The sequence below is a fragment of the Nitritalea sp. genome (assembly GCF_054166705.1).
Window position 1 is genome coordinate 173015 of sequence record NZ_JBSZCV010000006.1, and the last position, 104403, is coordinate 277417.

Below are 104403 nucleotides of genomic sequence, written 5' to 3' on the forward strand. Positions count from 1 at the left end.
ACTTAATCGTCCATCAGGCCGTCACCGCTTTCGCAGCGGGTTGTCCGGTCATCGTTAAGCCGGCCAACACCACACCGCGCTCCTGCATCACCTTGGTAGGCATGATGCACGAAGTAGGCATCCCCGAGGACTGGGTGCAGGTCCTCATAAGTGATAATGAAACGGCGGAGCGCTTGGCTACGGACGAAAGGGTGAACTTTCTGACCTTTATCGGCAGTGCGAAGGTGGGCTGGTACTTAAAATCTAAAGTTGCACCCGGTACCCGCGTCGCCTTAGAGCATGGGGGTGCGGCTCCGGTGCTAGTAGAAGAAGATGCTGATAGGGCTGCTATCGTAGGGCCGCTGGCCAAAGGGGGCTTTTATCATGCCGGACAAGTCTGCGTCTCTGTGCAGCGGGTCTTTGTGCATGCTAGCCAGGCGGAAGCTTTCGCCGAGCAATTGGCAGCCGCTGGAGAAGCCCTTACGGTGGGAGATCCCTTGGACAAGGCCACCGATGTAGGACCGCTGATCCTGCCCGATGAGGTGGAGCGCGTGGCGCAATGGGTCGAAGAGGCCATCTCCGAAGGAGCACGCTGCCTGACCGGTGGAAAAAAAATCGGCCGCACCTGCTATGCGCCTACTGTGCTCTATAATCCTTCCCCAGAAAGTAAAGTGAGCACTGAAGAAATCTTTGGACCGGTAATTTGTGTATATCCGTACACCGATCGTGCGGAAGCCATTCGGCAAGCGAATGCCCTTCCCTATCATTTTCAGGCCTCCGTCTTTACCCAAAATGTGGATAAAGCCTTCTCTGCTGTTCGCCAGCTGAATGCACTCGCCGTGATGGTTAACGATCATACGGCTTTTCGGGTAGACTGGATGCCCTTCGGTGGTCGGGACGCCTCCGGAGAAGGTATCGGCGGAATCGCCTACAGCATGCACGAAATGACACGCCCGAAATTAATGGTCATCAAAAGCCCTGCATTTGAATAATGCGGGCTAAAAACGTACCTTTGTGCGGAAATTTTCGATATCATGAGCAATTTTATTTCGGAACTGAGCTGGAGAGGCATGCTCCAAGACCAGACACCCGACCTCGATAAACACTTGGCCTCTGGCCTGCGCGCTGCCTACCTGGGCTTCGACCCGACAGCTGACTCCCTACACATCGGCCACCTGGTCGGCGTGATGACTTTAATGCATTTTCAGCGCGCAGGACACAAACCCTTCGCGCTGGTAGGTGGCGCCACCGGCATGATCGGTGACCCTAGTTTTAAATCCGATGAACGCAAGCTACTCGATAAAGAGACGCTCGCCCATAATGTGGCCTGCATCCAAGCGCAGCTAGGCAAATTCCTCGATTTTCAAAGCGATGCGCCTAACAGAGCCGAGCTTGTCAACAACTACGACTGGATGGCGGATTTCTCCTTTCTGGAGTTTATTCGCGATGTGGGCAAGCACATCACAGTCAACTACATGATGGCGAAAGACTCGGTCAAGCGTAGACTAGAAGAAGGGAACGGGCTTTCTTTCACGGAATTTACCTATCAACTTATCCAGGGCTATGACTTTCTCCACCTCTACCAGCAGCGTGAGGTCAGCATCCAGCTAGGGGGCTCCGACCAGTGGGGAAATATCGTCACAGGAACGGAGTTGATTCGTAGAAAAACAGGCGGACATGCCTTTGCACTCACCGTGCCACTTATCACGAAAGCAGATGGCAGTAAGTTTGGTAAAACCGAGAGTGGCTCGGTCTGGTTAGACCCGGAAAAAACGTCGCCCTATGCCTTTTATCAGTTTTGGTTAAACATATCGGATGAGGACGCGGAAAAATATATAAAAATATTCACCTTGCTGGAGCGAGAGGTCATCGAAACGGCCATCTTCCAGCACCGCGAAGCGCCGCATTTGCGCCAGCTACAGCGCCTGCTGGCGGAAGAAATTACCCGTATGGTACATGGGCAGTCCGAACTGGACATGGCCATCGCTGCCAGTGAAATTCTCTTCGGAAAATCTTCCACCGAGGATCTGGCTCGCCTGGATGAACGTACCTTTCTACAGGTATTCGACGGGGTTCCCCAGCTGAATGTACGACGAGAAGAGCTAGAAGCCTGCGCGCATGCCGTAGATCTTTTAGGAGGCTTAGGCGAAGGCGTGATCGCCAAATCCAAAGGCGAGGCCCGAAAACTTATCCAAGGCGGTGGGATTAGCATCAACAAGCTCAAGATCAGCGACCCTCAGGCGCCTTTAGACTGGGAAGGTGCTTTGCAGCTCCTCCAAGGCAAATACCTGCTCGTGCAGAAGGGCAAGAAAAACTACTTCATCTTCTGCGTACTGGCGTAATTAGAGAAACGTAGAGACCACAAAAAATAACGGCAGGCCGGGGAATCTTACCCAAGCCTGCTGTTTTTTTTATGCCTCTCCCGCTCTTTGTACTTGTTGAGGCCCCTAATAGCATCCCGGGCGAAACTGGATGAACGCGAGCTTCTACAGCAATAAATTAAGGGACTAAAGGAGCCTACTGAGGCATCAGAAGCCCGCTGCAGCGCTTCCTTTTTAGGGCCATGCCGGGGACGCTTGTATAGTTACCCTACAACAGATGTCATTTGGAAGGGAATGTGTTTTTGACCCTTGTTTAATTCACTAGAGATTCCCTATCTTTAAGGAAATTTTCAAAGTGCCATGAAAAAACCAAGTAAAGAAAAGCTCATTTTAGACGCAGCGCTGAAGCTCTTTAACCAAAAAGGCTATGAAAAAAGCACCATGGCCGACGTCGCTAAAGCTGCTGGTATCAGTAAGGGGCTCACCTATTTTTACTATAAAAACAAGGAAGATCTGTACATGGCGATTACGAAAAAAGCCTTCGATGCATTAGAGGCTGAGTTTAAAGCCATCGATAAAATGACAGGGAAAAAGGGCTTGGAATTAATTACAGAACTGCTTAATCGGTACATTGATTTCGCAGAAAAAAACCGCATGTTCTATGCGGCTATTTTAAATTTTATGGATCTGATGAGGTTTTATCAGGATGAAGAGAAGCGTACAGAACATATTAATCCACTAATTTTACAAAGCGATCATTTTATCAAGCTGCTCAATTCCCACCACAACTGTGGTAAAATCGGTATCCGTTGGATTTCCTTGGGCATCAAAGACGGCAGTATTCGCCCCGAAGTGCAGCCCGATATCTCCTTCTACGTCATTTGGTCCATGCTAGTGGGCTTCGATAAGTTGACAGGACCCGTTAGCTATGAGGGCAAAGGAATTAAGTTGCACATCGACAATTGGCGACCGGGATTTATCCGTCTGGTACAAGATATGCTAAAAGGCACCCTACAAAGCCGCAAAGTGCAAGTGGTGCAAGGAACACTCTTTTAACTAGCCGCAAACTGTGCTTTCAGGCGGACGCCAAAGCGCAAGCCCCCTTCGGATGCATTTTCAATACTGACCTTCGCTCCCAATTCTTCGAGCAGCTCATAGGAAAGCTTGAGCCCTAAGCCAAAACTCCCCATGGAAACGCCTGACTTGGATTGAATGGCAATGATTTCCTCCTCTGAAAGACCTGGGCCTTCGTCCTTTACAGTAATGTATACGAGACCTTCTTTCTCATCCGGTAATGCGAACACTTGTACATTTTTACCTTTAGGAGTGTATTTAATAGCATTGGAAAGAATATTGCCCAGAATATGCTGCAGTTTTGGCTTGGGATAGGCCAGTAATACTTCCAGTTCCGGAATCTTAACTTCAAGCGATACTTCCCTGGCCTGTGCTTGTACCTGATACAGCTCCAGCAATCCCTCTAAGACGGCACGAAGAGACACCAGTGTTGGTTTTTCTGCTAACAGCAGCTCAATTTCCTCCTGCTGTTCTTTTAAAAAATAATCTGCAAACTCGGACAATTTCTGCGCACTCGACTGAATCGCTTTCATCGCCTGCTTATAATCGGCTACGGAATGCTGCGCATCAGGGTCTGCATACATTTCTGATAAAATACCGAAAGAAGCTAGAGGAGCGCGTACATCATGCATAAGTCTTGCCTGATTTTTTGCCAGGCGCTGAAACTTCTCCTCCTTCACCTTTAAATTTTCTAAAAGCGCAAATTGGTTACTGATGATCTTAGCGAAATTTTTTAAAACTTGCTTCTGTTCCGCTGTTAAATGCAGTCGGTTATCATGCATCACGCACAGTGCACCTACAGGTAGTCCATTCGAAGCTTTTATCGGTACCCCAAAATAATACTCGAGATGGGGAAACTCCTGAACATAAAACGCATGTTTAAATCGCTCGTCATTACTCAGTGATACCACCTCGAAGCTCTCATCCTCAAATACAGTATATTGGCAGACGCTTTCTTCCTTAGCCATTTGACTCACATCGATACCATGAGCTGCTACAGTCCACTGCGTCGCAAAATCCAATATATTAATAAAAGATATCTGCGCCTCAGTTACTAAACTACTCGTACGTGTTATCTCACGTAAGGAGTTTAGTTCCACATGCCAGTCCACAGGTGAATCTACGACATATTTGGAGCGCTCGTAATCCTGTTCAGGTTTTAGCTTCATGATATAAAGATCTTAGCGTATGCGTAAAGGTAAAAAATAAGCAGACATATTTTTCAGAAAAGTAACATACTTTTCCATTTTCCTACTTTCCATAACAAATACCCACTTTTCACGAACAAATTAGTGAAAAGTGGGCATGGAATTCCCGTCGCTCTAGCCGCTAAAATTAGATAAGAAGAATTTTCCCCGTTCTTCCCCCTTCTTCATAAGCCGCCAGGGCCTCTTGGATCTTGTCTAAAGGATAACGCGCAGCTACATCACCGCGTAACGTACCCTGCATCAGTGGACCGATCACCGCCTTAAAAGCCTGCTCCCGTTCTGCCGCGGAAAGGGATTGCACCCATGAGCTCAACCAAAAACCCTTCACCGTCAAGTTTTTGAAAATTAACAGCCCCGAGTTTAGAGGTATATTTTCTAAGCTGAGGAGCCCGAAAACCAACATCGTGCCTCCATACCGCAGACAGCTCAGCGCCCGCGCCCCTAAAGTGCCCCCGACCGCATCAAAGACCACATCAATGCCTTTCGGATAGTCCGCTAGGAGCGCTTTAGGAAGCTTCTCGCTTTCTGTATTGTAGACTTTCTTGGCCCCGAGGGCCAAAAGCGCCTCCTTCTGCTCCTCCCGACGCACCGTGCAGAGCACTTGGATCCCTTTAGCAGCAGCCAGCTGAATGGCGAACTTGCCAAAAGCCGAGGCCCCGGCCGTTATCAGCAGGGTCTGTCCTGCCTGCATCTGGAGCGATTCGATCATCCCATAGGCGGTCATCGGATTTACAAAAGCCTGGCAGGCTACCTCATCCGAAAGCTCCTCTGGAACTGGAATCAGCGTATGCTCCGGAAGTGCGATATATTCTCGCCAGGTGCCCGTAGCAGCAAAGATCACCTTAGTACCCACCGGGATTTTACCGCCGCTGACCTCCACACGCCCCACTGCCTCGAAGCCTGCACTAGAAGGAAGCTCTGGCGTGATGCCGTACATGCCGCGGATAAACATGATATCCGAAGGGTTAATATTTCGGGCGGTAATGCGAATGAGCGCCTCACCTGCTGCTGGCTCCGGCTTGGGAACATCCTCTACAAAAAGTACCTCCTGTGGCAGCCCCAGCTGCTTAAAACTCACTTGTTTCATGGATAATTGGGTTTAGTTTTTCCTGTAAACATCGAAAGAAAAAGCCTGTAGCCTTTGCCACTACTGCCCTTCCGCAAGCCTAAAATAGAAAAAAATACTCGGTATGCATAACATTTTTCCCGAAATCATGGCTTTCCTCTTTCTTTTTAGTTATCTTAAACCCAAAATTATACGACTAAGCCAATGGATTTACAAGAATTATTCTCACTGAGTGGGAAAGTGGCGCTCATCACGGGTGCCAGTAAAGGGATCGGCCTGGGCATCGCGGAGGCTTTCGCCGCGGCTGGCGCCAAAGTAATTATCTCTAGCCGCAAGCAGGAAGCCCTCGACCAGGAAGCCGCCGCCCTACGCCAGAAAGGCTATGAGGTTCAGGGAATCGCCTGTAACGTAGGCGACATCACCGCTCTCCCTAAGCTAATAGAAGGTACGGTAGCAAAGTATGGACAGCTAGATATCCTCGTGAATAATGCTGCCGCTAACCCGGTTTTTGGCCCCGCGCATGAAACCGATGTGAGTGCCTTCGATAAAATCATGGATGTGAACGTGAAAGCGCCCTTTGAGCTGATGAAGCTCGCCTTTCCTTACCTACGCGCTTCCTCCGGAGCGGCAGTCATCAATATCTCCTCTGTCGGCGGCCTCTCCCCTGAGCCCGGTCTCGGCATCTACTCCGTTTCTAAAGCAGCCTTGATTTCCCTCTCCAAAGTGTTCGCAAAAGAATGGGGCGATCAAAAAATTCGTGTAAATACCATCTGCCCAGGGCTGATCAAAACCAAATTCTCCGAAGCGCTCTGGTCGAATGATAAAATCATGCAACACATGATGCGCACCCTGGCCATCAAACGAGCTGGGACAAGTGAAGAAATCGCAGCCATGGCACTGTTCCTAGCCACCGATGCTTCTGCATACACCACGGGCGCCGTCTTGACCGCTGATGGCGGTTTTACCATTTAAAATTCCATAGTTACCACATGAACCCAACTAACTTGCAAGACCTCCTCGCTGGCTATGCGGCCTTTTTAGAGGAAGTCGTCTATCCACAGGAACTACCTATCATCTACGGACATTTCCAGAACCACCTGCCCACCCTGCAGCGCATGCGTGATGAGGCTAAGCGACGTGGTCTCTTTAACCCCCACTTGCCCGAAAGCTCCGGAGGCCTCGGGCTGCGCCTGAGTGAGTTCGCAGAGGTGTCTGCCCTACTGGGAAAAAGTCCGCTCGGACATTATCTTTGCAACTGCCAAGCCCCAGATATCGGCAACATGGAGCTGCTCCACCTTTTCGGTACAGACAGTCAAAAGCGCCAATTTTTACATCCGCTGGAAAAAGGAGAAATCCGCTCTTGTTTTTCCATGACCGAGCCGGGACATGCTGGTTCAAACCCCGTCCACCTCTCTACACGAGCTGTTCGGGACGGCGACAGTTACCGCATTACGGGCCATAAATGGTTTACCACAGCAGCCGATGGCGCCTCCTTTACCATCGTTATGGCGCTAACGAATCCCGAAGCAGAATACCCCTATAGCCGGGCGAGTATGCTTATCGTGCCACTCGATACGCCCGGGTTTGAGCTGGTCCGAAATATTCCGATTATGGGAGATGCTGGCTCCGACTATTTTTCCCATGCCGAAGTACGCTTCCAGGACTGCCAAGTGCCTGCAGAGTACCTCATCGGCGCAGAAGGCCAAGGGTTTATGTTGGCCCAAGAACGTCTGGGCCCCGGACGTATCCATCACTGCATGCGCTGGATCGGCATAGCAGAGCGCGCACTGGAAATGATGTGCCGCTATGCCTTAAAACGGGAGCTGAACCCCGGTCAGCCACTCGCTCAGCAGCAAAGCATCCAAAACTGGATCGCAGAAGCAGCTGCGCATATTCGTGCCTCCCGACTCATGGTGCTGGACACAGCGCAGCAAATCGAAGAAAAGGGTGCTAAAGAAGCCAAAGAAGCCATTTCCACCATCAAGTTTTTTGTCTCGGATATGTTGATGACTACCCTGGATCGCGCCATTCAAACACATGGAGCTCTCGGCATCACGGACGACACTTTACTATCCTTTTGGTACCGCCATGAGCGAGGTGCACGGATTTACGATGGGCCCGACGAGGTCCACAAAAGCGTTTTGGCCCGAAAACTTCTAAAGAGCTACCGATGAGTGAACATCTTTCGAAAGCCCTTCGCCCAGAGATTCTATCCCCTATTTTAGCGGATCATTTTGCCTGCAAGCCCGATCAACTCCGTATAGAGCCTATCATCGCTGGCTTCTCGAACCTGACCTTTCGCATCTTTTACCCCGACGGAACCGCCATTTTGCGCCGCGCTCCCTTAGGCCTGCAAGTAGCGAAAGGGCATGACATGCTTCGGGAATTCCGCTGGCTGGAAGCCCTTGCCGCCGCAGGTTTTGGGCTCGCGCCCAAAGTCTACCGGGCCTACCCTGACGAATCCCTCATCGGCAGCCCTTTTTATCTGATGGAAGATGTAAGTGGGCCTATTTTACGGGGTCGTGTGCCCCAAAAACTAGGCTTACAAGCAGCTGATTTCAGACATTTATCGGAGTCCGCCCTGCAGACTCAGCTGGACTTACATCGCCTACCCATCAGTAATCCGGAGTTAGCAGCCTTTGATAAGGGAGAAGGATACACCCAGCGTCAGGTGGAAGGCTGGATGGCGCGGTATCGAAAAGCGGCAACAGATGAGCTCCCCGCTATGGAGGAAGCCGCAGCCTATTTGCGGGCATCCTTACCCAAACAGGAGCCTGCCTACACCGTGGTACATAATGACTACAAATACGATAACCTAGTCCTTCATGAAAAGCCTGCCGCCGGCATCCGCTGTATCCTAGACTGGGAGATGGCTAGCATCGGAAACCCCCTCATGGATGTCGGTACGACCCTGGCCTACTGGGCAGAGCCGGAGGATGCAGAGATTCTTAAGCAGTTCAACTGTAGTCACCTTCCGGGAAATATGCGCCGCGCAGAATGGGTAGCCCGCTATGCGGATGCCCAGGGAATTCGTGAACAGGAGCTTCACTATTACCAAGTTTTCGGACTCTTTAAGGTAGCAGTTATCGCGCAACAGATTTATAAACGTTACACCCTCGGCTTTGCGGATGATCCCCGCTTCGGAATGTTAATCGAAGTGGTCAAAGCAGCCGCGAGCCGTACACAAGCTTTTCTACACACATGAACATGAACATACAAAACGTCTGTATAGTAGGTGCCGGGACCTTAGGCACACGGGTAGCCCTTCAGGCCGCCCTTTCTGGCTTTCAGGTACGCATTTACGATCTTTCAGAGGAGCTACTCGAACGCAGTAAGCAGACCATGCGGAAACTCCTAGGCGCCCTGCGCAAAGAAGGGCGCTTTACTACGGTAGAAGATGAAGTACTCTGGAGTAGACTGTTTTTTACTACTGACCCAGCTACTGCGGTGGAGGATGCAGATCTCATTAATGAAAGCGTGACTGAGGATGTCGCCATTAAGCAGGAAGTGTGGAAACATTTTGGGGCTCTCGCCCCAAAGAAAACCCTTTTTACAACCAACACCAGTTACCTGCTGCCCTCTATGTTTGCGGAGCAATCGGGACGCCCGGAGCGCTTCTGTGCGCTGCATTTTCACGATGTATTTACAGCGCGTATCGTCGATATCATGCCACATCCAGGCACCGACCCTAATCTGATCCCAGTATTAGAGCGTTTTGGGGAAGCCTTAGAGCAAGTTCCCGTCCTGGTTAAAAAAGAAAATTCGGGCTATTTATTTAACACCATGCTGCTGGCTTTAATCGGTGCTGCAGGCAAGTTACTCACGAAAGAGGTCGCCAGCGTGGAGGACATCGACAAGTCCTGGATGGTGAATTTTCACATGCCGCAGGGCCCTTTCGGTATATTGGATAATATCGGACTAGATACCGCATACCACGTCACCAAAGCCCGCAAAGATCCTGCTTCACAGCAGTTTGCTTCCCTTTTAAAAACTTATGTGGATGCAGGAAAACTAGGTAAAAAATCGGGAGAAGGCTTTTACCGCTATAAGTAGTTTCCATTTAAAGCGTTTCTATTTTTACAACAGCACCTGAATAAAAACAGCGCTATCCCCTCGATAAGGGGAAATTCGCGCTGTTTTTTGTCACCCCACCTTCTTTTATTCTAGCATACATTCGAACTTAAAGGGCTTTTAAATTCAGCTTATAGAATACGTTATAATCCCGCTCTACAGAGGGGCTCAGATTATCGTTAAAGTAAAGGGTACCAGATGCATCGCTAAAGTTAAAAGATCCAGACACAGGCACCTCATTGATGATCCCGATCTGCTCTCCCTCTTTTACGACGATGAAATAAGGACGAATGTATTTTTTCCTTGCTTCCTGAAATTCAGGGGTTCGAAAGTAATCTGGCTCCCCAAACTGTGCTTTTAACTCCCTTAATTGTGCACTTGGAATTTGGGTAAAAAACTGAACGATTAGCATAGCCCCAGCATATCGGATGTCTGAAAACTGTGGATAGTCCGCATCTGCACTGTCTTCCGGACGAAGCGTGGGCGCATCGGAAGGACGCTCTGGATGGCTCAGGGTAATCGTTTGACGCAGTATAGGTGACTCCCCATTGAAGTCATACAAGAAGAGTTGATTCCCCGCACGCGGCAGAAGTGCCATTTCTTGCTTTTCTGCGTTCCAAGCGAGCAGTGGTGCACTTTCTCCTACAAAACGTTTATTCAAGCGGGGTTCCCAGTGCTCCGGATAGGTTTCGAGTAATTGATTTTCAGCCGTTTCTAGGTTATAGGCATAAATCGTTTTGGCCTGCTCATAATAGGCAGCGCCTAATTTATTTTTATCGATGGTCGCAGGATCAAAGGAGTTGGGTTCTTCACCAACCAAAAACGCTTGTCCATTCTTGATGAGCGGATGAAAAGTGGTTCTATTTTTATAGAGCGTCAGCCCGAACAGCCCTGCTGCATTAAAAGGTACAGAGCGCTGTTTTTGGCCGTCCAGGCCATAGATGTGGTAATCGGTATAGAAAGCTTGCGCGACGAAGGCATCTTTTCCTAAAAATCGATAACCAAATGCACCATTTGGGCCCACGCTATTCGGGCCTTCACCGCCGATGGCATACTCTTGTAGGATGTTGCCATTTTGATCCACCAACAGAGGCAAGCGGCTTTTATCTCCTTTCAACAGGTAGAGCCCTTTCTCGGGTAAAAAGTCATCCATAAGCAAGGGAGCTAGTGTTTCCACACACAGAGAATCGGTTATTTCGAGTTGGAGGATGCGATGTGCATCATGTTCAAGCGAGGTGGTACAGCTTTCTAAAGTGAGGGCCATTCCAAGCAGGGCGAGAAAAGAAAATGGAGCATGTTTTTGCATAAAAAAGCAATTTTACTGGTTAAACTATCACTTAGTGCAAAAAAACTGCTTTCGTAGCACAAAAGGTAGGGTAATTTTTTTGATAAATTCCCTCGAGGAAAGTTGTAGAGGGTTTCTTCACTCGCTGCATAGAAGATTACATGAATTTTGACGTATTTTTATCCCTTTCAAGGGAGATTGAACCTTTTGCCTTATTGTCTTAAGAACAACATGCAGCAGCACATCGCGCATATCGCTATTCTCGTCCGTGACTATGACGAGGCTATCGCCTTTTACACGGAGAAACTCCATTTTAAATTAATCGAAGACAAGGTGCTTAGTCCTGAAAAGCGCTGGGTTCTGGTGCAGCCTTGCGGCAAAGGGGGCACGGCAGTCCTGCTGGCCAAAGCGGCATCTGCAGAACAGGAAGCGTATATCGGCCGGCAAACAGGTGGGCGCGTTTTTCTCTTTCTGTACACGGATAATTTTGAACGCGACTATCAAAACCTACTCGATCAACACATTCGCATCGTTCGCCTGCCCAGTGTAGCGCCCTATGGAACCGTAGCGGTATTCGAAGATCTATACGGAAATCTTTGGGATTTGATAGAACCGGTGCAACCCTCAACCCCATTTTATTCTACAGGTATCTTACGTATCAAAAATAGTCTCCAAATCCAGCAGGCACTGGAAGCCTTACAGCAGCTTAAAATGAATACGCTGCAGGAACCTGGCTGTATCTCTTTTGATGTTCATCAAAGTCGGGAGGAACCAACTCAGATCATCCTTTGGGAGTGTTTTCGGGAGGAAGCCGACTTTATCGCACACCTTCAGGCCAAGCACGTACAGGACTTCCTGCAACAGGGATGGGTGGATTTTGACAAAGGATATACAAGTTCAAGAAGGTTTTAAATGTAAAAAAATCTCATGTTTTGCCACTCCGGGGCCCTAAAGCGTCTAGCGAAAAAGTAGATCGCGCAGCTGGGATACATTCTCTTCCCGAGCTGCGCGTTTTTTAGCATTAGTGGAACAGTCCCACGGCTAGCTCTGCCCAAAGTAAGAGGAAAGCCGAAAGCACACCGCCACTGGCCAAGAGAAGCGGCACTTTTCGCTTCACCCGCGGACGAAGCAGTTCCAAAAGTGTGCCTGTTGCGAACAACATGCTCCCCATCAGCAGAAAGTCTCCTAGATCCCACTGAACCTCAGGACTAAATTGCATAGCGATAAAAGGGAAGCTTAAAAGCAGCAAGACAATGCCAAGCAACCCATACAAACGTTTTCGTCTCATAGCTGTATCGGGGCCTGAAAGTACATGATCCCCTTTCGAAATATAGCAAATAATCTGCCAGTATAAGCTACCTTTACCCCATACAATTAGGAAATCGTAACCTCATTCAATATTTTTTTTAATGGGTAGCCAAAGGCATGCATAAACGGAGCGTTCTAAGGATTCCCTATCGTCCGCAGTGATCGTTTACTTTCTTTTCTTTTCCTTTTGATGTTCGTTTGCTTTCGTTTGCTCTCGTTTCCTTTCCTTTTGATGTTCGTTTACTTTCTTTTTCTTTCTTTTCGATGTTCGTTTTTTGGGAGGTCTTTTTCTAAAAGCGAGCCCTCAGTCGCCCCGAAAGGCTTGGTAGCAGGCCCGAAAAAGATTTTCGGCTGCCTCCCTTTTCGCTCCGTCACCTACCTGCTGCAAGGGGGGTAGGGAAATGAAGTGTTCAGCAGGCGCCTGTCTACCATAAGTACCTGAACTTATGAGCACACGTTTGGCTTTTGGGTTCAGCTCCCGAGCCAGGCAGAGCAAGGCATGCGGGCCTTTGCCGAAGGCAGACTGTGCATCGTAGCGCCCCTCCCCTGTTATGACAACGTGGCTTTGGCGTAGCCAGCGGGCCATCTGAACCTGTTGGAAAAAGTAAGCTGCCCCGGGATGGATTTCTACTGGAAAGAATGCGGCCAGGCCTGCGGCCAATCCGCCGGCGGCGCCAAAACCCTCTTGGTCTAGAAAGGGCTTGCCCCCCTTTTTATACAGCAAGTGTATCCAATTTGCCAATCCTTCCTCCACTTCGGGCAGTGCTTCCATTTTGAGGCCTTTCTGTGGGCCGAAGGTCACGATACCTCCCTCCTTCCCAAAGAGCTGGTGACGGACATCTGCCAGCAGCGTAAACCGGACCGACGGCAGGCGGATAGGACGCTGGATATAGGCCAGCGTATGAAAGCGATCCGGGTGATAAGGGTGCAGCGCATGGCCGGACCTGTTTAAGAGCACGAAGCCGAGGCCTTGTAAAATGCCCATGGCGGCATCGATGGTGGCCGTCCCCCCTAAGGCGAGGACGAGCTCTCGGGCTCCCTCCTGTACAGCTGCAGCGATCTGCATGCCTACCCCGAAGCTGCTGGCCAAAGTAGGTGCTAAGGCAGCACCCTCTCGATCCCCAAGGCCCACAGCAGCAGAAACATCGAGAAAGGCCCTTTGCGCGGAGCGCTCCAGATAAAATGGGGCGAGCAGGGAACGCCCATAGGCATCCAGTACCGTTACCTGCCGCTGTTCCAGCTTTAAGCTCTCTGCCAGAAGGGCACAGGTGCCATCCCCACCATCCGCTATTGGCTGTAGGCGAATAGGCATTTCTACCCCAGCCTGCAGGAGGGCCTGCTGAATCACGGTTGCCGCTTCAGAGGCGCTGAGACTACCTTTAAAAGCATTCGGTGCGATAAGCCACATAAAAGATGGGTGTTTAGACAGCTTTTTCTTTCATGCGCCGGAAATAGTCCTTACTAGCAGCACGCACCTTCGGCGCCAGATAAATCGTGGATACCATCGTCGGGATGGCCATAATCGCATACATGCCATCGATGAAACTGATCACCACATCCAAGGAAGCCACTGCCCCTGCCACGATCGTGGCCAGATAAAAGTAATTGTAGTAATTGGCCTTTTCTGCCCCGAAGAGATAGTTGAAACACTTATGCCCGTAGTAGGAATAGGTAAACATGGTCGAGAGGGCGAAAACCAGTACCGCCACCATCAGCATATATTTTCCGAAACCCGGGAGGGCTATTTCAAAGGCCGATAGGGTCAGGCGGACACCGTCATTATCGGTGCTTTGCCATACGCCCGTCATTAAGATCACCAATGCCGTCAGGGTGCAGACTACGATGGTATCGATAAAAGGGCCTAGCATGGCGATAAGTCCTTCGCGGATGGGCTCATTATTTTTAGACGCTCCATGTACCATGGGGGCCGTGCCGATGCCGGCTTCATTCGAAAAAGCAGCTCTGCGCGCACCGATCACGATGACAGCTCCTACAGCTCCCCCCATGGCAGCTTCTCCGGTAAAAGCGTCGCGGATAATAAGTCCGAGCATGGCGGGCACCTCGCTAGCATACTGAAAGAGCACGAGTAAAACCGAGAAAAAGTACACCAGCACCATGAAAGGGACCAACTTGGAAGCAACTGCCGCGATCCGCTTTATCCCGCCTAAAATCACTACGGCCACGATCAGCATCATCCCAATACCCAAAATCCACTTCGTAGGCTCCCCGGCATCGAGACCATTGGGTTCCAGTAAGACCGAGCGCAGTACCGCCGTGAGTTGATTCGCCTGAAAGATGGCCAGTAGTCCGAGAAATCCCGCCACCGAAAAAAGGATGGCGAGCGGGCGCCATTTTTTTCCCATCCCCTCCTCGATAACGTACATGGGGCCGCCCTGCACCTCACCTGCAGAATCTTTTCCCCGGTACATAATCGCCAGGCTGCAAGAAAAATACTTGGTCGCCATTCCGACGAAGGCCGACATCCACATCCAGAAAATAGCTCCCGGTCCGCCCATGTTGATGGCGATCGCCACGCCGGAAATATTGCCCAGCCCCACTGTGGCGGCGATGGCCGCAGAAAGCGCCTGCCGAGAGGAAATCTGCCCGGGAAGATTCTCGTCATACTTGCCCCGCACCACCTTTAACGCATGGCCAAGGCCTGTAAAGGGAATGAACCCCGAATAAATAAACAGTAATAAACCACCGCCCATCAATAAAATGAGCATGGGCGTATCCCAAATCCAGTTGCTAAATTGAACGATAAAATCTCCAAATTGTGATAAAAAAGCCATTTAGGGGCAATTAATAAGGTGAAAGAAAAGCTTTTTATAAAACCAACACCCATATTACGTGCTATTTTCGGTTTAACCAAGACCACCTCCCTAAATCTAGATATTATTTGCGTCCACGGAAGAAAGTAGCTATTTTAGGATTTCAGTTGAAGGTTCTCAGCAGTGCCCTCTCGGGCAAAGAGGCTCTTTCAAACGGACGCAAGCACCAAACAATAACCTAAGAAACCTACATGAAAAAATCTTCCGATCTGCGCAGCAGCAGACGTTCCTTTTTAAAGGCTGGCGCCACCGCGCTGGCTGGTTTTTACATCGTGCCGCGCCATGTTTTAGGCGGCAGTGGCTATACGGCCCCGAGTGATCAGCTCCGTGTGGCTGGCATCGGCGTGGGAGGCATGGGCTATAACGATATCAGCGGCGTTTTTAAAACTGGTAAGGTGGTCTTTACCCATCTCTGTGATGTCGACGATGCCCGCGCCGAACGTGCGCGAAAAGACCACCCGAAGGCCTCCTATGTAAAAGATTACCGTAAACTGATGGAGCAAGCCAGCCAATTCGATGCGGTGACGGTTTCTTCTACAGACCACATGCATGCCGTGCAGGCGATGCTGGCCATAAAAGCGGGCAAGCATGTCTACGTCCAAAAGCCCCTCACCCATGACATTTATGAGGCACGCATGCTCACCGAGGCTGCTGAAAAATACCAGGTCGTCACGCAAATGGGCAACCAAGGTTCTTCTGGTGATGGCGTCCGCCGCATGATGGAATGGTATCAGGCAGGACTCATCGGTGAGGCTACCCGCGTATACAGCTGGACGGATCGACCCGTGTGGCCCCAGGGCATCTCCTGGCCGAAACAAGCGGCACCCGTACCGAAAGGACTGGACTGGGAATTGTGGTTGGGGACAGCCCCTCGAAGAGATTTTGTGGATAATTTAGTTCCTTTCAACTGGCGCGGCTGGTGGGACTACGGGACAGGCGCACTCGGCGACATGGCCTGCCATCTCATGGAGGCTCCCTTCCGCGTGCTGAACCTGGGCTACCCTGTGTCTGCTGAGGCGAGCGTAGGCTCCGTCTATGTGGGTGAATTCCAGCGCGGCTACTTTCCGGATAGCTGCCCGCCCTCCTCGCATATTACCCTGCGTTTTGAATTGCCTGGCGGCAAAACCCTTCCCTTCCACTGGATGGATGGTGGCATCCAGCCTACCCGACCGGAAGAACTGGGACCGAATGAACGCATGGGCGACGGCGGAAATGGCGTCATCATCGAAGGGACGAAAGGCAAGATGATGTGCGATACCTACGGTAGAAATCCACGCTTGCTTCCTGCCACCAAGATGGAGGAGGCTAATGCTGTCGCCGAAAGCATTACGCGCATCCCGGGTGGAGAGGGTGGCCATTATGCCAACTGGGTGGAGGCCTGCATCGCGGGGTATGGCAGCCCGGCCTATGAGCTGCTTTCCTCTCCCTTCCAAATTGCTGGACCGCTTACCGAAGCCGTTTTGATGGGAAACTTGGCCATCCGAAGTTATGACTTCCGCGAGCCAAAAACCGATGGAGGATTTACCTATCCGGGAAGGGGCATCAAGCTGCAGTGGGATGGCGCTGCCATGAAGGTGAAGAATTTTGAACCTGCTAATCAGTTCGTAAAGCGCGACTATCCTGCAGGCTTTATGCTGTAGAACACTTTCAGAGCTATATTTATACCGAGTTGGGCTTCCGCCCAAAGCGATCCCTTTTAAAAAAAACTCCAGCCCCTCCCTAGGGTGCTGGAGTTTTTTTTTATAAGAGGAGCATGGGGAACATTTTAGTCCAGCTGCTCCAAGGCATTTTCAAAGTCAAAGCCAAAACCCGCCGCATGCAGCATGCGCACGTAGGCGATTTTACGTTTGGCTGCCAAATCATTAAGGGTCACCTTACTGTCAAACAAGGCCACTTCCCTTGCGTTTATCAAGAAAAGAGAGCTTTCTCCAAGCTCAAAACGTACTTTTTCTCCTTCCAAAAGCCTTTGCAGCCCCTGGATATTCGCCGAAAACACGCGGTACTGATCTTCCACCAGCCCAAAACGGTAAATGGCCTGCTCTAAAGCGGTTTCTAGCTGCACGAATCGCAACTCGCGGCGCTGGTCTGCGAAGTCGATTTTGGCCTTTGCTAAGCCTAAGCCGCCCCGCTCACGGCGTAAAAAGAGCGGCGTGCTGATGTTAATCCCCCACTTGTAATCATTCTGGAAGAAGGCGGGAACCTCCATGTTCGCTCCCATATTTTCTGTCAGAAAATTATAATTCACCTTAATAATCGGTCGCAACTGTTCTGCTTTCCAGCGCCTGTCTACGTTTAGCCCTGCGATATCAAAATCGATGAGCATAATATCCGGGTGTCGGCCCAGCGCACCCCGCAGCTGTGTATTCGCCACTTGATCGATTTCTACTGTCAGCACCGATTCGGGTAAAATGGCATCGGTGAGATTGATTTCATTTAACTCATCATCCCAGAGGAAGGTATTAACCACCTGCATGGCATTAAAATACTCGATCATGGCATCTTGATAGCGGTACAGGCGGTCGAGCACCTGCGTGTAGGCCTCTACTGTATCGATGGCCGGCAAGTCTCCCTGCACAAAGCTTTCTTTGATGGCTTGAAAGCGAATTTCTGCCAGCTGCAAGCCCTCCTCAAAGACCAGGCGATTTTCATGCGCCTCCGACCAGTTCCAGTAGGCTAAGTTCGCGTCCAGGTATAAGTCGTTCAAGAACTTTCTGCGTTCCACCAGTGTGGACTCTTGGTAAATTTGCGCTTGGCGCAGGGCAGCTCTCCGCCGGTCGATGAGTAGCCCCTGTCCCAGGTTCACGCTGAGGCCTGCGGCAAAAAGCCCATCTGTAGGCACGGTCCGTTCTGGGTTCAGGAAGCGCCCGGAGTTCTGCTCGAAGAGCCCCTTGAGTTCGATACCTGCCCAAGTTGGAATGATCATGCCCACCTCGCGCGTATCGAAATAGGTGGTCCCGCGGAATTCTTTGTTGTTATAGTCCCCATACAACAGTGGGTCGAAGCCCCCTCGCGCCATGCGCACCTCTTGCTCCCCGAATTCGAGGAGGAGGTCACTTTGTCGCGCCACGGGGTGAAAATTTTCTACCCATTCTAAAAACTGCATCTGTGTGAGCACGAGCGAAGTGTCACGTGATGGAATCTGGGCGTGGGCTGCTGTACCTAAAAACAGCAGCCCGATAAGTAGGTGAATTCGGCTCATCTGCGCTTAACTCTTTTTCTTGTTGGCGCGTTTCTCGTCTGCTGTGTAATAGTCCGCAGGGAAACCATTTAACTGACGCCAGATTTCATACCAAACCGGCACATCGTTAAAGAGAGCGATACCATCAGCCCCTGATCCGATACGCAGTGCATCGGGCCAGGCATCTTCCTCAGGATCTTCAATGACGAGTACCCGGTATTTATTATTATCGCCTGTAAAATTATCGATGGCCACGATGATACCTCCGAAGGTACCATTCGAAAACTGGGGCCATCCGGAGAAAACGATGGCTGGCCAGCCGTCAAAGATAAAGCGTACCTTATTTCCGATCCGCATCAGTGGGAAATCCACTGGCTCCACAAACATTTCTACCGCCAGCTGGGCATTTGCCGGAAGGATGGAAATTATTTCAGCTCCTTCCTTAATCGTTTCCCCAATCCCCACTTGAATAGCACGCGTAATATAGCCATCCTGCGGGGCCAGTACATAGCGGAAGCCACTCCGCATCTCGAAGTTGGAGAATTGATTTTCTAACTTGGTTGCGGAAGCTTCCGCATCAAATTGGGAAGACATGGCACTAAACATTTCCGAGCGAGTCTTTGCGATTCGGTCACGGAAGTCATTTTCGATCGCATTTAGCTCGATTTGGGCGGCGAGCAATTCATTTTGACTGCTGAGCAAGTTGTTTTCTGCCGCTATTAGTCCTGCCTGCACCTCCTGGAAGCGCAGTTTTCGGGTTTCCAAGTCAGTCAGTGAGCGCAGTCCATCTTCGAAGAGCGACTCAGCCCGCTTTAACTGCTCCACGCCCACGTCGTAATTAACCTTAGCCTGTTCAAAGCGAATACTGTCGGATTTCACTTTCAGTTCTGCCATCCGAAGCCGGTTGGTGGCCTGCTCGATTCGGAGCCCTTTATTCGCCGTTAGCGCCTCCATCTGAATTTCCTGGGCCTTTACTTTTTCGGCATAGGAAAAGGCGGACTGCAGCTTCGCATCCACTTGCAGTCGGGTACGCTCGAGGAGCAAAGGGTCAAAGAAATCGTCCTTTATCTCGGAGATGAGCAGGACCGTGTCGCCCCTTTGGACGAAGTCCCCCTCCGAAACATACCACTGCTCTATCCTCCCTGCGATAATGCTATGTACGGTCTGCGGGCGCTGCTCCGGACGAAGTGCGGTAACGAAACCCTTAGAACGTACGTTTTGAGTCCAAGGTAGGAACATAAACAAGATCGTTCCAACTAAGAACCACACCATGATTTTCACTCGTTTTCTGCTCTCATTCGAGGGCATGGTCATCCCGTAGCTTTTGTAATGCTTAATCGAGACCTTGTCGCCAATTTTATTTTCTGATATATCCAGCATGCTGCAATCGATTTATCGGTTAACGTGAATATCCTTCTCCAGCACCATCGTAGACGATTTTCCCCGTATCCAGCGCGATGACCCGGGGGGCCTGACGGAGAATTTCCTCTTGATCGGTGATCATAATAACGGTCCAGCTGCCCTCCAGTATATGCTGCGTCGTCCGTTCTCTAGCTTCTTTCTCAAAGTTCATTAAAATATCCTCCAAGAATAACGCTTTCGGCTCACCGACCAAGCACCGTGCCATCAGAATTTTACTGATTACACGCTTGCTGAGCCCCACACCTTCAGGCTGTACCATGGTTTCTAGGTCGTCTTTAAGTGAATAAATAAACTTATTTAGACCAACTAAATCAAGTGTTGCACGGAGTTTGTCCTCGGAAATATCCCGACAGAGCACTATATTTTCCCGTAGGGAACCATGAAATAGCGACTGTTGCGTTAAACTATCGCCTACGAAGCTGCGAAGTTTGTCCAAGTTCATGGAGTCGATGGGCAAGTTGTTGACCAGAATTTTCCCGGAATAATCTTGGTAGAGACCAGACATCAGATAGAGCAAGGTACTCTTTCCAGAACCGCTACGTCCAGTTAAAAGGAGTTTCTCACCAGCTTGTATGGAGAAAGAAATCCCTTTCAGCACATCGAAATTTTCTGTTTTACTTTTAAAGCCGAGGTTTTCGATGTCAAAGGCAAGGCCACTGCGCTCAGGAGTTAGCGACTTCTCTGTTCCATCGGCACGCTCCATGGGCAAGTCCATGATTTGTCCCAGCTTTTCTACTGCCGTAAGTGTATCGTAAATGGTTTCTAGGCTGAGGATAAGTTTTTCTACCGCACTTACTACCAAGACGATAACGATTTCCGCTGCCACGAACTGGCCAATGCTAATCTCATCATTTATCAAGAGGATCGACCCTGCGATCAGGAGGGTAGAAACGATAAGCACTTTAAAGCCAACCAGAATTTTATATTGGAATATAAGTACCGAAAAGTGCTGGTTTCGGAAGTTGACATACTGTGTCAGCAATTTGTCCGCCCGCAAAAAAGGGAGCTGCGAATTTCCTGCGAGTTTAAAGGTAGACATCGTACGTCCGATTTCCTCTAACCAGTAGGCCACCTGGTACTTGGCTGTCGACTCTTTCAGGGCCGTGTACATCCCACGTGGACTCGTAAAATAGAATATCAGGAATACCAGCGCGATAAGCGTGGCCGCAAAGATGATAAAGAAAGGATGGTAAAAGGCCAAGAGCAAAAGACCGAAGACCACCTGTATGGAGGCGGTAGAAAAGTCTATCAAGATCTTGGAAAGTCCTTTCTGTAGGTTGACTGCGTCAAAGAATCGGTTCACAAGCTCGGGCGGATACTTCCCCAGAAGGGCATCGAGTTTAAGCCGCGGCAGCCGATAGGCGAAATTAAAACCCGCCTTCGTGAAGACACGCTGCTGTAGTTTCTCTGTTAGGTAGAGCTGACTGATTTGTAAAAATCCCCCAAAAGCGATCCCGATCGCTACGACTGCTACAAGGATATACCAAGAGGTACTGATTCGACCACCGAGAATAAAATTTAGAATCGCTTGAATTCCGAGTGGTAGGGATAAGCCTACTAATCCATTTAAGACAGCGTAAAAATAAATGGCATAAACCTGCTTTTTTTCCTCCCGGAGAAAGGAGAAAAACCGATTCAAGGGCGTTTGTGCAACGTCAATTTTCATGTGATAGCGTAGTGAATATTAGGGCTTTAAAATATTCTTTTATGTCGGAGGCCGTTGCCTCCAGGGGAAACTTGGAATTTAAATTAGACTGCAAGAGGACTCCATCCACTAAAGTAATCGCTAGGCGCTGCGTATGGAGCTTGAATACGGGGGGTGACTGTGCTTCTAGGATGAGCTGGATACGCTGCACTAAGCGAAAATAAGCATCGAAAGCACCACGTTCTGCATATTCTCCTGCCTGCTGGAGGAGTAAACTGCGCATGAACTCCTTATGAACGAGGGCATGTAAGGCACCAATGTCTACAAAATCATTGTCTGTGAAATTCGGTCCCTCGGCTAAATGGGCGACGATAAGCTCGATTTTTTGTGTAAAATCGTCCATGTTCGTCAAGTGCAAAACTAAGCAGTGCTCCTGAAAGCCCCAATACCAAGAATGTAAATAATGTAAAAAGTAAAACTTATTCTCAAAGTAACGATAAACTGCCGCCTCCGTACACTGACAGCGGGCAGCTAGTTTTTTAAAGGTAAACTGCTCCAAGCCACAGGCATTTAACAGCTCGATTCCCTCCCTTACTAATGTACGCCCTAGCCCCGAGCTCATGGGATCCTTCCCATAAAGCTGTTCGGGTACTTCCAGGCGCAACTGTTTTAAAATGTGTTGCATACAAAACTTATCAGCGGTGGCATACGTGCAAAAGAACGGATCACTTGCAAAAAAGGTTCTTTTACTAAAATTTAGTTAGTTCTACTAACCAGATCGAGATTATAAATTAATTAGAATAATTACTATGAAAACCTCGAATTGCCACTTTAATCAAAGTCAATAATACAAAAATTCAATATTTCGCCATAACTTTTTTTCCAATTACGAGATATTTTTTTTATCTCATCAGTCGCTGAAAGCAAAATGACTTTCCTGCCCAAAGACAGAGTCGGACTGCGAAGGGCTGCGATTCCTCATCGACTAGGAGCAAAATGAACAAATAGTAAGGCAAATGTTACCTTAATTTTGCTTCAGAGGGAGTTTATGTAAAGTAATCGTGAAGCTTTAGGAATTGTCTTTTTAAGACAAATTCAAACTATCCTGAGCTACTAGTTTCGTAGCATAAACCAACCCATACACCCTAGTATGAAATACTATCTACCTTTCATCGGAGTAATTTGCTTACTCCTATTTGCTTTGCCCGGTAGGGCAATAGGCCAGACGGCTTCGGCCTCCCTTTTCGGAACTGTCCGTGGTGCTGATGGTGAAACGCTTCCTGGCGCCAATGTACTCATTAAAAATGAGGCAACAGGTTTTACCACAGGAACGGTCACAAACTTAGAAGGCCGGTATCAGTTGAATCAGGTCCCTTTAGGTGGGCCTTACAGCATTACAGCCAGCTTCGTAGGCGAAGGACAACTGGAGAAAAAAGGATACAACTTGAACCTCGGGGACCAAGTTCGTGTAGACTTCAGCCTGAGCGGTACTGAAAATCAGATGGAGACGGTGGTTATTTCGGCTAGCGATTATGCCCCGAACCGCGTGTCGCCTATCGGATCTGCAACACGTTTAGGCATAAACGAAATTAAAAATATGCCGACCAGCGGAAGAAGCTTTCAGGACTTAGCGAACCTCGCACCGACCACAGCCCCTGGAGGCTCTTTAGCCATAGGAGGCACGAGAGAAAGCTCCACAGGAATAACACTAGATGGAGGAAACCAGCGTTTTATGATGAATGGAGGCTTGATTTCACAATATACTGTTTCTATGGAGGCCATCCGAGAATATGAAGTAACGACAAACGAATACTCGGTACTGGAAGGACGTCAAGGCGGGGGTGCGATCAACGTGGTGACCAAGTCAGGAACGAACGAATTAGAGGGCTCGGCATTCTTCTTTAATCGGAATCAGGCCCTGACGGCTAGCGAAGATTACATCGGACGACCGATAAATGACTTTAATATCAACCAGTATGGCTTTTCCTTAGGCGGACCTATCATTAAAGATAAACTACACTTTTTTACGGCGCTGGATTTCGAGGATAGAAGTGAGCCCTTCGCCATCATCGATGTGCGAGACGCGACTACAGAGCGCTTGGAACAAATCACACAGGCTAACCTAGATCGCTTCCTTTCTATCCTAACGGATCGCTACGGTCTCGATCCTACGCGTCAGCAGACGGGCCTTTTCAATAGAAGACCCACTAACCGCACGGTATTCGCTCGCCTTGACTGGCAGATTAACAATGTTCACAAACTTACATTCCGAAACAATTTCTTTTGGGGCGAAAATGAATTCGTCGTGGGGGGTGATAACACCGCCATCGCGGACGCACGAGGAGATCTGGAGATCTTCGGGGTTAATAGCCAATTAGCACTACGCTCTACCTTCTCTCCACGCCTGACGAATGAGCTTAAAGTGCAGTACTTACGCGCGCAGCGTAATTTCTTAGCACGCTCGATAGCTCCGCGGGGTTTTGTGGGTATCGAATCTTTTCAGGAAGACGGTACTCGCTTGTTCCGGCAGTTCCAGTTCGGTGGAAATAGAATTGCTCCAGAGGAGCAAGGGGAACAGCAGCTCCAATTCATTAACACGACCTTTTTACAAACCGGAAAAGTTTTCTGGACTTTCGGCACGGATAATTTGGTAACTTTTACGAACACACTTAACACCAACGAACAGGGCGGCTTGTTTCAGTTTGCTAGCTTGGATGCTTTAGAGAGAGGCGAAGCCTTTCAGTTTTCACGCTTGGTTCCGAATAATCCCGTTGGGCTTTTCACGCCGCACCTGCAGCAGACGGCTTTAGATTTATCGGCCTTTGCGCAAGCAGATTATAATTTCAACAGCAAGCTAAGTGGCTCTTTCGGACTGCGATGGGATGCGACGGTGTTCCTGACCGCCCCTGAGCGCAATCCACTCATCGAGCGGGAATTGGGTAGAAGAACGGATGTGGTGGCCACGGACTGGAACAACTTCCAGCCTCGGCTAACGCTAGTATATGACTTTAATGAAGACCAGCGCAATGTCCTTCGTTTCGGCATCGGTGGCTACTCGGCTAATATCGTTCACTGGGCGCAGCTGAGTAATATTCTGCAGTCCGGGACCCAGCTGACCGATGTGTTTTTAACTGGAGCCAATGTCCCGGCTGTGGACTTCCCTGCATTCTTAGCGGACCCTGCCAATGTTCCAGGCGTTCCTGTTGATGGAACCGGCAGAAGCCCGTACATAAATTTGATCGGAGAAAACTTCCAGGCCCCTTACACCTGGAAAGGGAACCTCTCCTACAGAAGGTTTCTAACAGATGAGTTTTATGTTGGTGCCAATGCATACTTTGCACGTACCCTCAACAACTACAGGTATCAGGACCTCAACCTGGCGCAAGAGTTTTCTGCTTTCATCACCAATGAAAACAACCGCGGGATGTTCGCAGATCCTTTTGCGGGACAAGTCACATTAGCAAATCCAGCCAACCCCGGGGTGGTGGTATATCCCATCTCACCCGATGTGGTGAACATCAATCCGAACCTAGGCCGTGTACTTGAGCTTAATGGTGATTCGGACATCTGGCAGCGTGGCATTATTTTCGAATCCGGCTTTGTGTTTAAAAATGGTGCCTCTCTTACCGGTACATATACTTGGAATAGAACGGAGGATAACAATTCCTACAACTGCTGCATCGCGCGGACCTCGGTCCTAACGGCGATCGTAGACGACCCGCGCGACTTGATCGCGAACCGAGGTGGTGCGAATACGGACTTCCGACATAAAATCGTGCTTTTCGGTACATCGCCTACCTTTAAAAATATGCGGATTTCTGCTCGCTATGTCGGGCAGTCGGGCCTCCCTTGGTCACCACTTGTTTTCGGTGACATCGTCGGCGATGGTGCGGGCTTGCTTATTAATGCGAACAAACGCGCTTTTGTCTTCGACCCAAATGTAATCCGAGCAAATCCAAATGCCACACCTTTCGAGCTAAATGTAGCACAGGGTATGGAACGTGTCTTGGACAACCCGAATAATATCGCGCGCGGCTTGCTGCAAGACAATCTGCAGCAAGTAGCCCCACGAAATGAAATCTACAATCCGTTTTGGCATAATGTGGATGTGCGTTTCAGCTACATCATCGACAGCAGCATTATAAAGGGATTAGGGAAGTCGAATCTGGAGTTTATCGCAGAGGTCTTTAACTTCACTAACCTCCTCAACAGTGAATGGGGCGGTGCACCGACCGTACCAGGAGCAAACCAAATTCTACTGCAGTCGCTCGGCTTGGATCCGATCGCTCTACAGCGAGGTGATGTGCAGTTCGCATACAATGTGAATCCTACCTTCGGAGAAACGGCACGCTTCAACCCACCTTACCAAGTACAACTTGGTCTACGTTACACCTTTTAAACCAGCCAACCGGACGGGAGAGAATCGAAAGGTTCTCTCCTTTCTTTTAGTCCCCTTGAAAATGTGTATATTCGGCACATGAAAGAGGAGCTTACCCGGCCGGAGATCGACCATCTCTTACATGAGAAGTTACTGGAGACAGGTCAGGAAATCGACCGTCTCGCGCTAAACAGCCCCCAGCTAGTGGAAGGCTTGCTTTTTGTGAGTAGAGGCATCGCTAAAATTTATGGTCTGAATGATGGCGGGCTAACGGTAAATACCGACCTGTTGTTTACCTCAGAATGGTATTTTGTAGAGACCGATAACTACCTCAGCCGCGATCAGTTTTTTATCGAGCCCCTCCGGCATTCTACCCTGCAGTTTTTGCCTTTAGAAGCTGTGCCGCTCAGTCGGGAAAAACTTTACAGTTTCTGTTACCCCTACACGAAGGCGCGTCTACGCAGGATTCACCAGCAGAAGGTACGTAATCATGACTTTGCGCTGGAAGCGCGTCTGCTGATCTTACTGGCAGATTTCATGCATTATTATGGAGAGCAAAAAGGGGAGTATATGCACATGCCAGCTTATTTTCGCCACGAAGACCTAGCGAGTATGCTGAAAACGTCACGCCAAAACCTAACCTCTACCCTCAGCAAGTTAAAAGCTGCGGGTACGCTAAGCTACTGCCGAAAAGAATTTGTAATCCCTCACACTAATTTTATTGCATTAACCCGATAATTATGGCCAAACGATTACTTCGCGTCGTACTCGGCGCTGCCATCTTACTTACGCTCCTTTTGGTCTTTGGTCCAAGGGCCCGAACCATTTCCTTAGCAGCTATTCAGGCCCCCGCGGTACCTAGCGAGCTGGTAGAACTGGAGCGCTATATCCAAGAAAAAGAAGCGCAAGAGCGTGATCTCAAGCCCGATAATGAGGCGAAGATCATTTGGGCAGACCCAGAAAACAAACAGAAAACACCTTACAGCATGCTCTACATCCATGGTTTTACGGCCAGTGAGCGTGAGGGCAGCCCCGTCAATCGGGAGCTGGCTGCCGCTTTAGGTGCGAATCTGTACCTGGCGCGTCTGCCTGAACATGGTGTGGAGCGCCGAGATGCTATGGAAGGCCTGCGTGCGGAGGATTTGATGGCTGGCGCCAAAGAGGCCCTGGAGATTGCCCGTCAACTAGGAGACCAGGTCGTCGTGGTAGGGACGTCTATGGGAGGCGCGCTTAGCTTGGTCTTAGCGGCAGAAAATCCAGATTTAGCGGCCTTGATTCTCTACAGCCCGGCCGTCATGGAGTATGGCGCAGCCTTAGATCGCTTGTTTAAACCTTGGAATAAGCTGATCGCTAAATATATCGTTATGGATGAAGGCGGTAGCCGCCTGATGGAGCGGGAAGGAGATAAAGCCAAGTACTGGTCGAATCGCGTGCATGTAGATGCCTATGAGGCGCTCGCAGTTCTCCTGCGAAGTGGGATGACGGAGGATACTTTTAAGGCTATTCAATGCCCAACCTATCTGGCTTATTACTATAAGGATGAGGAAAATCAGGATTTTGTGGTTTCCGTACCTGCGATGCTAGATATGTTTGCCCTGCTCGGCACGCCAGAGACGCAAAAGGTGAAGCAGGCCTTTCCAGAGTCTGGCGACCATGTGATCGCCTCTTCTATCACCTCTGCAGACTGGGAGGGCGTTCTATCTGGAAGTTTAGACTTTTTAAAAATGACTTTGCCTGATTTTCCGCAGGAAGTAAAAGGAGAAGAGGAGGAACTGGCCCTTCTCTTCCACTAAGATTTTTCAGGGGGGGGGAGGTCCTTACCTCCCCCTATCTCTTCCCAGTCGCACCTGGAAGTCATCCGGTGTTCCCCGCAAGTTTACATTGACAAAGCGAACGCGCCGATCTCCACGCGTCACTATGGCATCCTCCTGATCGGGATCTACCTCTCCCCTATTGCGACCGAAAAGGGAGCGAAAGCCCACGCTCGTCACCAAGCCAAGTGGCACCCGAATAAAATAATCCATCTGCAGGTCCAGCTGCTGCCTGCCTGAGAGCTCGATAAAGCCGAGGGAACTGGCGATGGTCATGCTCGGAATATCTAAGACTCCGTTTTTCAGCTCGAACACATTCTGTAGCGTATCGAAACGCACCCGCATCAAATTCCTGTCCGAAAAAAAGCTGGACATGGCGCGCAGGGGCGCAAAGTCAATCAAAGCCCCATCATAAATAGTCAGGTCCATTTTCGCCTCGCTCTTGTCAATGATCGGCGTTAGATCCGGGTGGACCAGGAACTTACTTTCTATCGTGCCACTGATGCGGCCTTGCAGGTTTTCATTGATCAAAGCATCCTGGCCTAAATTATCGAATTTAATCAGCAGCTTGTCCAGATCCAGCTTATCGGCCCTTAAGGTACTATGGAAATAAATTTCCTTTGGGTTTTGGCCGTTAAAATAGCCCGCCATCCCCAGGCCACCATCCGCCGTGCGCAGGCTCAGGGTATCCACGTAAAGCATGTGATCTTCTTGCATCCGGACCCGCGCCCGCAGATCATCCAACCAGAAACCATGGTATTTCAGGCGCTCCACATCGAGGGCTACTACCAGGTCGGGGAAAGGAAGCTCGAAAATGTTAAAGGCTTCTTCATGGTTAACCTCCTGCTCGATGCTTTCGAAACCCAGTAAGGAATCCAAATCCAAAGCCCTTCCTGCGAGACGGAAGCGATTTTGGATAGGGTTAGGTAAGCTATCTGGGCCCAAGAAATAGTCTAGGTCCATATAAAACTCCGAGAGCCCCATGCGTCCACCGAAGCCATTGACCTGTAGCACTTCATCCCGGTAGGCCAGTGCTCCCTTGAAGTTAGAGAACTTAATCGGATGAAATTTCAGCTTTCCGGTGAAATCACGCAAGTTACCACTCACCCCTTGGAACAAGCCCGCATATTCGAGTTCTAGGTCCATCGCCAGCTTAAAGTCATCGATGGTCTCCTGTGCATAGGCCTCAGGCATGTAATTTACTCCTTTATACGTGAGCAGGTCTTTGATGCTTAGATGCTTCGAAGCCACGGTAAGGTCAAAACGACTTTTGCCCATCGGGCTGGCCTGAAACCATTTCTCGTAATTATACACCTCTCCAGAAATCGTAAAATCCGAGGTGTCGATTTTTCCGATGAAATTGTCTACTCGAAGGCGGTCGGGCGTAATGCCCAGCTGCATCTGAAAATCTGTAAAAGCATGGGGATACTTTTTAAGCTTAGCAGAAAAGGCATCCACTATAAATTTACCCTGAGGGACATACAGGGGACTCACCAGTTCCCGTCCACTGCTTTGGAAGCGAAGTTTTAGGTTGAAATCGCGCACCTCTTCGGCATCTGTGGTATCCATTTCCATGAAGTCGATTTTACGCAAGAGCGTGGACTGAAAGGATAGGGATGCCTCTACCGGCTCTTCTAAGCCATGTAAAAGGGCTGGAAAGTCGGTTAAATAGCCATAAAACTGCAGGTCTGAGTCGCCCAAGCGAAAGCTTCCCCGTTCTAAGGTAATGTAACCATCCTCCATTTTCGCATACACATTGGCCTGCTCTACAGGATGCGGCAAACCCGGAAGGCTGAAGTTGAGGTTGCGGACGCGCAGCTCACTTTGTAGCGCATTTTGGACAGTGGCCAGGCCGCCGGTAGCATCTTCCAGGTCGATTAACTCATCGAAATCCATGCTTAGTAGCACTTGACCAGAAAGCCCTCGGAGTCCCTCTACTTCGAAAAACTCACCGAGGAAAGCCAAGTCCAGGTCTGCATCCAGCTTCACCTTGATGTAGGGATCCTGAAAATTACGAATCAAGACATCGCCTTGGAAAATCCCCTCCGCTGGGCGGGCGTAGAAATTCTGCAGCGTCAGCTGCGAAGTGGCCAAGTTGCGGTCTTTGCCATTCGTGAAAAAGCCTGCAAAGCGCAGCTCATCTACCTTTTTATTCACTGCAGGATTTAGGAAGTAGGCATTATCACAGCCGAACTCCACGGCGATTTGAGGCGTTTGCCCATTAGCCGTAGGCCCCTGCACGGTCCCCTGAAAATAGACCTGACCTTCATTTCGGTAACGCCGCAGCTGATCCCCTGTTTCTTTCGGTAGCAGCGCCGCCAAAGTATTAAAATCCGGCTTATCGCCTCGAAACTCAATGTCGAGGTAGTTGTCATTTTTAAGGTCGATAAGCCCTTCCAAGCTAAATTCCGCCCCATCGATCGCTAAGAGGGAGCGTAGGATGTGCAGCTGCTGCAGGCTTTCCTGATAGCGTAGCGAGAGGCCCAGCGTGAGGCCTTTCTCTGCGAAAAAGGTCGGCTCTCCCTTGGAAATAAGTGTGAGCAGCATGTCCCCATCTAATTTTACCTGCAGGAGGTCCTCGGCCTGCTTGAGCGAGATGTTTTGCTTCTCTAAATTGGCGCGCAGCGCAAAGGCATCAGAAGGGATCAGGTAGTTGATGCGCACCTGCTTGAGCTTGAGCTGCTTCAGCTCAAAACTCACTGTCTCTGCCTCTTCCTCAGCGGGCGGGGCATCGAAAGCCAGTGCTTCCAGAAGACCTATTTTACCTTCCGCATCTTGCACCAAATTGATGAGGGCCTGCTCCACCGAAAGCGCTTTTATGCTATAGCGCCCTTGCAAGATGTCCACGATGCTGAAGCCTACATAAATGTCTTGGGCACGCAAGGCCAGGTTACCGGAGAAAGCGTTCCCCTCATATAATTTCACCTGATGAAAGTCGATGGAGATGTAAGGGAAATTTTTAAAGGGTGAAATATAAATTTCTTCTATCTTTAAAGAGCCCGCCAAGCTCTCATTTAAAACACCAAGGAGTTTTTGTGTATAAGCACTTTGGTTTTTATACAGATACCAGGATCCTCCGGCGAAGGTTAAGACCAAGAGCAGCACCAAACTGCCCAGCCCGATGAGAATTTTTTTAAACATACAGGTTGTTGCTTGTGCTTTAGTCACCAAAAGATATGCCAAGGCCTCGGGCCGCATCTACCAGGAAGCTATCTGGCTCCACGGCGTGATAGCTGCTGACGGCATTTTCTAAAGGAGTAGAGATGATTTCATTTCCTTTCGCTGCCACCATTTGGCCGAAGGCCCCCTCCACCACTAGGTCGAAGGCTTTCACCCCAAACAGAGATGCCAGCACGCGGTCGTAGGCCACGGGCACACCGCCGCGCTGTACGTGTCCCAAAACTGTTTCGCGGATTTCTGCTTGTAGCCCGGCCGCCTTCAGTTCGGCGGAAAGTGTGTAGGCGAGGCCGCCGAGACGTTTATGTTCTGAGCCAAAGTCATTTTCTCGATAGGTCAGCGCCCCTGTTTTGGGTTTAGCCCCTTCTGCTACCACGATGCAGGCGAAACCTCGCCCTTGGTCATAGCGCTTTTCGATGTGCTCCTTAAGGATAGCGACATCGTAGGGGATTTCCGGAATCAAACAAGCTTCGGCACCTCCGGCTAGGGCAGCGTGGAGGGCGATCCAGCCGGCGCCACGCCCCATAACCTCCATGATCATCACCCGATGGTGGCTCTCAGAGGTGCTGACCAAGCGGTCGAAACTTTCCGTGGCGATCTGTACGGCAGTCTGGAAGCCAAACGTAACATCGGTGCCAGAAAGGTCATTATCGATGGTTTTTGGCACCCCGACCACGTTTACGCCCTGCTGTGCGAGGGCCAATGAAATTTTTTGGGAGCCATCCCCACCGATGTTAATAAGTGCATCGAAGCCCATAGCTATGATGCGCTCGGCGAGCGCTGCGCTACGGTCTTCATAGCGGACGCTACCATCTTCCTGACGTACGGGATAGGCCAGCGGGTTATTTTTATTCGAGGTCTGCAAGATGGTCCCACCCTTCACATGAATGCCCGCCACGCGCTGCTCATCCAGCACCATGAGGCGTGGCGGTGTCTCGAGCACCCCAGTAAGGGCCTCCATGCTGCCGACCACCTCCCAGCCTCCATGAGCCGCTGCACGTTTGGTAATACCGCGAATTACGGCGTTTAATCCGGGGCAGTCCCCTCCTCCTGTAGATACTAAGAGTTTTTTCTTTTGCATGTTTTGGGCCTTTCGGCCAATTAGGTTTCAGGTTGAAGTGAAAAATATACGTAAATTTGTGAACGAAAAAGAATGGGGGCATTGTTTCATCCCTATAAAAATTTAATCCGGACCTTGAATCCGCGCATTAGTATGGAAAAGAAAAAAGGAAGGGTGGTCGTAGGACTATCCGGAGGGGTGGATTCATCCGTGAGTGCTTATCTCCTCCAAGAGGCTGGTTATGAAGTAATCGGCATGTTCATGAAAAACTGGCACGACGAGAGTGTCACCATTTCGAATGAGTGCCCCTGGATGGAGGACAGCACAGACGCCATGCTGGTGGCAGAAAAGCTAGGCATCCCCTTTCAAGCCATCGACCTAAGTGAAGCCTACCGAGAACGGATCGTAAACTATATGTTTCGCGAGTACGAAGCTGGTCGCACGCCGAATCCTGACGTACTTTGTAACCGAGAGATCAAATTCGACATCTTCTTAAAGGCGGCAGAAAAGCTGCAGGCGGACTTCGTAGCCACGGGGCACTATTGCCAGAAAGAGAGCTTGAGGGTAGACGGCAGGGAAGTGCATCGGCTCCTTGCTGGGGCAGATGCGAATAAAGACCAGAGTTATTTTTTATGCCAGCTGAATCAAGAGCAGCTAGCCAAAGCTCTTTTTCCAATCGGGCATCTCCAAAAGTCGCAGGTGCGGGACATCGCGCGGGCGCAAGACTTGGCCACGGCGGAAAAAAAGGACAGCCAGGGGCTTTGTTTTATCGGTAAGGTTCGCCTGCCGGACTTTTTACAGCAGCAGCTTAAGCCGAAAGAGGGCCCCATTTACCTTTTAGAGCCGGAGGATCCTGTTTTTGCTGGCAAGGCTCATCGTTCGGAAGAGCTGCGTGCGGACCTCAACACAGAGCGTTTGGATGAAATCTGTTTGCCCCGAGCTTTGGGCGGAGCCCGCCGAACACTGATGGGGCAGCACCGTGGGGCACATTATTTTACGATCGGACAGCGGAAAGGGCTCCATGTGGGTGGCACTGGGAAACCACTCTTTGTGATCGGTACAGATACGCGGGAAAACCACATTTACACGGGGCTGGGAGAAGAGCATCCGGGGCTTTTAGGCTATGGGCTCTTCGTCCCAAAGGAGGATGTGCACTGGGTGCGTGAGGATCTGCGACTTCCTATGGGGGGCTATGCCCGCTACGCTGCACGGATTCGCTACCGGCAGGCACTAAGCCCCGCCCACCTTTACATGCGTGAAAAGGGCTTGTATGTGCTTTTTGAGCAGCCGCAGAAGGGCATTGCCAGTGGGCAGTTTGTGGCTTGGTACCAAGAAGGAGAAACTATCGGCTCGGGAACCATCTTTTGAGCGGCATGTGGAATTCTGAAACAGCGCCTGTGGTCATTTACGAAGACGAGGCGCTGCTTGTGCTGCATAAGCCGGCAGGACTTCTGGTTCATCCGAATGGCTGGGCGGAAGTACCTTTAGCGGAGACCCTGGTGGGCTGGGTGCAGGCTTACACGCAAGCTCCGGCCTACCTGGCACATCGCATCGATCGGGCTACCTCTGGACTGATTTTGCTGGGAAAAAACGAGCAGATCGCCAGGTGTCTGCTGGAGAGTTTTTTACGTCGAGAGGTGGAAAAAAAATACTTGGCGGTAGTGCGGGGCTGGCCTGCTACGGATGCATTTCGGGTCGATCGGCCGCTGGCCAAAGACCTGGACGGACCGTTACAGGAAGCTTGTACGGACTTCCGTGTCTTCCATCGATCCACCTGTCCTTTCAATAGTACGGGAAGGTATCCAAGCTCCCGTTACAGTTTACTTTGGGCGGAGCCCCAGACGGGTAGAATGCACCAGATTCGCCGCCACCTGGCCATGCAGCGTCACTATCTGATCGGAGACAGCAAGCATGGGGATAATACCCAGAATAACTACCTGCGGCAGCATGAGGGCATTTCGCGTATGCTGCTGCATGCTGCCACGCTGCGTTTGCCACACCCTATGCGTTTCGGCGAGTGGGTGCATGTAGCGGCGCCAGTTCCCTCGGATTTTCGCGCTGCCTGCGACCGTTTATCGTTGCGGCTGCCTGATTTCTTGTAAAAGCTTTGTTTATTCTTGCTCAAATAGCTTTCTTTAGCAACTGAAAATTTTGACGATGAAAAAACTACTCTTTTCTGGATTTCTGTATTTGAGTGCGGCGGGCTTTTTGAGTGCACAAGGCAGCCGGGAGGCTGTAGAGGCCACTTTCGATGACCGGGCCTCCATTTCTTATTTTCGCTATTTGGCTTCGGATGAACTCATGGGCCGTGATCCGATACGCCCGGAGGTAGATGCAGCGGCTCGGTTTATCGCCGAACAGTTTTGGAAATATGGGGCGATTTCTCCTGAAAACTTGGATGCGCCCTACTACCAGCATGTGCCTTTTCGCCTGTCCATCCCTCCTGCTAAGGGGCAAATAATGGCCGGTGAGCGTACTTTTTCACAGGGTAAGGAGCTCATGGTGTTAGATGGCGGTGCCTTGGAGGGCAATTATCCTCTCGTGGTCGTAGGCTATGGCCTGGCGGATGATTATGCGGGAAAAGAAGTGGCGGGCAAGGTGGTGGTCTGTAATGTAGGTGCTCCAGGCCGTCTCAGCCCTTCGGATTTATTTGCCATGGGCCGCGAGAAAATGCGGCTAGCTGCCGAGAATGGAGCTGCCGGTATCATCGAGGTGTATAATGTGCCGACAGCACCATGGGAGTTCGTGACGCGTTTTTTAAATAGTCCGCGCTTGAGTGTGGACCAAGGCGCCGGGGAGGCTGCCCTCCCCTATGCTTGGGTGCAGGATCCGCGTAACACTTTTATCAATGCGGTGGGCTCTGGTTCGATTTCAGAGGCAACATTTGAAATTACGGGAAAAGAAAACCGTCCGATTATCGGAAAAAATGTAATTGCGGTGATCGAGGGGACGGATCCGGCGTTACGGGATGAATACATAATGCTCAGTGCCCATTATGATCATGTGGGGGTGGGCACGCCCAATGCTGAAGGGGACTCGATCTATAACGGTGCGCGGGATAATGCTGTAGGAACGGTGGCGTTAATCAATGCAGCGCGCTACTTTGCGCAGCACCCGCCGAAGCGCTCTGTGATTTTAGCCGCTTGGACAGCGGAGGAGAAGGGCCTTTTAGGGAGTGGCTACTATGTGGAGCATCCAGTAGTACCTTTACGACAGACCATTTATAACTTGAACATCGATAATGCGGGTTATAACGATACCTCCATCATTTCAGTTATCGGCTTAGGGCGCACGAGTGCAGACCCGCTGATCAGTGAGGCTGTAGCGGCTTTTGGCTTACGGGCGATAGCTGATCCTGCACCTGAACAGAATTTGTATGACCGTTCGGACAACGTTAATTTTGCACGAAAAGGGGTTCCTTCTCCTACTTTTTCCTTAGGCTTTACGGCCTTTGACGAGGAGATAGCGCGTCATTATCATCAGCCCTCGGATGAGGTCGACAATTTTGACTTGGATTATGCACTGCTTTACTGGAAGTCTTATCTACTTGCAGCCGATAAAATCGCGAATGCACCGGATAGACCGAAATGGACAGCGGGAGATAAATACGAAGAAGCAGCACGGGCCTTGTATGGCAACCAGCTTAAGTAAGAAAAGACAATTAAGGGCTTCGGCCCTTTTTTTATGCGCCTAGCCGAAGCGGTATGCAGGCAAGCTCATCTGTACATTTTCTGCTAAAATGGAATGGGTGAACCCAAAAGCGGATCGCCAAAAGGCAGGAGTCACTTTTTGCTTTTTAAAAAACTTAAATTCACAAGACAAACCTGATAAATGGAGACATCCAGTTGATTTACAATTTTTTCAATTAAAGTTCAAACCTCTAAACGCCTTTTATCGTTCTTTTTTTACTTACTAAATTGGTGGATATTAAAAGAATAACAAGCGATGATGAGGAAATTATTCAATTTATTTGGTTCTTTCAGTTTACTTCTGGTTTTCAGTGCTTGCATGACAGAAGAGAACATCGCCTTTATGACTCCACAAGTGGTAAATGGCTCCTTAGATGAGAATTTTGGTGATATTCGGCCCTGGAGAAGTTTCCAAAGCGGTTCCTTCCGTGCTGCTGTCGTCCCTAGCACATGGGACGATGGCGTAGCGTTAAGTTTGGAAAATGAAGATCTAGATTCTCGAGGGGGCGCCACCTGGTCGCAGCGCATTGATGGTCCTTTCCGCGCAAACCTCACAGATTGGCAGCTGCACGTACGTGTTAAGGCCATCGATGTGGAGCGTTTTTCTACTAGCAGAGGAGCCTTTATCAGTGTTCGTGGAACGCCCTTAAGAAACGAAAGAGCGATGGGTATAAATTTTATCACCAGTTCTGGTCTTTTAGAGCTTTCGGGCACTTTTGATTGGACCTCGGTCCGGTTACAGTTGCCGCAGTTTGCTCAGGACTTGGAGAGTCTTACCATTTTCTTTGTCATGGAGGAAGGTGTGCGCGGTCAGCTTTTGTTTGATGACGTGCGCATAGAACCTGCGGGGACAGGCAGTTAAGGGATTACTCGATACCCTTTAAGCTACTTTTTCCTCATGAGAATCTGCTATGATTTGACGAATAATTTGGTCCAGTTCCTCTGCTGATTCTTGCATCGCCGTCACATAGAATTTTACTTGTTCGGGATCCTCCTCAAGGGCACCAGCCAATAAATCGGATAGAGCCATTACCTTTGCTAATGGAGCGCGTACAAGATGAGATTGAGTCCAGGCGATTTTTTTCAACTGTTCGCCTCGTTTTTCAGCCAAGATGGCAGGGCTCCAAGCTTCATCGATAATAGAAAGGGTGCCAAAACACTTTTTAGGTAAATTATTTGCTCCACGAATAACGAAAAAATGTTCGCGAACGCGAATTTTATCGCCATTTCGATTGAGGAGACTAAACTCCCAGGTATTTGCTCCGGAAGTAGTCCCATCCCAGGCTTTTTGAGAATTTCTTTTTAAGATCAATCTATCTTCAGGGCATACAATGGAATAAAAGTCTTCTTCGAGACGATTAGGTTTAAACTCATGTGGAAAAGAAAAAAGGGCATGAAAACTGCTCCCCCAGATAACCTGTTGCTGCTGCAGATCTAACTCCCAAAATAATTGAAATGAGGTTCCTTTATCCTGAGCCATCACCTGCGTCAAGCGTTCTACTTCTAACAGTGTATGCTCCTCTTCCATTCGGTCTTTAAGAACCAAAAGAAGCTTCTCCTGCTTGTTGTTTTTAAAGAGAGGAACGGCTTCCACTGAATACCGCTTTCCAGATTGCTTGTAGATTACTTCTACAAACCCTAAGTCTTTTTTCGATTGCACGGCATTCCAGCCAAGACTAAGAAAGCTGTCCAGATGCATTGATAACGAAAACAAAGTATCCAGAGAAGTCTTTTGGTGGGTATGATCTCCAAAAAGCTCCTGAGCACGCTGATTGAGGTACAGGAGTTGACCATTACGCTCCACGATAAGGACTGCTTGCAGCATTTGATCGAGCACTTCGCCCGCCTGTACCTCTTGATTAGGGTCGAAAAGTTGAAACTTCGTAAGCGCATAAAATGCGATGATGGTAAAGAAAAGCATCCCCATAGAAGTAAGTGGAATATCGGGAATACCGAGTAGAGGGAACATAATTTGGAACACGAAGCCCACACTAACGGGAAACGCGAGCCCTAGAAGTAGAAAGCCAATTTGCTTTTTCTTAATTCTAGCTGTTTGCTTTAACTTGTAATGATAAATCAGCAGGCTTATGGCGATAAATACGAGTGTTACCAGCCAAAAGCGCTGGATTAAATCACTTGAACCCGGACGAATCGCCAACGTGTAGCCCCAGATATCATGCTGATGGAAGGCATTAGGTTGTGGGTTGGCTTGATACAGACCAAAGAAAATAAAATACGGCAGCCAAATAGCGGAAAGAACCAATCGATTTTTTACTTGTGGGAGCTGCAAAAAATCCATTACAAAGTGTAAAAGCAATGCTCCAAGCGCTAACCACCCCATACTAAACATTTGGTCTAGTGCGACTGCATAGGCGTAAGAAAGTCCTGTTTGACGCAAAAAAAACTCTTCTATCTGCCAAAATAAAAGTGCAGTTTGAAAAAGTATAAACAAATTTACCCCTTTGTAGCTTTTGGTGTGTAAAAGCATATAAAGAATAACCAAGATATTAATTATACCCGGGATAAATACAAGCAATTGTCCTAAATTCACGCGTAATCATTTTATTTTCTCCAAACTAGAATAAGCCCATTATTCTGTAATTTACTGATTAAACAAAATAATCAACAGGCATTATACCCTAATTTACGAATTAAACCAACAAATAGATTACAATTCCTTTCATTTCGTAAATTAAATCCCAATCAAAGGAAATCGCATTTCGAAGCGAGTCCCTTGGTTAAGTGTACTTTCTATGGCTAACTGCGCATCATGAAGAGCTAGAAACTTATCGATAGTAGCGAGACCCAATCCTGAACCGGGAATATCGCCTACATTGGCGGCGCGGTAAAAAGGCTCAAAAATATTTTTTAATTCAGCCTCGGGAATTCCGATTCCCTCATCGATTATCCGAATTAAGAGTACGTCCTTTTCCCGCACAAATTCCAAGAGAGGCCGAGCATCTTTTGCGGAATATTTCAGGGCATTATCGATTAAATTCACCAGGACTTGTTCGATCAGCGTCGTATCCCAATGACAGTAAACCATTTGCGCTTCTGCTTGTGCGGTTAAGGTAATGTAGTCTACGATGGAGTGATGCTGCTGAAACTGTTTGATAAATTGGCCAACTTGAATCACTTCTTTATTTACTGGAAATTGTCCTTGATTCAGTTTTTCACTGTTTAAGAGGCGATCGAGTAAATTATTCAGATTAGCAATTTCTGTAGAAATTTTATCGAGCTGCTTACTCATTTTCTCGGGCTGACAGCTTTCTGGGTTTTGTAGATAGAGTTTAGCGATTTCAGTGCTACTTTTCATAATGGATAGGGGCGTTTTAAATTCATGCGAAACCAGCGAAATAAATTGAGATTTTAACTCGCTTAACTCTTTTTCTTTTTTAAGAGCAGAGCGCAGAACACCCTCAGATTCCATTTGTAGGGAAATATCACGACACAAGCCAAAATATTTAAAAACGCGTCCCTCTTTGTCTTTAATGATATTAATAGAGCTATCTAACCAGCGATAGGTTTTATCCGCGCTTTTAATTTTCCTTACATGTCGGAATGTATTTTCAGCAGTACGGTATTTTTCTTTAATGGCCTCCTTACAGAGCCCTGCCATCGCTTTAAGGGTTTTCTTGTTTTCAGGCTCAAAGCCCAACACTTTACAAACAGAATTCGACACAAATCCAGTTTCTAGGTCTTCATTCAGAATGAAAACAATGTCACTAGAGCTTTCGGTAAAACGCTGAAAAATGAGCTCTTTTTCTTTTGCATTCTTGGCAAAGAATTCTTTTTCCCTTTGTATTTCCGTCGTTTTGTAAATATTCCCTAGAACTGAAGCGATAGGCTCTAGAAAGGATTCGTCGTACTGCGTGTAGGCTTCTACTTTATTTGCTAGGCCTAGACAAGCGACGATAACTCCACCACAAAATACGGGAAGAATTAAACAGGAATTCAATTCCTGAGACGTTCTTTTTGAGCGGAATACGGAAATCACCTTTTGCTGGATAATACACTGATGAATAAGTAGTGTTAAGTCAGATCCATTTTTTACGTGTGTCTCCTCCCCTTGGGGATCATGTGAGAGCTGTACAAAGGAGTCAAACTTAACAAGCAACTGGCTATTCGATGCATCGCCATTCACCTTAGCAATAAAGCCGATGGATGAATCCGATAGGTCTGCCATACGGTGCATCAGGATATCTAAGCTTTTTTCATCTTTACTCGGTAAAAGAAAAGCGTTTTGCACCTGAATGACCTGTTGAAGCGCACTATTTTTTCTGACTAGCTCCACCTCAGTCCGTTTTAATAAATCGATGTCGCGCAGAAAAACAGACACACAGGGGACATCATCCATTTTGATCTTGACCAGTTGGAGCTCATACCAGCGAGGCCCGTTTTCTCCTAAAAATAACAGTACATCTACATTGGTGACATTTTCATCTGAATGAAAAATCCAGTCAATGACTGCCTGAAAAACTTCTTGATCTTTAAAAAATAAATGCAGCGGTAGCCCCTCTGAAAAGGCAGAAAGTGGAGTCTGCAAAAGATCAATCATCAGCCTGTTAGTCAAATGAACCGTAGTTAATTCCCGGTTAAAAATCGCGTAGGGATAGGGAACATTTTCGATAATATCGGCTAAGGACTGGCTGGTAAACTCTATTTTAATACGCCCATCTTTAACGAATAGAAAGCCTTTTAAAAACTTTCCATCTTTGGATTTCCAAAAAACATCTTGCACTTCAAAAAGTGCATCTTCGATGCGAAAAAAATACTCCATTTTAGAGTCGCTATTCTGATCCAGCATGCGGAGTTTCTCCTCCAGCGTAACGGGATGCTGAATCGCCACCGCAGACTCTTGCCACGTCTTATTGTTGAGTAAAATTTTTTTGATTTCAGGCCCAAAGCTACTTAGTAATTTTTCACTTTTATGCACGATGGTGCCGGTGGCAATTTCGATCACATAGTCCTCATTGACCAGTGCGGTGACGATAGGCTGCATATATTCGTTTGTGGTCGTTTTATTTCGAATCAAAAGGGTTCAAAGTAAAATTAATGCATATTTTTGTATAACCAAATAATCATTTAAGGCTCCGAGACCGTAAATAAGAAAAAAATCACGTGTGTGCTTATGCCCCATATACCGAAAATATTACTAATCGAAGATAACTTTTCTCTAGCTGAAAATACGAAAGAGCTATTAGAACTTAGTGGCTACAGTGTAACCGAAATTCTCCCTTCTTCTGAAGGCCTTGAGGAGAGTTTAAGGTTTAACAAGCCTGACCTGGTACTCTTGGATATTCGTTTGCAGGGAAAACACGATGGCATTACGATAGGTAAAATGATCCGTGGATTGGCAGCTATTCCGATCGTTTTTCTGACCTCATCCTCTGAAAAAAAAGTATTACATGAGGTCAAAGAAATTGTCCCTGAAGGCTATATCGTGAAACCCTACAGTAAAGAAACCCTTATTACCACGGTCACCATCGCCTTAAATAGTTTCCACCACCACTCTAAGGGAAAAGGAATTACCCTAGAACCAGACATCATAGGAAGCGCAAATGAATTCTTTATCCGAGAAAAAGGTTGGCTGAAACGTGTGAACATCGACCATATTCAGTATCTGAAGACAGAAGGTAGCTATGTGCATATCCATCTGAAGGATAAAACGATCACCATCCGTAACACCGTTAAGGATCTTATGTCACGCCTACCAGAAAGCTATTTTATTCGCGTACATAAATCCTTTATCGCCAATATAAAAATGATAAATGCATTCAACTCGAAAGAAATTCGTTTCGAAAACGACACTATTCCTTTAGGCAGAATGTACTATAGCGATCTGATGGATTCAGTTAATAAAATCAACTTATAAAAAAGCCACTCCTAAAGGAAGGAGTGGCTGAATAGCTGAACATAGCCTTATCAGCGTATACCTTGATCTGGATGTCTACCTACCACCGTCCTACCGAAGGCCATCATTTCTTCTATTTGCTCATGGATCTGTCCATTCGGTGTAATAACAGGTCCTATACCCGCTTCTTTCTTTTTATAATCTAAGTAGCCTACCACCACGGGAACGCGGGCACCCAGGGCGACATGATAAAAGCCTGTTTTCCACTTTGGAACATACTTGCGTGTCCCTTCAGGAGTAACCATAATCACCAGCTCATCACTTTCACGAAGCATGTTTGTCATGGCTTCCGTGTAGGTCTGCTTCCTCCCGCCGGGCACTCGCTTACGGTCTATACCGATACCCCCTAACCCTTTTATCACCCAACCTAGAGGGCCTACCATCGCTTCTTTCTTAATGGTAAAACGCACTGGAATATCCATTAAATAAAATGCCGCACGCGCATAGATAATATCCCAATTACTCGTGTGCGGAATCGCGATTAGCACTGCTTTTTTAAGCCCTTCAGGCCACTGGTTGTTTAACTTCCACCCAGAAATAAAAAAGATCAATTTAGCTAATAATTTCATAAGATCGCTACGCTTTTTTAACCCCTGTGATGCCGAATTCCTTTAACTCTGGCTGCTCATCCATATAATTGACTACAGCCGTATAGCCAGCATCGTAAATTTCCTGTGCCTTTTTAATGTCAAAAACGCCATACCTGGCTAGACCTTTCGGCTCTATAAAATAATCACATTTATCCTTTCGGCTGTATACATTATAATTCATAGACATAATAACGGTACGCTCTACCAGTTTCTTAATGTTCGAAATGGATGCATCCATCGGCAAATGGTTACAGTTGACCCCTATTAGCGTATCACACACCCCCTCTAGCGGTTCCACTGGAAGGTTATTTAAAACTCCACCATCTACTAAGATTTTATTCCCAATTTCTATTGGATCGAACATGCCCGGAATACAAGAAGACGCCATGACAGGTTTAATCAATTCGCCCTGATTAAAATAAACCACTTTCCCTCTTTGGATATCTGTAGCTGCCACCGTTAACTTAACCTTTAACGACTCGAAACTATCTTCTCCTAAATACTTACGGTATAACTCTTCCGTGGTATCCATCTTTAATATCCCTGTCCAGGAAATTGCCGGACGAATAAACTTAAAGTAGTTGGTTTTGACGATAATATCGAAAATTTCCTTTGGGGCGAAGCCCTTCGCATACATGGCCCCCACGATAGCCCCGGCAGAGCTACCAGATAGGTGTGTAGGAAAAATACCATAATCATTCAGCGCCTGCAGCACACCTAAATGCGCAATCCCCCGAATGCCACCCCCAGAAAGGGCGATACCTAATGTCGCTTTAGAGCTCATGAAAGTGAAATGTACGATCTAAACGCACCCCTTTTTCGGTCATCTTCACCGTACAGCAGGAATAGTTGGGATCATGTTCTAAGAATATAACATACTTGTTTTCCGCGGCTTCGCGCAAAAAAGCTTCTTTTTCCTTCAAGGTAAGTAAGGGACGCGTATCGTATCCCATCACGTAAGGTAAAGGTATATGCCCTACCGAAGGCAGTAAATCGGCTGCAAAAACGATCGTATGCCCCTTATAGGATATCTTGGGGATCATTTGTTTTTCGGTATGTCCGTCTACAGTGAAATACTCCATGCCCGGCATAAAAGTCCCTTCCGATTCTTGAAGAAACTGCAGCTGCCCTGACTCCTGCATCGGCAGCAGGTTATCTTTTAAGAAGGAGGCCTTTTCGCGTCCATTTGGATAAATCGCCCAATCCCAATGCGCCGCATGGGACCAGTAACGTGCCTCTGGGAAAAAGGGCACGATACGCCCTGCCCCATCCAAGACAGTCCCACCGCCGCAGTGATCAAAATGCAGGTGCGTAAGAAAATTATCCGTAATATCTGCTGGTTGAAAGCCGGCTTGTGCCAATGATTGCACTAAATTATCCTCTCCATGCAAGTAATAATGAGAAAAAAACTTGGCGTCCTGCTTATCTCCGATTCCATTATCGATTAACACGGCACGTGGGCCATCTACCACCAACAGGCAGCGCATCGCCCACGTGCATAAGTTATTCTCATCAGCAGGATTTGTTTTCGACCAAAGTGACTTAGGAACTACTCCGAACATAGCCCCTCCGTCTAATTTAAAAAACCCTGTCTCTATAACTTTTAATTCCATGTTTATTCTTGTACAACGCCCATGGAGCAAAACTTCTCGATACGTGCATCGATTCGCTCCTCTGGGCTAAGCGTGTCTAAGGTCTTCAAGGTTTCTAGAATAGTTGCTTTTACTGCCTTAGCCATTCCCTTCATGTCTTTATGCGCACCGCCTAATGGTTCTTGAATAATGCCATCGATCAACTTATTGGCTAACATGTCTGCGGAAGTCAACTTCAAGGCTTCAGCGGCTTGCTCCTTATAGTCCCAACTTCTCCAAAGAATGGAGCTGCAGGATTCTGGAGAAATTACTGAATACCACGTATTTTCGAGCATGATGACGCGATCACCTATCGCGATCCCCAAGGCACCACCCGAGGCTCCTTCACCAATAATAATACAAATAACCGGGACCTTCAACTTAAACATTTCCCGTAGGTTCTTGGCGATCGCCTCACCCTGTCCACGTTCCTCCGCCTCTAGGCCTGGAAAGGCTCCCGGCGTATCGATTAGGGTAACGATCGGTTTACCGAACTTTTCGGCCATCTTCATCAAGCGAAGTGCTTTTCTGTACCCTTCAGGGTTGGCCATTCCAAAATTCCGCTCTTGACGCTGTTTTGTATTGCGGCCTTTTTGCTGCCCGATGAACATGACCGTACGACCATTTAAATCACCGAATCCTCCAACCATCGCCTTGTCATCGCGTACCGTACGGTCCCCGTGAATCTCGATAAAATTATCGGTCATCTCGTAAATGTAATCTAAAGCGTAAGGCCTGTCTGGGTGGCGGGAAAGTTGTACACGCTGCCAGCGCGTTAAATTCGCAAAAGTTTCCTTTCTTAGCTCCATTATTTTTTCTTCTAAGGAGGTGATGTCAGCACTGAGATCCATGTTTTTGCTCTTCGCTAACACTCTCATTTCCTCAAGCTTAGACTCTAAATCTGCAATAGGCTTCTCGAATTCTAGTACCATTTTAATGCTATTTACCGGAAACAAATATAAGAATTAATTTATGAACGTAAAGTAAAATGAAATGAGAGGCTCCCCGACCGACGGAAAGCCTCCCCAAACGTTTACGAATGGTAAACGCTAAAGTTGCACGCTGTTACATGGTTTTAAAACCTCTTTTTTAGCCTAGAAAACACGAAAAAACATGAGATTCCCCAGGATGTGTCCTGTTATAGGGTGTGGCTTATAATATAGACTCGAAGTAGGCAATGGTTTTTTTCAGGCCCTCCTCCAGTACTACTTTGGGCTCCCAGCCCAACTCTTCCTTGGCTAAGGTGATTACGGGTTTACGCTGTAAAGGATCATCCTGCGGTAATGGACGGAAAACCAACTGACTTTTACTGCCTGTGAGCGCGATAATTTGTTCTGCCAGCTGCACCATCGTAAATTCACCTGGATTACCGATGTTTACAGGGCCCGTAAATCCATCGCGGCTATTCATAAGGCGGTACATGCCTTCGATCAAGTCATCGACGTAACAGAAACTCCTGGTCTGCGAGCCATCTCCATAAATGGTAATCGGATCACCCTTCAAGGCCTGCACGATAAAGTTACTCACCACACGGCCATCATTCGGATTCATGCGAGGCCCATAGGTATTGAATATACGCATCACCTTTATAGCAACCTTATGCTGGCGGTGGTAGTCGAAAAACAAGGTTTCTGCCGCACGCTTCCCCTCATCGTAGCAGGCACGAGGCCCGATTGGATTCACATTTCCGCGGTAACTTTCTGGCTGCGGGTGGATTTCCGGATCCCCATACACCTCCGAGGTGGAAGCCTGTAAGATTTTTATGCGCAGACGCTTCGCTAAACCTAACATATTAATAGCGCCTAAAACTGAAGTTTTTGTGGTCTGAACGGGGTCAAATTGATAATGTACGGGGCTAGCTGGACAGGCCAGGTTATAGATCTCATCTACTTCTAGGTAGGTGGGGAAAGTGACATCGTGCCGAAATAGCTCGAAGTCCTTATGGTCGAGTAGATGATGGATGTTCTTTCTACTGCCAGTAAAAAAATTATCCATGCAGATAACTTCATTTCCTTCACTTAACAGACGCTCACAGAGGTGGCTACCTAAAAATCCGCCGCCGCCAGTTACTAAAATTCGTTTCATAAAAAGCTTTTTATGGGTTTAGCTGTATGATATGTAAACAAAAATATCAGAATTCGCCTCCAAAAAAAAATTATGACTACTTTTGATTAGATTTTAATTTTTAGCACATGCAGAAAGTACTGATCACCGGGGGAGCAGGATATATTGGCTCCCACACAGCTGTTAAATTGATCGAGAATGGCATCACACCGATTATCGTGGATAATTTTAACAACTCAGAACGCTTCGTTTTAGAGCGCTTGGAAGAAATTACCAAACAAAAAATCATCTGCTACGAGGGTGATTGTAATGATCTGGCCTTTATGGATGCTCTCTTTGGTCAAGAGAAACTAGAGGGTGTCATTCATTTTGCAGCCTATAAGGCTGTGGGTGAAAGCACCCAAAAGCCCCTGAACTATTATGAAAATAATGTAGGCAGTCTTGTCGTTTTGTTGCGCCTCATGGAAAAATATAAGGTGAAAAACCTTGTCTTTAGCTCTTCTTGCACCGTTTATGGCCAGCCTGATATCCTTCCTGTGTCCGAAGAGACCCCTAGAAAGCCCGCAGAGAGTCCTTATGGGAACACAAAGAAAATTTGTGAAGACATTTTGCATGATGTTATCAGCAGTCAAAGTGGCCTCAAAATCATTTCCTTACGCTATTTCAATCCGATCGGCGCACACCCTTCCGCCCTTATCGGTGAGCTACCCAGAGGAGTGCCAAACAATTTGATTCCCTACATCACGCAGACGGCCATCGGGTTAAGAGAGAAGCTCTCTGTCTTTGGCAGTGATTATGCTACTCCAGATGGCACCTGTGTACGTGATTACATCCATGTAATGGACCTAGCGGACGCCCACCTGAAAGCCTTAGAATACGTAGAAAAACAGCCGGATAATTTTATCGATCTCTTTAATGTGGGCACAGGAAATGGGAACACGGTGCTGGAAGTCATTCAAGCCTTCGAATCGGCCTCCGGCCAAAAGCTGCGCTATGAGCTTACACACCGTAGACCCGGAGATGTAGAGCAGGTGTGGGCCGATACCAAGAAAATAAATGCCCTTTTAGGCTGGCAGGCCACTTTCTCTTTAACAGATGCATTGAGAGACGCCTGGAGATGGCAATTGGCCCTGAGCGAAAGATGAAATTATAGTAGCTGATAATGAAGCGCATAAACAAGAGGCAAGTAAATTTTTATTTGGTAGCTTGGCACTTATCAAACAAAAACTTACCTTTGCATTACTTCAAAAGAGAAGGATACTGTAGAAGTTTCAAAAGGAGTGGTAGTTCAGCTGGTTAGAATGCCTGCCTGTCACGCAGGAGGTCGCGGGTTCGAGTCCCGTCCATTCCGCTTTGTTCTTTTTATGTATGTTTAGGAGTGGTAGTTCAGCTGGTTAGAATGCCTGCCTGTCACGCAGGAGGTCGCGGGTTCGAGTCCCGTCCATTCCGCTTTTGTTTTGTTTATGTTTGTTTAGGAGCGGTAGTTCAGCTGGTTAGAATGCCTGCCTGTCACGCAGGAGGTCGCGGGTTCGAGTCCCGTCCGTTCCGCACTTTAGGCACCATCGGGTGCCTTTTTTGTTTTAAAAGCGTTTCATTCTAAGTACTTAGCTATCGCCTTTCATTTTTTTAATCCTTATCTTTGTCTTGCTGATTACTATATGCCGTATAAAGAAAGAGATATCGAAAAAAAGTACTTCACGATAGGAGAAGTAGCCCAGCTCATGGGAGTGAGTACCTCGGCCATCCGCTATTGGGAAGGTGAGTTTTCGATTATCAAGCCCAAAAAAGATAGAAAAGGTAATCGGCAATTTACCAAAGAAGACATCGAAAAGTTGCGCTTTATCCACCATCTGGTAAAAGAAAAAGGATATACCATTCAAGGCGCACAGGAGGTAGTCAAACAGCAGCACAATACTTTTTACGATAAAGCCGCTTTAATCGAAAGATTAAAGGCGATCAAACATTTTTTGCATGAAATCAGACAATCTCTCGACCAGCGCTCAGAAGGATGAGGCGCTATGTGAAGTAGCGCTAAGCCTCATGCCCCACTTGGGGCCGCTTGCTTTTAAAAACCTAATTAGCTATACGGGGAAAGCATCTCACCTATTCACTTGGGCTCCTAAACAGCTCCTACGTATTCCCCGCATTACACAAAAAGTGTTAGCGCAAGTGAAAGAGGCCAATAAATGGCTCGAAAAAGCACATCAAGTGCAGGAGCAAGCACATAAAAGAGGGATGCAGATCCTTCATTTCTCACACCCCAATTATCCTGACAGACTTCGGCGTATTGAAGATAGTCCGCTCGTGCTCTTTGTAAAGCATCCACAAGGACATAGCCTCTGCCCACTTCGTACCGTCGGCATCGTAGGAACACGGCATGCCAGCACCTATGGACTTCAAATCACCAAGCAAATCATCGAAGAATTAAGCCCCTACTCCCCTACCATACTTTCTGGACTCGCCTACGGTATCGATATCCATGCACATAGACAGGCGATGCATCTAGGACTTCCCACCTGGGCAGTACTTGGCTCACCCCTCGACCATATTTACCCACAATCACATGAAAAGGAAGCGCAGGCTATGCTGCAGTCGGGAGCCTTAATCAGTGAATACCGCCCTGGAGAAAAAATGCTGCCTAGTAATTTCCCGCAGCGTAATCGACTGATCGCCGGCCTATCCGATGCCGTCATAGTAGTCGAGGCCGCCAAACAGGGGGGTGCACTCATCACAGCTGAGCTGGCGTATGGGTACCATAAGGAAGTCTTCGCTGTTCCAGGAAATCTAAATTTACCCTATAGCGAAGGTTGTAATGCCCTTATCAAAACACTTAAAAGTGCGATCTACATGGATGCCCGACAGGTAGCGAAAGCACTGCACTGGAATGAACCCAAAGAAAAGAAGATCGTGCGACCCAAAAAACTTCTCGACAAACATGCCCTGTCGGCCACGGAATTAGCGGTGGTGGAGTTTTTAGAGCTCCATAAAGAAAGTCACCTCGACAGCCTCTGTCAGGCGCTTGCAGTAAACTCAGCCACGCTGGCCCCAAGCCTGCTCAAGCTCGAGTTTGAAGGGCTTCTCCGCAGCCTTCCCGGAAATAAAATTCGGTGGACAGCGTGAATGCACAGCTCTAAAGTAGAACAAGTGAGGAATGGGAAGTGAGGATCAGGAAGTGCTTGGCGTCTACCTCCCTTCCCTCACGCACAGCATCTCCAAAAGCCCTGTAACTTTAGCATGAACAGGAAAGAAATCAACCTTTTACAGGAAATTAACGAGTAGAGAACATAAAAAAACCTTTCTTTTTTACGTGACCGTAAAAAAGAAAGGTAAAAAAAGAGTGCCGCCGAAGGATTTTTGAACAGCCAGAGCACGCCTGCCGGCTACTCATGCGCGTAGACGCTCTGCTTAACGTCGCTTCACATTTGGAACCATAGATCCTAATGCCTTTTGGGCACCGCCCATCTTATTCATCTGCTTCATCAGCTTACGCATATCATTAAACTGCTTCAGTAAATTGTTTACTTCAGTAATGCTGCGCCCACTCCCCTTAGCGATCCGCTTTCTGCGGCTGCCGTCTAAAATATCCGGATGCTCGCGCTCCGCTGGCGTCATACTGCGGATGATAGCTTCTATCGGCTTAAAAGAATCATCATCGATATCTAATCCTTTCAAGGCCTTGCCCATCCCAGGAATCATACCCATAAGGTCCTTTAAGTTCCCCATTTTCTTGATTTGCTCTAACTGAGAGAGAAAATCATCGAAGTTAAATTGGTTCTTCCGTATCTTAGCATTAATACGCTTGGCTTCATCTTCGTCAAAAGACTGCTGCGCACGCTCTACTAAAGAGATAACATCCCCCATGCCGAGGATTCGCTGCGCCATACGGTCTGGGTGGAAAGCATCGATGTTTTCCATCTTTTCCCCCGTAGAAATAAACTTGATCGGCTTATTCACTACATGACGGATGGAAATGGCAGCACCCCCACGGGTGTCACCGTCGAGCTTGGTCAGCACCACCCCATCAAAATCGAGACGTTCATCGAAGGTCTTGGCTGTATTTACAGCATCCTGTCCCGTCATGGAATCCACCACAAAAAGCGTTTCCGATGGATTCAATGCCTTTTTCAATGCTTCGATCTCCTGCATCATCTGCTCATCCACAGCCAAACGACCCGCGGTATCGACGATTACTGTCTTTTTACCTGTCTTTTTCGCATGTGTGATCGCACGACTGGCGATTTCTAGGGCATTTTTATTTTCAGGCTCCGCATACACCTCTACGCCGATTTGCTCTCCCAGCACCTTTAGCTGATCGATCGCCGCAGGACGGTAAATATCACAGGCCACTAACAATACCTGCCTGCCCTGTTTTTTTAACTGACCTGCTAATTTCCCGGAAAAAGTCGTCTTACCAGAACCCTGAAGACCGGAGATCAACACGACAGCAGGATCTCCCTGCAAGTTGATGTCCTCTTTCTTACCCCCCATGAGCTTGGTTAGTTCCTCTTGGGTGATTTTAACCAATAGCTGGCCCGGAGATACGGCGATGAGCACGTCTCGCCCGAGTGCTTCTTGTTTGATGGTGTCTGTTACCTCCTTGGCTACCTTATAGTTAACATCGGCGTCGATGAGCGCCCGACGGATTTCTTTCACCGTGGAGGCAACATTGATTTCAGTAATTTTTCCGGTACCTTTCAGCGTTTTAAACGCCCGGTCTAATTTATAACTTAAATTATCAAACATGTCGCGAAATTCTTTTCCTGCAAAAATAAGCAAAAACTATTTCTAATCCTGCTGAAAGCAAGAATTACCTGCCCGATCGCCTATTTCCTGCCCGATGGCGGGAATCCTAGTAGGAATTTATTTATTTTGCGAAGCAAATGCCAAAACAAGACATGTCCCCTAATCATTTTCGCTCCATTCTTCCACATGCCCTCAGCCTTATCGGTTTCTACCTGCTGGTGCTCGTGTATTTTTCTCCTCTCGTGTTCGACGATAAAATTATCTTCCAAAACGACATCTTACAGTGGGAAGGTGGTGCAAAGGAAATTTTAGACCACCGGGAAGCTACAGGAGAACAGCTGCTTTGGACTAACCGCCTCTTTGGAGGGATGCCCGCCTACCTGGTGAGCTTGGAAGTGCCCGGCGACATCACAAATGCTGTTTTAAAAGGCATCAGCCTCGGCCTGCCACATCCTGTCAACAGTCTTTTTATCGGCATGATAGGCATGTATATCCTGCTGCTCAGCTTTCGCATCCGCCCCAGCATCGCTGCACTTGGCGCGATCGCATTTGCCTTTAACACCTTTCATCTCATCAGTCTAGACGCCGGCCATAATGCGAAAATATGGGCCATATGCTTGATACCGCTTATTTTCACCGGAATGCATCTGGTTTTCGAGCGCAAAACGCTGCTCGGCATGGCCCTCTTTGCCTTTGCACTGATGCTACAGCTGAAATTCAATCACCTGCAGATCACCTATTACACCTTGCTTATCATCCTGATTTATGGGATCCCACGCCTCATTCAAGGACTGCGCCGTCAACAGGCTCCACAGATGGGAGCCACTATCGGTGTACTGGTACTGGCAGCAGGCATCGCCTTTGGTGCGAACAGCACCCGCATCGCCACCGTCCTCGAATACGGCACTTACTCTACACGGGGTGCCGCCAATCTCCCCGGAGAGCAGCAGGAAGGTGAAAGTGGGCTCGGGAAAGCCTATGCCTTTAACTGGTCACAGGGGAAATTAGAAACCTTTACCCTCCTGGTGCCCTATCTTTACGGAGGGGGTAGTATGGAAGCCCTGCGGCCCGATAGCCAGTCAGAACAGGTTTTACGACAACAAGGCGCGGATGGCGCTCAGATCCGCGGCTTCACCTCCGGGGCGCCGACCTACTGGGGAGACCAGCCTGGCACGGGAGGTCCGATTTACGGAGGAGCACTCATGCTGGGCCTCTTTATTCTCGGTCTGCTTTTCGCTGAAAAAAACTACCGCTGGATCTTTTTGGGTATGGCGCTGACAGGGATTGTTTTGGCCCTAGGTGCCAATTTAAGCAGTGTCAACTACTTCTTATTCGATTATTTACCCGGTTATAATAAATTCAGGGCTGTCACCATGGCGCTCAGCATCACTCTTTTCGCTATTCCTGTTCTCGGTGCACTCGGCGCAGAACAGTTTTTAGCGGGAAGCTACCCGGAGAAAAAGCGCTATCAAGGGCTGGCTATCATGGTGGCTGTACCCCTTGTGTTTTTGCTATTCGGTGCCCTGTTCCTCGATTTTAGAGGGAAAGTAGATGGGAATCTGCCGGATTGGTTAGTGGATGCCTTGCGGGCCGACCGCCGCAGCCTCTTCCTGCGCAGTGCCTTTTCTAGCCTTTTGATGATACTCGGAAGCGCCGCACTGCTGTGGGCGATTTGGAAAAATAAGCTGCAAAGTGAAATCGGCATAGGACTGATGGTGCTCATCTTGACTGTGGATTTATGGATCATAAACAAGCGCTACCTGGGAGAAGAAGCCATGCGTACGAGCCCTGCCGCCTCCTTCTTTAGCGAAACGCCCGCCGATAAAAAAATCGCTGAGGATAAGGGATATTTCCGCGTCTTCAATCTTGAAAATCCCTTTAATGAAGCCCGCACCTCTTACCGATTTGCCAGTATCGGGGGTTACCACGGGGCAAAAATGCGTCGCTACCAAGAGCTTATCGAAGTCGGAATAAGCCCTGAAATCGATAACTTTATCCTCGCCGCACAGGAGGGTCAGTTTAACTATCAGGATCTTCCCATCCTAAATATGCTAAATACCCGCTACCTGATGGCAGGCCGCTCGGAACAAAATGTATTTCGGAATCCTCGCGCCTTGGGGCCTGCATGGTTCCCTCGTGAGGTAGTGCATGTCAGCAGTGCACAGGAAGAAATGGAGAAACTTACACGTATGAACACCGCTACGGTGGCCGTGATGGATACCCGCCAGCAAGAGGCCCTTTCGCCAGGAGCGGGCACGCTGGAGCTCCTGGATAGCCGACCCGATCGCTTGCGCTATGCCGCCAAGGTGGAAAAAGCCGGCCTAGCAGTCTTTTCTGAAATTCACTATCCGGAAGGCTGGATCGCGGAGGTGAATGGTGCAGAACTGCCGATTTATCGGGTCAACTACCTGCTCCGGGGCCTCAATCTACCGGAAGGCAGCTATGAAATTAGTATGCGCTTCGAACCAAAGAGTTATTTCGGCACGAAGACCCTGCTGGTCGTCTTCCAGTACCTTAGCGTCTTGCTCTTACTCGGAGCACTGGTGGTAGACCTTCGGTCAAAAGCTAAGACGCATGCGGCCTAAACTACTGCATATCTTTCCGCAGGCAAGCAGTTTTATTCGAGAAGACCAAGCACAGCTGGAAAAGTATTTTGAAGTGCTGCAAGATGTCCGCCCCTGGACGGATAAACGAAAAGCGGTTAAAAATTTTCTAGGGCAAGGGGTTTTTCTGCTGCAGCGGCTAGCGCAGGTAGACTATGTGCTAGTACAGTTTGCAGGCTATTGGTCCTTCCTTCCCACCCTTCTGGGCAAGTGGTACGGGAAGCCCGTTTACATCGTGTTGCATGGCACGGATGTGGCCGCACTGCCTGAAGTGGGATATGGTAGTCTTCGTATCCCTCTCTTGCGCCATGCGATCTACTGGAGTCTTAAATGGGCAACGGCACTTTTCCCTGTTTCCAGCGCCCTAGTTTGGACGGAGCTACATTTCGAGCCAGAGCTCCAAAAGCGACAGCAAGGCCTCTATGCCCATTTTCCGAATTTACTTAGCCCCGTGGCCATTATTCGGCAGGGAGTAGCCACCCGGTTTTGGGCTGCGCCCCACCCGCTTCCGCGACAGGAAAAGCAGTTCGCAGCAGTGATGGGGCCAGGTCAGGAGTACCTGAAAGGCCTAGACTTTATTTTTGAAATCGCCCGTCAGATGCCGGCCTACACCTTTCATATTGCCGGCCTACCGTCGGCGGGATTCACGAAAATGCCTGCGAATGTGTATCTTCTGGGGCGACTGGAAGCTGAATCCTTGCGCGATCTTTACCGCTGCAGTGGATTTTATCTCCAACTTTCCCTGTTTGAAGGCTTCGGTTGTGCGCTGGTAGAGGCTATGGCCGCAGGTTGCCTGCCTATCGTAGCGAACACCATGCATTTGCCCCACATCGTGGGGGAAAGCGGGTACCTATTGCCCTACCGAACCTTATTCGCCTGGGAGGCACTCTGGCAGCAGATAGAAGGTGAGCAGGAAGCCTGGGGGACTTTGCGCCAGCAGGCGCAAAACAGAGCAAAACACTATTTCGATAGCGCGCTGCGCGGAGAACAATTACAAGAAGCGATACGGATATGATGGAACAGTTAGCAGCCAAACTTGCCCGAAATGTTTACTGGATTCCTGGAGGGTACTTTATCGCCAAGGCACTTCGTCTCTTGTTTTTTCAAGTGGATAAGCGAAAGGAGAATCGCCGCTACTCCTTTCGGGGGGTGACTTTTGACATTCAGCCGGAGCAACAGATGGGAGCGGCGATGTACTGGCGTGGATCGCACGATTGGGCTCCTATTTTTGCGATGGAAAGGGTGCTAAAGCCGGGAGACACCGTGCTGGACATCGGTGCCAACCAAGGGGAGTATACGCTTTGGGCCGCCCGCAAGGTGGGTCCTGCGGGTAGGGTCTATGCCTTCGAGCCCTTCCCCCCTCTTTTTTCACAGCTTTGCACACATGTGTCCTTAAACCCCGCTTTCGACGAAAGGATCGTCTGCCTACCCCTCGGACTGGCCGAGACTGCGGGGCGACAGATGCTCTACACACGGGCGGGGGCGAATGAAGGTGTGAATACCCTTTTTCAAGATGCGCAGCATCAGCAGCCTCTGGAAGTGATCGAGCTGGATACGTTAGACAGTGTCTGTAAAAGACAAGGCATAAAGCACGTGGACTTCGTAAAAATCGATATAGAGGGAGCGGAGTTAGCTGCATTAAAAGGCGCTGAACAGACCCTTCGGAAGCACCTCCCCACCCTGCTACTGGAAGTGAATAAGAAAGCCTGTGCTGCTGCAGGCTACACCGCAGAGGAGCTAGTGGGCTATCTACAAACGCTGGGTTACACCCGGTTTGAGCGCGTGGGGCTACGGGGTAGGCTGGAGCCACTCGGAAAACTTCCAGCATTTAGTAATTTGATTATCAAACCCTAACCATGCAGGACTTAAAGCGCCAAAGCCTACTTACCGGGCTCTCCTCTTATGCTGGAGTGGTCATCGGCTACATCAATTTACTTTGGCTTTTGCCCTTTATTTTTAGTCCGGAGGAGTTCGGCACCTTCCGCGCCGTACAGGATTTTGGCTTGCTGCTGGTGCCATTTGCGCAGCTGGGTGCAGCGAATGGTCTCATCCGATTTTTCCCCACCGTCCGCAGCCAGCCACGGCGTCTCTTGATCATGAGTTTTGGGCTCTCCGCGTTCGGGTTTCTTCTTGTTTTACTTGCTTTCCAGGTTTTCGACACGGCACTTACGCAAGCCTTCAGCCAAAACGCGGCGGCCTTACTCGGGCAGCTAACAGCTACCAAGCTGTTACTCTTCTTTGCGCTGTGCGTCACACTGCTAGAGGCGCTTTCAGCTAGTTTTTTTAAAATGGCCATGCCTACCTTCTTCCGGGATGTAGGCATACGCTTGATGACTTTTGGCTTGGGCCTCAGCTACTATTTGGGCTTTCTTGATTTCGACCAAACCTGCCTAGGCTTAGCGGTCATTTATGCTGTGAACAGCATTTTCTTAGTGCTTTATCTGCTCCGTCAATCCACCGCAGTCCTTCCGCAGACAGCAGCTAAGCCTACCGAGAGCTCTGCACCCTTAAGCCTTCCCACGTTTCTTACCTACAGCCTTATCACCATGCTGGGGGCTGCAGGAGGCATCATCGTCTCTCGCGTGGATAGCCTGATGGTCAGCAGTTTAATCGGTTTAGAAGCTACCGCAGTCTATGCGATCGGATTTAGTATGGCTGTGGTCATCGAGCTGCCACGCAGGGTACTTTCTCAGGTGCATATTCCCGCGATTTCCCAGCACATGCAGCAGGACGACCGCGCGGCGATAGCGCAACTGTATACACGAATGGGAGTGACTCCTGCCCTACTGGCACTACTGGTTTTCATCTTAATTTGGGTCTGTTTGGACAGCATCTACGCCTATATCCCGAATGCTGAGGTCTATCGCGCAGGGAAGTGGGTGGTTTTTTGGATCGGCTCCGCCAAATTGATCGATGGTCTCTTTTCGCTGAATGGAGAAATCATCGTATACTCTAAATTTTACCGCTTTAATTTGGTTGCCACCCTCCTGATGAGCGTGGCTGTAGTTGGCTTTAATATATTATTCATCCCCACTTACGGCATTTCGGGAGCGGCCTTCGCCAGCTTTTTAGCTATGTTGGGCTTTAATGGATTAAAAGCTTGGTTTCTCTATGCCAAAATGCGGCTGCACCCTTTCTCTATTAATCAGCTTTATCTACTGATGATCAGTCTACTAGCACTACTTCCCCATGTACTACTAAAAGAATGGATGCTGCCTGCTTGGTTGAACATCCTCCTTCAGGCAAGTATAGCGGCCCTCGTTTATGGTGTGGGAATTTGGTGGGTAGGCCTCTGGCCAAAAGATATTTTAGGAAGGAATAAAAAATAAAACCTGGGCTTACAGAGTGTTACAAACCTCCATACTGACAAGATTTGAGCTGTCCGGAGATCGCAAACGTCCACTGTTAACCTGCTTGTTTACCAAACGAGGCTTCCCGAAGGAAGTGAGGCCTGTTTTTGAAAGGGACTTCACTCGGTATTTTTATTAAATTGTGAAGTTTGAACATGTCGTCAACCCAGGTTCTGTACAAATATACGAAAATTACTGGCTTGCTGTTTTCGAGTTGCTACTTTTTCCTGTCAGCGGCTCTAGGTCGCCGTACTATTCAACACGTATTCTCTTCTGTTCGTGCGCCCTATAGAATTTAAAGATTTTCACTATCTTTCTGATGGGCTAGAAACAGAAAGGCTACTTACTTGTCCTGTACGGATTCCCTATACGGACTAAATTTCCTCGGACTGATGAAATTTGGAAAAACACATTTACAGAACAGAAAACGTAAAGAAAAGAAAGTATACAAGTATTATTTCATTTGTAAGGCTATTATGCGTTAAAAGCGTAATTTTGTATGGTTTTCACCTATTACTATGTACGAAATCAAAAAATTAATTGTCTGTCTGGATTTAACTAGCCTGGACGAGACGCTTATTCGGTTTGCTTCCTTTATCGCAGAAGCGAACAGCACGAAAAAAGTTTATTTCACGACGATCATCCGGCATTTAAACATTCCTAAAGAGGTGCTGAAGGAATTCCCGAATTTAATAGAAAAGATGATCGATGAGCGGAAGCAGCAGATGCGTGAGCAGGTGGAGCGCCATTTTCAGGCCTCTTCTTCCATCTCTTTTATCGTAAAAGATGGGCAGCTTTCGAAAAAAATCCTGAAGCTAGCGCATGAAAAGTCTGCAGACATGATTTTAGTAGGGCGTAAAACGACTTTGCACGGAACGGGCGTCATTTCCCAGCGTCTGGCCCGCAGAGCTTCCTGTTCTTTACTGATCATTCCTGAGGGTAGTCAGCCGAAGATGGACCGCATACTGGTGCCCAGCGATTTTTCAGACTATTCACGCGATGCCATGGAGGAAGCCATCATGATCGCTGCCCGCTACGGGGATGCCGCCCATATTACCTGTCAAAATGTGTTTACAGTTCCATCTGGTTATCATTTTACGGGTAAATCGTACCAAGAATTTTCGGAGATTATGCGCATGCATGCTGAGATCAATTTTAAAAAATTTATAAAAAAAATCGATACGAAAGGCATTCAGGTCACACCCGTGTACACAAAGGATGAGGATGAGGATCCGGTGGAAGACATTTTAGAGAAGGCCAAAGAGATACAGGCGGATAGCATCATCATTGGGGTAAAAGGGCGTACGGCTGCCACTGCGCTCTTTATCGGTTCGATGGCCGAGCGCTTGATTCAACTTAACGATCGTTTCCCGCTTTTAGTGACACGGCCGAAGGGTAAAAATGCGGGAATTTTAGATTATATTTTAGAGATCTAGCCGAAATACCTTTGGGTGAATTAAACCTTTTTTCTTTTTCGCTATCCAAGCAGGTAGATGCAGCTTGATGATGCCACTTTACTCGCCTTGATTCAGTCTCCGGCCACATATGAAAAAGGCTGTAGACTACTGGTTTCCAGCTATCAGGCTCGTTTATATGCACTTATACGTAAAATGGTGCTGCTTCATGAGGATGCGGATGACGTCCTTCAAGAGACCTTTTTAAAGGCATGGCGGAATATCGGGCGTTTTGAGGGGCAGTCGAGTTTATACACTTGGCTCTACCGCATCGCGGTCAATGAGTCTTTAAATTTTTTAGAAAAAAAGAAGCGGCGGTTACTGTTTTTTAGCTCCAACCATGAGGAAGAGATGGCGCGGTATGTGCAGCATGCTTCTGAGTTTGATGGAGATGAAGTGGAGCGCCGTTTACAGCGGGCGCTACTTACGCTACCGGACAAACAGCGCCTCGTCTTTCAGTTGCGGTACTACGACGATTTAAGCTATGAAGCCATAGCCGAAATTACAGGCACTAGTGTGGGGAGTTTGAAGGCAAGCTACCACCATGCGGTAAAAAAAATTGAGGTAAGTGTAAAAGAAGAATAAACCTGAGCAAATACTCCCTGTCTAAAGATATGATGCAAGCAAACAAATCACCACAATGGGCCACTCCCCCAGAGGGATATTTCGAAGGACTTTACCCTGCCACACGGGCACGGCAGCAGCGTCAGGAGCGCTTGTTAGCGCTGCGCAACTGGTCGCTGGCAGCGATATTACTGCTTGGGATCGGCTTGAGCTGGTGGGCGAAGGACCGGGAGTCCTTGGTAGCGGATGACAACTACTATCTATTTAGCAGTGTGGAAGACCAGTTTTGGCTTTATGATCTTTCCTTTACCGAAGAGGATATACTGGACTGGAGTGATGATCCTGTAGGTCTTTTAGAGGAAGTGGTCCACGATGAATATGGGCTTTCCGAATGGGAGATTGATTTTAATACCTTGGATATAGATGGTTATGAATAAGTTACAATTTATAGGATTTGTCTGCTTTCTTTTTATCGGAATAGGCAGTGTAGAGGTAATGGCACAGCGTGGCCCGGGTCAGGGTGCGGGTCAGGAACGCAGTTCTTCGGAGCTGGGTAGCCAAAGTGAGCGACTCGAGGCTGCACGCGTAGCCTTCTTCACGAACCGCCTAGCACTTAATGCTGAGCAAGCTTCTCGTTTCTGGCCCTTATACAATACCTATCAAGAGCAGCGAAACGCAGAAATCCGTGAAATTCGAGCGCTGACAAATCGAAATCCCGACAAATTAACGGAGAAAGAAATCGATCAAGTAATTGAACGTAAACTCCAGCATCAGCAAACGATGCAAACACTGGAAATTAATTTTATGCAACAGATGCAAGAGGTGTTAGACCCGAAGCAACGGTTTATTTTGATGGGAATCAATCGGGATTTCATGCGGCATCTCTCAGATATGCAGCGCAGAGGGAGAGGAAGAGAATAATACCGCTTGGGATTAAAAAATTATAGGTTATGATTTGGTAATGGATAAGGGGAAGGCCATTTATTTTTTGTAAATTTGGCCAACCTATTAGACCTATTAACAGACATATGAAAATTGCTTTAATCGCCCATGATGGCAAGAAAGCAGACATGGTGCATTTTTTAGGTGGCTTTAAGGAGCTGCTCCATCATGCTGACATCACCCTTTGTGCCACGGGCACCACGGGCACCCATATCGAAAAAGCAGGGTTTCAAGTGGAGAAATTACTTTCTGGACCTCTAGGAGGGGATGCCCAGATAGCGGCCATGGCAGCACAAAAGGAAATTGCTATCGTCGTATTTTTCAGAGACCCACTTGACAAGCATCCACATGAGCCGGATGTACAAATGCTCCTCCGCTTATGTGATGTGCATAATATTCCTTTGGCCACTAATCCGGCTACGGCGGATTTAATCTTTAATGGACTTCAACTGAAACTTCATGGAAACTAAAGTAATAAAAAGAATCGGTGTTTTAACCTCAGGAGGAGATGCTCCTGGCATGAATGCGGCGATTCGCGCTACTGTGCGTGCTGGTTTTTACTATAACTTAGAGATGTTCGGCATCTATCGCGGATACGAAGGGATGATCGCGAATGACATTAAACGGCTGGAGAGCCGGCATATCGCTCATGTTTTAGAGCGAGGGGGTACCTTTTTAAAATCAGCCCGTTCGGCGGCATTTCGTACCCCGGAGGGTCGCCAAAAGGCTTACGAAAACCTTAAGAAGCATCAAATTGATGCCCTAGTGGTGATCGGCGGAGATGGTTCTTTAACAGGAGCGCATCTCTTTTTTCAGGAGTTCGGAATTCCGGCGATAGGCTTACCTGGGACGATTGATAACGATCTTTCAGGAACAGATTTAACTATAGGTTTTGACACGGCCTGCAACACGGCCATTCAGGCCATCGATAAAATTCGGGATACGGCGACTTCTCATGATCGCCTATTTTTTGTTGAAGTGATGGGGCGGGATGCAGGCTTTATCGCCATTAATGCGGGTATTGGGTCCGCGGCGGCAGCGACTTTAATACCAGAAAAAAAGATGCCGATCGAAAAGCTCGTAGACCGTCTCAAGGCACGTACGAAGGCGATGAAGCAGTCGAACATTGTGATCGTAGCCGAAGGTGGAAAAAGTGGCGGGGCCGTAGAGATCGCAGAAAAAGTACAGAAACACCTGCCTTACTTTGATATCAAAGTGACCATCTTGGGGCATTTACAGCGAGGGGGATCTCCTAGCTCCTTCGACCGCGTTTTAGCTAGTAAACTCGGTGTGGCGGCAGTGGAAGGCCTGATGCAAGGCAAGTATGATGTCATGGCGGGTATTATCAATAATAAAATTGTTTTCACTCCTATCACCAAAGCGATCGTAGATGATAAAGAGGTAGATGAAGATGATTTCCGTATCGCGAAAATTTTATCTACTTAATTTGATTCTTATCCTGGCCTTATGGCATGTGGCCTCTTTGGAGAAGCAGCAGCCCACAGGCTGGAAACCAATAAAGGAAAAACGGGCCGGACAGCGCATGTTTGTAGCCCGCTTTTCATTTTGCACTGCAGCTACCCCGCTTGTCTAAAATCCCTTGTTCCTCCTGTGCCTTTTTTCTTTCTTGGAAGCATAAACATCTTGTGATACCCATGAAAAAAATGCTCTTCAGCATCCTATTGTTTCTTTTCATGCTGGCAGCGCATGCCAGTACACTGGTACCGCTCATAACTACCTATCAGGCAGATGTGGGGGCGCTAGGCAGACTCTACCCGAATAGTCTATCGGTGGCCTATTTCGATCGTTTCGAGCGGCTCTACACCGACTGGCTGGAGGAATTAAAGAAAATCGATTATGCTACCTTGAGCATCGACGATAAGATGGACTATCAGCTGTTTCGCAACCATCTAACGATGAAGTTAAAGGCGCATCAGGATGCCTACGCTGCCTTTCAGCAAGTCGCTGAAGTGCTTGACTTTGATGCCGACTTACAGGATTTTATACAGAAACGTAAGCGTGCGAAGAAGCCCGATGCTGCAGCTTTAGCGGAGCAGTTTCACGCGGCAGCCCAGGCCATCGGCCAAAAACAGGTTGCACTCCCTAAGCGCCCCCCTTATTCCTCTTGGCAACAAGCAGCTCTGGCTGCACAGGTTGTGCGTGCTTTCAAACGTAGCGTAGAAGAGGCTTATCAGTTTTATTTTGACTACGACCCGGCCTTTACCTGGTGGCTGAAAAAACCTATGGAGGAGCTTGCTAAGCGGGCGGATGGCTATGCCAAGGCATTAGAGGTGCATTATTCCTCCACGAGTGTAAAAGATGACGGTTCTGGTATTATTGGTTTGCCTATCGGCAAAGCTGCCATCGATCGGGAACTCGCCGCAAACATGATCCCCTACAGTGCAGAAGAGCTTATTCGTGAAGGAGAAAAGCAATATGCTTGGTGCGAGGCAGAAATGATGAAAGCCTCACAGGATTTGGGATACGGAAAGAACTGGGCAGAAGCATTAGAATCTGTAAAAAACCAGTATTTACCTCCTGGTGACTGGCCGCAGCATGTGGTGGAAATGGCGGAGGAGGCGATCACTTATGTTCAAGAAAATGATTTGATCAGCCTTCCAGATATGGCTATCGAATCCTGGAGAACGACCATGCTGTCTGCAGAACGGCAGCGTGTGAGCCCTTTTTTCTTAGGTGGAGAGAGTATCTTAATCGCTTACCCGACCTCCGAAATGTCACACGCTGACAAGCTCATGAGCCTTCGAGGAAATAATCCGCACTTCGCACGGGCTGTGGTACATCATGAGCTTATTCCCGGTCATCACCTGCAGCAGTACATGAATCAGCGACACTTTCCGCATCGAAGGCTTTTCAACACCCCTTTTTGGGTGGAAGGCTGGACCCTTTACTGGGAGTTCAACCTTTGGGACAAAGGCTTTGCCGCCACCCCGGAGGATAAAATTGGCATGCTGTTTTGGCGTATGCATCGAGCTGCGCGCATCATTTTCTCCTTAAAATACCATCTAGGCGAGTGGACGCCTCAGCAGTGCATTGACTTCCTCGTAGATCGTGTGGGACATGAGCGGGCAAATGCTGAAGCAGAAGTAAGGAGGTCTTTTGAGGGGAGCTATGGACCTTTATACCAGCTCGCCTACATGATCGGTGGCATCCAAGTACAGCAGTTGCGTACAGAAATGGTCGAAGAGGGAACCATGACGGAAAAGGAGTTTCATGATTTCTTCATTCGACAAAATTATACACCTATCGCACTTCTGCGCGCTCGTATGCAGGGCGATATTCCACAAGACTTCAAAGGAGATTGGCGTTTTTTAACCCCTTAACGCTATTCAAAAGATAAATAAGTGGCATCAGATCCCCTTAAAAAGTAAAAAGTGCATCACTTATAGTGCATGCACTTTTTTTATCGCTTGTCTCTATCTCTGAAGCAACGCTACTATTAAGGTCTGAAGATCCATTTCAATGAATTCTTCTAGCTGGTTTAATCATACTTGATTAGTCCTCCAGAGCAAGGATGATGCTTCCCTGACCAGGAATCCGTAGTTGCCCATTCGTTAGCGTAGCCTCTTGGAGACTGTAAACAGCCTTTTCTACTTGAATACCCAGGGTATCAAGTGCAAACTCCAGCGTTTTATCTGCCAGTTGATGTAAAATTAAGTAGGTCGTGCCCTTATAATTTCTCGTGTAGGCGAGTAAACTTTTCTCTGCCTTAAAGGCCTCTTGGTTTACTTGACCTAAATCCCCCAGTGCCAGCACATCATGTGTATTGCGCAGGCGAATAATCTCTTTATAGAAATTAAAGTAAGAGCTAGACATAGACCTTTGAATGGCCAGTGGTGTCACTGTTTCGTCCGTGCTGTATAGGGCCTCTATCCAAGTTGTTCGCCCCTTATCATTGGCTTTAATATCCCATAAGAAAGGCTCTCGAATCTGCTCATCAGGCTTAAGGCCAAGCATTCCTATCTCTTCTCCATAATACAAGTAAGGCGCGCCGGGCATACTCATTAGTATTGTGATCGCTTGCTTGAGTTTTTTTGGATCTTCTTGCAGCTTATTCAGTAGGCGAGGTTGATCGTGATTAGAGCTAAAGGTTGCATCTATAAAATCATCCGTAATGCCTTGGTAGAAGTCTAAAATCTCTTTTTGTCGATTTACCAGTAGCTGTCCATCTTCTTTTTCGAAGGCTTCCACAAGCGTGTAATGAAAATCGAAATTAAACAACGCAGGCAAACCCGGCAAATAAGGCGCCACGACCTCTTTCATATCGTACACTTCTCCGACCAAATAAACATCAGACTTGATGGCGGTCATCCTATCGCGAAATTCTTTCCAGAAAGCATGATTGTCTTCCGGTCTATCATCTGGAAAGATATGCTTGGCAGCATCTAGGCGAAAACCATCCACGCCGACCTCCTCTAACCAAAAGGCGCCGATAGCATAAATCTCTTCACGTACCTTCGGATTATCGAAATTTAAATCAGGCATACCTCCTATAAAGAATCCATAGTAAAAGTCCTCTCCAATACCCGGATCATGCCACTGCCGGATGTTGTCACTATCGCGCGTAATGGTTTTTTTATTAATAAAGTCTGCAATAGTATCTTTTTGAGCCCAAACATAATAATCTCTGTAAGGATTATCACGTCCCTTTTTGGACTCTAAGAACCAAGGGTGTTCACTGGAGGTATGGTTGATAATTAAATCAATAACGATTTTTATATCTTTTTGCTGCGCCTCTTTGACAAGTGCTTTAAACTCCTCAAGTGTCCCGTAATCGGGGTGAACATCTAAATAATCCGTCACATCATATTTGTGATAGCTAGGAGAGGGCATGATAGGCATAAACCAAATGGCATTGGCGCCCAGTTCTTTTACATGATCTAATTTCCTGCGGACACCATTTATGTCACCAATACCATCTCCATCCGAATCAAAAAATGATTGAATAAAAATCTCATAGGTAATCCCGGCCTGCGGCCAGTGATTTTTAACCTCTTGCTCTCCTTTATGTTGACAGGCAAAAGTCATGGCTATCCATACTAGGGCACAAAGACCGCTAAATTTTTTCATAGTTTTTTAACTGTTATAATCGCTGTAGGTTCTCTCTTCCTATCGGAAGGCTGCGCTATGAAAAAGAAAAGCCACCCGAAAGAGCGGCTTTTCCACTAAAACTTCAATTTACTTAATTACGGTTTACTGCATTTAGCATATCAAAAGCTACCTCCAGACGTTTCACAAAGTTCTCCTCTCCTTTACGCAACCAAACACGTGGATCATAGTACTTCTTATTCGGGCCATCTGCGCTCTCCGGATTACCTAGCTGTGACTTCAAGTATCCCTCGTTTTTCGTGTAATACTGTTGAACCCCTTCCCAAAACGCCCACTGCATATCGGTATCGATGTTCATTTTGATAGATCCGTAGCTATTTGCCTCACGAATTTCTTCTACCGAGGAACCTGAGCCTCCGTGGAATACGAAAGAAACAGGTTTTCCGCTTGTACCAAACTTCTCATTGATGTAATCTTGAGAGTTTTTCAAAATAATCGGCTGCAGGGAGACATTTCCTGGTTTATACACGCCATGTACATTTCCGAAGGCTGCTGCCACAGTAAACAGATCACTTACCTCTTTTAATTTTTCGTATGCGTAAGCCACCTCTTCGGGTTGTGTGTACAGCTTGGAGCTATCGACATATGTATTATCGACGCCATCCTCTTCGCCACCCGTAACACCAAGCTCAATTTCGATAGCCATCCCGAGCTTAGAAAACTTCTCAAAGTAGGCCACCGAGGTGCTGATATTTTCTTCTAAAGACTCTTCCGAAAGATCCAACATGTGGGAGCTATACAGAGGACGCTTGAAGGCTTCGTAATATGCCGCCCCTTCTGCCAGCATGCCGTCTATCCAGGGCAACAATTTTTTCGCTGCATGATCGGTATGCAGGATGACAGGTATCCCATAAGCTTCTGCCATGCGATGTACGTGCTGAGCACCAGAGATAGCACCAGCCACAGATGCCTGCTGCTGGCTATTGTCGAGCCCCTTACCTGCGAAAAACTGTGCACCACCATTAGAAAACTGAATGATGACTGGAGAATTGACCTTTTTTGCCGTTTCTAATACTGCATTAACTGTGCTGGTATTAATAACATTTACTGCAGGTAAGGCAAATTCACTTTCTTTCGCATAGTCAAGAAGGTCTTTTAGCTCTTGTCCGTACTTCACGCCTGGTTTGAATTTCATGATAATCGAGGTTAAATTATTTTTTTAAAAATCTTTTTCTATGGATACCTCTGGTATCAAAGATTTCAAAGATATAAAGTCCTGATTGAAATTCCCGTACATCTATCGCTAAATTATCACCTTGATTGACGAAATGTCCTTCATTCATTACTTTTCCGGTAACATCGATAACCCGATAGGTGAAAGCTTGCATGGTTTCTGGGAGCGTTACGTTCAGCACGGTGGTAGCAGGAACTGGATACAATTTGAACCCTGTCTGATCCACTTCTTGATTTTCAATACTCGTAATCACATCGGTCATTAAAATAGATTCCTGAGGAGTAGGCAGAGGTGTACTTGTGTAAAGAATAAATTCGCTCGGCCGCAGACGGATGGTACGCGTACCTCCTGTCACAGTAACCGCTTCTCCTGTAAAATGATTATACCATGTTCCATCGTAAGGAAAAGTCACTGTGACTGTATTAGCCGCAGTAAGGCTAAAATTACCATAAAGCACGATATCCGTTTCCTCATCACGAATGGTAATGTGTTTGATGCTACTTCCTGAGAGAGCTAACTGTACATCTTCAGGCTGATTAAAGAAATTGTAGTCATTTTTTAAACGCATCATTTCTTGATACAAGAAGAACAATCGTTGCCGTTCTGGATCGTCTAAATACTCCCAGCGTGTCGGCTTAATGCCCAGTCGATCGTTATTTAACTCCAAATCATAACCGAATTCCTCAAACTGCCATAGCATCTTAGGGCCCGGAATAGCAAAGAAAAACGCAGCCAATAATTGATTTCTATTAACGGCATTATTTAACTCTCGAATATTTATAGGAGAGGTACGGCCATTGATCAGCGACTCCCACATAGTTCGCTCTTCATCGTGGCTTTCCATGTATGAGACCAGATTGTTTTTCGCCCAACCTCTCGTTTTAAAATATCCGTAGTCGAAATTACGGGCATTTCCTTTCGCCATTTCACGGAAATCAAAATTCATGTTTCCCCAAAAAAGTAAGCCATAATCTGCCAGCTCACGCTCTTCGGAATTATCTGCAAAGTGCTCGAGAATGAGATAAGAATCCGGAAAATCTTTTTTCACCGTATCGTAAATGTTTTTCCAAATGCGTATCCGAGATTCATCGCGCTGTGACCAAAATCCAACATCATCTCCCGAATTCACCTGTGTAAAACCTTTACTTAAATCATAACGGTAACCGTCAAATCGGTACTCCGATAGCCAGTAATGATTTACAGAATCCACAAATGCCTGAGTGTAGGGACTTTCATGGTTAAAATCATATCCGACATTAAACGGATGCTTCGCTACCCGATTTAACCAAGGGTTATCGAGTGTAGGCGCACCGAAATCGCCATCGTTATACAAGCGCACAAATGGACTTTGGCCGAAGGCGTGGTTTAAAACCATATCCAAAAGCACCACCATATCCCGCTTATGCGCTTCATCGATAAGGCGCTTCAAATCGTTCTTCGTCCCATAGTACTTATCTGTAGCGAAAAAGAAGGAAGGGTTATAGCCCCAAGAGATATTTCCTTCAAATTCCTTTATGGGCATTAACTCGATCGCATTGATGCCCAGTTCTTTCAGATAATCCAGACGTTCGATCACAGCTTCATAGGTGCGTCGATCGTCGAAATCCCGAACAAGAAGTTCATAGATAATGAGCTCCTCAGTTTTTGGCTTCTTATAGGTGGTATATTTCCACTCGTAAGGGGTCTGAGCTGTCTGCAAATAAGTTGCTTGGAAGCTGGTTTTGCCCTCCGGGAAAGGCTGTACCCCCGGATGCCGATTTTCATTTATGATCTCTTGATCATGAAAGGGATCAGAAGTCATATCGGCATAGGGATCCCCGATTCGGATCTGACCATCTACCAAATATTGAAATATATAAGGCTTCGCCGGCTCCAAGCCTGTAATCTTCAACCAAAATAGCTCTCCTGTAGGATCTACAGCCATCTGAAAATCAGGAAGCACCTGCCAGTCGTTAAAGTCACCGATCACATAAACATTTTTCTTTTTGGGTGCCTCCAAAACGAGGAGAACTTCTGTATCTGATAAGTAGTTGATTCCTTTTTTTGCCCCTTGGGGCAATGGCAGTACAGGTGAAGGCCCTGCCACATTGATGCGTAATTCAGACTCACTGCTTTGTCCATTCGCCTCTGCCGTGGCACGAAATAATACGGTACCTTCGGCTTCCGCTGTAAATCGGTAAGCAAGACTTGTGGCGTCTGACGCTTGCGCCACCTGGCTACCGTCCTGAAAAAGTTTCAGAGTTGCCTCCTCGGGGCTCTGCAAGAGAATGTCTACGCTCTCCCCCACTGTAAGCAGCTGATTTGGAGTTGGTGAAGCAAAAATAACTTGAAACCCTTGACTTAAATTGATAAAAATATCACTATTCGTCTCAGACTTTCCTTCACGTGTTCCTGCAGCATTCCGAAAAACCATGCCGACACGAAAAATAGGCGTCTCCGAAGAGACAGTAAACAGATCTCGGGGGCGAAAAGTCCATTCCCAAACATCCGTTTCACCGGAAACTCTGCGCATTTCTGCATTAGGATCGGCAGTTCCCCAGGTAAAAGGCACATTCGCCCAGGTGCTGCTGTTTGGACCAGCTGTCACTGCACCGATATGGATGTATACGGGAGACTCTCCTACTAAATTAGATGTTCCCTGCCGGGCGTCATATCGAATAGTAATTTCCTGCTCTGCACTAGGAAAACCAGGGCTGACGGTTACCTGAGCGTGAAGCTGTGTAAAGGGGAGTAAAACGAAAAAGCTTAACAGCAAGGGTAAAAACTGTTTCATGTATTTTGGGCGTTTACTTGTAAAAACAAAGCGCGCTACACAGAGGGCTGCATAGCGCGCTTTGCCATTTAATTATTTTTAACGATCTCGTAAGATACCTGACCAGGAACTTTCCAATCCATGGTGATCGTGTAATTTCCAGCCGCTGGCACAGGGATATTAGCGCCGTCTGCTTCTAGCTCACCGTCGGAACCACCATAGTTAAAGTCCCAATTTTGATTTGCTCTAAACTTCATCTCACCCTCGACCAAGTCTAAGGTAATGGAGAGCACATTTTCATCTGCATTAAAGCCCATAGGAGTTTCTGAATCCCAGCCTCCAGGAGTAGCACTTCCGATAATTCCCCATACGAAGACATCTCCAAGCGTGAAAGTCATATCGTTTAAGTCGACCGTTACAGTCTGCGTTCCGAAGGAGGCCACTTCGATATTTCCTCCACCTGGAACTAGGGTCTCCCCGTCATCAGAACCGAAATCCGCATCCCAGTTCGGCTCAGGAGTAAATTTAAACTCGCCAGAACCGCTTAAAACGTGAACAAAACCAGTAAAAACATTATCAGAATTCTCCGAAAAAAGCACCGTGTTCATGTTAGCAGGGTTCCAACCTTGATAATCACCAGGAACATGAAGCATAGGAAGCTCGAGCGCATCCGCAAAAGCAGTGATCATAATCATCGTAGCTGGTCCATTCAGTGAGGGCATGCCCTCTGCAGTGGCGCGAACGCGGAAAGCCATTTCACCCGCTTCATTCGGCATTAAACCTCTACTGAGCACACGTCGATTAATATCATCAGCCGTAACTGTAAGCACAGTAGTTGTTCCTTCTACTAATGTCGCCGCATTTTGAAAATTATTCCCTGGAGCATCCATTTGAAGCGTATAAATCACTCCACTTTTCGGCACGCCGAAGTCAGCAGGACTCACCTCAAAAACAAACTCAGCATCCCGTTCATCGACAGAAAGAACAAGGGCCGAAGGTGGAGACAATAAAGAGGCCCCCGTCTGTTGAATAATACTGGGCTGTTCTACATCGTTACAGGCGAATGCTCCCGCTACCAGCAGGGCGAGCATCCATACTTTAGATAAAACTCTCATGTTAATTGGTATTTATTGTTTCAAGTGATAGATTTTTTAAGTTAAATAAAAAGACCTTAAAATACAATTCGGGGAACTTTTGCTAAAATTTACGTCCTCATTGCATTAGGATGTTCTTTGAATCTATGCATTTCCAAACAATCTACCAAAAAAGATCGTGAAAAAGAATCTAAAATTATTTATGCAAACGTCGCCGCAAACGATTTCCTTTAAGAAAAAAAAGTATCTCATCTAAATTAGTCTCCCCTTCTTAAGACATTTTTTTTAACGCTGCATACGAAATCCATGAAAATACTGTAACTTGGATCATTCAAAAAGTACAATTTATGAAGTCGCACCAAGCTACCATAAAAGATATCGCGCGCCTGTTGAATATTTCAAGCTCTACCGTATCGCGGGCCCTAAAGGATTACCCCGGAATAAGTCAAGAGACAAAAGACAAGGTGAAGAAGCTAGCGGCTGAACTGCATTACCGTCCAAATGCCGTAGCCCTCTCTTTGCGCAAGCAGCGCTCCATGATTATCGGCGTCGTCATCCCTGAAGTCGTACATTTTTTCTTTTCCACCATCATCGGAGGCATCGAAGAAGTCGCACAAGCACATGGATATACCGTTATTCTCTGCCAAACAAATGAAAAATTCGAGCGGGAAAAAACAGCTTTACAAACACTTCTCTCCAACCAAGTAGATGGCCTGCTGGTAAGCTACAGCAAAGAAACCGAGAACTTTGCGCATTTTACTGCCCTACAGCAAGAGGGCGTACCGCTTGTCTTCTTCGACCGCATCCCCCCCCTCTCAGACGTCATGGGCGTGACCGTTAATGACTACCTCGGCGCTCGACAGGCCACTGAACATTTGATCCAACAAGGCTTCAAAGCTATTGCGCACCTATCAGGTCCGAAAAATCTTTCCTTGTCACAGGAACGGATCCGCGGTTATCAAGACGCTCTTTCTGGCCATCAGCAAGCCTACAATCGGGTAGTCGCCTGCCCGGAAGGAACCCTCGAAGAAGCCCAAAAAATCACCCAAAAGCTGTTACAAGAAGTAGACCCGCCCGACGCAATTTTTGCAAGTAATGACCTAGCCGCGGCGGGTGCCATGCAGGCCGTGCTGGACAGGGGTCTCGACGTCCCAAAAGACTTCGGGCTGGTGGGGTTTTCCAACTGGCAATTTTCGGGGCTTATCCGTCCTTCACTTAGTACCATAGAGCAGCACGGAAAACAAATCGGCACTGAAGCCATGAGTTTATTACTTAAAAGCATGCAGAAACAGCCCATAGACTCACCGAACTTGGTCCTAGAGACCACGCTTATCGCTCGAAATAGCTCGAAAAGAACTGAAAGTTAACACGAATCGAGCGCGCATTAGAAAAAAAAAATAAAAAAATGTGCAAACGATTGCTACATTGATTCTATTTAAATGAGCCCATTTTATTAGTTTACTACCAAGCGCTTCTCCCCGTCCTACGAATTCGCTAATTTTTTTCAGAAGATCGATTTTTATAAATTGCTTTTCAGAAACTGATGAAGAGGAATTATGGAAGAACTTATCGCCACCACGCAGCGGGCCACCAACCAGCGGATAGGAAATTTAACCACCTACGAAACCACACCCTATGGCATCCAAGGGAAAACACCGGAAGCACAAGTAAGTATCTCTTGCTACGGATCCGGAACCTTTCGCATCCAAATAAGTAGGGAGGGTTTTCATCCCAACCCGTATAGCGTCATCGCCTCTCCTTTAGCGGACAGCTTCAGAATCCAGGAAGAAGCCGAAATGCTCATCCTTTCTACTGCGGATATGCAGCTCCATGTGCATCGCTATCCTTTTCGCCTTCAGTTTTTTACACCAGAGGGAACACTTCTTCATGAAGATGACCCTAGTTTCGCCGTCTCCTGGCTAGGAACCGAAGTAACCAATTACAAGACGCTGCGCGAAGGCGAAAAATTCATCGGACTAGGTGAAAAAACAGGCCCACTAAATCGGGCAGGAAATGCCTACACTAACTGGAACACAGACTATTTTGCTTATGGAGTAGGCGATGATCCTCTGTACATGTCCATCCCTTTCTACATCGGGCTCTATCAGCACAAAGCTTACGGCATTTTCTTGGACAATAGCCATAAGACAGTCTTTAACTTCGGTGCCTCGAATAGACGTTTTTCCTACTTCAGCGCCGAAGACGGTGATATGGACTATTACTTTTTCCATAAACCGACCGTAGCAGAAATTATTACTGCCTATACGGCCCTGACGGGCAAAATGGAGCTCCCCCCGCTTTGGACGTTAGGCTTCCAACAATGCCGCTATTCTTATTACCCTGACCATGAAGTGCTGCGCATCGCACAGACATTCCGAGACAAACAACTTCCTGCGGATGTTATCTATCTCGATATTCATCACATGGAAAAATACAAGGTGTTTACCTTCGACGGAGAAAAATTCCCAGACCCAAAAGGGATGATTGATGCTCTGCATGCAAAAGGCTTTAAGGTAGTGGTCATCATGGATCCCGGGATAAAGATCCTTGAGGGTTATGCTCCCTATGACGAAGGCAAGCACAAAGATCTATTCGTCAAATTCCCCGATGGCAGCGTGTATGAGGGGCAAGTCTGGCCAGGCTGGTGTGCCTTTCCCGACTTTACTGCCGAAAAAACCCGCTCTTGGTGGGCGGAGAAAATGAAATATTACACGGATCTAGGCGTAGATGGCTTCTGGACAGACATGAATGAGCCCGCTTCCTGGGGGCAGTTTACCCCAAACCTTATCGAATTTGACTACGAGGGAGAGCAGGTAAGTCACCGTAAAGCGCGGAATGTCTATGGCATGCAGATGGCGCGAAGCGCTCAGGAGGGTAGCCGCATTCAAGTGCCAAATCAGCGGCCTTTCGTGCTTACACGTGCTGGTTTCGCCGGGATACAGCGGTATGCAGCGGCTTGGACTGGAGATAATGTTTCTTCAGACGAACACATGCTGGCAGGGATTCGTCTTGTGAATAGTTTAGGACTTTCAGGGGTGCCTTTTTCCGGCTATGATGTAGGTGGTTTCGCTGGCGAGGCCAGCAAAGGACTTTTCGCACGCTGGATGAGCTTGGCAGCCTTCTCCCCTTTTTACCGGGCCCACTCCATGATTAATTCGAATGCCGCTGAACCCTGGGCTTTCGGTGAGGAAGTAGAAGAAATTTCTAAAAACTACATGCGGCTTCGCTACCGCATGCTACCCTTACTTTACAGCTCTTTCCGTGAAGCTACACACTCAGGACTCCCCGTTCAGGCTTCCTTAGCTCTGCACTATCCGCATGATTCCAGTATCTACGATAGCCAGTACGAAAATCAGTACCTTTTTTGTGATCAGCTACTGGTGGCTCCCGTCCGCTCGGATGAGAAAATAACAAAAGTATACCTCCCGGAAGGGGACTGGTACTACCTCTACGATGATACGCGGTATGCAGGAAATCAAGCCATTTACGTGGAAGCACCCCTCGCCTATCTCCCTGTCTTCGTAAAAGCCTCGGCACTTCTCCCATTAAGCGAAAACGGTCTATCTACAAGCGCTCTCAGCTCTGATACTTTGGAATTACATGTTTACCTAGGCAAAAAATCCTACTCTTTCACCTACTATGAAGATGCTGGAGACGGCTTCCAATATGAAGATGGGGATTTTTATGCTCAAGTGATCAGTTGGGACGGCGCGCATAACCGCCTGCGACTTGAGGCCTCAGAGGGCACTCGATCTACCCGGAAAAAAGAAGTAAAGATTTATTTCCATGGCGCAGCGAATGACCTGACCGTAGCAGAAGAAGAGCACCCACTTGCAGTACGAAGAGAAAATTATGCCTTCCTAGCACAGCTAAGCGAATTCGACCCTCTTCCCGAGCACGAAAGAAGATTCACCCAAGTAAAGAATCTCGCCTACGTAACGCTTCCATTAACAGGAGAAGCACATACGCTACAACTCCATTTTTGATTTCTTTAGCTCTTTTACTGATTACCCCAGATGACCCAGCCAATAACCACAGCCGTGAAGCCCAAACTTAGCTTTTGGCAAATATGGAATATGAGCTTTGGATTTTTAGGAATCCAATTTGGTTTTGCCCTTCAGGGCGGTTTTATGTCCCGAATTTTCCAAACGCTGGGAGCAGAAAAGGATGCCATCCCCATTTTATGGATAGCAGCACCTCTTACAGGTTTAATCGTGCAGCCCATCGTAGGATACTTGAGCGACCGGACTTGGCACCCTACCCTAGGCAGGAGAAGGCCCTTTTTCTTGATCGGGGCGGTGCTTTCTTCTATCGCGCTATTTTTCGCACCCTACTCTTCCGCCCTTTGGATGGCGGTGGGGGCCCTCTGGATCTTAGACGCTTCCATAAATATCAGCATGGAGCCCTTTCGCGCTTTAGTGGCAGATAAATTGCCCGACAGTCAGCGTAGCTATGGTTTCGTAGTACAAACGCTCATCATCGGTGTCGGAACTTGGGCGGCAAGTAATCTCCCATGGATGATGACCCAGCTGGGCGTTCCGAATACAGCCGCTCCAGGAGTGATACCTGACTCGGTTAAGTTTGCCTTCGCCGTGGGTGCAGGTGTACTTTTTTTCAGTATTCTTTACACCATCCTGACGACCAAGGAATACCCACCCGAAAACTTAGCACAATTCGAAAAAGAGAAAAAAGCGACGGAAGGTTTTTTACATGGATTTACAGAAATCTTTACGCAGATTTTCACGATGCCAAAGGTAATGGTACAGCTGGGCGTGGTGCAGTTTTTTAGCTGGTTTGCCTTCTTTATTCTATGGTCTTTTGCGACCCCTGCTATTACAGAGCACATTTTCAAAGCTACCGATACTGCATCAGCAGCTTATAATAATGCCGCCGACAAGGTAGGGAACTACTTAGGTACCTATGGACTGGTGTCTATGCTCTATGCGCTTATCCTTGCATTTATCACGAGTAAAATTAAAATAAATCGCCGCGCCTTTCATATGTTTGGCCTATTCTGCGGCGCACTAGGCTTCGCTTCCATTTACATCGTCGAAAACCCCGCCAACTTGCACTATAGCTTCGCGCTCGTGGGCATCGCCTGGGCCAGCATTCTTTCCATGCCTTATGCCATGCTTTCTAGTGCTGTACCAGCAAAAAAGATGGGGATCTACATGGGAATTTTCAATATGTTTATCGTCCTACCTCAGATCGTAGCAGCTGTCGGGGGGATTAACTTCACTTATAAATTCCTTTTTGGCGAAGCCACCATAAACACCATGCTCCTTGCAGGACTCAGTCTGACGATAGCAGCCCTCGCGAATTTGTTTATAAGTAGTAAAGCAGCTATTTTAGATGGCTATGTAGATCCTTCCTTAGAAGAAAAAGGATAAACTATTCAGGCCTAATCCCGTTTAAATGGTTGCATGGAGCAGTTACTAATTACCGGAGTACCCGAACATTTTAATTACCCCTGGAAAAGAATTGTAGACAAACAGCCTTTTCTAAAAAAATACGAGACGCAGTTAATTTGGGAGGATGAACCGAAAGGTTCTGGGGCTATGAACCGCTCCTTACGCGATGGCAATACGGACCTTGCGATCGTGTTAACCGAAAGCTTTATTGCTGATAGACTGGCGGGCAACCCTGCCAAAGCACTTGGCTTCTACGTGGAATCCCCTCTCATTTGGGGCGTGCACACCAATCCGCAATTTGCAGATAAAAGCATTACCGATCTTAAAGAAAGCCAAATTTTGATCTCACGTTTTGGATCTGGCTCTCACTTAATGGCATTTTTGTTAGCAGAAAGAGAAGGTTTTGGTCGTGCTCAGCTGCAGTTTGAAGTTATAGGCGACCTTCAGGGTGCGCTTCGCAGCGCAAAAGGTAAGACTCCGAAATTATTTCTTTGGGAAAAGTTTACCACTTCTCCTTTTGTACAACAGGGTAAATTCGCGCGTATAGGAGAAATTCCTACTCCCTGGCCCTGCTTTGTATGTGTAGCGCGACCCGAAGTGGTGGAGAAACATCAGCCCTTATTGATTGAATTACAAGCGCTCCTCTGGCTAGAAATTCAGGAGCTACAAGGCGACCAGAAACTGTATCAGAAAATTGCAGCTATGTATCAGCTAGATCCAGAAGAAACTCGCTCTTGGCTATCCAAGACCTCGTGGGCTACAAGCGCATACATGAGCAGGAGCAGTATTACGACCACTATGGAATTCTTACTTCGTGCCGGAATTATCACACAGACGGAATCAGCGGAATATTTTGTTTTTCCTGAATTTGTGCGTTTAATCTAAATAGTGTATGCCGAATCTTTGCACAAAAATAGCTACAGTCTCTCCCTCTTTATAACTTCTATTTCTCCCCTGTATAGCTTATGAAAGGACCCCTACCACATAGCGCCTTAGATAGTATCCACAGGGCCTTTCTGCGTCAAGCCAGTACAGAACTAGACTTTTTCGCACAGGTAATCCAGACGCTTTGTGAAGAAGCAATACTAGGATTAGCACTAAAGAGCGAAGAAAATTTTTACTGTTTAGAATATTCAACTCTTAGCTTGGTAGCCTCTCCCCTACTTGCCTCTAGGTCAGCTAGCCTTTTCGATCAGCATAAAACGTGGATGGAAGGCAAGTTTGTTGAAGATTTAGTTGAGAAAGTAAAGACAAATGACGTTCAAAATCAAACACATTGGGCTGCATCCAATACCACATGGTGGATCACTTTTCCAGTTGAAAGCCCTGTGGCAGATAAAGTTATTTTTTGGCTGGCCGTCCCTGATAAAGTATCTCGCGTTAAATTACCCCTTAACTTGCTCTCACAAGGGGTTCTCGGACTAGAAAAAAGCTTGCGCCAGAGGGAGGAGCTGCACTTACTAGGGCAGGAAGTAATTCGCTTACAAAACGAAAATACGCAGGTGACATCCCTTCTGAATGCCTTTCCAGACATGCTCTTTGTTTTAGACGAAAAGGGCACCATCTTAAAGGTACGTGCTGGAAACACAGAGGACCTGGTCATGTCCGCATCAGCCATACCTCTGCATAACATTCAAGACCTCCCGGGACTTGCACCAGATACATTCGCTAAGTTTTCGGAAGCGGTACATCGTATTCAATCAGGAGAGAGCCACACGCTTTTCGAATACCATACCATAAAAGACAAAGAAATACATTACTTTGAAGCAAATATGGCTTCCTTTGGCGAACGCCAATATATTGCCATTGTCCGAAATATTACACAGGTTAAACATATCGAATCCGATCTATTTAAAAGCAGTAAACTATTCGAACAAGCGGGGAAGCTAGCCAAAATCGGAGCCTGGGAATATGATTGCTTGACGCATAAACACCACTGGTCACAAGTAACTAGAGAGATCTTAGGCTATGATCCACAAGCACCTGAGCCTAGCGTAGAGGAAGGGCTTCGACTGTATCAAGAAGAAGAAAGTTTTCAGCTTATCAGTAAGGCTTTCAATCTAGCGGTTCAAGAAGGCATACCCTATGATGTGGAGTTGCGCGTAAAAACATATACAGGCGAAGAGATCTGGGTTCGGGCCCTAGGAATTCCCGTAATGCGTGAAGGGGTTTGTCAACGTATTTTCGGAACCTTTCAAGATATTAGCTCTATTAAAAGAGGACAGGAAGAGCTTTCCTTAAAAGTTAAGGAATTCAGCGCACTTTTTGAAAACATGGGTCAAGGTGTGGTGTATAACGACCACACGGGGGCTATCATTCGTGCCAATGACGCTGCTCAAGAAATTTTAGGCTTAAGCCTTGAAACATTACTGAATAGCAGCTCGATAGATCCCCGCTGGCACATTATTACAGAAGAAGGTATGCCCGTCCCTGGTGAGCAGCAACCTGCCATGCGAGCATTAAAGTCTGGCCAACGCGTAAAGGATCAGGTGCTCGGCGTCTACATTCCCGCTGAACAGCGCTATCGCTGGATTTTAGTGGATGCCACTCCAGAATTTATGCATGAGGAAGAGAAACCCTTTCGCGTTTTTTCTACCTTCACTGATATTTCAGAGCTAAAGGATTTCGAAACCAAACTTGAAGAGAAGCGAGTTCACTTACTTTCTATTATGGAAAGTTCAGTAGACGGCATTTGGTCCATTGACCGGGAAATGAAACTTACCTATGCCAATGAAGTTTTTAAAAATGATTTCTATAAACTATTGGGTAAAACCATCCATGCCGGAGATATGCTATTACCCAAAATGTCAGAAGAAGGACAAAAGTTTTGGTCGGCCCAATATACAAGAGGCTTGCAAGGTGAACGGTTTAACTTTGAGTTTCATGCGACGTTTCAAAATGGAGACACACACATTTACAAGGTAAATTGCAATCCCATTCAATTAAAAGGTGAGGTAATCGGATTGGCTCTTTTCGGAGCAGATAAAACGAGAGAGCGCTTGTATACGCAAGCGATCGAACAACAGAACCGACAGCTTCGAGACATTTCTTGGAGTCAATCACACCTAGTGCGAGAGCCCTTGACTAAGATCATGGGTATTTGTCAGTTAATCAAGGAAACTGGTATGGATAAAGTCGAAGAGCTCGAACTAATCCCTGCCTTACTGCTAGCGAGTGAAGAAATGGATCAGGTGATCCAAAGAATTATTCAAGAAGCCAACGCCTCAAAAAAATAAAAGCCAGAACCGAAGGCTCCAGCTTTTTACTTTTTATGCTACTTTAAATCAGCCCAATCCCAATCTTCATGTAACTGTTTCATCGCATGATGCGCCGTAAGGTCAAACTGACAGGGAACGATAGAGACGTAATTATTAGCGATTGCCCACTCATCATTATCTTCTCCCTTATCGAAATTTACAAAATTTCCGGACATCCAGAAGTACCGGCGCCCATTTGGATCATAGCGCTCAGCGAACTCCTCTTCCCATTTGGCATGGGCCTGACGGCAAACTTTTATGCCTTTAATCGATTCATTTCGCTTGGGGGGAAAATTCACGTTAAGGGCAGTTCCTTTACTCATCCCATTTTTAAGCACTTGCGCCGCTATTTTATAAACATATTCTTCTACATGGGAAAAGTCTGCTTTATGGGAAAAGTCACACAGTGAGAAACCGATGGAAGGATACCCTTCTATGGCTCCTTCTATCGCAGCCGACATGGTGCCCGAATACAGCACAGAGATACTGGTATTACTCCCATGGTTAATACCGCTCACGATAAGGTCAGGCTTTCGTTCTTTTAAAACATAATGCTTCGCTAGTTTCACACAGTCAGCAGGCGTACCGCTACATTTATACGCCTGTACACCGTCGAAAATATCTTCTTCCACTAAACGTAGCGTCTCTCCTATGGTTATGGCATGTCCCATACCAGACTGGGGGCTGTCCGGTGCTACCACCACGACATCCCCCAGCTTTTTCATTACTTGCACTAAGACACGGATCCCTTTCGATGTGATCCCATCATCATTAGAAACAAGGATTAAAGGTTTTTTCGTCATTTGACTATTTTAATTGATTATAATATGCGGTAATGCGCAGAAGATCTCCTCTTTTATCATGAGACAGTCGGTTTTTACGCATAAACAAATCTACTTCGTCTGCTTTATCATCGAAAAAGTCGAATAATTCACGCTTCTTCTGAGAGTAACGCTGGATTCTGCCATCCTTAAAGAAGTAGAAGTTAAAAGCTAAGCGATAACCACCCATCATCGGGGGCCCCCACATCGGGTTCATCATCATGGGCCCCATCCCCATGCCCATATTGCGATTATCTGTTACTACATGCTCGCGACACAGCAGGGCAATATCGTCCCCTTCGGTTAAAATTTCGAAAAACACTGGCGTTTCATAATCGCCTGCATTTAAAGCGAAAGGCAAAGAATAAAATGTACGCACACCTCCATAGACCTCGTCGAAGATTTCAAATTGAAAAACATTCGATGATCCGAAGGTCTGCACAGCCTTATCGGACTGTAGCTGTACGACATTATTATCTAAGTCATATTTAACTAAACCTCTGTATACAGCATTATCAGCAGTCACGATCTGCCCCTTGTGCCACATCTGGGAAGGAAACTGACCTTGCGCAAACAGCGCAAAACTAATCATCAGCCCTAAAAGTGTAAGTCCTGTTATTTTCTTCATATCTTTGATTGCTTTACCCAATATACTAACGAAATTTAAGCCAATCAGGTTAATGCTCCAAAAAATAATTCTGAAAATAACCTATAATACAACTAGGGAAGCTCATAAAGAGCTCCAAAAAGGTGTTTTTTTTAAAGTAACTGCTTGAGCAAGCCATAAAAAGAATAAGAAAAGCGCACAACCTGAAGATTAGGCTTTGCACTTTTCTTACACAAATAAGGGCATTAAAGTCTATTTTTTAAAATAGTATGTCCCATTTTATCTCGCTTTGTTTTCAAATACCCCTCATTATGCGGGTTCGGGTCAATCTCAATCGCCACTTGTTCTACGATCTCTAACCCATATCCTATTAAACCTACACGCTTAGTTGGATTGTTTGAAATAAGACGTATTTTGCTAATGCCCAGGTCCCTTAGGATTTGCGCACCGACACCATAGTCTCGCTTATCCATCGGCTCACCTAAGGCGAGGTTCGCCTGCACCGTATCCATGCCTTGCTCCTGCAGCTTGTACGCCTTTAACTTATTTAATAGACCGATACCACGGCCCTCCTGATTCATATACAGGACCACTCCTTTACCTTCTTGCTCCACCATTTGCATGGCCTTTTGTAGCTGTGGACCGCAGTCACATCGGCAAGAGCCAAAAATATCTCCCGTTACGCAGCTGCTGTGTACGCGCACCATTACGGGCTCAGCCTCCTCCCATCTCCCCTTAATCAGTGCAAGATGAAGATCGCCTGTATTCACTTGTCGAAAAGCGATTAATTCGAAATCCCCAAATTCCGTCGGCATTTCTACACCTATTTCTCGCTTGATCAGACTCTCATGCTTCATGCGGTAAGCGATAAGATCCTTAATCGAAACGAGTTTTAGGTTAAACCGTTCTGCCACTTTAACTAAATCAGGCAGGCGGGCCATGGTACCGTCCTCATTCATGATTTCCACGAGCACTCCAGCCGGCTGAAGGCCTGCTAATCGTGCTAAATCGATGGCCGCCTCTGTATGACCTGCACGACGGAGAACGCCGCCGCGACGGGCTTTTAAAGGAAAAATGTGCCCCGGTTTGCCCAGCTCATCGGGGTGAATCGAGTCATCGATGAGCGCCTTAATGGTTTTCGCTCGATCACTGGCAGAAATCCCAGTTGTACATCCATGGCCTACTAAATCAACAGAAACCGTAAAAGGCGTCTCAAAAGCAGCCGTATTAGCGCCCACCATCATCTCTAGGCCAAGCTTTTCACAGCGATCCTCGATTAGAGGGGCACAGATGAGCCCACGACCGTGCGTGGCCATAAAGTTCACGATTTCAGGTGTTACCATTTCCGCAGCACACACGAAGTCTCCCTCATTCTCGCGATCCTCATCATCCACCACGATAATGACTTCTCCATTTTTGATGGCTTCGATGGCCGACTCTATACTGTCTAATTGAAAGGCTGCAGACATACGCTTATTTTGAATCTTAGATTATATACTCGTAAAATTAAACTCTTTATCCTGAATTAACAGCATACACCAAAGGAAAGTTTGTGGCTAGGCACTGATCACCGTGCCCAGCTGCTTATCGATTTCCATCTGATACTGCTTTAATTCCATGTAAACCTGAATGACCTCATTTAGTTTTTCGGGGTCCTCTCCGGGACGCTCCGCTTCTTGAATTTTTTCCCTGGCCTCCGCAAGCACCTGTATCAATACCTTTTTTTTAAGCCGTAAGACACTTTCATATACCGTCTTGGCCAGATCATCTGCCTCATGCTTGGTGAATATCTGATGCCGGCTTCGCCAAAGCTCCGATAAATTATGCTTTTCGGACACTAAACCGATCACCAAATCACGCACCTCCGCATCCGGATGAGCGATAAAATAGCGCAACTGTGGTAAAACCCCTTCCGCCAAAGCGCCTACATACGCCTCCAGGACCCGTTGATGCAGCGGCACTTTAAATTGCACGTCAGCTATTTCCCGTAATAAATAGTCACAAACGTTTAACTCCTCTGAAACAGTCTCAAAACCATAGTTTATCAGCAGCCGTAGCATTTCCCGTTCCTGTACTTCCAGGACGCGCGCGGGGCTGACCTGTTCCGGATCCGCAGGTAAGAAGGCCTCAAGGGGAGCTTCCTCTAGCTCTTTTCCCTCTTTCCATGCAGGCATCGCGCTACTAGCTCCACCCGTCTGCCGCTGCTCACGCTCTCTTCGAAGACGTGCTTCCCGTTCTGCTTGTAAAAAACGCTTATTTAACTCAGCATGAAGCAGGTCTTCTTCTAATTCTAATAATTTCGCCGCTTCCTTCACGTAAAGCGCGCGTGTAAGTCCATCCTCTATTTTCGAAATACTCGTCAGCAAGGTCTGAATCAATGTCACACGTGCCTGCGGATCCTTGGCAGCTTCTTCCTGAAAAAGATCGATTTGAAAACGGACAAAATCTTTTGGCGCATGCGCCAAATACTCCTGAAATGCCTGGGGACCCACCTTTCGGGCATAACTATCCGGGTCGTCCCCATCGGGAAAAGTGACTGCCTTCACATGGAGCCCCCCCTCTAAAATCAGGTCTATTCCCCGTAGAGAAGCCTTTATCCCAGCCGCATCTCCATCGAATAAAACAGTGACCTGATTCGAAAAGCGCTTGATCAACTTGATTTGGTTTTCCGTCAGCGAAGTTCCGGAGGAGGCCACTACATTTTCCACCCCCGCCAGGTGCATACTGATCACATCGGTATACCCTTCCACGAGGTAGCAGTTATTCAGCGCTTTTATTGATTTTTTCGCCTGAAATATCCCATAAAGTACATCCGACTTATGGTAAATCTCAGTTTCGGGGGAATTAATATATTTCGGCTGCTTTTTATCCTGCGTGAGTATGCGTGCCCCGAAGGCGATCGGTTTTCCTGAAACATTATGGATGGTAAACGTCACGCGGTTTCGGAAGCGGTCATAAACGCGATCTGGATCACCCTCCTTCTGGAGTATCAGGCCCGCCTTTAAGAGCACCTCCCGATGCAAGCCTGCCTTTTCCGCTGCTGTAAGTAACGCATCCCAGCTGTCAGGTGCATACCCCAGATCGAAAGCCTCTAAAACTTCAGGCGTAAATCCCCTTTCTTTAAAATAGCTCAGCCCAATCGCTCGCCCCTCAGGCGTCTTCAGCTGATCGATAAAAAAATCTTTCGCATAGTGGAGCGCCATAAAAAGGGCCTCCCGCTCACTCAGTGCACGCCGCTGCTCGGGCGTTTGCTCCTTTTCCTCTTCGATCTCGATGCCATAGCGCTGCGCTAAGTGCCGCACGGCTTCTGTAAAGCCCATCCCCTCGATGTCCATGATAAACTGGATAGGATCCCCCGCCTTGCCGCATCCAAAACACTTATAGATCTGTTTGGCAGGCGAAACAGAAAAAGAAGGCGACTTTTCATTATGGAAAGGACAGCAGGCCCACAGGTTCTGCCCCTTCTTTTTTAGGGGCACATACTCGTTCACGATATCCTCGATATCCGCTACTTCTCTTACACGATCGGTCGTTTGGGGGCTTAGCATAGGTAAAATTGAAAACAAATATAATGGATTTTAAAGAGAAATTCCTGCCTAAGGAAGCTTTGGCCCACGGGCCAAAGCCAGGTTACCTACCGCAGCGCGCTAAGCACTTAAATCAGGACAGGAAAGAACCTTTTTTTTCTACAACAGGTTACATTTTAACTACAGCGCGTTAAGAATCGGATATAAATTTCAGTTTTGGCGGGCTGTCTATTAACTTGCAAGAAATTTTAGAGCTTATAGCATGACGGTTACGCGTGAAAAGGTATTAGCGGCTCTTTCCAGAGTGGAAGATCCGGATTTAAAAAAAGACTTAGTTACCCTGGGGATGATTCAGGAGCTGGAGGTCGCCTCGGATGCGATTTCTTTTAAGGTAGTGCTCACTACTCCTGCCTGTCCGCTGAAGGAGGTGATAAAAAATAACTGTTTGGAAGCACTTCGTGAGGACTTCGGTGAGACCTTAAAAGTGAATATCATCATGACCGCTAATGTGACCACGGCACGTGCAGATGGACCTTTACTGCCGAAAGTAAAGAATATCGTGGCCATCGCCTCCGGCAAAGGGGGGGTAGGTAAATCTACGACTGCTAGTAACCTAGCCGTGGCGCTAGCCCTTTCTGGGGCAAAGGTGGGACTTATAGATGCCGATATCTCAGGTCCTTCTATCCCGACCATGTTTAATGTGGAAGCTGAGCAGCCCAGCGTGCGTCAGGAGGAGGGTAAAAACATCATCATGCCTGTAGAGCAGTACGGGGTAAAGCTCATGTCCATCGGTTTCCTAACTCCAGCCGAAGCTGCGGTAGTGTGGCGGGGCCCTATGGCAAGCTCTGCCTTGAAGCAGTTTATCAGCGATGTAGACTGGGGCGAGTTAGATTATTTGTTAATCGATTTACCTCCGGGAACCTCGGATATTCACCTTACGATGGTCCAAACGGTGCCTGTTACCGGAGTAGTTATCGTGACGACGCCGCAGAAGGTTGCCCTAGCAGATGCTACCAAAGGGCTTACCATGTTCCGACAGCCACAAATTAACGTTCCGATTTTAGGCGTTGTCGAAAATATGGCGTACTTTACACCCGAGGAGTTACCGGAGAATAAATATTATCTTTTCGGGAAAGACGGCGGTTTGAAATTGGCAGAACGATTTGAAGTCCCTTTCTTAGGTGGTATTCCGATCGTACAGAGCATTCGCGAAAGTGGAGATTCTGGCTATCCAGCCGTATTTAAATCGGGTGTGACGGAGGGTGCGTATCGCGACTTAGCAGAGTCTGTAGCACGCCAAATCGCCATCCGTAATGCATCGAAAAACAAAACAGAAGTTGTACAGGTTAACCCTTAGGTAAATGGATCAAACACTGCGTTCGCGAATTGAAGTTGCCCTTGACAGTATCCGGCCTTATTTAGAAGCTGATGGTGGAAATGTGAAGATAGTGGAGCTTACGGATGATATGGTGCTACGTTTAGAGCTTTTAGGAGCTTGTGGTACCTGTCCGATGTCCACCATGACACTAAAAGCTGGAGTGGAAGAGGCTGTGAAGCGAGAGGTTCCTGAGATTACACGCGTAGAAGCTATCAATATACAGGTGGCTTAGTCTTATGGAAAATATCGGATGATAAAAAAAATACGTTCTGGAGTGAGTGTCGCTATATGGATACTCCTCCTTTTTTTAGCTTCGACTCATACCACCCGTGCACAGAAGTTTTTTGGAGCGCCCTACCAGCATGTTCATGATGAAAAGTGTGGGGCCGTCTGGATAGAAAAGGAGCAAGAGGCGCTGATGGGCGTTCAAGGTAGCCCTGAATTTTTCGAAACTTGGATGCAAGGAGAAATCCAAAAATTACAAAATAATCCAGAAGCCTTACGCACATTAAGCGATGGGCGTCGCATCATCCCGGTAGTCGTTCACGTCATTCATAATGGTGAACCCGTAGGCCAGGGTGCAAATATCCCCTTCTCGCAGATCGAGAGCCAAATTCGTATTTTAACCGAAGACTTTACCCGAACAAATCCAGACACAGTCAACACCCCCGCAGAATTTAGAAGTGTAGCAGCTAATGTGGGTATCGAATTCATCTTGGCAAAACAGGACCCTGACGGCTTACCGACGGATGGTATTAACCGCGTACAAGGCCCCAGAGGCTCTTATGGCATAAATGACCGCATGCTTCTCGCCTCTCTTTCCTCTTGGCCGCCGGAAGATTATCTAAATGTTTGGGTAGTCCCCCTGAACTCCCCCCTATTGGGTTTTGCTAGCTTTCCTGTGAGTAACCTACCCGGGCTCAACTTCGCTCCTACTCCCCGCGAGGCAGATGGGATTACAGTAGACTTTCGCTTTTTCGGCGTGGGAGGGAGTGCGCTCGATGGACTCGCTGGAAGAACAGCCACACATGAAGTAGGCCATTTTTTGGGTCTACGCCATATCTGGGGAGATGGCAACTGTGATGTAGATGATTTCGTGGCAGATACACCTAACCAAGATGGTTTTAATGCTGCATGCCGTATTAACAACCCACGCTTTACCTGTGGCAGTCGCGATATGACCGAAAATTATATGGACTACACGGTCGATGCGTGCATGAATATTTTTACGCTGGGACAAAAAGAACGAATGGACGTTGTCCTCATGAACAGTCCCCGACGCGTCACCTTGGTCAATGGCCGCGCCACACAAGAGCCAGAGCTGAACCCGAATAGTTTAACCCCATTAAATTTAATAGAGCCTCTAGACTTTATTTGCGAACTCACCGTAACACCTGCTGTGGAGGTCGTGAATAATGGAAATAATGTCGTCAGCTCCGCCGTGGTAGAACTACGTAATAATGGTTCCTTACTCCAGCGACAAACAGTTTCCTTAAATTTGGCTACAGGAGAACGTGCGCTGCTGAGTTTTAATCCAATCACACTGGCTGCACAAAATAATAATTTTGAATTAGCCATCGTACAGGTAAATGGACAAATGAATGGCTCTGCACTTGCCACCCAGCTCCGCTCAGCGCCGCGCCTACAGGGTGAAATTAGTTTGCCTTATACTTTTGAGTTTGAGGATTTAGAATCAGGGCTTTGGCAAATTATCAACCCGGACGAGGCTATTACTTGGATCGACACGGTAGTGACGATCGATGGCACACCGACGCGCCTATTTAAGATGAATAACTTCGAATATGATGCACGCGGGCAACAAGATTTCATCGTATCCCCACAGATTGACCTAGAAGCATTTCCAAATGCACAGCTAACCTTTAATCTGGCACATGGCCCATTTCCTGGAGCGCAGTTTGCCGATGAGTTAATCGTGGCCATCTCTCAGGATTGTGGTAATAATTTCGACTTGGCAGGAGCGCCTTATTTTAAGAATGAGACCTTTATCCAAACAGTTCCACCGGCGGAATCACCCTTTGTTCCAGTTTCAGCAGGCCAATTTCGTAGGGAAATCGTCAATTTGGCCCCGTTTGCCTCACTTGGAAAGGTAAGAGTGGCTATCATTAATCGAAATGGTTTTGGGAATAATATTTTCATAAAAGATCTCGAGATATTAGCAGAGGAGCAGTTCCGTTATGACCTGGGCATTACAGAGTTAGTAGCTCCTAACCCCATTGCCGCTCCAGGAGGTAATGGAAATGAGGTATTGGCTGTAGAGAACACAGGTAATTTACCCATCAGCGGCTTCTTGTTAGAGCGTCAGGTGACGAATAATCCACGCCAAACCTTTATCGTTCGCGGTCAGGCACTTCCGGTAGGAGGTATAAATCTTTTGAATTTACCCCTTTCACCTACGATAGAAGGCACGAATAGCTTCCGTTATCAGTTGCTTAACCCAAATTTCGATCAAAACCCGGCTCCTCCGATAAATTTCCAACAGTTCGCCATTTTTAGTTCGACCACCATGGAAACGCCATGGAGACAAAACTTTAATGGTTCGATCGCACTAGCTCCTTGGCTCACCGTAAACCCAGAGCGAAACAATACTGTCTGGCGGGTGGAACCTTCTCCTGTTGGGGATGGTAATAATCAGCTGGTTCTTCGGAACACCCGTGATGGTGATAGTTATTGGGTGGGCTCACCGATATTTGACCTATCTCAAGCGCGCTTTGCGAGCCTTTTCTTTAGAAGAGGAGCGGGACCTGTCGACTTAACTACACGGTTACGGGTACTCATCAGTCAGGATGGAGGGTTAAATTATGCGCCCCTACTAGAATTAGATGGCGAAACTTTAAGCACAACAGCGTCCGATCTTCCGAATCGGAATAATCCTGGAGATTTTGTGCGGGAGTTTATTAATTTGAATGACTTTACGGGAGGAAATAATAACCGTTTGCGTGTGGCCTTTGCGCTGGAAAGCGCTAATGCTGATAATCCGCCGATTTTCTTAGATGACATCGAACTGTTTTTATCGGACAACCCGAACCCGGTAGATCCTGGACTAAACAGTACGCGTCTCTATCCAAACCCTGCGCGTGATGTTTTTAGCTTAGCCTTTAATTTCTTAAATTTTGAAGATGTTTTTGTGCAGGTGGTCTCTACGACCGGGCAGGTTGTTTACGAGCAAAGCTTCCCGAACACGCTTAACCAAACGTATTCCTTTACGACGGCCTTATTTTCAAAAGGCGTCTTCGTAGTGAAAATCACAAGCAGAAGTTTATCAGAAACCAAAAAGTTAATCATACAATAATTCAGGAGTATTTCTGTTTTTACTACGTGCGAAATTGGCTAACTTGCACCCAATTTTACAATAAATTAGTGCTATGAGCGGATTTAAGACAAAGCTAAAACTCATCGTTTTAAATTTTTTAGCGGCGAGTGTCCTCTTCTTTGTGGTGGCGTATGTGTTTTTACAGGTCTTTTTACCCTCATACACCAAGCATGGGCAGACAGTAACCGTACCCAGTTTGGAAGGATATTCCTATTCCGAACTGGATCAATTATTAACCTTGGCGGAGCTGCGTTTAGAAATTTCGCCCGACAGTGGCTATAATGCGGAGGTGGCACCGCTTACGGTATTACGTCAAAATCCGCGTGCTGGAAGCAAGGTGAAAAAAAACCGCAAGGTGTACCTAACCTTAAATGCGGAGAATGCCCCCTTAGTAAAAATGCCCAATTTGGTGAATAGTCAGCTGCGTAATGTGCAGGAAATCCTCGCGAACATGGGGTTAGTGCGAGGCGAAATCGTGTATGTACCTGACATCGGCATTAATGTCGTTTTAGAACAAAAATACCGAGGGCGCAATATCCCAGAGGGCTTTGAGTTGCCTAAGGGGTCCCAGATTGACCTTGTGGTAGGAGATGGTATGGGCAATCAAATTTTAGATGTGCCGATGCTGATTGGGCTCGATGAGGTAGATGCAGAGTTTTTAATTATCGGTTCAGGTTTGCGCTTGGGAAGAATTTCTTATGTGCAAACAGACACTGTTCCGCAGGGTACGATAGTAGAACAATCTCCACCAGCTGGGTTCGAGGTAAAGACTGGCGACCCAATAGATTTGTGGATTTCTGAGCTTGAAAATCGGTAGGCATGCACCTGCGTGTCCTCCATATCGCATGCTTTATTTTTGGAGTCTTAGGCTTCAGTCTCCAGGATGCGCAAGCACAATTGCAGCAGCTTCCTACTCCTTTGCCAGACCCAAGCACCCAGGAGCGGGCGAGGCTTTTGGGAATTGAAAGATTACAAAGCGATTCTTTGACTGTAGAACTTCTTCAGCTGCCTTTTTGGGACGATTTCTCTTCAGGCAAAATAGATTCTACACGTTGGGAAGCTAGAGGTGCCACCCATAGCTTCTCCGTAGGCATCCGTCCACCGAGTACCGGGCAGGTATTGCTTGATGGCACAGACGAGCGTGGCAGACCTTATGGACTTTTAGCTATCGAACAGGGCCAGGGAGATCGCTTGACCTCTAAGCCAATTGATTTATCCGCAATTCCCGAAGGATGGGAAGAAAGTGTGGTGCTCAGCTTTTACTGGCAGGCAGGCGGGAGAGCTGAACTTCCCGATACGGGAGATCTTTTGCGTGTAGCCTTTTTAAATGCAGCAGGCGAATGGATTGATGTCTGGGAGATAAACGGTGGCAACGAGCGCAACCGTGAGCTTTTCGAGTATGCCGAAATCCAAGTCGCAAAGCCTTTTCATCATGAGAACTTTCGCTTTCGTTTCACAATGCGAGGAAGAATCAGCGGTCCATTTGATAGCTGGATAATTGATTATATCTTTTTAGATCAGGGTAGAACATTAGGCAACAGGAGTTTTGAAGACAGAAGTATTCATACACGACCGGGTAGTCCACTAAGACCCTACACGGCACTTCCCTGGTTCGAAGTAGATGCGTATGTGGCAAACAACACGCCGAATCCAATTTCCTTAGGGTTTAGTAATCTCAGTAGCCGCCCGATCGCCATGGAATTCAGCGTCGCGATTCAAGGGGAAGAGGCTACCGAAAACGTCAATCAAAATTCGCCGATTAATCCTGTTACTTTAGCCTTCGAAAAACGAAATTTACTAAGTGCCACTCCTTCCGCACTGCCTGAAGTTACTCGACCAGGATCTTGGCAAGTAAAGAGCAGGATCTTGGCAGATGATGGTATCTATGTACGCGAGTTTAATGGTGTAGGCCAGCCCTTTCCTGCTATCGATTTTCGCATAAATGATAGCAGCAGTGTTCGTTTACCGCTAGAAGACTTTTATGCCTACGATTTCGGAAATGTAGACTACTCAGCTGGTATAAATCAGCGAGAGGGCATGCTGGCCGTGACTTTTGAAAGTACGCAGCCCGTTTTTATCACTAAACTTTCTGTTAACTTCACGAATTTCGCACAGGTAGGACGTGGGGTGGATATTTTGATTTGGGATGACCTAGAGAATCCGCCTATTTATGTGAAAGAAGCCATCATTCCGGAAAAGGATAAGCTGGCTGACTTCGGTACCTTTAGCATAGATGAAAATGTACAAGTGAATGGAACATTTTATGTAGGCTTCATGCAGTTTACAAATGATTTTATCCATGTAGGTTTAGATACGCGTGAAGATGCCGGAGAACGGATACTCTTTAACATCGGAGGGGGCTGGCAGCCAAATACAGAGGTAAGAGGCGCCTTGCTCATTCGCCCACATGTCAGCTTAGATCCTCCTTTCCGCTTACAAGATGAGGAAGAGCCTGCTTCTGAGGTGCGCATTTTCCCGAACCCAGTAGTGCATTCTTTGCGCGTAGAAGCCCAAGATGTGGACATTGTCGCGGTTTTTGACCCTGTGGGTCGACAAGTAAGTGTTCCAGTAACCGAGGATAGTATGGGCAAAATGCTTAACTTTACCGGCATGCGCTCGGGGATTTACCTTCTCCGATACGCCAAAAATGGAAAAACATATTCAACACGCGTATTAGTACAATGATCACTATGGAAGACATACACGTTGGCGCCTTAAAAGAGCGCTTAGAAAATGGCGACGATTTCTTATTTCTCGATGTTCGTGAGGAATGGGAGTATGAAGAAGACAATTTAGGGGCAAAAAACATCCCTTTAGGCACCCTACCAGAAGTTCTAGACACCTTAGAGCCGTATAAGGAAAAAGAAATTATTATCCACTGCCGTTCTGGTGCTCGATCAGGTAATGCCAAGCAATACTTACTTTCTCAGGGCTTTACACAGGTGCGTAATGTCCTCGGTGGAATTTTAGCCTATCGGGCTTTGTAATACCCTACAAAACCCCCAACCTTTATGCAGTTAAACCGTTATAAAGAGTACCATTTCGTTTTCATCTTGAAAGAAATGGGGTTTAAACTGCTTTAAATACGTTTAAAAACCTGGGTCGTTTGATTCAGGTTTTTTTTGCTCTTTGAGAAGACACTAAGTTTGAAGGAGCTAAAAGCGAAAACTATGAACCACCTTAGGTACTTTGCTTACAGGTCGAAGGTAAATGGCCGTGGAGTGAAGCAAAGCAAAAAGATAAGGATACCGATCCAAGCTAAAATTTTGCGTTTACGATCTAAGGGACGGCCATCCACCACTTCCGGATGATAGATGCCAAGCACCCTACCCAGAATGAAGGCAAAGAAAAGCCATCCAGCATACCCCTCTAAGTTGGGAAAGAAAAATAAGCTGAGATACTGTACCGCAGCCAAGCTTAAAACCAATGCGAGGCGAGTTTGGTTGTGCATGGGTGTTTTGCGGTAGCAGATAAACAGAAAACCAACGTACAGCGGTATGCTGATCAATAGTTCACTGGTCGTATCCTGCGGGTGGATTAGGCCAAGGCCCGCAAGGCCGATGAAGAGGGTGTAAGCGGTAAGTGCGATTTCTTTATGACGCTTCGGAAAAAGGCCGTAAATCACGTGGCCGCCATCTAATTGCCCTACGGGCAAAAGGTTTAAAGCCGTAAAAAAAAGAGCCAAATAACCTGCAAATAAGTACGGGTAGTGAATCACCTCTCCTATCTCGGGCATCCTTTCCGGATCCGCTAAGGTTTTTTCTAGTAGCCAAAAGAGGGCATTATAGCCCAGCTCGAAGGCCACCATGCCTGATTCTGCATCTGGACCGGCGTAATTCGGATCCGCATATTCCGGATGAATGCTGTAGATGTAATCGGCTTCAGGTAAAGTTAGGAATCCGTACACCAGCAGCGCTAGGGCCACGACGAAGCCTGCCAACGGACCTGCCACTCCGATATCGAAAAACTGCCGGCGGCTGCGAATAAATCCCTTCATTTGGATGATAGCGCCAAAGGTTCCGAGGGAGGGGGCGCCTAAGAAACCCAGCCAGCCTGGAATGAAGAAGGGCAAACTACTTTTCACCTTATGGTGCAGCGCAGTCAGCAGATGGCCCAATTCATGTACGAGGAGGATGAAGAGAAAGGGAACAGAAAAGTGCAGCGCCCGGAGAAAATACGCCATAGTGAGCGCATGCTCTCCCTCGCGGCTAAGGATGGTTTTGCCATAGAGCCATTCTGCCCCCGCCAGCGTGGTCGTCAGCAGCGTAAGCAAAAACAGTCCAAGATGCTTGAGGATGGTTTTAGTGGGATAGGTTTTCATCAAAAAAAAGGGTCAAAGCATTTTTATCTTTGATCTGATAGGCCCGAAACCCAACTTTTTTAGCCTCTTGAATATTAGCTTCCAAATCATCAAAGAAAAAGGTCTGCTCAGGACTAAACCCCGTTTTCTCCGCTACTGTTTGATAAATTTTGGGGTCTGGCTTGGAAAGGCCCAACTCGTGGCTAAAATAGACATAGTCGAAAAGTCCATGCAGATTTTCATAACCATGCTGTTCCTGCAGGATAGCATTAAAAGCACGTATATGAATGGCGTTCGTATTACTGAGAACGCCAAGCGTGTAAGTATCCTTCAACCTTTTAACAAGCTGGATCCGGTCTGCTGGTATATCGAAAAGTAAAGAGTTCCAGAGGGCATCAATCTGCTCATCTGACCAATTTTCCTCAAAATGCTGGCGCACTGCCTGTCGGAACTCGGCATCGGTGATTTCCCCTCTTTCGTAGGCTTTATGGAAGTTACTAGGAAAAAAAGAGGCGCACCGCTCATGTTTATTTTGAGGCAGCTGAACTTTTAACTGCTCGATCGTGTGGGCATAATCGATATCTATAATGACGTTTCCTAAGTCGAAGAGTAAAAACTGAATTCCTGAAAGTGCGGCCATGGCTATAGTTTATGGTCCCAAATATCCCACCTTAAGTGACGTAAACCAAATGATCTTGCTTCCAATTTTATTTTTAGAGGAAGGGGAATTTTTTTTGACTGAAAATCAAGGAGCTGGCATTTTCAGATAAAATTTGAGAGAAGAAGCGGCAAAGAGTCTTGGAGAATAGACGCTTAATGCGTAAACTTGCATTCCGAAAGCGAGTAATCGCACCGGGCCTATAGCTCAGCCGGTTAGAGCATCTGACTCATAATCAGGGGGTCCCTGGTTCGAGCCCAGGTGGGCCCACCCCTACGTCCAAAGTCGTTTCGGCTTTGGACTCTTTTTTTGCTAGTTGAAAGATCATTTTGTAATAGTATAGGGACTATTCCCTACTAAGCTCATCCTGCAGCACTACTGCGGTCCCACTTACTGATCAACCTGCATTACTGGTGACATCAACTTCATGGGTGTCCGCCATGAGCCCCTTGATGGTTGTAGAACACTTCCTCTTAGGCCCCCGAATTTTTGCGGCGTATACGGATGAATTAGCCATGAATTGTTGGATTCTGATGTACTGTTAGTAAAAAACAAAATTCTTTACTTAACTTACCTGTTATAATCCACTAAAGATCCATTATGAAACAAGCACAGGCAGTTTTCGAACTGCTTCAGGAGCGCTATGCAGGCGAAAAAGAATATTTGCAGGCGGTGAAAGAGGTTTTTGAAAGTTTAGGTCCACTTTTAGAGCAGCGTCCACATGTTAAATCGGAAAATCTTTTACTTCGAATTGCTGAGCCTGATCGGGTAATCAGTTTCAAGGTATGTTGGCAAAACGATGCAGGCGAATGGGAGGTGAATCGTGGCTACCGAATTCAAGCAAATAATGCACTTGGCCCCTATAAAGGAGGGCTTCGTTTTCACCCGAATGTAACACCTAGTGTTTTAAAATTCTTGGCTTTCGAGCAAACGTTTAAAAATGCACTTACAGGTTTGCCCCTCGGCGGGGCAAAGGGAGGCGCTGACTTTAACCCAAAAGGCCGATCCGAGGCTGAAATCCGGCGTTTTTGTCAAGCTTGGATGTTGGAAGCCTATAAATACTTGGGACATTTTCGAGATATTCCTGCGGGAGACATCGGGGTCGGTGAGCGAGAAATCGGATATCTTTTTGGCACCTACAAGAAACTGAGCGACAGCTTTGAGGGGATGCTCACGGGAAAAGGAGTCACATGGGGTGGTTCTCACCTTCGCTCTGAAGCCACTGGCTATGGCTTAATTTATTTCGCCACCTACATGTTAGAAGATGCCGGCTACTCTTTAAAAAGTAAACGTTGTATCGTGACAGGAGCAGGAAAGGTATCTGTTTATGCAGCAGAAAAGCTGCTTCAGGAGGAAGCAAAAGTTATCGCCTTATCGGATTCTAGTGGCTGGATTCACTATCCGGATGGATTGACTGAAGAAAACCTAGCAAAGTTAAAAAAAGTAAAGCTAGAAAAGGGTGAATCTCTAGAAGTCCTAGCAGATGAGGCACAAAAAATAACCTTTCACAAGGATACCAACACACTTTGGGAACTAGAGGCGCAATGTGTATTTCCTTGTGCCACACAAAACGAGATCGATAGAAAAGTCGCGCAGCAACTGGTCAAACAGGGCGTTCTGCTTATCGCAGAGGGTGCTAATATGCCACTTAACAGTGAAGCGCAAGAAATAATCTTAAAGAGCCCTGTTCTCTACGCACCTGGAAAAGCTTCGAATGCTGGAGGTGTGGCGGTTTCTGGTTTGGAGATGAGCCAGAATCGTGCAGGAATTTACTGGTCTAGAGAGGAAGTGGATCGACAGCTTCGCGACATCATGCGCCACATTCACAGTACCTGCTTGGAAACGATGAAGGCCTATGGTTTACCTGAGGGTAGCTATCATGATGCTGCTAACATTGCAGGTTTTGAGCGTGTCGCTGTGGCCAGTAGTAAACAAGGAATATAATTCATGAAGACAAAATATGAACGCGCAGATAGGACCCCCGAGACGTGAAATTTTCCCAGTAGAAAATTGGGAGCGTAAGGAGCATTTTCAGTTTTTTAACACCTTTGAAGAGCCCTTTTTTGGCGTGTGCGCCACCGTCCACTGCCATAAGGCATACAAACGTGCAAAGAAGCAAGGAGTTTCCTTTTTTCTGTACTACTTGTATCGTGCTCTTAAGGCAGTAAATGAACTTGAAGCCTTCAAGTTAAGGGTGATAGACGGTACTGTTTACCGATATTCAAGAATCGATGGTTCTTGCACGATCATGCGAAAGGATAATACTTTCGGCTTTTCTTACATCCCTTATCAGGAAGATGAGCAGGCTTTTTATAGGGATGCTGCACATATTGTGGAAGAAGTAAGCCGAAGTACAAGCCTATTTCCTGCGCGTGCAGGAGAGGGAGTCATTCACTTCAGTAGCCTTCCTTGGTTGAATTTTACCTCTGTTTCACATGCTCGTCCTTTTAAAGAAAAGGATAGCTGCCCCAAAATTGCTTTTGGCAAACTCATGCAAGGCGAACAGGGCAAATACATGTCCGTCTCTGTTCATGGGCATCATGCTCTGATGGATGGTTTTCATGTGGCTGAATTTTATCAGCTTTTTGAGCGCCTGCTTTACGAGCAGACTGAATAAATCTCGAAATAGTCAGTATGCATATAAGCGCATATGAGCGGTAAACTTTAAGAAAGTCTACCGCCCACATGCGTATGTATTGCTTAACGGTTACCCGGCAGTAAGAATGCGTTTTTTAAGAGGCTCAGGTTGAAAAAAATGATTTAATGGTCCAGGACCCGCACCGATGACCACGTCTTTTCCTGCATCAAGTGCCCCTTTTATGTAGCGATGTGCAGCAGCTACTGCTTCAAATAATCCTTCTCCCCTTCCTAAATAAGCTGCTATTGCTGAGGATAATGAGCAGCCCGTTCCATGCATATTAGCCGTGGCTATGCGTTTTCCAGGAAAGGTTTCAGAGCGATCTGTATGATCGACAAGGTAGTCGTAAAGTGTTTCCCCTTCCATGTGCCCGCCTTTTACTAAGACGGCCTTCGCCCCGTCATTCAATAACGTTTCTCCTGCGAAGCGCAGATCTGCCAATGAGCTAAGCGATTTATTAATCAGGAAAGCAGCCTCATCTAGGTTTGGGGTGATCAAGTCTACACGCGGGAAAAGTGTCTCTTTTAATAGCGCGACTGTTTCTTCTTGTATTAATTTAGCACCAGAGGTAGCTATCATAACAGGGTCGAAAACAGCAGGAATGCCGGGATATTTATCCAGAAAAGCTGCTAGCAGTTGCGCCACCTCAGGGCTATTAATCATACCAATTTTTATAGCCATAGGAGGAATATCTTCCATGATGGCATGGAGCTGTTCTTGGATAAAGGTTATGGGAACGGGATGTATGGCCCGTACACCAGTGGTATTTTGCGCGGTGAGCGCAGTCAGTACGGTCATACCATAGCAGCCAAGAGCTGAAAACGTTTTTAAGTCCGCTTGGATACCCGCTCCGCCGCTGCAGTCAGAGCCCGCTATTGAGAGTACGGGCACATAGGTGCTTTTTTCCATTGTAAAACTTTTGTGCGTTAAAGATACTAAACAATGTGCTGGAAAAAAGTTTAGTGCTAGCTATCCTTTCTATCAACTTTCAACTGACCTATTTTTTAACCACATAATCCAATAGGAATTACTTGTACGTACATGTAATATCCTTTCACAAAACCAATTCAAAGATGAAAAACTTATTCCAACGAACTGCGGCCTTATTTTTGGCAAGTGGCCTGCTGCTTGGTCTTTCCGCTTGCGACGAAGAGATGGCTGAAATGATGCCTGAGCAGGAAATTATTCGAACAGCTCCAGATGTAATCTTTACTGTAATCACTGAAGATGGGCGTATGGCTACTTTTAATGCACGTAACCTCAATGCGCCAATGGATATCCGTCCTATCACGGGACTGGCAGATAACGAAGTTGTGTTAAGCATAGATTATCGTCCTGCCACTGGGCAGCTATATGGAATCACGAACCAAAGCCGCTTGGTAATTATCAATGAAACTAATGGAGAAGCTACCGCCTTGGGTACAGCGCCATTAGATCCGATGATTGATGGTGATAAGCCTTCTTTGGACTTTAACCCAACAGTAGACCGGATCCGATTAGTAACGGCGACGGGTCAAAATTTACGTTTACATCCAGAACTGGGTACTGTAGTGGCTGTAGATGGCTCTATTAGTGGAGGCACGAATCCACGAATTGGTGCTGTGGCTTACACCAATAGCTTCGCAGGTTCCAATAGTACTTTATTATATGATATAGATTTCGAAAGCAACAAGCTTTTTATTCAGGATCCTCCAAATGATGGCGGATTAGCAGAAGTTGGTGATCTTGGTGTGGATTTAGAGGGAATCGGTAGCTTCGATATCTCTCCTGATAACATTTTTTCTCTAGCGACCGTACGTGATGAGGGCCGCACACGCCTTTTTACGATTAACCTTTCTACAGGTAAGGCGACGCTGGTGGGCAACTTCGATCTACCTGTTATCGCGTTAAGCTTTAAAACCAATCCAATCGCCTATGCGACGGATGCAAATAATCGTCTGTATCGCTTTAACTTCATGCGCCCACAGATGAACTCCATCGCTTTACAGGGTATGATGCAGGGTGAAACAGTGGTAGGTTTAGATTTCAGACCACAAAACGGCCAACTCTATGCAATTACCAGCGCGAGTCGTATGCTGACGATCAATACGTCAAATGGTGCTACTGCCGTGGTAGGTACTTTAGACCCTATGTTAGAAGGAAGTAGCTTTGGTTTTGACTTCAATCCTACAGTGGATCGAATTCGTTTGGTAAGTAATACAGGCCAAAACCTGCGCCTACATCCAGATCTAGGTACTGTGGTGGCAGTGGATGGTTCCTTAAATCCAGGTATGCCTTTCGTCAATGGAGCTGCGTATACAAATAACTTTGCAGGCACTACCTCTACAGTCCTATATGTGATGGATAGTGAGACCAATCAGCTCTTTAGACAGGATCCACCAAATGATGGTGGCTTAGTGTTGATCGGAGATCTTGGTGTGGATATAGAGGCAGAAAACGGCTATGATATTGGAGGGAAAAGCAATATGGGGTACGCTTTACTTAAAGTAAATGGCGCTTACGCAATTTATTCAGTAAGTAATGAATCCGGAAGGGCTGAAAAACTCGTAGATTTTAATGTTCCTGCGACGAGCTTTACCGTGGGATTAGGCTTCTAGCATTTTATAGTTTCCCGTATATAGCGATTAAATTCGCAGTGCATGCATCCAATGGATGCATGCTTTTTTTATGAGGTATCCTTATTCGGGAATAAATGGATATTCCATATAGCGCGCCACTTGGTGTACGAAATCCACATCTGTTAACTGGATCAACATATGCAGGGCCAAGTCGATCCCAGCACTTACACCAGCTGCGGTGGCATATTTGCTGTTTTGGACAAAACGCTTTTCCACAAAGTATCCCTTTTCAGTTAGTTTCTGCACATCCTCAATAACCAAATGATGGGTAGTAAACGGCTGGTGGTCTAGAGCACCTAAACAAGCTAAAATACGTGCTCCACTACAAACGGACCAAGTAAAACGGGCTTTCTGGTCTAGGGTGCGTATACCCTGCATACTAGCTTGATTGGTTAGGAGCAACTTGGTACCATCTCCGCCGGGGATGATAAGCATATCCACTTCCTCTACTGCATGTAGTGGTATATCTGCCAAAATAGTCAAACCATTTTTTGCGCATACCTTCAGTTCATCTGTCACCGCCACAACACGTAGGTTTAACAACTGGTAATCGCTAAGTTGATTCGCTACCGAAAACACTTCGAATGGCCCCGCAAAATCGAGGACTTCCATATTCTCAAAGGCTAAAAGGACTACGTTCCACATGATGTTTAAAATAAAAGCTCCGGTTCAAGGTACGAACCGGAGCTTAAAAAGAAAATAAATTATACGTTTTTAACGCTTAATAGCTGATGATTTTAAATTCTGTACGACGGTTTTCTTGGTGCTGTTCCTCCGTGCATTCGATAGATCCATCGCAACCATTAACCAACTGATCTTTCCCGAAACCTTTCGCAGTAATGCGGCCGGCTCCTATCCCTTGACTAATGATATAATCCACAGCAGCTTGGGCTCTACGATCGGATAGCTTTTGATTGTAGGCACGCGTACCACGAGAGTCTGTGTGGGAATACAATTCTACAACCATCAAGGGGTAGGCTTTCATCAGCTTCACTAATTCATTCAGCGGAGGCTTTGCATCTTCTCGGATAAAGGATTGGTCAAAATCATAGAAGATGTTCTCTATTGTGTATACTCGATCTACTTCTACTTTTTGCAGCAGGAGTTCCACGTACTTTTCACCAGCTTCACGTTCTTCTTGATTTCCTTTTAGAGCCAATTCTAATGTTTGCCCCATATAATCTGTGGCAGAAACCGTCAAATCATGGGCTTCTAAAATAGGTAGAAGAAACATAAAGCTACCATCGCTTTCACTAATAAATCGTGCGTTTACACCCGTTTTTTTGCTGACGGTAGTTAAGACGGCATTGCGTATCGGTGCTTTGCTTTCCTTATCAAACACTTTCCCATAGAGTTTAATTAGCTCTTTTTCGTCACTTTTTATCAAATAAATATCCTCCATACCTTTAGATCCTCTGCGATCGGAGGAAAGGTAGGTCTTATCACCAAAGGCCGTGTAAAAGAAATCATCGCGTGCAGAGTTAATCGGGGCTCCTAAATTTTGGATTTCACCTGAAGCTACATCTCCGCCACGAATAACGAAAATATCTAATCCACCTAGACCCGGATGACCAGAGGAGGCAAAGTAAAAATCTCCTTTAGCATCTATGAATGCAGAGCGGTCATCTCCGAAAGTATTTATATTAGGCCCTAAGTTTTCAGGCTCGCCCCAACTGCCATCCGGATTTGGCTTAAGTTTATACAGGTCTAAGCCACCTTCGCCACCCGCCATATCAGAGGCAAAATAAAGTGTTTGTGTAGGCTCGTGCCAAAAGGGATCCGTTACGGCATGCTTTAAAGCATCATTAAAAGCAAAACGCTTTACTGACCCTAGGTTTCCATCTTCTTCAATTTCCCGATAGTACAATTCAGGCTGCACAGTGACGAATCGCTTGCGCAAAGAAATTCCTTTTGCCTTTCTGTTTTCTTGCGTTTTCGAGAAGAAGATGTATTTCTCTCCCTCGCTAACTGGTCCTATGTGATAGGGATGCTTCAGTTCATCTACACTTTGTAAGCCTGAGACTTTATTTTCTGCGGTATCTAGGCTGCCTGTCATAACTCTTAGAAAGGAGTTCCCTGTCCATCCGTATCTTTCGGAGCGAAATGCATTTTTTCTATTGATAGACCCTGGCTTTCCATCGAATCTATCTGTTGAAAATAACACCGAAGCATCCGGCTTAACCTGAAAAGCAAATTCCGCAAATTCAGTATTAATACCCTCCAGCGGAACTACCTGAGCTGATGAAACGGCATTCACTAGATTTTTTCCATTTTGAATAGATTTACCCAAATTAACCGTTTGCTGACTGTTTTTTTGATCCTCTTCCAAAAGGGTAATATACCGCTGAAATATGGTTTCAGCCTCATCAAAACGTGCATTGGCTATTTTCGCTTGGATATAAGGCATATAATCTCCCTTTTTCAACTTGCCCATATTGTCTAGCTGTCGATACCAAGACTCGGCAGCCTCAAAATTTCTCATTTTAAAAGAAGAAGTTGCAAGTCCTCTTCCAGCATATTCTTTTTGACGTTTAGTCCAGGACTTTTGATACTCATGCTGCGCAAGGCTATAATTCAAGAGCTTTTCTTGTTCCATACCCCTTTTCACAAAACGATCTTTGCCTGAACTGCAGGCAAAGATCATTAAACTCACAAGGGAGAGGAGGATTACATTAGAACGTAAATTATTTTTCATTACTTTTCATTTGGTTTAGAAATATCTCGGTGAAACGGTGCCTACACGCCTTCCCTGCAGCATAAAGCCTAAGGAAATATCATGCGTCGTGAAATTACGCACGTTAAAGCCTGTGATATTATGGTCATAGGCGTAGCCTATTCGGAGCCCCTCCGTCAAGAAAACTTGGAACATCGCCACCACTGCTGTAGCGCGCTGCAAGTCTGGCGATAGTGACCTATTCGCATAATCAACACTCGTTCTGTAGGAAGCTCCTACCCAGAGTCTTTCGTAAAAAGAAAAGTTTGTGGTTAAATCTACTCGTGCAGGACTTCTATAATCATCCATCCAAAGAAAAGATGGACGAAAATCAACGTTGTCAGTCAAGGCAAAGGCTGCACCACCTGTTAAAAATAGGTGAGACCTAGGCTCTGCAATGACCTGACCATTATCGAAATCCAATATTGGTGTAAGCAAGTTATCAAATGCCGCACCAAAATAAAAGCGTTCATTAAAATAAAATACACCTGCTTTTAAATCCGGATACAAGACATCATTTCGACCTACGGGTACCGTGGGATCATCGGGATTGGTAGTTTCCGCGAGCCCTCCATCTAGAACCGCATTTACCATACCGATACCTATTCCAAACTGAAGGAAATCATATTGGCTAAGCTGTAAACGATAAGAAATGTTTGCATAGACAGCCGAGGTTCGCTGCATACCTAGCCGGTCCGACATACCGATCACCCCAATACCAAGATTTTTATCGGGAATAAAACCATCCGCCGCCACCAAAAATGTTTCCGGAGCGCCTTCTAGTCCTACCCATTGTTTCCTGTAATAACTTTGTAGAAACAACTGATCCTTATAACCCGTGTACGCAGGATTAATAAAGATGGGGTTGAACATGTACTGACTGTACTGAGGAACTTGTTGTGCATTAGCCTCCAGAAAAAACTGGAGGACTAATGCAAGAAGGAATATACTTTTTCGTTTCATCTGCTGGTCTTATCTTAATATGGTTACGTAACCCGTTAACACGATTTCTGCATCTTGTGCATCTCTCAAAGTAAACTGGTAGAAGTACGTACCTTCATTCAGATTACCACCGTCCCAATCATTCGCATAATTCGCGGATCTAAAGACTTCTACACCCCAACGGTTCACGATCAACAGCTGTCGCACAGGGAAGAAGGCTTCTAAACCTGGTACCTCAAAGGTATCGTTGATACCATCTCCATTTGGCGTGAATGTATTCGGAATGCGGAACTCAAGTTGCGCATGCTGTACGTTGGCTACGTTATTTGATTCATCAGGATCTCGTTCACGCGCAGTCACCCTCGCCGTGTTGCTTACAAGTTCACTGGCTTTTTCGGCTACTACACGTATGCTCAGCATCACTTCTTCTCCTCCGGCTAGGGCGTCAACAGTCCACGTAAGCACGCGTGTTGTGTTATCATAACTCACTGTTCCCGCACTTGGAGAGGCATCTACAAAGCGAGTAGCTAGCGGAATAAAATCTGTGACGATCACTTCATTTGCTGTATTAGCAGAAAGATTACGCACTTTTAATCGATATTCAAACTGCTTACCCACCTGTACTACAGCGGCAGAAACTTCTTTCGTAATCTCCAGATCAGCAGTATTAAACCCGATCGGGTCTGTACTTGCCTCTTCATCTGGCACATTTTCGCCACTTACGAGGACTGTATTCACGATCGCAGCACCCTCACTTATCACCATGGTGACCACCGTTAATGTAACCTGCTGTCCTGGCTGTAACACCGGAACGGTCCATGTGATGCGATTACCTGTAGAAACTGCATTTCCAGATATGGAAAGTATCATCAGCGACTCCGGAATATCATCGACTACGATTAATCCGATAGCAGGCGAGGTTCCAGTGTTACGCACCGTAATAGTAAAGGCTAGCTGATCTCCTACAGACACCCGGTCACTATCGGCCACTTTCGTAACTTCTATCGTGGTCTGTCCAGGATTCACCGTGATAACTTCAGGATCAGACGCTTTCTCTCCTCCTGGATCAGATGGTGAGATGACCGTAGCGATGTTCTCTATCGTTGTCTCTGCAGTAAGAAGCGGATCTACACGCACTTGCAGTTGAAGCACTACCGTTTCATTTGCTGCGATAGCAGCTAAATTCCAAGTAACCACTCCTGACTCAAAAGCCCCGGCGTTATCTGCCGACACGAAACTTAGCGCAGGGTTCAGTACATCGCGAACCAGGACATTTTCAGCCACGCCCGCACCGATGTTTCGAACTCGGATGGTGTAGGTCACTAGTTCTCCCGCATTGACCACTGCAGACTCAGCGATTTTCTCGATGACTAGATCTGCTCTGAAATCCACTGTCACTCCATCTCCTGGTTCATTTGACTTCGGCCCATCCGGATCATCTGGTGATTCCGCTGTCGCAATGTTCACGATACTTGGCACCGTAATCGTCTCACTCACTCGGACCTCTAAGCGCAGGCTGATGGATTCGCCTGCGGCAATGACCGGTATCTCCCAGCGCACCACCCCATTTTCAAACACACCCCCATTATCTGCACGAACAAACTCAGTTCCAGCCGGCAATGGATCACTTACACGAACCTGGGTAGCAGGGGCATTACCCGTATTACGAATCGTAATGGTGTAGCCAAAAGTATCTCCAGGTAGCACCGTAGTGACATCGGCAACTTTTATGACTTCAAGGTCTGCGCGCTCATTTACCACTGGCGTCTCGTCTGGATCAGACTCTTTTGGAGTGTCCGGATCCGTAGGACTTTCTACCCTAGCGATGTTCGAAATCACTGTACCGTCTGCCAGGTTCGCATCCACGAGCACCACCAAGCTTAGGGTCACGGTCTCGCCCGCAGGAATTGTACCCACATTCCAGGTCACAATGCCATTGGCAAGCATACCGCCCATGTCTGCACTTACAAAGCTGGTTCCTACCGGAATCGGATCCGTTACCACTACCTCTTGTGCATCACTTGGACCATTATTCGTCACCGTGATCGTGTACGCCAAGTTCTCACCCGCAATCGCCACCGGTGTATCCGAACGCTTCATAATGGCCAGATTCGCTAAGGTCTCTACCCTTACATCCGTATCCGGATCCGGAGCATTCTCCTTCGGACCGTCTGGATCATCCGGGCTGTCGGCCACCGCGATATTGCGGATCACCGTGCCCGCCACTGTATTCGCTGGGATGCCCAGTACTAGCTCGAGGACAACTTCCCCGCCCGCAGCGATCTCTGCCACGTTCCATGTCACCGTGCCGCCGCCAAATACTCCGCCCGCTGTAGCGCTCTCGAATACCGTACCCGCAGGTAGTGCATCCGTTACCACCACATTGCGCGCAGCCGCATTCCCTACGTTACGCACGCGTATCGTGTAGGTGATCGACTCACCCGCTAGGACATTAACCGTAGCCGGCGTCTTCAACACTTCTAAGTTGGCCACACGTAAGGCATTCACCGTCACGCGTACCTCATTACTCAGCTGCTCGCCACGTGGATCCGCTGCTGCCGTGCCGCGCGCTTGCGCTACGATCTCTACGCCATCCGCTAGGCCGTCCGCACTGCGCACCACCAGGTTCAAGGTCACCGTCTCACCGGCTGCTACATCTGCCAGGAGCCAGTTCACATCTAGGCCATTCAAGACCCC

The 104403-nt window shown here is 47.2% G+C and carries 80 protein-coding genes and 4 tRNA genes (1 of these 84 running past the window's edge); 49 read left to right on the forward strand and 35 right to left on the reverse strand.

Going from position 1 to position 104403, the window contains the following annotated elements; all coding sequences use genetic code 11:
* The 3 genes from ACXIT9_RS02935 to ACXIT9_RS02945 form a co-directional block, all read left to right on the forward strand.
* Positions 1 to 971: the 3' portion of an aldehyde dehydrogenase family protein gene (locus ACXIT9_RS02935; protein WP_458054749.1), read on the forward strand. Its footprint begins 424 nt before the window's first position; the window shows 971 of its 1395 coding nt (coding positions 425-1395); its start codon lies beyond the left edge, outside the window; its stop codon occupies positions 969 to 971.
* Positions 972 to 1013: 42 nt separating this feature from the next.
* Entirely contained in the window at positions 1014 to 2321 is a 1308-nt protein-coding gene (tyrS, locus tag ACXIT9_RS02940) for a tyrosine--tRNA ligase (RefSeq protein ID WP_458054750.1), read from the forward strand.
* A 339-nt stretch (positions 2322 to 2660) separates the two neighbouring features.
* Positions 2661 to 3356: a TetR/AcrR family transcriptional regulator gene (locus ACXIT9_RS02945; RefSeq protein ID WP_458054751.1), complete on the forward strand. Its 696-nt coding sequence runs from the start codon at positions 2661 to 2663 to the stop codon at positions 3354 to 3356.
* Here ACXIT9_RS02945 and ACXIT9_RS02950 read toward each other — a convergent pair.
* Both ACXIT9_RS02950 and ACXIT9_RS02955 read right to left on the reverse strand, forming a co-directional pair.
* Entirely contained in the window at positions 3353 to 4543 is a 1191-nt protein-coding gene (locus ACXIT9_RS02950; RefSeq protein ID WP_458054752.1) for a GAF domain-containing sensor histidine kinase, read from the reverse strand. The genes ACXIT9_RS02945 and ACXIT9_RS02950 overlap by 4 nt on opposite strands.
* Positions 4544 to 4709: 166 nt before the next feature.
* Positions 4710 to 5669, reverse strand: a complete 960-nt coding sequence (locus tag ACXIT9_RS02955) for a zinc-dependent alcohol dehydrogenase family protein (RefSeq protein WP_458054753.1) — start codon at positions 5667 to 5669, stop codon at positions 4710 to 4712.
* A 183-nt stretch (positions 5670 to 5852) separates the two neighbouring features.
* Here ACXIT9_RS02955 and ACXIT9_RS02960 point away from each other — a divergent pair, with 183 nt between their 5' ends.
* The 4 genes from ACXIT9_RS02960 to ACXIT9_RS02975 are packed head-to-tail and all read left to right on the forward strand — an operon-like array spanning position 5853 to position 9701.
* On the forward strand, positions 5853 to 6620 hold the full coding sequence (locus ACXIT9_RS02960) for a glucose 1-dehydrogenase (RefSeq protein WP_458054754.1): 768 nt from the start codon (positions 5853 to 5855) through the stop codon (positions 6618 to 6620).
* Between the two features lie 17 nt (positions 6621 to 6637).
* Entirely contained in the window at positions 6638 to 7822 is a 1185-nt protein-coding gene (locus ACXIT9_RS02965) for an acyl-CoA dehydrogenase family protein (RefSeq protein ID WP_458054755.1), read from the forward strand.
* Positions 7819 to 8853, forward strand: a complete 1035-nt coding sequence (locus tag ACXIT9_RS02970) for a phosphotransferase family protein (RefSeq protein WP_458054756.1) — start codon at positions 7819 to 7821, stop codon at positions 8851 to 8853. The genes ACXIT9_RS02965 and ACXIT9_RS02970 overlap by 4 nt, the downstream gene beginning before the upstream one ends.
* Positions 8854 to 8855: 2 nt before the next feature.
* The gene (locus ACXIT9_RS02975) at positions 8856 to 9701 is read left to right on the forward strand and encodes a 3-hydroxyacyl-CoA dehydrogenase (protein WP_458054757.1); all 846 of its coding nucleotides are present in this window, start codon (positions 8856 to 8858) and stop codon (positions 9699 to 9701) included.
* Between the two features lie 127 nt (positions 9702 to 9828).
* Here the strand turns inward: ACXIT9_RS02975 and ACXIT9_RS02980 are convergent, their stop codons facing one another.
* On the reverse strand, positions 9829 to 11025 hold the full coding sequence (locus tag ACXIT9_RS02980) for a hypothetical protein (protein WP_458054758.1): 1197 nt from the start codon (positions 11023 to 11025) through the stop codon (positions 9829 to 9831).
* Between the two features lie 210 nt (positions 11026 to 11235).
* On the opposite strand from ACXIT9_RS02980, the gene ACXIT9_RS02985 reads away from it, so the two are divergent.
* Complete coding sequence (locus tag ACXIT9_RS02985) at positions 11236 to 11916, forward strand: VOC family protein (protein ID WP_458054759.1); 681 nt, start codon at positions 11236 to 11238, stop codon at positions 11914 to 11916.
* A gap of 109 nt (positions 11917 to 12025) precedes the next feature.
* On the opposite strand, the gene ACXIT9_RS02990 is transcribed toward ACXIT9_RS02985, so the two are convergent.
* The 3 genes from ACXIT9_RS02990 to ACXIT9_RS03000 form a co-directional block, all read right to left on the reverse strand.
* Positions 12026 to 12292, reverse strand: a complete 267-nt coding sequence (locus tag ACXIT9_RS02990; RefSeq protein WP_458054760.1) for a hypothetical protein — start codon at positions 12290 to 12292, stop codon at positions 12026 to 12028.
* A gap of 324 nt (positions 12293 to 12616) precedes the next feature.
* The gene (locus ACXIT9_RS02995; RefSeq protein ID WP_458054761.1) at positions 12617 to 13720 is read right to left on the reverse strand and encodes a glycerate kinase family protein; all 1104 of its coding nucleotides are present in this window, start codon (positions 13718 to 13720) and stop codon (positions 12617 to 12619) included.
* 13 nt (positions 13721 to 13733) lie between these two features.
* Positions 13734 to 15104, reverse strand: a complete 1371-nt coding sequence (locus ACXIT9_RS03000; RefSeq protein WP_458054762.1) for an alanine/glycine:cation symporter family protein — start codon at positions 15102 to 15104, stop codon at positions 13734 to 13736.
* Positions 15105 to 15334: 230 nt separating this feature from the next.
* Here ACXIT9_RS03000 and ACXIT9_RS03005 point away from each other — a divergent pair, with 230 nt between their 5' ends.
* Positions 15335 to 16783 carry a Gfo/Idh/MocA family protein gene (locus ACXIT9_RS03005; RefSeq protein WP_458054763.1) on the forward strand — a complete coding sequence of 483 codons (1449 nt, stop codon included), beginning with the start codon at positions 15335 to 15337 and terminating at the stop codon, positions 16781 to 16783.
* A 125-nt stretch (positions 16784 to 16908) separates the two neighbouring features.
* On the opposite strand, the gene ACXIT9_RS03010 is transcribed toward ACXIT9_RS03005, so the two are convergent.
* The 4 genes from ACXIT9_RS03010 to ACXIT9_RS03025 are packed head-to-tail and all read right to left on the reverse strand — an operon-like array spanning position 16909 to position 22073.
* Entirely contained in the window at positions 16909 to 18342 is a 1434-nt protein-coding gene (locus ACXIT9_RS03010; RefSeq protein ID WP_458054764.1) for a TolC family protein, read from the reverse strand.
* A gap of 6 nt (positions 18343 to 18348) precedes the next feature.
* Positions 18349 to 19701, reverse strand: a complete 1353-nt coding sequence (locus tag ACXIT9_RS03015) for an HlyD family secretion protein (RefSeq protein ID WP_458054765.1) — start codon at positions 19699 to 19701, stop codon at positions 18349 to 18351.
* A gap of 19 nt (positions 19702 to 19720) precedes the next feature.
* Positions 19721 to 21409 (reverse strand): peptidase domain-containing ABC transporter, encoded by a 1689-nt coding sequence (locus tag ACXIT9_RS03020; protein ID WP_458054766.1) that lies wholly within the window; start codon positions 21407 to 21409, stop codon positions 19721 to 19723.
* The gene (locus ACXIT9_RS03025; protein WP_458054767.1) at positions 21399 to 22073 is read right to left on the reverse strand and encodes a TetR family transcriptional regulator; all 675 of its coding nucleotides are present in this window, start codon (positions 22071 to 22073) and stop codon (positions 21399 to 21401) included. Before ACXIT9_RS03025 ends, ACXIT9_RS03020 begins: the two co-directional genes overlap by 11 nt.
* Before the next feature lie 465 nt (positions 22074 to 22538).
* Here ACXIT9_RS03025 and ACXIT9_RS03030 point away from each other — a divergent pair, with 465 nt between their 5' ends.
* From ACXIT9_RS03030 to ACXIT9_RS03040, 3 genes are all read left to right on the forward strand, one after another.
* On the forward strand, positions 22539 to 25787 hold the full coding sequence (locus ACXIT9_RS03030; protein WP_458054768.1) for a TonB-dependent receptor: 3249 nt from the start codon (positions 22539 to 22541) through the stop codon (positions 25785 to 25787).
* Positions 25788 to 25865: 78 nt separating this feature from the next.
* Positions 25866 to 26504, forward strand: a complete 639-nt coding sequence (locus ACXIT9_RS03035) for a Crp/Fnr family transcriptional regulator (RefSeq protein ID WP_458054769.1) — start codon at positions 25866 to 25868, stop codon at positions 26502 to 26504.
* Positions 26505 to 26506: 2 nt separating this feature from the next.
* Complete coding sequence (locus tag ACXIT9_RS03040) at positions 26507 to 27559, forward strand: alpha/beta hydrolase (protein WP_458054770.1); 1053 nt, start codon at positions 26507 to 26509, stop codon at positions 27557 to 27559.
* Positions 27560 to 27583: 24 nt separating this feature from the next.
* Here ACXIT9_RS03040 and ACXIT9_RS03045 read toward each other — a convergent pair whose 3' ends face one another.
* Together ACXIT9_RS03045 and ACXIT9_RS03050 are read right to left on the reverse strand one after the other, a co-directional pair.
* On the reverse strand, positions 27584 to 30718 hold the full coding sequence (locus ACXIT9_RS03045; protein ID WP_458054771.1) for an AsmA-like C-terminal region-containing protein: 3135 nt from the start codon (positions 30716 to 30718) through the stop codon (positions 27584 to 27586).
* A 19-nt stretch (positions 30719 to 30737) separates the two neighbouring features.
* A complete protein-coding gene (locus tag ACXIT9_RS03050; protein WP_458054772.1) occupies positions 30738 to 31835 on the reverse strand; it encodes a 6-phosphofructokinase in 1098 nt (365 codons plus the stop codon).
* Positions 31836 to 31967: 132 nt separating this feature from the next.
* On the opposite strand from ACXIT9_RS03050, the gene mnmA reads away from it, so the two are divergent.
* The 4 genes from mnmA to ACXIT9_RS03070 all read left to right on the forward strand — a co-directional run bounded on the left by mnmA (position 31968) and on the right by ACXIT9_RS03070 (position 36365).
* A complete protein-coding gene (mnmA, locus tag ACXIT9_RS03055) occupies positions 31968 to 33182 on the forward strand; it encodes a tRNA 2-thiouridine(34) synthase MnmA (RefSeq protein ID WP_458054773.1) in 1215 nt (404 codons plus the stop codon).
* Between the two features lie 5 nt (positions 33183 to 33187).
* Positions 33188 to 33916 carry an RluA family pseudouridine synthase gene (locus ACXIT9_RS03060; RefSeq protein WP_458054774.1) on the forward strand — a complete coding sequence of 243 codons (729 nt, stop codon included), beginning with the start codon at positions 33188 to 33190 and terminating at the stop codon, positions 33914 to 33916.
* Between the two features lie 55 nt (positions 33917 to 33971).
* A complete protein-coding gene (locus tag ACXIT9_RS03065; RefSeq protein WP_458054775.1) occupies positions 33972 to 35465 on the forward strand; it encodes a M28 family peptidase in 1494 nt (497 codons plus the stop codon).
* Between the two features lie 294 nt (positions 35466 to 35759).
* A complete protein-coding gene (locus ACXIT9_RS03070; RefSeq protein WP_458054776.1) occupies positions 35760 to 36365 on the forward strand; it encodes a hypothetical protein in 606 nt (201 codons plus the stop codon).
* An 18-nt stretch (positions 36366 to 36383) separates the two neighbouring features.
* Here ACXIT9_RS03070 and ACXIT9_RS03075 read toward each other — a convergent pair whose 3' ends face one another.
* Together ACXIT9_RS03075 and ACXIT9_RS03080 are read right to left on the reverse strand one after the other, a co-directional pair.
* Positions 36384 to 38054, reverse strand: a complete 1671-nt coding sequence (locus ACXIT9_RS03075) for a histidine kinase N-terminal 7TM domain-containing protein (protein WP_458054777.1) — start codon at positions 38052 to 38054, stop codon at positions 36384 to 36386.
* Between the two features lie 141 nt (positions 38055 to 38195).
* A complete protein-coding gene (locus ACXIT9_RS03080; protein ID WP_458054778.1) occupies positions 38196 to 40466 on the reverse strand; it encodes an ATP-binding protein in 2271 nt (756 codons plus the stop codon).
* Positions 40467 to 40634: 168 nt separating this feature from the next.
* Between ACXIT9_RS03080 and ACXIT9_RS03085 the strand changes: the two genes are divergently transcribed.
* Positions 40635 to 41378, forward strand: a complete 744-nt coding sequence (locus tag ACXIT9_RS03085; RefSeq protein WP_458054779.1) for a LytR/AlgR family response regulator transcription factor — start codon at positions 40635 to 40637, stop codon at positions 41376 to 41378.
* A gap of 50 nt (positions 41379 to 41428) precedes the next feature.
* Here ACXIT9_RS03085 and ACXIT9_RS03090 read toward each other — a convergent pair whose 3' ends face one another.
* The 5 genes from ACXIT9_RS03090 to ACXIT9_RS03110 all read right to left on the reverse strand — a co-directional run bounded on the left by ACXIT9_RS03090 (position 41429) and on the right by ACXIT9_RS03110 (position 45723).
* On the reverse strand, positions 41429 to 41986 hold the full coding sequence (locus ACXIT9_RS03090) for a 1-acyl-sn-glycerol-3-phosphate acyltransferase (RefSeq protein WP_458054780.1): 558 nt from the start codon (positions 41984 to 41986) through the stop codon (positions 41429 to 41431).
* Between the two features lie 7 nt (positions 41987 to 41993).
* Positions 41994 to 42791: a patatin-like phospholipase family protein gene (locus ACXIT9_RS03095; protein WP_458054781.1), complete on the reverse strand. Its 798-nt coding sequence runs from the start codon at positions 42789 to 42791 to the stop codon at positions 41994 to 41996.
* The gene (locus ACXIT9_RS03100) at positions 42781 to 43620 is read right to left on the reverse strand and encodes an MBL fold metallo-hydrolase (protein WP_458054782.1); all 840 of its coding nucleotides are present in this window, start codon (positions 43618 to 43620) and stop codon (positions 42781 to 42783) included. Before ACXIT9_RS03100 ends, ACXIT9_RS03095 begins: the two co-directional genes overlap by 11 nt.
* 2 nt (positions 43621 to 43622) lie before the next feature.
* Positions 43623 to 44570 (reverse strand): acetyl-CoA carboxylase carboxyltransferase subunit alpha, encoded by a 948-nt coding sequence (locus ACXIT9_RS03105; RefSeq protein WP_458054783.1) that lies wholly within the window; start codon positions 44568 to 44570, stop codon positions 43623 to 43625.
* A gap of 220 nt (positions 44571 to 44790) precedes the next feature.
* Positions 44791 to 45723 (reverse strand): UDP-glucuronic acid decarboxylase family protein, encoded by a 933-nt coding sequence (locus tag ACXIT9_RS03110; protein WP_458054784.1) that lies wholly within the window; start codon positions 45721 to 45723, stop codon positions 44791 to 44793.
* 107 nt (positions 45724 to 45830) lie between these two features.
* Between ACXIT9_RS03110 and galE the strand changes: the two genes are divergently transcribed.
* The 6 genes from galE to dprA all read left to right on the forward strand — a co-directional run bounded on the left by galE (position 45831) and on the right by dprA (position 48822).
* Positions 45831 to 46847: a UDP-glucose 4-epimerase GalE gene (gene galE / locus ACXIT9_RS03115; protein ID WP_458054785.1), complete on the forward strand. Its 1017-nt coding sequence runs from the start codon at positions 45831 to 45833 to the stop codon at positions 46845 to 46847.
* A 132-nt stretch (positions 46848 to 46979) separates the two neighbouring features.
* Positions 46980 to 47053, forward strand: a tRNA-Asp gene (locus ACXIT9_RS03120).
* 24 nt (positions 47054 to 47077) lie between these two features.
* Positions 47078 to 47151: transfer RNA gene (locus tag ACXIT9_RS03125), tRNA-Asp, on the forward strand.
* 25 nt (positions 47152 to 47176) lie between these two features.
* Positions 47177 to 47250 (forward strand) — tRNA-Asp (locus ACXIT9_RS03130).
* Between the two features lie 110 nt (positions 47251 to 47360).
* Complete coding sequence (locus ACXIT9_RS03135; RefSeq protein WP_458054786.1) at positions 47361 to 47714, forward strand: MerR family transcriptional regulator; 354 nt, start codon at positions 47361 to 47363, stop codon at positions 47712 to 47714.
* Positions 47674 to 48822, forward strand: coding sequence for a DNA-processing protein DprA (gene dprA, locus ACXIT9_RS03140; protein WP_458054787.1), 1149 nt, complete (start codon positions 47674 to 47676; stop codon positions 48820 to 48822). Before ACXIT9_RS03135 ends, dprA begins: the two co-directional genes overlap by 41 nt.
* 285 nt (positions 48823 to 49107) lie before the next feature.
* Here the strand turns inward: dprA and ffh are convergent, their stop codons facing one another.
* Positions 49108 to 50445 (reverse strand): signal recognition particle protein, encoded by a 1338-nt coding sequence (ffh, locus tag ACXIT9_RS03145; protein WP_458054788.1) that lies wholly within the window; start codon positions 50443 to 50445, stop codon positions 49108 to 49110.
* A gap of 152 nt (positions 50446 to 50597) precedes the next feature.
* Between ffh and ACXIT9_RS03150 the strand changes: the two genes are divergently transcribed.
* The 11 genes from ACXIT9_RS03150 (at position 50598) to ACXIT9_RS03200 (ending at position 62699) form a co-directional block, all read left to right on the forward strand.
* Positions 50598 to 53030, forward strand: coding sequence for a hypothetical protein (locus ACXIT9_RS03150; RefSeq protein WP_458054789.1), 2433 nt, complete (start codon positions 50598 to 50600; stop codon positions 53028 to 53030).
* On the forward strand, positions 53020 to 54063 hold the full coding sequence (locus ACXIT9_RS03155) for a glycosyltransferase (protein ID WP_458054790.1): 1044 nt from the start codon (positions 53020 to 53022) through the stop codon (positions 54061 to 54063). Before ACXIT9_RS03150 ends, ACXIT9_RS03155 begins: the two co-directional genes overlap by 11 nt.
* Positions 54060 to 54902, forward strand: coding sequence for an FkbM family methyltransferase (locus ACXIT9_RS03160; RefSeq protein ID WP_458054791.1), 843 nt, complete (start codon positions 54060 to 54062; stop codon positions 54900 to 54902). Before ACXIT9_RS03155 ends, ACXIT9_RS03160 begins: the two co-directional genes overlap by 4 nt.
* Before the next feature lie 2 nt (positions 54903 to 54904).
* Complete coding sequence (locus tag ACXIT9_RS03165; protein WP_458054792.1) at positions 54905 to 56377, forward strand: lipopolysaccharide biosynthesis protein; 1473 nt, start codon at positions 54905 to 54907, stop codon at positions 56375 to 56377.
* Between the two features lie 539 nt (positions 56378 to 56916).
* Positions 56917 to 57834: a universal stress protein gene (locus ACXIT9_RS03170; RefSeq protein ID WP_458054793.1), complete on the forward strand. Its 918-nt coding sequence runs from the start codon at positions 56917 to 56919 to the stop codon at positions 57832 to 57834.
* Between the two features lie 57 nt (positions 57835 to 57891).
* Positions 57892 to 58437, forward strand: a complete 546-nt coding sequence (locus ACXIT9_RS03175) for an RNA polymerase sigma factor (protein ID WP_458054794.1) — start codon at positions 57892 to 57894, stop codon at positions 58435 to 58437.
* A gap of 29 nt (positions 58438 to 58466) precedes the next feature.
* Complete coding sequence (locus ACXIT9_RS03180) at positions 58467 to 58853, forward strand: hypothetical protein (protein ID WP_458054795.1); 387 nt, start codon at positions 58467 to 58469, stop codon at positions 58851 to 58853.
* Complete coding sequence (locus tag ACXIT9_RS03185) at positions 58846 to 59337, forward strand: Spy/CpxP family protein refolding chaperone (protein ID WP_458054796.1); 492 nt, start codon at positions 58846 to 58848, stop codon at positions 59335 to 59337. Before ACXIT9_RS03180 ends, ACXIT9_RS03185 begins: the two co-directional genes overlap by 8 nt.
* 107 nt (positions 59338 to 59444) lie before the next feature.
* Complete coding sequence (locus ACXIT9_RS03190; protein WP_458054797.1) at positions 59445 to 59828, forward strand: methylglyoxal synthase; 384 nt, start codon at positions 59445 to 59447, stop codon at positions 59826 to 59828.
* Positions 59818 to 60804 (forward strand): 6-phosphofructokinase, encoded by a 987-nt coding sequence (pfkA, locus tag ACXIT9_RS03195; RefSeq protein ID WP_458054798.1) that lies wholly within the window; start codon positions 59818 to 59820, stop codon positions 60802 to 60804. The genes ACXIT9_RS03190 and pfkA overlap by 11 nt, the downstream gene beginning before the upstream one ends.
* Before the next feature lie 209 nt (positions 60805 to 61013).
* Positions 61014 to 62699 carry a DUF885 family protein gene (locus ACXIT9_RS03200; protein WP_458054799.1) on the forward strand — a complete coding sequence of 562 codons (1686 nt, stop codon included), beginning with the start codon at positions 61014 to 61016 and terminating at the stop codon, positions 62697 to 62699.
* A gap of 172 nt (positions 62700 to 62871) precedes the next feature.
* Here ACXIT9_RS03200 and ACXIT9_RS03205 read toward each other — a convergent pair whose 3' ends face one another.
* The 4 genes from ACXIT9_RS03205 to ACXIT9_RS03220 form a co-directional block, all read right to left on the reverse strand.
* On the reverse strand, positions 62872 to 64404 hold the full coding sequence (locus ACXIT9_RS03205; RefSeq protein WP_458054833.1) for an alpha-amylase family glycosyl hydrolase: 1533 nt from the start codon (positions 64402 to 64404) through the stop codon (positions 62872 to 62874).
* A gap of 154 nt (positions 64405 to 64558) precedes the next feature.
* Positions 64559 to 65620, reverse strand: a complete 1062-nt coding sequence (gene fbaA, locus ACXIT9_RS03210) for a class II fructose-bisphosphate aldolase (protein WP_458054800.1) — start codon at positions 65618 to 65620, stop codon at positions 64559 to 64561.
* A gap of 16 nt (positions 65621 to 65636) precedes the next feature.
* On the reverse strand, positions 65637 to 68432 hold the full coding sequence (locus tag ACXIT9_RS03215) for an alpha-amylase family glycosyl hydrolase (protein WP_458054801.1): 2796 nt from the start codon (positions 68430 to 68432) through the stop codon (positions 65637 to 65639).
* A 68-nt stretch (positions 68433 to 68500) separates the two neighbouring features.
* Complete coding sequence (locus ACXIT9_RS03220; RefSeq protein WP_458054802.1) at positions 68501 to 69526, reverse strand: SusE domain-containing protein; 1026 nt, start codon at positions 69524 to 69526, stop codon at positions 68501 to 68503.
* Between the two features lie 326 nt (positions 69527 to 69852).
* On the opposite strand from ACXIT9_RS03220, the gene ACXIT9_RS03225 reads away from it, so the two are divergent.
* The 5 genes from ACXIT9_RS03225 to ACXIT9_RS03245 all read left to right on the forward strand — a co-directional run bounded on the left by ACXIT9_RS03225 (position 69853) and on the right by ACXIT9_RS03245 (position 78152).
* Positions 69853 to 70872 (forward strand): LacI family DNA-binding transcriptional regulator, encoded by a 1020-nt coding sequence (locus ACXIT9_RS03225; protein WP_458054803.1) that lies wholly within the window; start codon positions 69853 to 69855, stop codon positions 70870 to 70872.
* A 189-nt stretch (positions 70873 to 71061) separates the two neighbouring features.
* Positions 71062 to 73491, forward strand: coding sequence for a TIM-barrel domain-containing protein (locus ACXIT9_RS03230; RefSeq protein ID WP_458054804.1), 2430 nt, complete (start codon positions 71062 to 71064; stop codon positions 73489 to 73491).
* Positions 73492 to 73521: 30 nt separating this feature from the next.
* Positions 73522 to 74895 (forward strand): MFS transporter, encoded by a 1374-nt coding sequence (locus ACXIT9_RS03235; protein WP_458054805.1) that lies wholly within the window; start codon positions 73522 to 73524, stop codon positions 74893 to 74895.
* Positions 74896 to 75063: 168 nt separating this feature from the next.
* Positions 75064 to 75801 carry an ABC transporter substrate-binding protein gene (locus tag ACXIT9_RS03240; RefSeq protein WP_458054806.1) on the forward strand — a complete coding sequence of 246 codons (738 nt, stop codon included), beginning with the start codon at positions 75064 to 75066 and terminating at the stop codon, positions 75799 to 75801.
* 80 nt (positions 75802 to 75881) lie between these two features.
* On the forward strand, positions 75882 to 78152 hold the full coding sequence (locus ACXIT9_RS03245; RefSeq protein ID WP_458054807.1) for a PAS domain-containing protein: 2271 nt from the start codon (positions 75882 to 75884) through the stop codon (positions 78150 to 78152).
* A gap of 38 nt (positions 78153 to 78190) precedes the next feature.
* Here the strand turns inward: ACXIT9_RS03245 and surE are convergent, their stop codons facing one another.
* From surE to dnaG, 4 genes are all read right to left on the reverse strand, one after another.
* Positions 78191 to 78976: a 5'/3'-nucleotidase SurE gene (gene surE / locus ACXIT9_RS03250; RefSeq protein WP_458054808.1), complete on the reverse strand. Its 786-nt coding sequence runs from the start codon at positions 78974 to 78976 to the stop codon at positions 78191 to 78193.
* A 4-nt stretch (positions 78977 to 78980) separates the two neighbouring features.
* Complete coding sequence (locus ACXIT9_RS03255) at positions 78981 to 79622, reverse strand: hypothetical protein (protein WP_458054809.1); 642 nt, start codon at positions 79620 to 79622, stop codon at positions 78981 to 78983.
* Between the two features lie 224 nt (positions 79623 to 79846).
* Positions 79847 to 81070 carry a bifunctional 3,4-dihydroxy-2-butanone-4-phosphate synthase/GTP cyclohydrolase II gene (locus ACXIT9_RS03260; protein ID WP_458054810.1) on the reverse strand — a complete coding sequence of 408 codons (1224 nt, stop codon included), beginning with the start codon at positions 81068 to 81070 and terminating at the stop codon, positions 79847 to 79849.
* Between the two features lie 87 nt (positions 81071 to 81157).
* Positions 81158 to 83149: a DNA primase gene (gene dnaG, locus ACXIT9_RS03265; RefSeq protein ID WP_458054811.1), complete on the reverse strand. Its 1992-nt coding sequence runs from the start codon at positions 83147 to 83149 to the stop codon at positions 81158 to 81160.
* Positions 83150 to 83390: 241 nt separating this feature from the next.
* Between dnaG and ACXIT9_RS03270 the strand changes: the two genes are divergently transcribed.
* The 6 genes from ACXIT9_RS03270 to ACXIT9_RS03295 all read left to right on the forward strand — a co-directional run bounded on the left by ACXIT9_RS03270 (position 83391) and on the right by ACXIT9_RS03295 (position 90824).
* Complete coding sequence (locus ACXIT9_RS03270) at positions 83391 to 84485, forward strand: Mrp/NBP35 family ATP-binding protein (protein ID WP_458054812.1); 1095 nt, start codon at positions 83391 to 83393, stop codon at positions 84483 to 84485.
* A gap of 4 nt (positions 84486 to 84489) precedes the next feature.
* Positions 84490 to 84738, forward strand: coding sequence for a NifU family protein (locus ACXIT9_RS03275; RefSeq protein ID WP_458054813.1), 249 nt, complete (start codon positions 84490 to 84492; stop codon positions 84736 to 84738).
* Between the two features lie 18 nt (positions 84739 to 84756).
* Positions 84757 to 87816 (forward strand): M43 family zinc metalloprotease, encoded by a 3060-nt coding sequence (locus tag ACXIT9_RS03280; RefSeq protein ID WP_458054814.1) that lies wholly within the window; start codon positions 84757 to 84759, stop codon positions 87814 to 87816.
* A gap of 73 nt (positions 87817 to 87889) precedes the next feature.
* A complete protein-coding gene (locus tag ACXIT9_RS03285) occupies positions 87890 to 88654 on the forward strand; it encodes a PASTA domain-containing protein (RefSeq protein WP_458054815.1) in 765 nt (254 codons plus the stop codon).
* 2 nt (positions 88655 to 88656) lie between these two features.
* Positions 88657 to 90522 (forward strand): T9SS type A sorting domain-containing protein, encoded by a 1866-nt coding sequence (locus tag ACXIT9_RS03290; RefSeq protein WP_458054816.1) that lies wholly within the window; start codon positions 88657 to 88659, stop codon positions 90520 to 90522.
* 5 nt (positions 90523 to 90527) lie between these two features.
* Positions 90528 to 90824 carry a rhodanese-like domain-containing protein gene (locus ACXIT9_RS03295; protein WP_458054817.1) on the forward strand — a complete coding sequence of 99 codons (297 nt, stop codon included), beginning with the start codon at positions 90528 to 90530 and terminating at the stop codon, positions 90822 to 90824.
* 206 nt (positions 90825 to 91030) lie between these two features.
* Here the strand turns inward: ACXIT9_RS03295 and ACXIT9_RS03300 are convergent, their stop codons facing one another.
* Both ACXIT9_RS03300 and ACXIT9_RS03305 read right to left on the reverse strand, forming a co-directional pair.
* Positions 91031 to 92158, reverse strand: coding sequence for a site-2 protease family protein (locus tag ACXIT9_RS03300; RefSeq protein WP_458054818.1), 1128 nt, complete (start codon positions 92156 to 92158; stop codon positions 91031 to 91033).
* On the reverse strand, positions 92139 to 92777 hold the full coding sequence (locus tag ACXIT9_RS03305; protein WP_458054819.1) for an HAD family hydrolase: 639 nt from the start codon (positions 92775 to 92777) through the stop codon (positions 92139 to 92141). The genes ACXIT9_RS03300 and ACXIT9_RS03305 overlap by 20 nt, the downstream gene beginning before the upstream one ends.
* 214 nt (positions 92778 to 92991) lie before the next feature.
* Here ACXIT9_RS03305 and ACXIT9_RS03310 point away from each other — a divergent pair.
* From ACXIT9_RS03310 to ACXIT9_RS03320, 3 genes are all read left to right on the forward strand, one after another.
* Positions 92992 to 93065 (forward strand) — tRNA-Ile (locus ACXIT9_RS03310).
* A gap of 330 nt (positions 93066 to 93395) precedes the next feature.
* Positions 93396 to 94739, forward strand: coding sequence for an NADP-specific glutamate dehydrogenase (gdhA, locus tag ACXIT9_RS03315; RefSeq protein WP_458054820.1), 1344 nt, complete (start codon positions 93396 to 93398; stop codon positions 94737 to 94739).
* Positions 94740 to 94755: 16 nt separating this feature from the next.
* On the forward strand, positions 94756 to 95412 hold the full coding sequence (locus tag ACXIT9_RS03320; protein ID WP_458054821.1) for a CatA-like O-acetyltransferase: 657 nt from the start codon (positions 94756 to 94758) through the stop codon (positions 95410 to 95412).
* Between the two features lie 90 nt (positions 95413 to 95502).
* Here the strand turns inward: ACXIT9_RS03320 and thiD are convergent, their stop codons facing one another.
* The gene (gene thiD / locus ACXIT9_RS03325; protein WP_458054822.1) at positions 95503 to 96342 is read right to left on the reverse strand and encodes a bifunctional hydroxymethylpyrimidine kinase/phosphomethylpyrimidine kinase; all 840 of its coding nucleotides are present in this window, start codon (positions 96340 to 96342) and stop codon (positions 95503 to 95505) included.
* 164 nt (positions 96343 to 96506) lie between these two features.
* Between thiD and ACXIT9_RS03330 the strand changes: the two genes are divergently transcribed.
* A complete protein-coding gene (locus tag ACXIT9_RS03330; protein ID WP_458054823.1) occupies positions 96507 to 98030 on the forward strand; it encodes a DUF4394 domain-containing protein in 1524 nt (507 codons plus the stop codon).
* Positions 98031 to 98111: 81 nt separating this feature from the next.
* Here the strand turns inward: ACXIT9_RS03330 and ACXIT9_RS03335 are convergent, their stop codons facing one another.
* The 4 genes from ACXIT9_RS03335 to ACXIT9_RS03350 form a co-directional block, all read right to left on the reverse strand.
* Complete coding sequence (locus ACXIT9_RS03335) at positions 98112 to 98696, reverse strand: DJ-1/PfpI family protein (protein ID WP_458054824.1); 585 nt, start codon at positions 98694 to 98696, stop codon at positions 98112 to 98114.
* 76 nt (positions 98697 to 98772) lie between these two features.
* Positions 98773 to 100746 (reverse strand): OmpA family protein, encoded by a 1974-nt coding sequence (locus tag ACXIT9_RS03340; protein ID WP_458054825.1) that lies wholly within the window; start codon positions 100744 to 100746, stop codon positions 98773 to 98775.
* A 15-nt stretch (positions 100747 to 100761) separates the two neighbouring features.
* Positions 100762 to 101727: a PorP/SprF family type IX secretion system membrane protein gene (locus ACXIT9_RS03345; protein WP_458054826.1), complete on the reverse strand. Its 966-nt coding sequence runs from the start codon at positions 101725 to 101727 to the stop codon at positions 100762 to 100764.
* 9 nt (positions 101728 to 101736) lie between these two features.
* Positions 101737 to 104403, reverse strand: a 2667-nt coding sequence (locus ACXIT9_RS03350) for a T9SS type B sorting domain-containing protein (protein WP_458054827.1), incomplete at its 5' end; no start/stop codon positions are given.

Bases quoted from the DNA above. Each gene is read 5' to 3' on its own strand.
- fbaA (WP_458054800.1), bottom strand. From the start codon at position 65,620: ATGAAATTCAAACCAGGCGTGAAGTACGGACAAGAGCTAAAAGACCTT.
- ACXIT9_RS03045 (WP_458054771.1), bottom strand. From the start codon at position 30,718: ATGTTTAAAAAAATTCTCATCGGGCTGGGCAGTTTGGTGCTGCTCTTG.
- ACXIT9_RS02980 (WP_458054758.1), bottom strand. From the start codon at position 11,025: ATGCAAAAACATGCTCCATTTTCTTTTCTCGCCCTGCTTGGAATGGCC.
- ACXIT9_RS03005 (WP_458054763.1), top strand. From the start codon at position 15,335: ATGAAAAAATCTTCCGATCTGCGCAGCAGCAGACGTTCCTTTTTAAAG.
- ACXIT9_RS02955 (WP_458054753.1), bottom strand. From the start codon at position 5,669: ATGAAACAAGTGAGTTTTAAGCAGCTGGGGCTGCCACAGGAGGTACTT.
- ACXIT9_RS03020 (WP_458054766.1), bottom strand. From the start codon at position 21,409: ATGAAAATTGACGTTGCACAAACGCCCTTGAATCGGTTTTTCTCCTTT.
- ACXIT9_RS03105 (WP_458054783.1), bottom strand. From the start codon at position 44,570: ATGGTACTAGAATTCGAGAAGCCTATTGCAGATTTAGAGTCTAAGCTT.
- ACXIT9_RS03205 (WP_458054833.1), bottom strand. From the start codon at position 64,404: ATGACTTTTGCCTGTCAACATAAAGGAGAGCAAGAGGTTAAAAATCAC.
- ACXIT9_RS02945 (WP_458054751.1), top strand. From the start codon at position 2,661: ATGAAAAAACCAAGTAAAGAAAAGCTCATTTTAGACGCAGCGCTGAAG.
- ACXIT9_RS03225 (WP_458054803.1), top strand. From the start codon at position 69,853: ATGAAGTCGCACCAAGCTACCATAAAAGATATCGCGCGCCTGTTGAAT.
- ACXIT9_RS03165 (WP_458054792.1), top strand. From the start codon at position 54,905: ATGCAGGACTTAAAGCGCCAAAGCCTACTTACCGGGCTCTCCTCTTAT.
- ACXIT9_RS03285 (WP_458054815.1), top strand. From the start codon at position 87,890: ATGAGCGGATTTAAGACAAAGCTAAAACTCATCGTTTTAAATTTTTTA.
- ACXIT9_RS03160 (WP_458054791.1), top strand. From the start codon at position 54,060: ATGATGGAACAGTTAGCAGCCAAACTTGCCCGAAATGTTTACTGGATT.
- ACXIT9_RS03015 (WP_458054765.1), bottom strand. From the start codon at position 19,701: ATGCTGGATATATCAGAAAATAAAATTGGCGACAAGGTCTCGATTAAG.
- ACXIT9_RS03295 (WP_458054817.1), top strand. From the start codon at position 90,528: ATGGAAGACATACACGTTGGCGCCTTAAAAGAGCGCTTAGAAAATGGC.
- ACXIT9_RS03300 (WP_458054818.1), bottom strand. From the start codon at position 92,158: ATGAAAACCTATCCCACTAAAACCATCCTCAAGCATCTTGGACTGTTT.
- ACXIT9_RS03215 (WP_458054801.1), bottom strand. From the start codon at position 68,432: ATGAAACAGTTTTTACCCTTGCTGTTAAGCTTTTTCGTTTTACTCCCC.
- ACXIT9_RS03320 (WP_458054821.1), top strand. From the start codon at position 94,756: ATGAACGCGCAGATAGGACCCCCGAGACGTGAAATTTTCCCAGTAGAA.
- ACXIT9_RS03330 (WP_458054823.1), top strand. From the start codon at position 96,507: ATGAAAAACTTATTCCAACGAACTGCGGCCTTATTTTTGGCAAGTGGC.
- ACXIT9_RS02950 (WP_458054752.1), bottom strand. From the start codon at position 4,543: ATGAAGCTAAAACCTGAACAGGATTACGAGCGCTCCAAATATGTCGTA.
- ACXIT9_RS03060 (WP_458054774.1), top strand. From the start codon at position 33,188: ATGTGGAATTCTGAAACAGCGCCTGTGGTCATTTACGAAGACGAGGCG.
- ACXIT9_RS03280 (WP_458054814.1), top strand. From the start codon at position 84,757: ATGATAAAAAAAATACGTTCTGGAGTGAGTGTCGCTATATGGATACTC.
- surE (WP_458054808.1), bottom strand. From the start codon at position 78,976: ATGACGAAAAAACCTTTAATCCTTGTTTCTAATGATGATGGGATCACA.
- ACXIT9_RS03200 (WP_458054799.1), top strand. From the start codon at position 61,014: ATGAAAAAAATGCTCTTCAGCATCCTATTGTTTCTTTTCATGCTGGCA.
- ACXIT9_RS03260 (WP_458054810.1), bottom strand. From the start codon at position 81,070: ATGTCTGCAGCCTTTCAATTAGACAGTATAGAGTCGGCCATCGAAGCC.
- pfkA (WP_458054798.1), top strand. From the start codon at position 59,818: ATGGAAACTAAAGTAATAAAAAGAATCGGTGTTTTAACCTCAGGAGGA.
- ACXIT9_RS02975 (WP_458054757.1), top strand. From the start codon at position 8,856: ATGAACATACAAAACGTCTGTATAGTAGGTGCCGGGACCTTAGGCACA.
- ACXIT9_RS03035 (WP_458054769.1), top strand. From the start codon at position 25,866: ATGAAAGAGGAGCTTACCCGGCCGGAGATCGACCATCTCTTACATGAG.
- tyrS (WP_458054750.1), top strand. From the start codon at position 1,014: ATGAGCAATTTTATTTCGGAACTGAGCTGGAGAGGCATGCTCCAAGAC.
- ACXIT9_RS03290 (WP_458054816.1), top strand. From the start codon at position 88,657: ATGCACCTGCGTGTCCTCCATATCGCATGCTTTATTTTTGGAGTCTTA.
- ACXIT9_RS03170 (WP_458054793.1), top strand. From the start codon at position 56,917: ATGTACGAAATCAAAAAATTAATTGTCTGTCTGGATTTAACTAGCCTG.
- ACXIT9_RS02990 (WP_458054760.1), bottom strand. From the start codon at position 12,292: ATGAGACGAAAACGTTTGTATGGGTTGCTTGGCATTGTCTTGCTGCTT.
- ACXIT9_RS03095 (WP_458054781.1), bottom strand. From the start codon at position 42,791: ATGAGCTCTAAAGCGACATTAGGTATCGCCCTTTCTGGGGGTGGCATT.
- ACXIT9_RS03040 (WP_458054770.1), top strand. From the start codon at position 26,507: ATGGCCAAACGATTACTTCGCGTCGTACTCGGCGCTGCCATCTTACTT.
- ffh (WP_458054788.1), bottom strand. From the start codon at position 50,445: ATGTTTGATAATTTAAGTTATAAATTAGACCGGGCGTTTAAAACGCTG.
- ACXIT9_RS02970 (WP_458054756.1), top strand. From the start codon at position 7,819: ATGAGTGAACATCTTTCGAAAGCCCTTCGCCCAGAGATTCTATCCCCT.
- ACXIT9_RS03345 (WP_458054826.1), bottom strand. From the start codon at position 101,727: ATGAAACGAAAAAGTATATTCCTTCTTGCATTAGTCCTCCAGTTTTTT.
- dprA (WP_458054787.1), top strand. From the start codon at position 47,674: ATGAAATCAGACAATCTCTCGACCAGCGCTCAGAAGGATGAGGCGCTA.
- ACXIT9_RS03030 (WP_458054768.1), top strand. From the start codon at position 22,539: ATGAAATACTATCTACCTTTCATCGGAGTAATTTGCTTACTCCTATTT.
- gdhA (WP_458054820.1), top strand. From the start codon at position 93,396: ATGAAACAAGCACAGGCAGTTTTCGAACTGCTTCAGGAGCGCTATGCA.
- ACXIT9_RS02985 (WP_458054759.1), top strand. From the start codon at position 11,236: ATGCAGCAGCACATCGCGCATATCGCTATTCTCGTCCGTGACTATGAC.
- ACXIT9_RS03220 (WP_458054802.1), bottom strand. From the start codon at position 69,526: ATGAGAGTTTTATCTAAAGTATGGATGCTCGCCCTGCTGGTAGCGGGA.
- ACXIT9_RS03025 (WP_458054767.1), bottom strand. From the start codon at position 22,073: ATGCAACACATTTTAAAACAGTTGCGCCTGGAAGTACCCGAACAGCTT.
- dnaG (WP_458054811.1), bottom strand. From the start codon at position 83,149: ATGCTAAGCCCCCAAACGACCGATCGTGTAAGAGAAGTAGCGGATATC.
- ACXIT9_RS03000 (WP_458054762.1), bottom strand. From the start codon at position 15,104: ATGGCTTTTTTATCACAATTTGGAGATTTTATCGTTCAATTTAGCAAC.
- ACXIT9_RS02965 (WP_458054755.1), top strand. From the start codon at position 6,638: ATGAACCCAACTAACTTGCAAGACCTCCTCGCTGGCTATGCGGCCTTT.
- ACXIT9_RS03050 (WP_458054772.1), bottom strand. From the start codon at position 31,835: ATGCAAAAGAAAAAACTCTTAGTATCTACAGGAGGAGGGGACTGCCCC.
- ACXIT9_RS03340 (WP_458054825.1), bottom strand. From the start codon at position 100,746: ATGAAAAATAATTTACGTTCTAATGTAATCCTCCTCTCCCTTGTGAGT.
- ACXIT9_RS03240 (WP_458054806.1), top strand. From the start codon at position 75,064: ATGAACCGCTCCTTACGCGATGGCAATACGGACCTTGCGATCGTGTTA.
- ACXIT9_RS03335 (WP_458054824.1), bottom strand. From the start codon at position 98,696: ATGTGGAACGTAGTCCTTTTAGCCTTTGAGAATATGGAAGTCCTCGAT.
- ACXIT9_RS03305 (WP_458054819.1), bottom strand. From the start codon at position 92,777: ATGGCCGCACTTTCAGGAATTCAGTTTTTACTCTTCGACTTAGGAAAC.
- ACXIT9_RS03070 (WP_458054776.1), top strand. From the start codon at position 35,760: ATGATGAGGAAATTATTCAATTTATTTGGTTCTTTCAGTTTACTTCTG.
- ACXIT9_RS03155 (WP_458054790.1), top strand. From the start codon at position 53,020: ATGCGGCCTAAACTACTGCATATCTTTCCGCAGGCAAGCAGTTTTATT.
- ACXIT9_RS03010 (WP_458054764.1), bottom strand. From the start codon at position 18,342: ATGAGCCGAATTCACCTACTTATCGGGCTGCTGTTTTTAGGTACAGCA.
- ACXIT9_RS03270 (WP_458054812.1), top strand. From the start codon at position 83,391: ATGACGGTTACGCGTGAAAAGGTATTAGCGGCTCTTTCCAGAGTGGAA.
- thiD (WP_458054822.1), bottom strand. From the start codon at position 96,342: ATGGAAAAAAGCACCTATGTGCCCGTACTCTCAATAGCGGGCTCTGAC.
- ACXIT9_RS03235 (WP_458054805.1), top strand. From the start codon at position 73,522: ATGACCCAGCCAATAACCACAGCCGTGAAGCCCAAACTTAGCTTTTGG.
- ACXIT9_RS03135 (WP_458054786.1), top strand. From the start codon at position 47,361: ATGCCGTATAAAGAAAGAGATATCGAAAAAAAGTACTTCACGATAGGA.
- ACXIT9_RS03230 (WP_458054804.1), top strand. From the start codon at position 71,062: ATGGAAGAACTTATCGCCACCACGCAGCGGGCCACCAACCAGCGGATA.
- ACXIT9_RS02960 (WP_458054754.1), top strand. From the start codon at position 5,853: ATGGATTTACAAGAATTATTCTCACTGAGTGGGAAAGTGGCGCTCATC.
- ACXIT9_RS03100 (WP_458054782.1), bottom strand. From the start codon at position 43,620: ATGGAATTAAAAGTTATAGAGACAGGGTTTTTTAAATTAGACGGAGGG.
- ACXIT9_RS02995 (WP_458054761.1), bottom strand. From the start codon at position 13,720: ATGTGGCTTATCGCACCGAATGCTTTTAAAGGTAGTCTCAGCGCCTCT.
- ACXIT9_RS03245 (WP_458054807.1), top strand. From the start codon at position 75,882: ATGAAAGGACCCCTACCACATAGCGCCTTAGATAGTATCCACAGGGCC.
- ACXIT9_RS03085 (WP_458054779.1), top strand. From the start codon at position 40,635: ATGCCCCATATACCGAAAATATTACTAATCGAAGATAACTTTTCTCTA.
- ACXIT9_RS03090 (WP_458054780.1), bottom strand. From the start codon at position 41,986: ATGAAATTATTAGCTAAATTGATCTTTTTTATTTCTGGGTGGAAGTTA.
- ACXIT9_RS03180 (WP_458054795.1), top strand. From the start codon at position 58,467: ATGATGCAAGCAAACAAATCACCACAATGGGCCACTCCCCCAGAGGGA.
- ACXIT9_RS03255 (WP_458054809.1), bottom strand. From the start codon at position 79,622: ATGAAGAAAATAACAGGACTTACACTTTTAGGGCTGATGATTAGTTTT.
- mnmA (WP_458054773.1), top strand. From the start codon at position 31,968: ATGGAAAAGAAAAAAGGAAGGGTGGTCGTAGGACTATCCGGAGGGGTG.
- ACXIT9_RS03175 (WP_458054794.1), top strand. From the start codon at position 57,892: ATGCAGCTTGATGATGCCACTTTACTCGCCTTGATTCAGTCTCCGGCC.
- galE (WP_458054785.1), top strand. From the start codon at position 45,831: ATGCAGAAAGTACTGATCACCGGGGGAGCAGGATATATTGGCTCCCAC.
- ACXIT9_RS03185 (WP_458054796.1), top strand. From the start codon at position 58,846: ATGAATAAGTTACAATTTATAGGATTTGTCTGCTTTCTTTTTATCGGA.
- ACXIT9_RS03190 (WP_458054797.1), top strand. From the start codon at position 59,445: ATGAAAATTGCTTTAATCGCCCATGATGGCAAGAAAGCAGACATGGTG.
- ACXIT9_RS03065 (WP_458054775.1), top strand. From the start codon at position 33,972: ATGAAAAAACTACTCTTTTCTGGATTTCTGTATTTGAGTGCGGCGGGC.
- ACXIT9_RS03110 (WP_458054784.1), bottom strand. From the start codon at position 45,723: ATGAAACGAATTTTAGTAACTGGCGGCGGCGGATTTTTAGGTAGCCAC.
- ACXIT9_RS03275 (WP_458054813.1), top strand. From the start codon at position 84,490: ATGGATCAAACACTGCGTTCGCGAATTGAAGTTGCCCTTGACAGTATC.
- ACXIT9_RS03150 (WP_458054789.1), top strand. From the start codon at position 50,598: ATGTCCCCTAATCATTTTCGCTCCATTCTTCCACATGCCCTCAGCCTT.